Origin of the sequence: Vibrio sp. bablab_jr001, assembly GCF_016464285.1 — a bacterium.
GTDB classification, from domain to species: domain Bacteria; phylum Pseudomonadota; class Gammaproteobacteria; order Enterobacterales; family Vibrionaceae; genus Vibrio; species Vibrio fluvialis.
Genome location: NZ_JACDWZ010000039.1, coordinates 516715 through 632057 on the forward strand (window position 1 = coordinate 516715; position 115343 = coordinate 632057).

Here is a 115343-nt window from a genome sequence, read left to right on the forward strand (position 1 = left end):
CTCGACCCGCAACTGAAAGCGGTAATCGACAAAAACTCCGGCATGTCCTGGTCACTGAAATCCGGCGAATCATTTGATGCACTGGACAGCAAGGGGATGGCGGAAGCGAAGAAGATGGGTGACAACATTTACACCGTGAGCGACAGCGACATGCAGAGCGAATGGAAACCGGTACTCGATTCCGTGACTCAGGATTACCTCGACGCTCTGGAAGCCAAAGGTCTGCCAGCGAAAGCGGTCTACAAACGTGCGATGGAACTGTCTTCGGGCAGTTGTGCGAATCCGGCCTGATGGCCGGACTCCGGGAGTTATCTCATGACTGTACTCAAGAATTTTATTAACCGGGTGTCCCAAGTGATGCATGTGTTCAGCGGTGTGTTCCTGATCGGAATGATGCTGGTAACGCTGCTCGATGTGGTGACACGCACGCTTTACGGTTTGAGTGATGGCGGTATCGAGTTGACCTTCGTCGGTGGTGTGGAACTGATTAAATACGGCTTGCTGTTTACCGTGCTGTTTACGCTGCCACAGTCGGTGGGTGACTCTCAGGTGGTAGTCGACCTGTTTACTGAGCAGATGTCTGACCGCAGCAAAACGTATCTGGAATCTTTCTATCTGCTTGGTTTTGCCCTGTTGGGGGCTGGTATGACCTACCGCTTCTATTTAGCAATTGAAGGCGCGGTGATGAGCGGCGAAACCACTCAGGATCTGATGATTCCGATGCCGTGGATCTACCGCATCGTGGTGTTCGCAACGACTGTGCTGACCCTGCGCTGCCTGATCCTGACCTGGGACATGATTCGTCATCATCAGCCTAAACAGACCAGCGGAGAGCCGCAGTCGTCTTCGGCTTCACACTCCAATCATCAGCATAAAGAGGTGTTGTAATGGATGCGTCAATGATAGGTTTTATCTGCATCGCAATCATGCTGATTATGATCGCTTTTCGTGCCCCCATCGCGCTGTCGATGGCGGTGACCGGCTTCGTCGGCTTCGCGTCCATCGTCGCGTTTCAGCCAGCGGTGGCGATACTCGACAGCGCGCCGTTTGATGCGCTCTCGAACTACAGCTTCAGCCCGATTCCGATGTTCATTCTGATGGGGGTCTTTGCCTCTAAAGCCCGCATGTCGCAAGAGCTGTTCAATGGCGCAAAAACGCTGTTCGGTTCGTGGCGCGGCGGTATGGCACTGGCGGCCGTCACGTCGTGCGGTATCTTCTCGGCAATTTCCGGGTCTTCGCTCGCCACCGCGGCCAGTATGTCGCGCGTCGCACTGCCGGAAATGAAACGCAACGGCTACTCAGTCTCACTGGCGACGGGCACACTGGCCGCCGGCGGCACACTGGGCATCATGATCCCACCGTCGATCGCGCTGCTGCTGTACGCGCTGATCACCGAACAATCGGTCGGTGACATGTTCATCGCAGGCGTGATTCCAGGTCTGCTGGGTTTGGCGCTCTATTACCTGGCCGTTGCTGTCACGGTGTGGATTTTCCCGAACCTGGCGACGCCGGGCGAGAAAACCACATTGATGCAGAAGATCATCGGTCTGAAAGGTCTGCTGCCATTTACCGCCATCTTTGCGTTTATCATTGCTGGTATCTACGCAGGTTTCTTTACGCCGACCGAAGCGGCGGCCATTGGTGCTGCGCTGACACTGGTCATCGCGTTGATTCGCGGCATGACCTGGGCGATGTTCCTCGAAGCAGTGAATGAAACGCTGTCTATTTCGGCGATGATTTTCTTCATGATCATCGGCGCAGAAATCTTCGGTTTCTTCCTGTCGGTGTCACGTATCTCCTACTCACTGGTCGACTATGTACAGAGCCTCAATCTGTCACCTTACATGGTGCTGTTTGCCGTGCTGATGCTGTTCATTCTGCTGGGTTGTGTGATGGACAGTATTGCAATGCTGCTGCTTACCGTGCCGGTCGTTTTTCCGCTGATTCAAGCGGCAGGTTTTGACCCTATCTGGTTCGGTATCGTCGCAGTCATTACGGTGGAGGTAGGCCTTATCACTCCCCCGGTCGGCATGAACGTGTTTGTCATCAAATCGCTCGATAAAGACCTCAACATCACTGACATCTTTAAAGGCGTGATTCCGTTTGTCCTCTCCGACGTGGTTCGTCTCGGATTACTGATCGTGTTTCCATCACTGGCACTGGCGCTGTTACCTCATTAAAGGAGCTGAAAATGAAAACCTTAAAGACTCAAGTTGCCATTATCGGCTCCGGACCATCGGGGTTGCTGCTTGGCCAGTTGCTCAATAAACAAGGCATTGACAATGTCATCGTTGAACGCAGCTCTGCGCCGCATGTGCTGGGTCGTATTCGCGCCGGCATTCTCGAACAGGGCTTTGTCGACCTGTTGCGTGAAGCGGACTGTCACCAGCGATTGGATGAAGAGGGCCTCGTTCATCATGGTTTCTTCATCAGTGTGGAAGGCAGAAAGCAGCACGTTGATCTCACTCGCCTGACGCAAGGCAAAGTGGTGACCTGTTACGGCCAGACCGAAGTCACCCGCGATCTGATGCAGGCGCGCGAGCAATCCGGCCAACGCAGTTTTTATTCCTCGCCGGTGACCAAGCTGCACAACCCGGAACACGGCCTCGCCAGCGTCGAGTTTGAAGCGGACGGCGAAACCTATCAGATCGAATGTGATTTTATTGCGGGCTGTGACGGCTACCACGGCATCTCCCGCCCGAGCATCCCCGATGAAATTCGTACTGAGTACGAGCGCATCTATCCGTTCGGCTGGCTTGGCCTGCTGACTGATACACCGCCGGTGTGCGACGAGCTGATTTACTGCAAACATTCTCGCGGCTTTGCGCTGGCGAGTCAGCGTTCTGAAACCCGCTCACGCTACTACCTGCAGGTGCCCAACAGCGAGAAAGTGGAAGACTGGAGCGATGAGCGTTTCTGGGAAGAGCTGAAACGCCGCCTACCCGCCGCAGAAGTAGAGAAACTTCAGACCGGGCCGAGCATTGAAAAAAGCATCGCGCCGCTGCGCTCATTTGTGTGTGAACCGATGCAGCACCGTAATCTGTTTCTGGTCGGCGATGCTGCGCATATCGTGCCGCCAACGGGCGCGAAAGGCCTGAACCTTGCCGCTTCCGATGTCGCTGCGCTTTATCAGGTGCTGAGCGCTTACTACGCCGGTGAACCGCGCAAGGTCGTCGAGCAATATTCGGATGTGTGCCTGCGCCGCGTGTGGAACGCCGAACGCTTCTCCTGGTGGATGACCAGCATGTTGCATCATTTTGACAGTGAGTTGCAGGACCAACGCTCATTCGTCGAGAAGATGGCTGATTGTGAACTGGAATTTTACTTACACAGCGAAGCTGGCATGAAGCTCATCGCTGAACAGTACGTCGGTTTACCGTATGAACAGATTCAGCACTGCGACACAAAAAAGCCTCAGGCTGAGGCAGTCTGCAACTCTCGCTAACACTGATTACAAGGAAAAGACAACATGGCCAGAATTATTGGCGGTATTGGCGCCTCTCATTCACCGACCATTGGTTATGCAAAAGACACCAACAAGGACAACGATCCGGGTTGGAAGCCCATTTTCACTGGCTTCAAAGTGGTGCAGGAATGGGTAGAGCAACAGCAAATCGATGTGCTGTTCATGATTTTCAATGACCACATTACGTCGTTCTTTTTCGACCATTACTCCCCGTTTGCACTGGGAGTCGACGATGAGTACCGCACTGCGGACGAGGGCGGCGGCGCACGCCAGTACCCGGCCGTCAAAGGCCATCTGGAACTGTCGCGTCACATCGCCAACTCACTGGTCGCAGATGAGTTCGATCTGTCTGTGTTTCAGAAAAAGCCGCTCGACCATGGCTGCTTTTCACCGCTGTCGATGATTTCGCCGCAGGCCAGTGGTTGGTCAGGCACCATCGTGCCGCTTCAGGTGGGCGTTTTGCAGTTCCCCATTCCAAACGCCAAACGCTGTTATAAGCTGGGTAAGAGCCTGCGCAAAGCGATTGATAGTTTTCCGGATCCCGATCTGCGCGTAGCCATCGTTGCGACAGGCGGCCTGTCGCATCAGGTGCATGGCGAGCGCTGCGGATTCAACAACACCGATTGGGATCAGCGTTTTCTGGATATGCTGGAAGAGACGCCAGAAGCATTAGCCGACATGCGCCTGGCGGAATACGCCGAACTGGGTGGTATGGAAGGTGCAGAAGTCATCATGTGGCTCATCATGCGTGGCGCATTGTCCGACAAGGTAAAGAAGGTGCACAGCGCTACCTATCTGCCTTCGATGACCAACATCGCCACGGTGATCTTTGAAGATCTCGGCAACAGTTTTGACGACGCGCAGGCCGAGCAATACCGTCAGTACATTCAACATGAAATTGCGGGGGTAGAAAAACTGCCCGGCACCTACCCGTTTGGGCTGGAGAGTGCACATCGCGCCTATCGTCTGAATGACTTTCTGCATCGCCTGATTGAGCCTGCGCACCGCGAGCGCTTTAAACAAGAACCCAAAGCTCTGTTTACAGAATTCGGTTTAACCGAACAGGAACAGACCATGGTGGCGGAAAAACAGTGGATTGACATGATTCGCTACGGCGTGAGTTTCTTCCTGCTGGAGAAACTGGGCGCAGTGGTGGGCGTGCCGAATCCGCATATCTACGCGTCTATGCGCGGCGAGGACATCGACACATTCCAGAAATCGCGTAACGTGTCGATGAACTACTCCGTCTCGGGCGGCAAATAATTTGCTCAAGGCTCACTCGACTCTCCCCTGAGTGGGCCTTTCTTCATCTCTTATCGTCACGCTAGGTGCGACTTTGTCCTTTCGGCTGACTTCGGTTGCTGCTGGGACGGCGTTTACGCTTAAACGCAGGACGTTCTACTTTCGGCAGTGAACGCAGTGATTCCGGTACTGGCCCTGTTTTGACCTGCGCCATCAGTTGATCAATACGTTGTTGTAGCGCCTGCATAAACGGCTGATAGGCCTGACCACGTTCGGCCATGGCTTGCAACTGATGCTCCCAGTGCGCCGTCATATCCGGATAGGTCGCATCCGATGGTAGCGCATGAATCAGGCCACGTCCGGCCGCCGAGCTTTTAATCAGCTTACCTTCGCGTATGAGTAGCTGACGCTTGAACAGCGTATCGAGAATGCCCGCGCGGGTTGCTTCCGTCCCCAAACCATCGGTTTCACGCAGAATTTTTTTCAGCTCTTTGTCTGCAACAAAACGGGCAATGCCCGTCATCGCCTGAAGTAACGTTGCCTCAGTAAAATGACGCGGCGGCTCGGTTTTGCGATCTTTGATTTCACCTTCACGGCACGTCAGCACCGTTCCTACCGGTAGCGGCGGTACGGTATCCACACCCTCTTCCTGCTCTTCTTTCTGACCCGTCAGGGTTTTCCAGCCAGCCGACAGCAGTTGGCGCCCTTTAGCGACAAACGTGCCGCCAGCGATGTCAAACACCAACTTGGCTTCGGCATACACCGCTGGCGGATAAAACTGCATCAGATACTGACGAGCAATCAGCTGATACACCTTCATTTCATAGCTGGAAAGCGTATTGACCGAGGCCTGCTTGGGCGTGGGAATAATGGCATGGTGCGCGTCGACTTTGGCATCGTTCCACGCTTTGGATTTACGCAACAAATCGGCGTTAGCCACTGCGCTTGCCAGTTCGTTGGCATTATTGGCGATGGCCGCCGTCACGGAAGGCGCCTGCGCGAAATGTTCTTTGGGCAGGTAACGACAATCGGAACGCGGATAGGTAATCAGTTTGTGTTTTTCATACAGCGACTGACAGGTATCGAGCACCTGTTGCGCACTCATGTTAAAACGCTTCGCCGCATCAATCTGCAACGCCGACAATGAATAGGGCAGCGGCGCAGACTGCTTGGTCTGGTTCTGCTCCGATTCCACCACTTTGGCGGGTTGTCCGGCGATGCGACTGGCCACGTTCTCCACCAGTTTTCGGTTGAACACGCGGCCTTCTTCATCCTGCCAGGGCTTGCAGGCGTCACTGGGCTTCCAGCGCGCGCGAATATCAAATGCGCCATTGGCATCCTGATAAGGGATCAGCGCATCCAGCGTGAAGTAATCGCGTGGCACGAAGTTTTCGATCTCTTCATCACGGCGCACCACCAACCCCAGCACCGGTGTCTGCACACGCCCGACCGAGAGCACACCCTGATAACCCGCTTTCTGGCCGAGCAACGTGTAAGCACGCGACATGTTCATGCCATACAACCAATCGGCCCGTGAGCGTGCCAGCGCAGATACTGAGAGCGGAATAAAATCGCGGTTGCTGCGCATCGAGGTTAATGCACGCTTCACCGCTGGCAGGTTCAAGTCACTGATCAGCAGCCGCTCCATCGACTCTTTTTTGCTTTTGGCCACTTTGCAGTAGTCAATCACTTCATCCACCAGCAGTTGCCCTTCACGATCCGGGTCTCCGGCATGAACGATGTGATTGGCTTCTTTCAGCAGTTTGCGCACCACGCTGAGCTGCTTACTGGCCGATTTACGCGCACGCAGTTGCCACTGCTCAGGCACAATAGGTAGGTCTGACAGATTCCACTTTTTGTAACGCTCGTCGTAAGCATCCGGTTCCACCTGCTCAAGCAGATGGCCGATGCACCACGTCACCACGTCACCATTGGCGCAGCGGATAAATCCTTGATCTTTCTTGTGCGGTTTTGGTAACGCATCGGCAATCGCGCGGCCAAGGCTGGGTTTTTCTGCAATGAAGAGACGAGTCATAGCGTTCAGTGTCTGACGACCAAAAAATTAAGGCCACATTATCGAATGTGGCCTTAATAAATCAAGTAAAACTGTGATTTTATACAGTATTTTTACTGTTCAGAATCACTCTTCGCTGCTTGCTGCGCGAGCGGCGGCTTCTTTGATCAGTGTCTGAAGTTCGCCTTTTTGGAACATCTCGATGATGATGTCACAACCGCCAATCAGTTCACCTTCAACCCAAAGTTGTGGGAACGTTGGCCATTGAGCGTACACTGGCAGTTCAGCACGGATATCCGGGTTTTGCAGGATATCAACGTAAGCAAATTTTTCACCACAAGCCATCAGTGCTTGTGAAGCTTGAGAAGAGAAACCACAGCTAGGCAGTTTTGGTGAGCCTTTCATGTACAGAAGGATCGCGTTCTCTTCAATTTGCTGTTTGATTTTGTCGATGGTTTCCATTGCTTCCTCTTAATGGATTTCAAGTTTCATGGCGCCCATTCTAAATCATTAGTAGAGAATAAAAAGCACATTATCATTATGGTTATAGCATCCGTTTCGCGGAATCGGCAAATTTACACAGTGCGCCTTGCCTTTCGCGTCTCATCGGCCTAATTTGCCTAGAGTCGCTTTCACTATCTTCGGATGGATAAACGATTTTTCTCAAGATTGGGGTTTTAATAAAGTAAAAACTTGCTAAAATAGATCACAAGTCAGTCGTATCGACGAATATAAAATAACACTGGAAGCAATCGAAAGAGGTAACTCTTTCATCTATATGGAGAATCGAGCAATGGCATTTGAATTACCAGCTCTTCCTTACGCTAAAGACGCACTGGAACCACACATCTCTGCAGAGACTCTTGATTACCACCACGGTAAGCACCACAACACTTACGTTGTTAAGCTGAACGGTCTGATCCCTGGTACTGAGTTTGAAGGTAAAACTCTGGAAGAGATCATCAAGACTTCAACTGGCGGTGTATTCAACAACGCAGCGCAAATCTGGAACCACACGTTCTACTGGCACTGTCTGTCTCCAAACGGCGGCGGCGAACCAACTGGCGCAGTAGCGGATGCAATCAACGCAGCATTCGGTTCTTTCGAAGAGTTCAAAGCAAAATTCACTGACTCAGCAATCAACAACTTCGGTTCATCTTGGACTTGGCTTGTGAAGAAAGCGGATGGCTCTCTGGCTATCACTAACACTTCTAACGCAGGTACTCCACTGACTGAAGAAGGCGTCACTCCACTGCTGACTGTTGACCTGTGGGAACACGCGTACTACATCGATTACCGTAACGTACGTCCAGATTACATGAACGGTTTCTGGGCTCTGGTTAACTGGGAATTCGTTGCAGCTAACCTGGCTAAATAATCCTGTATAGGATAAAAAAGCAATCGATACTAAGCCTGCAATTTTGCAGGCTTTTTTTATTACTTTTCTCCGTCAACGCCCTAAAGCTTTCGCCACTTTGGCCGTTAAAGGGACATCAAACGGAGAACACCATGCAAGTACACACTTTAGATAAAGCTGGCCTGATTAACGAACTGCAGATCGGCACTGGCATCAGCCAGGCTGTTTTGCATGGGCGTCGTGCCGACTTTTCTTTATTGCTGGCTCTGTTCTCTAACGACGTACGTGATACCACTCCGGTTGAACACATCGAGCAAGTCGACACTACGGATTCACTGCTGCGCCAGCGTTTTGAACTGCAAGAGCCGCAGGCATTGCGTAATGACCAAAGTTCCTACCAGATTTCAGCTCGTCAGGCTGACTTGTTTCATCAGGGTGGATTGGCGAGCGCCAAACTGTCTCACTACCTCAAACCTGAAGCTCTGACCTATCTCCCTGAAGATACTCAAGATTTTCCAGAAGAGATCTATCTCAATCTGTCAGGTCATGATCGCCGTCATCTGGCACAGAAAACACCGAAAACCCTGTTGCCATCAGACTTATACCCGCAACTGAACATGGCTTGGCGTCACGATCAACTGCGCGCGCAAGTCTAGTCACTCATCTTTGCAATTGTTTTCTCTGACTTTGCGTCAGAGTGTGAATGAGTGCAAAAAATCGTCACCCTTCTGCCAGTCAGACCAAGTTATTTGAAGTTATTCACATCGTACTCACAGCTATTCAACCATCCTATCCGGACCTGTTTCATAACGAAACAAGAGAGAAACATGGAAAAGGTGGGCACAAAATGAATATAGAAAGTGCACTGGTTCTGATTACTTCAGCAAGCTCATTGCTTGGTAGTACGCTGGCCATCCATTTTGCGCGACTGGGTGCAAGAGTCATATTGTGTGACACCAACCAGCAAGGATTGCTCGAGACCTTTAAACGTTGTCGGGATATCTCCCATGAGGTCGAGCAGTACCATTTAGCCGATTACTCATTACACAGCATTCACAATATGCTCGATCACATTGAGCATACCTACCAGAGCGTGCCCGACGTACTGATCAATAACTGGCCCAATGCCCCGTTACCATCCGTGGTGGATGAACATCCGGCTGAGCTGTTTATTCAGAAGTTGGCGTTGATGGCCTCATCGCTGTTTACCTTTGGTCAGGCCTGCTCAGAACGTATGCGTCATCGCTCCGCTAAAGGTGTGATTGTCAATGTACTGTCTTACAACTCACCGCAGGATATGCCGGGCATTGAAAATGCGACATCCATGGTTTCCGGCTTTACCCAAAGCTGGGCCAAAGAGTTGACGCCATTCAACATTCGAGTCGGTGGTGTGGTGCCGATGATTTCCGCTAATGACGAGAGCGTGCACTGGGCAGCGGTGAATGATGAGTTGATTCGCAACACAGAATACATTGTTGCCAATGAATACTTCAGTGGACGGGTGATGTCGGCTTAACCGCTATGGGTTAAGCCGACTATCCGTTAGAAGTTTTCTTCCATGTAGTTGTCGAGGTAGTCTTCCTCGGCATCGTTGTAATCGTTTTTCTCTATCTCAGCGGTAAAATCACGGTGCTGCAGATAGACTTCACGTGTCAATGCATAAGGGTCTGGCGAATTGTCGAGCATCGCCTCTTGCGACACTAACGACGCACGGGTTTCCATGCCTTCCAATGCCCACTTACCGATGCTAGCCCAGATGTTGAGATACGACAGTGGTACATACAAACCATCAACGACATCGGTAGTTTCACGCACGGTAAACGGCCCGTAACCCGGCACCATCACGTATGGCCCGTTGCCGACCCCATAATGCCCTGCAGCATCACTGAACGCTTTTTCATCGTGTTTGGTAATGCCCGCTTCCGATGCAATATCAATAAGACCCAAGAGACCAAAAGTGCTGTTAATCCAGAAACGGTTGAAGTGGTCGAGAGCTTTAGTGCCATTGCCCATCAGCAAGTTGTTCACCATGCTGGAAGGTTCGTCCAGGTTGGCCAGGAAGTTGGCGATGCCATGACGTATCGGTTGCGGTACGTAGTCGACGTAAGCCAGTGAGACAGGACGCACCAGATACGGGTCGAGATAATCATAGTTAACGGTCCACATGGCACGGTTAAAACCTTCCAGTGGATCGTTCGAAGTAGTATCACTCGATGTGGTATTGGGTGTTGAGCTACAACCGACTAATACCAACATCAATATTGGGGATAGAATCCGTGCTAAGCGGCTAATCATTATTATTATCCATACGTAAAGGCCGATGCATTCATCGGCCTTTATTTTAATTTAAAACAAACAGCTAGCGCTAATTAATACTGTTTATTAATCACAACTTCAACCGGTTCGCCCAAATTCACTGGCTGACTTTCACCAAACCAGTCGCCGTCTTTAGTCGACACGTTGCCATCAGTATCAATACGAACGCGTACCATGAGTGTAGACAGATCTGACAGTTTACGCCCTTGCATCATGCTGTTGTTATCGTCCAATACCACCGTACGCGGGAAACTGCTCAACGGATAACGGGCAGCCGCAATCGGCATTGGCGCGCCATCGGCACTGTGTACCGAGACGATAAGTACCGCGTTTTGTGGCAGGACAACATTGTCAGCCAGAGAAATGGTCACTGAGACCGATTTACCCTCGACAACGCCTTCACCCATTTTACGTTTGGCACTGTCAATACTGCGCGTCAGCATTTCGTAGCGACTGTCATTCGGGCCAATCATTTTTTGCATCAGGTCCCAGTATTGAATGGCTGACGGGTAATCGGCACGTTCGAACGCATCAAAGGCAAGCAGTGAGTAGACACGCAGGTCGACGTAATCGCGTTTAGCGAGACGTTGTAGAATCGAGCGAGCCTGAGTCTGGTCCATCTCATCATCTGACAACATCAGCGCCTGAGCGTACCCCAACTGAATGTCACCATCCTGAGGCTCCAGCGCATAGGCGTGTTTCATTGCACCAATTGCGGTCTGCATGTCACGGTTTGCCATCGCAATACGCCCTAGCAGCAGCCAGCCAGTCGAGTCTTCCGGTTGGTAATACAAGCGCGTGCGCAGAGAGAGCGTCAAGTCTTCCATTTCCTGATCCGTTAGCTCAACACCCTGACCTTGCGGCGCCATCAGCTTACGAGTCAACTGCGGTAAGTCGGCACTCACTTGTTGCCAGTGCTCCACTTTATCGTAGTTACCAAATTTGGCGTACATACCGTAGCTGAGCAGCACGACGAGCAAGACTGACGGTACCAGTACTGCTAACGTCGAGACCTGGCTCTGCTGCGTCGCCTGCTTGTCGGCCGGAATATCGTCCAGCAGAGATTGTTTCAGGTCGGCAATCAGGTCCTGCTGGTTGTCCACCAGGCCCTCTGCCGTCTCTTCCTGCAGCTCATTTAAGCGGTCTTTATAGAAAGCTTTGTTGAGCTCATCGCGCAGTACGGTGTCGTTGTTGGCCTTTTTCTGAATCAGCGGAATGGCAATGAAGACGCAGGCAATAGCCACCAGGATAAGCGTCGAAATCCAAAATAACGTCATTATTGCTTATCTCCGTCTTTATCTTCTTCCAGCAGCGCCTTCAGACGCGCTTCTTTGTCCCTATCCCATTGAGCGTTATTGTTTGTTGCAGCCGTTTTGCTGCGGCGGCTGCGAATGACAATCACGCCAAAACCGATCAACAGCACGGATACCGGGCCGAGCCACAAAATCGCCGTACTGAGCGTAAACGGCGGGTTGTACGTGACGAAGTTACCGTAGCGGGCAATCATGTAATCGACGATTTCGTCTTTGGATTTGCCCTCTTTTGTCATTTCATACACTTTATGACGCAGGTCTTTCGCGAGTTCAGCGTTGGAATCCGCGATTGAATTGTTCTGACATTTCGGACAGCGCAGCGTATTGCTCAGCTCCTGAAACTGAGTTTCCTGCTCCGGCGTGTCGAAATCGTACACATCAATCGCGGCCAGAGCAGTTAAGGAAACCATTAGTGCTGCCGCAGCAGCCAGTATCCAACGTTTCATCATTTGGCCTCCTGCAACAGCTGGTTGTACATCGGTTCCAGCGTCTCTTTCCAGTTGCGAGGATTCACATCCCCCACATGGCGATAGCGGATGACGCCATTGGCATCAATCAGGAAGGTCTCCGGCGCACCATAAACGCCTAAATCAAGCCCCAGCATACCATTACCGTCAAACAAACTAATCAGATAAGGATTGCCTAGATCGTTCAGCCATTTCACGGCTTTATCGCGCTGATCTTTGTAGTTCATACCGATAATTTTTACGCCTTTACCTGCCAACTGGTTGAGGTATTGGTGTTCGGCATAACAGGTGGGACACCATGTGGCCCACACGTTGAGCAGTAACGGCTCGCCTTTGAAAATCGATTGGTCATAAAGTTTGCCGGGTTCGACTAAATCTTCCAGACGAAACTGCGGCACAGCCTGCCCCACCAGCACTGATTCCAGTTTGGTTGGGTCATCACCTTCGGAGTTTTTGACCAGTTGGGTAGCGAACACTGCAACTAACGCCAGAAATGCTGCCAGCGGAATAAACAAAATCTTCTTATTCATCAATCAAGCCTCCTGCTGAGCGTTTTTTCTGAAACGGTAGCGTTTGTCACTGATGGCCAACGCACCACCCAGCGCCATCAGCAAAGCACCAGCCCAAATCCAGCGAACAAATGGTTTGTAGTAAATTCGTACTGCCCATGCGTTGTTGTCATCCAGACGCTCGCCCATTGCGATATAGAGATCGCGGGTCAGACCGCGGTCAATGGCCGCCTCTGTCATCATCGAACGCGCAGTGCGGTAGAAACGTTTCTCAGCATGCAATGTATTGAGGTATTTACCATTTTGAGTGATTTCAAAATCGGCAATGTAACCGTCGTAGTTCGGACCATCTTTATCGCGCAGGCCTTTGAAGAAGAACTCATACTCTTGCAGTTTGAAATGCTCGCCAGGTGCCAGACGGACATCACGTTCGATACTGTAGTTCTGGACCATCGCGATACCGATGATGGTCACAGCAAGACCGAGGTGACCCAACATCATCGACCAGTGACTGCGTTGCAATTTACCGATACCCGCCAAGAAGGTGTGACGATGCGTCGCACGCTCATACAGTTCTACTGCGTGCAGGCACACAATCCACAGCGCCATCACCCACCCCATGAATGCCATTGAGCTGAAGTGTTCTGTCGTCAGTTGCACGATCAACGCACCGAACAGCAGCGCAATGACGCCGGAAATCAGCATCGGTTTAATCAGTTTCGACAGGTTGTCACGCTTCCAGCGAATGAGAGGGCCGATGCCCAACAGGAAGGCAAACGGCACCATCAGCCAGGCGAACAAGGTGTTGAAGAACGGTGCACCAATCGATACCGAGCCTAAACCCAACTGTTTATGCACCAGCGGCAACAACGTACCAATCAGCACGACAACCAGAGCAGCGATCAACAGCACGTTGTTAGCCAACAGAGCGTTTTCACGCGACACAAGTTCGAAATTACCACGCACACGTACCGATGAGCCTTTCAGCGCGAACAACAGCAGTGAACCGCCGATGACGAACACCAGGAAGCCAAGAATGAACATGCCGCGCGCCGGATCGGACGCAAACGCGTGTACCGAAACCAGAATACCGGAGCGCACCAGGAAGGTACCCAAAAGGCTGAGCGAGAACGCGGAGATAGCCAACAGCACAGTCCATGCTTTAAAGGTGCCACGTTTTTCAGTAACCGCCAGCGAATGCATCAGCGCGGTACCAGCCAACCAAGGCATGAATGACGCGTTCTCTACCGGATCCCAGAACCACCAGCCACCCCAGCCAAGTTCGTAGTATGCCCACCAGGAACCCAGCGCAATACCTACGGTCAGAAACAGCCACGCAGCGGTTGTCCACGGACGTGACCAACGAGCCCAAGCGGTATCTAAGCGGCCGGTCATCAAAGACGCAATCGCAAATGAGAACGCAACCGAGAATCCCACATAACCCATGTAGAGCATTGGCGGGTGAATGATCAGACCAGGGTCCTGCAACAGCGGGTTGAGGTCGCGGCCGTCAATCGGAAAATGCGGTAAGGTGCGGGTGAACGGGTTCGATGTCACGATGATAAACAGCAGGAAACCGACACTGATTAAGCCCATCACGGCCAATACCCTCGCCACCGACTCCTGAGGCATACCTCGGCTCAACGTCGCCACCGCAAGTGTCCAGCCGGCCTGAATCAGCACCCACAGCAACAGTGAACCTTCATGCGCGCCCCACACCGCCGTCAGACGGTAATACCACGGCAATTGGCTGTTGGAGTTGCTGGCCACGTACTGCAACGTGAAATCGTTGGTGTAAAACGCCCACAGCAGAATACCGAACGACAACGCCAGCATCATAAACATGCCAATCGACAGCGGTCGCGCCGCATTCATCAGCACATGGTTGTTTTTGGACGCTCCGACCAGAGGAAGTACGCTGAGCAGCACGGCTAGCGCCAGCGCCAGAATCAGCGCAAAGTGACCGATTTCCGCAATCATTTGGTACTTCCTTGCATTTGATCTTGTGAGTAGCTCATGGGTGAATGGTTTTTCTGCATCGCTTCAGCAATTTCAGGTGGTATGTACTCTTCGTCGTGCTTAGCCAGCACTTCAAATGCTTCTACGGTCGTTGCGTCTTTCAGCACGCCCTGAGCCACAATGCCCTGACCTTCACGGAACAGGTCCGGCAGGATACCTTCGTAGATCACCGTCACTGAAGGACCTTTGTCATGCAGTAAAAAGCTCACTTTAAGCGAGCTAGGATCGCGTTTAACAGACCCGACTTCGACCATTCCACCGATGCGCAGGCGCTGGCCCACTTCCGGCTTTTTGCCATCTTTACCGTTCACCAGTTCACTAGGGGTGTAAAACAGGTCCATATTTTGATTCAGTGCGTACAGAACGAGACCGATGGTGGCACCTAGGCCGATGAAAATCGCCAGCACAATACCGAGGCGCTTTTTGCGTCTTGGATTCATAGTGTGTTCTCCATATTTTTCGCTGCATCGATTCGTGCCTGACGCGCTACTTTAGCCTGGACTTCATTCAGTAGCGTTTGACCGCGGCGAACACTCGCCACCCACAAAATCAACATTGATAAGAAAGTAATACCAAAGGAACTCCACACGTAAGCCGCGTAGCCTCCCATTGCCCAGAAATCGCTCATAGATTCAAAGTGCATCTTATTTCCCTCTCTGTGACTGCGTTGCGGCCAGTTGAATCACCCACGGGCGGTGACTCTCTTTGCTGATGATTTCATTGCGCAGGCGAATCATGGTCAACGCGCCAAAGAAGAACGCGAAGCCGAATATGTTCAGCAGCAGCGGCCACAGCATATCGCTCGAAATCGAAGGTTTATCGAATTTGGTGATGGTGGCGCCCTGATGCAGGGTATTCCACCACTCCACGGAATAGTGAATGATTGGCAGGTTGATCACACCGACAATCGCCAGAATACCCGCCGCTTTGGCTGCGGTTTTCTGATCATCAAACGCGTGATAAAGCGCAATCACACCGAGATAGAGAAACAGAAGAATAAGTTCTGAGGTCAGACGCGCGTCCCACACCCACCAGGTACCCCACATCGGCTTACCCCACACAGCGCCCGTAATCAGTGCGATGAAGGTGTAGACTGCGCCGATGGGTGCCATCGCGGATGCAGCCATGTCCGACAGTTTTACCTGCCACACAATGCCGACAAAGGCAGCAATCGCCATCGACATGTAAACGCCCATCGACCAGATAGCAGCAGGCACGTGGATATAAATGATACGAAAACTGTCTCCCTGCTGATAATCAGAAGGCGCGTAGGCCAGTCCCCAGACTGTACCTGCGGATAAACACAACAGAGCTAAAATCGCAAACCAAGGCAGAAACTTACCGCACAGGCGATAGGCCGACTCTGGTTTGGCGTAGGGATGTAGCCATTTCCACATTGTTTACTCTCACTTTTACTTCAAGTACCGAATCTGAATTGTTCGGTTTGCAATTTATCTAACGGGAATTTTTCGTGCTTGATCGAGAACAACTAATTGACACTTACTCGCAACGCAGCACTGATCGCAAACGGTGTCAGGGTCAATGCGCCCATAAACATCGCCGCCAGAATCGCCAATTGTCCGTTGTACGCCATTCCCAATGACGCCGCATCTATGGCTGATGTGGCGAAGATCAAAATTGGGATGTAGAGCGGTAAAACCAGCAAACTGAGCAGCACGCCGCCTTTTTGCAGCCCGACCGTCAAAGCCACACCGATTGCACCAATAAAACTGAGGGTTGGCGTTCCGAGCAGTAACGTCAGCACCACTGAAATCCAAGTATTCATATCCAATGACAACAGAATGGCCAGCAGCGGACTGATTAAAATCAACGGCACCCCCGTCAGCAGCCAATGTGCCAATACTTTTGAAATCACCACCACAGGTAATGGGACTGGCATCAGCATCATTTGTTCCAGTGAGCCGTCCTGATAATCATCGCGAAACAGGCGCTCAAGCGAAAGCAATGCCGACAGCAATGCGGCAACCCAAACGATGCCAGGCGCAATACGGGACAATAAACTTGGATCAGGGCCGATGCTAAGAGGGAACAGCGTAATCACGATGATGAAAAACCACAGCGGGTTGAAAATGTCAGCCTGACGGCGAAACGCGATCAGCAGTTCACGACGAATGATGGTGGTCATGGTCGATAGCATCAGGCGTCTCCTAACTTAATTTTGCGCAGTTTCGGATTGTCAGCGAACATATCCTGGTGAGTGGTCAGCACCACGATCCCACCTTGTTCGGCATGCTGCAAAAAGAGGGCTTCCAATACTTTCACCCCTTGTTTATCAATCGCCGTCAGAGGTTCATCAAGGATCCACAACTTCTGGCGGCTGAGCCACAAGCGAGCCAACGCCACGCGGCGCTGCTGCCCGGCAGACAGCTGTGCCACCGGCACGTCTTCACGCCCGGCAAGCCCAACCTGAGTCAGCGCCTGGTACAAATCCTCTTCCTGCGTGCCAACAGCGTGTACCGCTTGATAAAAACGCAGGTTTTCTAATGCGGTCAGCTCTCGTTTTACACCCGTTTGATGGCCAAGAAACAGCAGTTCCTGATGGTAGCTGTCTCGATCCGCTTCGATGTTGACGTTATTCCAATGGATCTCGCCATCATCGCGGTCACCCAAGCCGGTCACAATGCGTAGCAACGTGGTTTTGCCAGTGCCATTACGGCCTTCAATTTGGACCAGTTCGCCAGATTGAATGGTGAAAGACAAGCCTTCAAACAGCACTCTTTCATCACGAATCGCAGTGAGATTTTTTACTTCCAGCATGGGCTTCTGAATCAATAAATTGGGGCGCCCATATTACCACACCACGGAAGAGACTAAATAGAGTAAGGGTATTACGAGTCACGAAACTAAGTAAGAAACTGTTAATTTTTAATTATTTTCTGAAGCAATTAACCCTTTTTGGTTACATGCTTTCATAAATCCCAGCCAACAAAAAAGGAAGTCTCACGACTTCCTTTTTATCTGTTCACATCAGGCTAACGAGAAGGTTTGCGTACCGGTCTTTTGTCTCCCGGCGCAGCCATCTTTCTTTCCGGATGACTGCTCAGCGGCGGAATCGCCTCTTTACCGGAGAGTTTCTTCTGTAACGAGAGCATCAGCTCCGCTTCGGCTTTTGGCAGTTCGCACTCTTCGATCAGCTCATTGATATCAGCACCCAGCTTGACCATCTTCGATGCGCGGCTGTACAAACGGCCATCCGTGTCGGCGTTTTCCAGCTCTTTGAGGCGTTCATTGAGGTGCAAGATAATGTCCTGCTGTTCTGAGACTTTCTGCCCCAGCCCGACCATCACTGAGCGCACTTCCAGAACCTGCTTATTGGATTTCTGAAGCTCTTTATCCAGATGGCGTAGCTGTTGGCGGAAATAGTCCGCCTGTTTTGACGAACTGCGGCGCAGGCGAAGCAGTGCCAAGAGCAGCAGCAAAACAATCAGTACACTGCCTCCTGCAATAACAGGAGGCGTTAACCAAGCCAGATCAGCCATTACAGATGAGCCATTTCATCCCATTCTTCATCGGTAAGCAGCTTGTTCAGGTCTACCAGAATCAGTAGTTTACCGTCACGGTTGCTTACACCCTGAATAAACTTCGAGCTTTCATCGGTGCCAACGCTTGGTGTGGTGTCAATTTCAGAAGAACGTAGGTAAACCACTTCGGCCACGCTGTCGACCAGAATACCAATCACTTGGCGCTCAGATTCGATGACGATGATACGGGTGTTATCGGTGATCTCACCTTGCATCAAACCAAAACGAGAACGAGTGTCGATAACGGTTACCACGTTACCACGCAAGTTAATGATACCCAGCACGTAATCTGGTGCACCTGGTACTGGCGCGATTTCGGTATAACGCAGCACTTCACGTACTTGCATTACATTGATGCCGTACGTTTCTTCTTCTAGCTGGAACGTCACCCACTGCAGCACTTCGTCGTTAGAGTGTTCTTTTCTCACTTCAACTTCGTTAGTTTGAGACATACCTTTTCCTCTCTAAGTCGTTTCCGACAAAAATGTATTATTTATCGAGTGCTTTTACATCAAGTCCTGCATTAAGCATAGCGATCAATGCTTCAACATGAACCAGAGCACACATTTTTTCTTTAACCATTCCAGCAAGCCAAGGGCGCTTACCCACTTGTTCCCGCCAGCGAACTTTTTCACTATTCAGCAGCTCGGTGCCTAATAGTTTAGTGCATGCCAACCCCCACATACTTTCGCCGAGCATGACGATGTACTGGTAGTCTGCTTTATAACTGTCATCGCGTAGCTTTTCCGCCATCACCCACTTCGCCGTATCCACCACATCCAGCTGTGCATCACGGTTAGTTTGGAGGCCAAGATACCAGCCAGGACGACCAATCAGGTGATTGAGAGAGCCTTTACGGTGAATACCTCCCAGCTCATCCAGCGGTACAGCAAAAGTCACCCCGTTGACGTCGAAGTAGAGTACTTGAAAGTTGTCGGCACGTACGGCGTTATCCCAACGACTGAGATCAAAACGGCCTGCCTGAGTTTGTGGTGTTTCATCAACCTCAATCTCCGCAGTCAGCTCTTGTTCTAAGCTGGTGCCGTTCAGTGCTTCGACTTCTTCCAACGTTTCGACGTCAGATTCGGCCACCAACGCTTGAGGTTCAACAACGACCTCGGGTTCGATGCTCCATTCCTGAATCTCTTCCACCGCAGCAGGCGCTTCAGCCTGAGCGATCTGAATGGTGTTCTGCTCCATCACCTCTTCAAGATCCAGCTCAGCAACCGGGTTGCTGTTTTCTAACTGGCTCAGCAGACGCTGGACATCATCCAAGTTGGGTAAATCAATTTCTTCGAGCTCTTCTTCGAAGTAACTCTTTTCCGCCACCGATTGCATCATCGGCTCCAGTGCGGGTTCTGGCTCAGGCTGACTCTGCGGCGCAAGATCCTGTTCACCCAGCTCTTCATCTAGCAGAGCAGTGAAGTAATCATCCAGCGCTTGTTCACTCGACAGCAACGGGCTACTCATTGATAGACAGCCTCTCTAAAAACAGAAGTAATTGCTTGTACGCAAAAACACCCCGGCTACCTTCAGCAAAATGGGATGCCGGTAAACGTTTCAGGCTGGCATCGCGGAACTTGGTGTCAATAGGCACCGCCGACGTCCATACCTGATCCGGGTAATCTTTCTTGAGCTGGTTCAGTGTCTGCAATGAGGCGCGCGTACGTTTGTCGTACATGGTTGGTACGATGGTGACCTTAAATTCACGATTGCGCGACTTTTGCATAATTGCCAACGTACGCACCATGCGCTCCAAGCCTTTCATCGCCAGAAACTCTGTCTGTACCGGGATCAAAATACGATCGCTGGCCGCCAGTGCGTTAACCATCATCACGCCAAGAATGGGCGGACAGTCGATCAACACATAGTCATAACGTTGACGCAGCGCCAGCAAGGCACGTTTGAGAATCAATCCCATACCGCTGCGGTTTCCCATCACCCGATCCAGTGTCGCCAGCGACATGTGTGCAGGGATCAGGTCTATTCCTTCCACATCGGTACGCAGAATCAGAGGCTCAACCGTATGCTCGGTGTACTCGCGCAGCTGAAACAGGTCAAACAGGCTGGCCGGAACACCATCAGAGTCATAACCCAGATAAGTCGTCAGTGAAGCGTGCGGGTCCGTATCAACCAGCAAAACACGCTTACCTTGTTTGCTCAGCAAGCCAGCAAGCGTGATGGTTGTGGTCGTTTTACCGACGCCGCCTTTTTGGTTTGCAACACTCCAAACAATCATTGCGCTTCCTTAGGCCAAACCGACTTCGACCAGCATGCGCTCTGCAATGCGATCCAGAGGTAAATCTTCACTCGAAATACCGGCTTTCGCGACGGCTTGCGGCATGCCATACACCACACAACTGTCTTCATCCTGTGCCCAGATGGTCGCGCCTGCATTCTTGAGCATACGCGCACCTTCGCGGCCATCAGCGCCCATTCCGGTCAGCACCATCGACAAGACTTTGTCGCCGTAGACTTTGGACGCGGAGCCAAAGGTGACATCCACACACGGCTTATAATTCATGCGCTCACCGCCATCTATAATGCGCAGCTTAGCCGCGCCTGGACGACCTTCCAGCATCATTTGTTTACCGCCCGGCGCCAGATAAGCGACACCAGGACGCAGCACATCACCATCTTCAGCTTCTTTCACTTCAATCTTGCATAGTGAGTTCAGACGGCTGGCAAATGCGGCGGTAAAGGTCGCAGGCATGTGCTGAATCAGCACAATCGGATGCGGATAATTTGCGGGTAGCTTGGTGAGAATTTTTTGCAATGCGACCGGGCCACCGGTCGAAGTACCGATAGCCGTAAGCTGATATTTCTTACCGGAGGCTTTGAAACGCGTTGCCGCCGCAACGGGTCTGCTTGAACTCAATGACGGTGTCGTCGGCTGAGTGCGGTTAAGCAAACTTGAGCCAGAAGTTGGCGCAGGTGATGACACAGCCGGACGAGATACGACCGGTCGGCGCATAAACGCTTTCTTAGCGGCAATTTGCAACACGCGTTGTTGCAGCAACGCAACCGCTTCGTCACGGTTACGCGCGATATCTTCAAATTTCTTCGGTAAGAAATCCAGCGCACCGGCATCCAGCGCATCCAGTGTCGCTTTCGCGCCATCGTGCGTCAGCGATGAAAACATCAGAATTGGCGTCGGATTGGATGCCATGATCTCACGGACGGCAGTGATACCGTCCATGACTGGCATTTCAATATCCATCGTAATGACATCGGGTTTAAGACGCTGTGCTTTGTCCACCGCCTCTCTGCCGTTAGTCGCGACATCAATCACTTCTAAGCGCGATTCGGAGTTGATGATTTCACTCACACGACGTCGGAAGAAGCTTGAATCATCAACAACTAATACTCTAATCGCCATAGTTATCCTTATCTTAGGTGGTCAACTAGATTCGAGAAGCAGCAGCGTACTGTTTCAGCAAATCCGGCACATCAAGAATCAGTGCGATATGACCATCACTGGTGATGGTTGCGCCCGCCATACCCGGCGTACCTTGCAGCAGTTTGTCCAGTGGCTTAATCACCACCTCTTCCTGCCCAATCAGAGCGTCAACCACGAAACCAACGCGTTGGCTGCCAATCTGGACGATCACCACATGGCCATGCCCTTTACGAGCTTGCACTTTACCTGCTTTTGGCGCTAGCCAGTTTTGCAGATAGAACAGTGGAATCGATTTATCACGAACGATGATGGTTAGCTGACCATCAACCACGTTGGTTCGGCTCAAATCCAGATGGAAAATTTCATTGACGCTCGCCAATGGCAGCGCGAATGGGTGACCAGCGACACCAACCATCAGCGTTGGAAGAATCGCCAGAGTCAGTGGCACTTTAATCGTGATCTTGGTGCCTTTGCCCATCTCAGAATCGATATCAATCGAACCGTTCAGTGTGTTGATGGCGGTTTTCACCACATCCATTCCTACACCACGACCCGAGATATCCGAAATTTGCTCTTTACTTGAGAAGCCCGGCATAAAGATCAGGTTGAAACACTCTTTGTCGGACAGACGCGAAGCCGCATCTTCGTCCATCATGCCGCGCTTCACGGCGATACTGCGCAGTTTATTCGGATCCATACCGCCGCCGTCGTCGACGATCGCCAGCTCAATATGGTCCCCTTCCTGCGACGCAGAAAGAATCACTTTACCAGTACGTGGTTTACCCGCTTTAACACGAGCGTCCGGCATTTCGATACCGTGGTCAACCGAGTTGCGCACCAAGTGAATCAATGGATCCGCCAGGGCTTCAACCAGGTTTTTATCCAGATCGGTCTCTTCACCGCGCATTTCCAGCACGATGTCTTTATTCAGGTTACGCGCCAAATCACGCACAACGCGAGGGAAGCGGCCAAAGACTTTCTTGATTGGCTGCATGCGGGTTTTCATCACCGCGCCTTGCAAGTCAGCAGTCACCACATCTAGGTTTGCGACCGCTTTCGACATCTCTTCGTCGTTGCTGTTGAGGCCCAGGCTCAGCAGACGGTTGCGAACCAGTACCAGTTCACCAACCATGTTCATGATGGTATCCAGCGTTGACGTATCCACACGCACCGTGGCTTCTGCCTGAGCTTTCTTCGCGCCACCCGCAGCGACTTCGCGTTTCTCGCTTGAATCATCAATCACTTTTGGCGCAGGTGCCGCTTTGGCCGCAGCCACTTTTGGTGTTGTCTGAGCAGCCGGTGCTGGTTTCGCAGCTGGAGCTTTAGGCGCTGGCGCAGGAGCTGGCTTTGGATTCTCGCTTACCGGGCGAGTCGCCATTTCCAGCTCTTCGATAGATGGGCCTTTACCCACACCGTGCAACTCATCCAGCAGCTTTTCAAACTCTTCGTCTGTCATCAAGTCGCTGTCTGAAGACGACTTAGGCGTTGACGCTTTGGTCGTTGGCGCAGGTGCTTTTGGCTTTTCAGGTTCTGCCGGAGTATTGACAGACGGGCCTTTACCTTTGCCGTGCAGTTCATCCAGAAGACGTTCGAACTCGTCATCGGTGATATCGCCACCAGCATCGCTACTGGCAGGCGTCGGAGCGGGTGTTTGGGGTGCCTGAGCGGCAGGTTCCACTTGTTGAGTGTCAGCACCTGGCGCACGGCCTTTGCCATGCAACTCGTCCAACAATTTCTCAAATTCGTCTTCTGTGATGTCGTCGATAGACTCAGCCGCGACGGCGCTCACCGGAGCACTGGCAACAATTTCAGGTTCAACAATCTCTTCGACCACATCTTCGATTACAGGCTCTTCAACCTCTGCATGAGCTTCATCTTCAGACTCAGGACGGCACAAGTGGTGCAGCTCGTCGAGCAGTTGCGGATCGGCAGGTTCAAGAGGTTCATGATCTTGCACAGCACGGAACTGTTCGTTGACGGTGTCCAGCGCGCGCAACATGGTATCCATCAGGCTCGGTGACACACTGCGCTGACCGTTTCGAAGAATATCGAACACGTTTTCAGCACCGTGACACGTTTCAACCAGTTCGGTCAGGGATAAGAAACCCGCACCACCTTTAACGGTATGAAAGCCGCGGAAAATAGCGTTTAAAAGATCTCGGTCTTCCGGATTGTTCTCTAGCTCAACCAGCTGTTCTGAGAGCAATTCGAGAATCTCACCCGCTTCAACCAAAAAGTCCTGAAGAATATCTTCGTCTAAATCGTAGCTCATACGTTACCCCTAAAATCCAAGACTCGATAGCAAGTCATCTACTTCGTCTTGAGATGAAACCGCGTCACTGCGTTCGTGAGGGTTGAGAATTGGTCCCTCAGGCTCAGTTGATGCTTTCTTGGCTTTATCTTGTTGTTCTATTTGATTGGTACCAAAGACTGTCAAAATATCGACCAGACGTTTTTCAACTTCATTCACCAGCGTGATCACGCGACGAATGATTTGTCCGGTTAGGTCCTGGAAGTCTTGAGCCATCAGAATTTCGGTCAATTGCCCGCGCAATTCACTGCTGTCACCTTCTATTTGAGAAAGAATATTGTCGATTCGGTGACACAATGCTTTGAACTCACTCAGTTCAATTTTTCCATGCATAAGTTCGTTCCATTGAGGACGAACCAACAGTAGGCTTTCGTGCAAACTGTCTGCAATCGGCATACAACGATCCACGGCATCCATGGTTTTGTTCGCTGCGACTTCGGTTTTTTCAATGACGTAATGCAATCTGTCTCGGGCATCAGGAATTTCGTCATTGGCTATCTGACTCATTCGCTCATCGATATGGAATTGATTCAGGGAATCGTGCAGATCGCGTGTCAAGGCACCGATCTCTTGCAACATTGGGTTGCGTTCCGATTCATACAGCTGCTTAACCAGAAGGTTCGCGCTGTCCTGCTGTCCATTCTCAAGCAATTGAACGAGTTCTTTGGCTTGTTCTAATGAAATCATCCTGTAATTAGCCTTTCACGCGTTTGAATAGAGCAAACTTTTGTCTAAACGAAAGTTTTAGAGACGCTCGAAGATTTTTTCTAGTTTTTCTTTCAGAGTCGCCGCTGTGAATGGCTTAACGATGTAACCGTTAACGCCCGCTTGAGCTGCTTCGATGATCTGCTCACGTTTCGCTTCAGCTGTGATCATCAGGACAGGAAGATGTTTCAACTCTTCATCCGCACGAATGTTTCTCAGAAGATCAATGCCTTGCATACCAGGCATATTCCAATCTGTCACCACGAAATCAAATTCACCCTTTTTAAGCATAGGCAAAGCCGTCAAGCCGTCGTCCGCTTCCTGAGTGTTGTTGAAACCCAGGTCACGAAGAAGGTTTTTTACAATACGGCGCATTGTTGAAAAATCGTCAACAATAAGGATTTTCATGTTTTTATTCAAAATTGCCTCCACTGAGTTCGAAATCAGTGATATTTAGTCGTTTTGTGTCCAGGAACTCAACTTGGTTCGCAGACGTTGCATTGCTTGGCTCAGTATTTGGCTCACGCGGGACTCACTCACGCCAAGTACTTCCCCAATTTCTTTCAAGTTTAGTTCTTCATCATAATAGAGCGAAAGTACTAAGGCTTCACGCTCAGGAAGCGATTTTATTGACTCAACCAATGCTTTACGGAACGATTCGTCGGCAACCCCTTTGAAAGGAGAGTTGTCTTCATCATCGTCCACAGGCGAAATGGCGTCATCCGTCACTCCCAGATCTTCAATTCCGACAATTCGTGAACAGTTTATGTCGGTTAACACGCTATGGTATTGATCTAACGACATACCTAGGTGTTTTGCGACTTCTGTATCGGACGGGTCACGATTTAGGATCCCTTCCAGTTCTGCAATTGCCTGACTGATTTCCCGGTTGTGTTTATGTACCGAGCGTGGCACCCAGTCACCTCGCCGAATATCGTCGAGCATCGCGCCTCGAATACGAATACCGGCATAGGTTTCAAAACTCGCACCTTTACTTCCGTCGTAGTTCTTTTGCGCTTCAAGTAAGCCGACCATGCCGGCTTGTATTAAATCTTCAATGAGTACACTAGGAGGTAAACGCCCGATTAAGTGATGAGCTATACGCTTAACCAATACGGAATATTTTTCCAGAAACAATTTCTGGCTATTGATATTGCCGTATTGATCATAAGTAAGCGCTTTATTCACCGAATGGTTCCCCTACTATTTCTGACCGGTTAAGCAGCCTTTCGACGAAAAATTCCAGATGCCCACTCGGGGTTCTCGGGATCGGCCAGGTTAAGGCCTTGTTCGCCAAAGAGCTGATCGCCAGCGATGCGGGTGAACGCGGGAAGGCATCCACCACGATTTTCTGTCTTTTTACTGCCTGACGCACGTTGTCGTCCAGAGGAATACAGGCGACCAGTTCAAGGCTTACATTCAAGAAGCGCTCGGTGACCAGTGTCAGTTTCGCGAACAACTCTCGTCCTTCACGATAGCTTCTGACCATGTTGGCAACAATCTTAAATCGCTGAACCTGATGTTCTCTGCTCAAAAGTTTGATCAGTGCATATGCATCTGTGATAGAAGTGGGTTCATCGCACACCACCAGCACAACATCTTGCGCAGCACGCGAGAAGCTGACCACCATGTCAGAGATACCTGCTGCAGTATCCACCAGCAGAATGTCCATCTCATCTTCCAACGAACCGAAGGCACGAATCAACCCCACGTGCTGAGCGTGTGACAGCTCAGTCATGGATTGCGTACCAGAAGTCGCCGGGATGATTTTAATCCCATGTGGTCCTTCTACGATAGCATCTTTCAGCTCACATTCACCGGCCAACACATGGCCTAAGTTGCGCTTAGGACGAATGCCGAGCATCACGTCCACGTTCGCTAATCCCAGGTCGGCATCCAGCACCATGACTTTTTTGCCCTGGCGTGCCATGCAAATGGCCATACCCAGAGTCACATTTGATTTGCCCACACCGCCTTTACCACCAGTCACCGCGATGACTTTGGTTACAGAGGGTTGGGTTAAACGACGTAAGCCGCTTGCTTGGTCATATATCATTTTGTTTGTCATATCTGTCCGCCGCCTAGAATCTTTCTGAATCACTGTTCCAGTAGTGAGGTTCATTCTCTGTCGACTTCTCTAGCAACTCGTTTGCTTTCGCAACCATATATTTGGGCTGAGCAATCACTATATCTTCGGGTACACGCTGACCATTGGCGATGTACGCCACAGGCAACGAATTTTGAACTACAACACTAACAAATTCACCTAAGCTCAGACATTCGTCGAGCTTGGTCATAATGCACCCTGAAAGAGGAATTCTTCTAAAGTGCTCAATGGTTTCCTGCAACACTTTGCGTTGCGCCGTGGCAGGTAACACCAGATAGCTGTGGATGACTTCTCCACTCTCTTGCATGAGGGTATCGAGTTGCTCAGACAGGCGCACATCGCGCTGTCCCATGCCAGCTGTATCCACCAAAATCAGGCGACGATTACGTAGCTGATATATTACATCGGCTAACTCTTTGGAATCTTTAGCTACTCTTACAGGACAACCCATAATTCTTCCATAAATGGATAATTGCTCATGGGCGCCGATACGGTAAGTGTCGGTTGTCACTAGGGCAACGTTGTCCGAACCGTATTCCATCGCCGCGCGTGCCGCCAGCTTCGCCACCGTGGTCGTTTTACCAACACCGGTAGGTCCAAGCAGCGCCACCACGCCGCCACGTTTGAGAATATCTTGCTTCACCACTGGAATTTGGTCTGAAACCAGACCCAGCAGTGCTTTCCACGCTTTTTGCGGTTGTGTATCTTCCGGAATGTAGCAGGCCAGCTGGTCGGCCAGGTCCAGAGAAACACCCATACGTTCCAGACGTTTAATCAACATGGCACGCAGCGGTTCGCGACGTTCCACTTCCTGCCACATCAACCCCGAAACCTGATGTTCCAACAGGCGGCGAATAGAGGTCATCTCTTCACGCATATTTTCCAGCTCGTTGGCTGCCATTGGCGTTTCTTCTTCGCGCTGACGTTCGTAGCGCGACGGATCCAAACGCGGACGAGCCCGAGCCTCGGAACGTTCTTCAGCAATCAGTTTCGCCAGCGGAGAATCGTTGTTGAGCTGGCGGGCCAGCGAAGAGCGGCTCTCTGTCGTGCGAGTGTCGGTCTGACGCTTAAGTAACGCCGACAGCGAGTCTTCATTTTCGGCGCGATACTGCGACTCTTCCTCATGCGCGCCATTACTGTACTGCTTGAGCATGTTGGCAAAACGCTGAGTCATTGATGTACCGTTGCTTGAACCATTGTTCAGGCTTACCCGATCATCTTGCAGTTCGCGTCGGGAAGGCGTGCTTTGGAGCTTCGGTGACGCCTGAGTGCCGATGTGTCTTGGTTGTGAACCGTACTGTTTCGTCACCGCCGGAGCAACGGAGGTTGTTTCTCCATCCACCGCCGCCACGATTTCGACGCCACCCGCGACTTTTTTGTTTGACATGATCACCGCCTCCGCGCCCAGTTCTTCTTTAACCTGAAGCAGCGCTGTTCTCATGTCTTTGGCAAAAAATCGTTTAATTTTCAAAGCAGCTATCCATTATTTATGTGAGAAGGTCAGTTACCAACCGCCTGCACAATGCGAATTTGTTTTTCGTCTGGTATCTCTTGATACGACAGCACTCTCAGGTTTGGAATGGTGTTCTTGACGAACTTGGCCAATGTCGAACGCAGCACACCGGAAGTCAGCAGTACCGCAGGTTCGCCTTTCAGCTCTTGCTCCTGCGTTGCCTGGCTCAATGCCATCTGCAGCCGCTCCGCCAATCCAGGTTCAATACCTGCCGATTCTCCCCCTGAAGCTTGCATGGTCTGATGCAAAATTTGTTCCAGCTCAGGAATCAGGGTAATCACCGGCAGCTCAGGCTCTATACCATTGATTTCTTGGACGATTAGACGTTTCAACGCAATCCTTACCGCGGCCGTCAGAATGTCGGGTTCTTGACTCTTACTGGAATACTCAGACAGGGTTTGCACAATGGTTCGAATATCGCGAATCGGAATGGCTTCGTGCAACAAGTTCTGCAGTACTTTAACGACTACACCCAACGCCAGTTGATCCGGAACAAAACCATCGACCAAGCGCGGCGCAGAACGGCTCAGCATTTCCAGCAGATTCTGCACTTCTTCATGACCAATCAGCTGGGCAGCATTGTTGGTCAGCAGTTGACTCAAATGAGTCGCCAGCACGGTTGACGAGTCAACTACGGTGTATCCGAGCGCTTGCGCATGCTCACGTTGCTCTTCACGAATCCACACTGCTTCCAACCCAAATGCCGGGTCATAGGTGTGTTCACCGTCAATCATGCCGTATACCTGGCCCGGGTTAATCGCCAGTTCTTGATCCGGGCGAATCTCCGCTTCCCCCACGGCAACCCCCATCAAGGTGATGCGGTAACTGTTCGGCGTGAGTTCTAGGTTGTCACGAATGTGAACCGGCGGAATGAGGAAACCAAAATCTTGTGACAACTTCTTGCGCACGCCTTTTACCCGTTCAAGCAGTTCCCCGCCCTGATCGCGATCCACCAGAGGAATCAAACGATAACCCACTTCCAGACCAATCACATCGACAGGCTGCACATCATCCCACGACAACTCGCGTGGTGTCGGCGCTTCACCTTCAATTTTCGCGGGCAGTTTGGCATCGCTTTCGGCTTGTTTCTGTTTGCGCTGAATCATGTAGGCACTGCCCCCTGCCAAAATAGCCAGGGTCAGAAACGAAAAATGCGGCATGCCAGGTACAATCCCCATCACGCCAAGAATGGCGGAGGTAATCATCAGTGCTTTCGGATTGTCGAACAGCTGGAAAATGACCTGCTGGCCCATGTCTTCATCGGTATTTTGACGCGTTACCATGATCGCGGCACCAATGGAGAGCAGCAGCGACGGGATCTGAGCAACCAGACCGTCACCGATGGTCAGCAAGGTATAGATTTGAATCGCTTCGCCAAAGCCAAGACCGTATTGAATCATCCCGATAGTAAGGCCACCGATAATGTTGATAAACAGGATCAGAATACCGGCAATCGCGTCCCCTTTGACGAACTTGGACGCACCATCCATCGAACCGTAAAAGTCCGCTTCTTTGGTGACTTCAAAACGGCGAGTACGCGCTTGCTCTTGATCAATCAGACCAGCGTTGAGATCCGCATCAATCGCCATCTGTTTACCCGGCAAGGCATCCAATGTAAAGCGAGCGCTTACCTCAGAAATCCGGCCCGCACCTTTGGTGACCACCATAAAGTTGATGATCATCAGGATTAAGAACACCACCAGACCAACAGCGTAGTTGCCGCCAATCACTACGTTACCAAACGCTTCAATCACGTTACCCGCCGCGCCGGGGCCTTCATGACCATAGAGCAACACCACCCGAGTTGAGGCGACGTTGAGCGCCAGACGTAACAAGGTCGCAATCAGCAGTACAGTCGGGAATGCAGCGAAATCCAGTGGTCTGCGTGTGTAAACCGTTACCAGCAGCACCACCATCGATAAGGCAATGTTGAAAGTAAAAAAGAGGTCAAGCAGAAATGCGGGCATCGGCAGCACCACCATCGCCAACGTCGCCAGTACCATAACTGGCGCACCGATGGCAGGCATGCTGCGTTGAGGAATGTTGGGCAATTTGTCCGCAAATGGCAGTGTAAACTTCATAGGCCTGCAAGCTATTAGTGGTTGAGAATTCAGCGACGCAACAAGGCGTTAGCGCGATGATGCAATTTTTAGTCCATGAGAAACTGTCAAAAACTTGGCTGAGGGATAAATCTAAGGCCAGCGACCAATAAAAAAGGCTGCCCGCAGACAACCTTTTCTTTTCGCACCGTGCAAATTACGGGTGCACGTTCCACGCGACTTTGCCCTGACGCGATTGAGGGTCAAACTCAATGCACATCAAGCCCGAGGTCGGGAACATCGGCGGCACCATATCTGCTACAAATTCAGACGCCAAATAACCCACCAGCGGCAAGTGCGATACCAGCAGCAGCGTGTCTAATGCTTCCAGTTCAACCAGTGCCGATACATAGTCAAACACCTCATCGGCCGAACCATACGGCGTGATGTCCTCGCATATCTGTACTTGTCTTGCCGCAAAATAGCGAGAGATTTCCTGCCAGGTTTGCTGAGCACGTAGATAAGGGCTGACCAGAACTTTATCGAAATGATGTAGGTCTTGCTGCTCAATACAGGCACGAGCAACCGCGACCGACTCATTCCGACCTCGCTCCGTTAAAGCTCGCTCTGCATCACTGGCTGCATAGTGATGAGCCTCACCGTGACGCATGATAAAAATTTTCATTATGTATACCTATTTGCTCTTATACACACAGGCAGTCTGAGGCTGCTTTGCCGCTGATTATAACAGCACCGTTCGTAAAGACTTAGACCGGGGTAACAGTCTATTAAAAAGTCATCTTTGGGACTAGAATGACATTCTGCTCAAAAAATCACAGACTTGAATTTGCGCCGTATCGTTTCAACGCCATACTTAAATCAAAGCCCTACCGGAGAACTTCTGTGCACATTAGCCCAAATGATTCAAATAGCTACCGACATCTGACTCTGTCCAATTCGTTGCGTGTGCTGTTGATCCACAATGAAAGTGCCCAGAAATCTGCAGCAGCCTTAGCGGTCAAAGTTGGCCATTTTGACGATCCGACGGACCGTGAAGGTTTGGCACATTACCTTGAACACATGCTGTTTTTAGGCACGCGAAAATACCCTAAAGTGGGCGAATTTCAAAGCGTAATTAATCAGCACGGTGGTACCAATAATGCGTGGACAGGGACAGAACATACGTGCTTCTTCTTTGATGTCTCGCCGAACGTGTTTGAAAAGGCACTCGACCGCTTCAGTCAGTTCTTTACCGCGCCGTTGTTTAATGCTGAAGCGCTGGACAAAGAGCGTCAGGCGGTCGACTCCGAATACAAACTGAAACTGAACGACGATTCTCGCCGCTTGTATCAGGTACAGAAAGCCACCATCAACCCGCAGCACCCGTTTGCGAAGTTTTCGGTCGGTAATTTGGAAACATTGGGCGATCGTGAAGGCAGCAACATTCGCGACGAAATCATCGCGTTCCATGAGCAACATTATTCGTCTGACCTGATGACGTTAGTGATAATGGGCCCGCAAAGCCTCGATGAATTGGCTCAATGGGCGAACGACAAGTTTGCCGCCATTCCCAATCGCCATCTGGCGAACAAGACCATTACCGAGCCGTTTGTGACTCCGGAACAAACCGGCGTGATGATTCATGTCGAACCACTCAAAGAGATTCGTAAGCTCATCCTGAGCTTTCCGATGCCCAGCACCGACGCGTATTACCAGCGTAAGCCACTCTCCTATTTTGCCCATCTGATCGGCTATGAAGGTGAAGGCAGCCTGCTGCTGGCCTTGAAAGACAAAGGCTGGATTACCTCGTTGTCTGCCGGCGGCGGCGCCAGCGGCAGCAACTACCGTGAGTTTTCCATCAGTTGTACGCTCACTCCCCTCGGTCTGGAACATGTTGATGACATCATTCAAGCCATGTTTGAAACCTTAACGCTGATTCGTGAAAACGGCTTAGACGAATGGCGCTACATGGAAAAACGTGCGGTGTTGGAATCGGCATTTCGGTTTCAGGAAACCTCGCGCCCACTCGACATTGTCAGTCATCTGGTGATCAATATGCAGCATTACGCCGCGGAAGACACCATTTATGGCGACTACATGATGCAAGCGTACGATGAAGCTTTACTCAACGAAATTCTGAGCTATCTGGTGCCAGAAAATCTGCGCGCGACCCTGATCACGCAAGGACAGGATTACGACAGCGAAGCCGACTGGTATTTCACCCCATACGCTTTGCGCCCATTCAGTCCGGAGCAGATGGCGAAATTTAATCAGCAGAGTGCATCTCTGCCGTTGCTATTGCCACCAGAAAACCCGTTCATCTGCGATCAGCTCGACCCTCGGCCGCTGGAAAACGAACAAGAAACGCTACCGCAAATATTACAGGATCTGCCAGGTTTCCGTTTGTGGCACCTGCAAGATACCGAGTTTCGCGTCCCTAAGGGCGTGATTTATATTGCCATTGATAGCCCACATTCCGTCGCCAGCACTCGCAACATCGTCATCACTCGTTTGTGTGTCGAAATGTTCCTCGACACGCTGGCCAAAGAAACTTATCAGGCTGAAATTGCGGGTATGGGCTACAACATGTATGCCCATCAAGGCGGTGTCACGCTGACTATCTCGGGCTTCAGTCAGAAGCAGCCTCAGCTGATGAAGATGATTCTCGACAAATTTGCCCGTCGCGAGTTCAGCGAGAAGCGCTTCGAAACCATCAAGCAACAACTGTTGCGTAACTGGCGCAACGCTGCCCACGACCGGCCGATTTCACAGCTTTTCAATGCCATGACTGGCCTGCTGCAGCCCAATAACCCGCCATACGACCAGTTGCTGGACGCGTTGGAAACGATTGAAGTCAGTGAACTGGCCGAGTTCGTTGAGAAGATCATCGCTCAATTGCACATCGAGATGTTTGTTTACGGTGACTGGCAGAAGCAGGACGCTCATGCCATGGCCGAAGTACTGAAAGACGCGCTGCGCGTCAAGAATCAAACCTATGAAGAGTCACTACGTCCGCTGGTGATGCTGGGCCACAATGGTACCTTTCAGCGCGAAGTCAGTTGCGATCAGGACGACTCGGCGATTGTGGTGTATTACCAGTCCAAAGACACCGAGCCGCGCAGTATTGCGCTCTACTCACTGGCGAATCACCTGATGTCGGCCACCTTCTTCCACGAAATCCGCACTAAGCAGCAACTGGGTTACATGGTTGGCACTGGCAATATGCCGCTCAACCGTCATCCGGGTATGGTGCTGTATGTGCAGTCGCCGAATGCTGCCCCCGCCGATCTGATTCGCTCCATCGACGAATTCCTCAATGCTTTTTACATGGTGTTGCTGGAGCTTAACGAATATCAATGGCACAGCAGTAAACGCGGTTTGTGGAATCAGATAGCGACACCGGACCCGACGCTGCGCACACGGGCTCAACGTCTGTGGGTTGCCATCGGCAATAAAGACTGGACGTTTGATCAACGGGAAGTGGTATTAGAAGAGCTGAAGCAGCTCAGCCGCTCCGACATGATTCGCTTTGTGGTTAACGAGCTTAAACCGCGGACCGCCAACCGTCTGATTATGCATACTCAGGGCAATGCTCACGAAGAGGCAGAGCCGCTGAGTCTGGGACAGGAAATCGGGTCGATTGAAGAGTTTCAGTTGCGCCCGAAAGCCTACGATCTCGGTTAACGTTCTGATTCAACAATGGCTTTGAGGGTGTGGGGGTGCAGTTTGATACACACACCCTGCCATTTGAACGCCACCGTTGGGTTGTTCAAGCGTTCACCCTCACCTTTCGGGCTCGAAAGCTTGGTTTTCACACCAAGTTCAGCCAACTGTGACCACTGCTGCGCCAGAGCGGGATACTGCTGGTGCAGGTCAGCCAGAAAGTCATCAGCGGTCTGCGCTTCAGACGGCACCACAAACTCCACATGTTCCCAGCTCTGATCCGGATAAGTTTTCCCCGGTGCCGGATAAGGCAGTTCCAGGCATTCAATCGTCCATTGCGCCGCAGCCAATGGCTGGTCAAACGCAATGACAATAATTGGACGGCCGTTAATCTGCGCGCAGGAGATTTCCTCGCCCTCTTTTAGCCATTCCAGATGCGCCGCTTTGGCAAGATGCATTTCGTTGATTCTGAGTGCAATGTGGTCCAGCGTGTGGTTTGACAAATCGATATGCAAAAGCTCGGATAATTGCTGAATTTTATGCATGAATTCAGCGAGTTTGTCTTTCATTTGAACAGGATGAAGGCCTGATTCCATCAGCGACTGAAGCATTTTAACTACCCAAAATAATGATTTGTCGTCGATGTTACCAAGATTCAATCGAAAAGTAGAAAATTTCGTAATTTTGTCCCTATAAGCCCAGTAATAAAATTGCTATCATGTGCGCCAATTTATGAACAAAATCGAGATATGCATTCACTACTGCCCAGTGAATAAAATGCATACCCAACCAATTCCCAGAATTGAAGGACACGCGTGTGAATATCCAAGCACTGATTAATGACAAAGTATCTCAGGCTCTTGAAGCCGCTGGCGCACCTGCAGGCAGCCCTGCAGCTGTTCGCCAATCCGCAAAACCACAGTTTGGTGATTATCAGGCCAACGGCGTAATGGGCGTTGCAAAACAGTTAGGTACTAATCCGCGAGAATTCGCGCAAAAAGTCATCGACGTGCTTGATTTAGACGGTATCGCGAGCAAAACCGAAATCGCGGGCCCAGGTTTCATCAACATTTTCCTGAGTGAAGAGTTCCTGGCTAAACAAGCCGATGCGGCCCTTGCTGATGAGCGTCTGGGTGTAGCGCAAGAAGCACAACAAACTATCGTGGCTGACTACTCAGCGCCGAACGTAGCCAAAGAAATGCACGTAGGTCACCTGCGTTCAACCATCATCGGTGACGCGGTGGTTCGTACCCTGGAATTCCTGGGCCACAAAGTCATTCGCGCCAACCACATCGGCGACTGGGGTACTCAGTTCGGGATGCTGATCGCAAACCTTGAGCGTGTGCAGCAAGAGTCTGGCGAAGTGTCGATGGAACTGTCTGACCTGGAAGCCTTCTACCGTGAATCGAAAAAGCTGTACGACGAAGATGCAGAGTTTGCGGAAAGAGCACGTAACTACGTAGTGAAACTGCAAGGCGGTGACGCATTCTGTCTCGACATGTGGAAGAAACTGGTCGACGTGACCATGATTCAAAACCAACGCAACTACGATCGTCTGAACGTATCATTGACTCGTGATGACGTCATGGGCGAAAGCATGTACAACGACATGCTTCCAGGCATCGTAGCTGACCTCAAACAAAAAGGTCTGGCCCAAGAAGATGACGGCGCGCAAGTGGTCTTCCTCGAAGAGTTCAAAAACAAAGACGGCGAGCCTATGGGTGTGATCATCCAGAAGCGCGATGGCGGCTTCCTTTACACCACAACAGACATCGCATGTGCGAAATACCGTTACGAAACGCTGGGCGCGGATCGTGTGCTGTACTTCATCGACTCTCGTCAGCACCAGCACCTGATGCAAGCGTGGACTATTGTGCGTAAAGCCGGTTACGTGCCTGAAGCCGTGACTCTGGAACACCACGCATTCGGTATGATGCTGGGCAAAGATGGGCGTCCATTCAAGACACGTGCAGGCGGCACGGTACGTCTGGCAGATCTGCTGGATGAAGCCGAAGAACGTGCAAAAGCGCTGATCGAATCGAAAAACCCGGATTTAGACGCAGACGAGAAAGCAGAGATCGCCACCACGGTCGCGATGGCTGCGGTGAAATACGCAGACCTGTCTAAACACCGTACCACTGACTACGTGTTTGACTGGGACAACATGCTGGCGTTTGAAGGTAACACCGCACCATACATGCAGTACGCGTACACACGTGTTGCGTCTATCTTCGCAAAAGCAGGCGTTTCACCAGACAACCTGACGGGCGAAATCAAGATCACTGAAGAGAAAGAGAAAGCACTGATCGCCAAACTGCTGCAATTTGAAGAAGCGGTGCAATCTGTATCTCGTGAAGGTCAGCCGCACATTCTGTGTAGCTACCTGTTCGAATTGGCGGGCCAATTCTCTAGCTTCTACGAAGCTTGCCCGATCCTGATTGCCGAAGATGAGAGCGTGAAACAGAGCCGCCTGAAACTGGCTGCGCTGACCGCGAAGACCATCAAGCAAGGCCTGTCTCTACTGGGGATCAACACCCTAGAACGCATGTAATTGCAAAATTGAGAATATTCAAAGGCTGGCACATAGTGTCAGCCTTTTTTATTAGCGTATAATGGCCACTTCTGTCGCACTCCGACGGCATCAACCATTAACGGATCATCACCATGAGTTTCGAACTTCATCCTCAGTTAGCAAAAGATACCGATGTCATTGGCCATTTCCCTTTGTGTGTCGCTCTGCTGCATAAAGACGCAGCGGTGCCTTGGGTCATTCTGGTTCCGAAAAAGGCGAATCTGAAAGAGCTGCATCACCTACCGATGCATGAACAGCAGCAATTCCTGTTAGAGTCGCAAGCGGTGAACCAAGCGCTCGAAGCGCTATTTCAGCCGGACAAACTCAATCTGGGTGCGCTGGGTAACATGGTTCCACAACTGCATATCCACCACATCGCGCGCTTCCAGGATGACATTGCCTGGCCGGGCCCAGTGTGGGGCAACACCAAAGGTGAACGTCGCAGTGAAGCAGAGCAAGACGTGATGCTGACTAAACTGCGTAACGTGCTCTCGTTGAGCTCACTGTTCGTCAACGTTTAATCGCCATAAAAAAAGCCGCGCAAAGCGGCTTTTTTATTATCAACTACATGGTCACAGTCACGGATAACCCCTGGGCCTGATTGAGCGAATATCGAATCCGGGTAACCTGCTGCGCGGCATTGGTGTCAATAAAACGAGAAATGACACCTTTTTTGATCCACACTGCGAGCATCGCGTCCACACCGTCTTCACTGAGCGCAAAACGTTTCGCGAGCTCTTTGCGCGAAATACCGCTCTGCGCCTCAATCGCTTGTTTTAGCTCAGTCAAAATCATGCCATCTGTACCTCAAGACGTTGCTGTTTACGTCCAGCCCGTTTAAGCAGGCTGTAAACCAGTGCACACACCAGTAAAATACCGCCAATCCAGCTGGCACTGCTGACTGGCGATTCACTAAAGTGAGCAGCCTGGTTAAACAGCGCTGCGGATGCGTAAGCCAGCCCCATCGTCCACACCGCAATAAAGCGCGCATATCGCGTACCAAACTCACGCACATAAGCCCCCATCGCCGCCACACAAGGCGTGTAAAGCAGAATAAAGATCAGGTACGAGAACGCTGCATAGCCAGTGACAAAATGGTTGTTCAAGTTACCGAAGATGGAAGCATCCACTTGCTGATCTTGAGCCACCGATGCGCTGTCTGATAAATCACCGACTTCAATGCCTAATGGATCAGAGAAGTTCAGACCCATCAAGTTTTCAGGAATCGACATCACCGCATCTTTCAGGCTGCCCATCAGATCGTACTCGGCATCATCGCCTTGCGCTGAGGTGTAAAGGTTGTTCAGCGTCCCCACCACCGCTTCTTTGGCAAAAATGCCAGTAATGATACCCACAGTTGCCTGCCAGTTATCATGATTGATGCCAATCGGCTCGAACACTGGCGTCACAACTTGCGCCGCTTTAGAAAGCACAGAGTTGTCACTGTCTTCGTTGCCAAATGAGCCGTCGGTACCTACCGAGTTCAAAAAACTCAGAATCGCCACCACAATCACGATGGTTTTACCTGCGCCAAGAACAAAACGTTTCAGTTTCTGCCAGGTTTTGATCAGCACGTTTTGCAGCGTAGGCACTTCGTAATCCGGCATCTCCATCACCAAATTGTCACTCGAACCCGGGAACAACGTTTTCTTCAGTACCCAACCAGTAAAGACTGCCGCAACAATACCCAGCAAGTACAAGGCAAACACGACATTCTGGCCGCTTTCCGGGAAGAACGCTGCGGCAAAGAGTGCGTATACCGGCAGACGCGCACCACACGACATAAACGGAGCCATGGATGCGGCTAACTTGCGTTCACGCTCTTGATCAAGCGTTCGCGTTGCCATGATCGCAGGCACGTTACAGCCAAAGCCGAGAACCAGCGGGACAAATGCTTTGCCCGGCAGGCCGATTTTCTGCATCACTTTATCCAGCACAAACGCCGCGCGCGACATGTAACCTGAACTTTCTAACACCGCCAGGAACAGATACAAACAGGCGATCACCGGAATAAAGGTTGCCACGGTTTGAATACCACCGCCGATACCATCAGCCAGAATGGTGACCAGCCAGACCGGAAGATGCCCATCCAACAGATAGTGACCACCATCCACCAGCAGCGCACCAACCCCGATATCGAAGAAGTCGATAAAAGCACTGCCTATATTGATGGAGAACATAAACATCAGGTACATAACCACGAAGAAGAATGGCACACCAATCCACTTATTGAGGACAAAGCGATCCGCTTTTGCCGTAAAGCTGTGGCTCAATTTACCTTCGCTGCGACGCACTTTCTGGCAGAGTTGATGTAGATAGGTGTATTTACAATCGGCGACATGAAGGTCGATATCCATCGCACAAAGGCGTTGTTCGTTAGCGATCTGCTCGCGGTAAGTTTGCTCGAGGCTGTTGATCACCAACAGATCGTTTTCCAGTGAGCGAATCGCCAGAGCGCGAGCAGAAACTTCCTGATCCGAAAACAGCGGAGCGAGGCGAGCGATTGACGCTTCAAAGTCATCACCGTAATTCAAATCCAGTTGTTCAAGGGCAATGCCCTGCACCACAACTTTGTGAAGTTTCTCTTTAAATTGACGAACCTGACCTTTGTTATTGGCAGATAGTGTGAACACCGGACAACCAATCGCTTTCTCGAGCTTTTTCACATCAATGGTCTGACGCTCACGCTTGAGCGCATCCATTTTATTCAGTACCACCACCATCGGGCGGCCAAGCTCACGCAGTTGTAATGTCATATAAAGACTGCGTTCCAGACAAGTCACATCAACCACGTTGATAATCAGGTCGGCTGGATGGGTGAGCACCGCGCGTGACGCAATGGACTCATCAATACTGTTGCTGTCATTGCCACTGTCGAGTGCATAAATGCCCGGAAGATCGGTGAGCCGGAACTCATCACCAGAATGCTGGTAACGACCCGTCTTTTTTTCCACCGTCACACCAGCCCAGTTTCCGACTTGCTGCTTAGCACCAGTCAGGCCATTAAACAGGGTGGTTTTGCCACTGTTCGGGTTACCAACGGTTAAAACGTTATACTGCATCACGCTTTCTCCACATCAATCGCTGCGGCAATACTTTCACGTACCGCAATGGACACACCGCGCACTTCAACCTGTAATGGGTCACCCATCGGTGCACGGCGAATCAGTGTCACCTGAGTGTTTGGCAACAATCCCATCACCATGAGTTTTTTTCGTACATCGGTAGAAAGCCCATTGAGCGCCAGAATAAGGCCGGACTCTCCCGCATTTAAATCAGACAATTTCATCGTAGCCACACGCAATCGTATTGTTAATGAGAAATATTTTTATTAATGATGCGAATCATACGCCGCGAACTTACGTCTGTAATTGTGTGAAATCAAAGATTGCACGGATTGAACCGTTATTTTTGTTAATTACCTCCTCGTCAAAAACGTCAATCTTGTCTTCTACATTGACTCAGTCTCGTCTTGATGTGATCACCATCAAATCACACCGAAAAAATTATCCATAAAAATCAATAATTTAAATATAAAACAGAAATTGGCGGTTTTCTCCGGTCACGCTGGCGTTAATTTTATAAGTAAAAAAAGTCCAGGTGGTTATAGTGACTCTCGTCGACAGGGAATTGTCCCTGAGATAGAAATTCCAGAGGTGATATGGCTTAGACCATATCACTCCGGCAGCAAGCGAAGGTGTCGTTGACACCCGTGGTATAGTCCCCCCGGCTATACCACGACATTTTTTTCTTATCTTTTCACCCTGTCAGTTCAACACTTTCTCACTCCCGCAATACCCAATGTGCAACACCTGGATACCCTGAACCTTCGTACACAAAATGTCTCTGTTCACGTCTGCTTGAGCGTAACTAATAATCGTCGTTGAAGGAAATGCGGTTAGGAACAGCTTGAGCTACCCGTTTACCGCTCCAGTAACGGATAGCCTTTATCAGGAAGGTGAGTAGAAGCTAGTCTCAAACCAGCTCTTTATCCTCAATAAACTGCGTCGGCGATAAACCAAAATGATGCTTAAAACGCTGGCTGAAATAGGAAGGGTCATTGAATCCACAGTCAAAAGCCACTTGCGATATTTTCGCGCCCTCCAGCAGAAACTGGCAGGCTCTCTCCAAGCGATATTCTGTCAGGTATTCCTTAAAAGTTTTGTCTGTCACGGTTTTAAAGCGGCGCTGTAAGCTGCGTTCTGAGACAAACAACTGCTTGGCGGCTTCGGAGGTACTAAATTCGGCATCGGAATAATGCTTCGCGATCAACATGTCGACTTTAGCCAGCCACTGTTTGTCTTCCGAGTCTGAATTTGCCACAGTACCAAGCGCACTCTGCTCGGTTTGTTCTTCATCACAAGCCTGAGGCCAGGACAATTCCACCAGATTGCGTTCAGAAGAAGAAAAGACCACCAATTCTCCTCCGGAGACTGCTACCAACTGATTCAGAGAGGCCGTCTGGTTGTCGCCAGATGCCACCATGAGAGATGACAAATCAGCGCCAGCGTCACCGCAATCAATCAAAGCGATAACGATACGTTGTTCTCTGACCCGGCATTGAATTGTCAGAGTCTGATTACGATACAAGCGCTTAATGGCATGAGCAAAAAGCGTGTTGAATATAATATCCACGCCCCAATGTTTGAGCGCGGCAGCGGGAAGAGCTTCTGTGCAGTGGCGTTCAACTTTAATACCCGCCGCGGCAAACTCAGCCACCCATCCGGCCAACACCGTGTCAATCACATCCAGCATGTCGTGTTGCGCCAATTGAGGATGGTCATCTTTACCCAGCACATGCAGCTGCTCAAAATCAGCCAGCAACGTCTCTGCAGTCTGCTTAAGTTCCTGCGCCTGACCAGATTGCGCCTGACGAATCAATGCCATTAACGAAGGCTTCATGCCACGCAGCAATTTCTCCAGCCATAAATGGCGAACTTGGATCTGCTTGCGCAGCTGCTGATTGTTGCTTAATACCGCTTTGCTTTGGTGACGCATTTGGTTGGTTTTCAGCACCACCTGCTCTTTTAGCTCCCGGTTCATGGACGAAATGATACGTGAACGCCACCAACTGAACAGAATCACGATCGCAATAAAGCCCACTGCATAAATGGTAATAGCAAGATTCGACAGGTACCAAGGTTTAAGTACTGTGAACGAAAGGCTGTCGCTCTGAGGCGGCATAAGATAGGCGTTTGCACTGCGTATAGATAACAGGTACTCACCAGGCATCAGTTGATCGAGTGCCAACTGTGTACCTTCTAAAGGCTGCCACTGCTCATTGTTCAGGCGAAACTCCAGCATTTGACTGCGCGCCTCAGGCAAAGCACCAAACTGAAAACTGACCGGACTGCCATAAGTCAACGCGATTTGCTCGGCGTTGCGGCTTCCCACCCGCAATGGACGATAGTCGACACTGATCTGACTGAAAATGAGCGGCGATGATGGCAGCGTCGACTCGGCTAGCTCTTTGGCAGAGGCCTTGACTAAACCAAGCGTCGATGAAAACAGTAACGTTTCACTGACTGATGAACGGCCGGAAGTGCACACCCCGGTACGCAGCTCATTGCTCACCAACCCATAAGGTGTCCCGAAATGTTTTTTGATCGCCCCATTTGGATCGTAAAGCGTAATCCCCTTGGACGAGCCTAACCACATACCTTCACTGGTTTTAAGAATACATTTCAGACGGATGTTGTCATCAATCAGCGGCAGCGGTTCAATACCAGTCTCCGGATGAAGGAAATGACGTCGAAACGCGCCGTACGTGCTGATAAACCACACCTCCCCACTCGCGCTCTCTTCGATGTCGATATTGGCGCCGTAAGCCGCACTCGCTTTGTCATAGCTGATTTGCTGGTTTGCCAGCGTATAAATGCCGTGATCCGTGCCGATGAGTAAGCCTGAGCTTTTCGTCGCCTTTAACGCGGTTACCTTGGACGTTTTGGCTGCTGCGGACATCCAGTCTGAGCCATAATCGGTCACTTCTCCACTCTTCAAATTCAACGACCACAGCGAGTTGTCGCTGCTTCCCCAAAGGATACTGTTGCTATCGAGTTCCAGATGCTGGATAGGTTTACGCAACAAGTCATTTGAATTAACGGCAACCGCCCCTTCCAGCCGATTGAGGATGTATGAGTAAAGCCCTTGATTGGTCGCCAACCACAATTGTTCCGCCGTTTGGACCAAGTCATTGACACTATCCGGGTATATTCGCTGCTTGCGAAACCCTTTGAGGAAGTGAATCAGATACAGGCCATCTGAACGACTCATCAAAAACTGCCGCCCCTGATTGATCGAAAACAGATGCTTTATCTCTGTTTCCAAACTCGGCGCATCAATATCACGATTCAAAACACGGGTAAATTTCTGACTAAAACGAGAGAAATAGCGGATACCTTTATCCGTCGCAATCCAGATCCCCCCTTGCTTGTCGTTGACTAACGAGTAAATTCGCCCGCTCGATAAGCCGTAGTCGTCTGCATTGTTGCCTTCCAATTTAACTGTGTTGCCCGTTTCAACGGAGTGGACCAAGAGACCGTTGTCGGTGCCTATCCAATATTCATTCTCAGTTTCAACGATAGAAAATACCGGAGCATTCCCGACTTTTTGCGGCTCTTGTTCCGGATGATTAATATCGATTATCAATGCGCCATCGTCGGTTCCGACAACAAGCTGATCACGCCGGCGAGACATAAACATAGTCTCAACATAATCTTTTCCCGAACGTTGAACATGGGAAAAACTTTGCCCATTGGAAAGATAAACCCCGGCATTGGTCGCCAGTACCCATTTGGTGTAAATCATTTGTGCATCATTCACGACCACTTTACTGGCCTGATTGAGCTGAAAAAGCGTCATCAGAGAATAGGTTTGAAATTCCCCGGTTGTGATGTGGTAAGTGTAGAAATGGGTTTCGTCCGTGAGCCAGATGTAGCCTGCCGATGCCCCAATCTTTTCGATTGTTATCCCCGGTGTGAGGCTGAATACCAGTTCGGGTTCATCAGGAGGGACGGTGCGATAGAGTTCATTATCCATGAACGTCCAAAATGCATTCTGCGCATAGGCGAGTTGTTGTGGATTACCGGCAAGCAGAGAGCCTCGACGTGGCAGTACATTTTGGCCGTCATAGAAGACAACCCGGCCGTGCACGTCGTGAATCCAGATTCCACCCTCATCACCCAGGAACAGATCCTGAGCAATAAACACCTTGCCTTGCGACAACGTCGGCAACGGATAAAAGATAGATGGGCTTTTATCCTGCGCATTGATAGCGAATGTGAAGAGCGCTGACAGCAGGCTCAGGAGGAGCAATAATCGGGACAAAGCGGTTCCTTCAGCAACAAAAAGAAATGCCTGACGCCTTATTATTGAATAGTTAATTTGCGGCGCTAATTATAGCGTATTCTAGCCTTTCAGCGCCGCATGTGTACTTTCGTATTCATTAAATCTTGGTTTTTCTAGCTTGGATCACAGGAACAGATCAAAAAAAACCTTTCTTATATCCTCTACTGTGACAAGCATTGAGCGTAACTGTCACTCAGTTGGTGCAGGAACGCAAAATAGCTTCCGGCTTTCACCGGAACTTGAGTGCCGAGCGGATCCAGCACACCGATGTGCGCGTGACTGCCTCGCACAACCGTTTCAATCACAGCAGGTTGAAACTGAGGTTCAGAGAAGACACATTTTGCCTGATTCTCAGCCAGAGATTTACGGATCGCTATCAGTGTTTTAGCACCCGGTTTGCGATCCGGGCTAACGGTAAAGTGGCCCAAATTATTCAGGCCATAACGTTGCTCGAAATAGTCATACGCATCGTGAAATACGTAGTACGGCACCGACTTAACGTCAGCAAGTTGAGTACGTATCGCGCTGTCGGTTTCATCTGCTTGCTGAAGAAAGCGCTCTAAGTTGCTCGCATATTGCTTGGCATGTTCTGGATCCGTTTCACTCAGACGCTGCGCGATCGCGGCCGCCACCTGTTTGGCTTGTTCAATCCCCAGCCAGAAGTGCGGATCATGTGTGCCATGATGATGGTGGCCATCATCGTGCCCATGTTCGAGTTCTTCTGCACTGTAGGCGCGCAGATTGAGATCCGGAATACTGCTTAAGGTCAGCACGTTTGGATGACTACTCAACACTTTTTCCAGAAAAGGCTCTAAGTCCGGGCCAAACCAGATAACCAGCGAAGCCTGATGAATACGCTTTACATCTGATGGGCGAAGCGCATAATCATGCGGCGAAGCATTCGCAGACAACAACACATCAGGCTCAGACACTTCTGCCGTTAACTCATGGGTAATCATCTGAATTGGTTTTATGCTCGTGAGAATATCACTTGCCCAGGCCGAGCATGACGCGGTGACAAGTGCAGTTAGTAAAGCAAATCTGGTTAGCATGATGGAGTTTTCTCAAGCTGTAGCGTTCATCGTTCCGAAATGTTACATTATAACATTACTAAAATGCAAATGAGTTCCTTTCATGTCACCGCTTATTGAATTGCAAGATATCTGTGTTGAGTTTGATCAACGCAGAGTTCTGGATAATGTCAGCTTGTCGATTGCTCGAGGCAAGATAACAACGCTGATTGGCCCCAATGGAGCGGGTAAGTCTACGCTGGTTCGTGTATTACTGGGTCTGCATAGTCAGGATTCCGGCACGATTACCCGTGCGAAAAATCTCAAAATTGGTTACGTGCCGCAGAAGCTCAAGCTTAACGATACTTTACCGCTGACGGTAAAACGTTTTTTGCAGCTTGCTGGCAAATACAGCAAGCAGGAACTTAACGATGCCCTGCGTCTGGTTGGTGCTGAACATCTGCTCAACTTCGACATGCACAAGTTATCGGGTGGTGAAAACCAACGCATTCTGATTGCACGCGCACTGTTACAACGCCCTGATCTGCTGGTGCTCGACGAACCCGCGCAAGGCGTGGATGTGCAGGGTCAAATCGACCTGTACGATTTAATCAACACCATTCGTCTGCGTTTTGGTTGCGCGGTCTTCATGGTGTCGCACGATTTGCACCTGGTGATGGCAAAAACAGACGATGTTATCTGTCTGCATCACCATATTTGCTGTTCAGGCGCGCCCGCCGATATTACGCAGCACCCAAGTTACATCGCCCTGTTTGGTCATCGTAGTCGAGAGACACTGGCGTTTTATCATCATCATCACGATCACCATCATCATGATCTTGCGGGCCAGCCAGTAAAAGGCGACGCGCAACAATGTTCCCATCATTCACATGGTCACCATCAACATGATTGAGTTTTTGCTTCCTTCGGTGCTGGCTGGCATCGGTATTGCCTTAATTGCCGGGCCACTGGGTTCGTTTGTCGTCTGGCGCCGTATGGCCTATTTTGGCGACACGCTAGCTCACGCTTCTCTTTTAGGGTTGGCATTGGGTTTTCTGCTCGACATTAACCTTTATCTGGCACTGCTGGTCTGCTGTTTGGGCTTGGCTGTCATTCTGGTCACAATGCAGCGCCAACAACTGGTGGCAACCGACACTCTGCTGGGTATTCTGGCCCACAGTTCGTTATCTCTCGGCCTGATTGCGGTGAGTTTTCTCGACAATGTCCGTATCGACCTGATGAGCTACTTGTTTGGTGACTTACTGGCGGTGAGCCCTAGCGATCTAATCTTTATCTGGAGTGGGGTTATCGCTGTCGGTATCGCCGTCTATGTTTTTTGGCGCCCTTTGCTTTCGACCAGTGTTAACGAAGAGTTGGCACAAGTGGAAGGCATCAATACGGATTTAATGCGTCTGATTTTGATGCTGCTGATCGGTTTGGTGATTGCCGTAGGCATGAAGTTTGTCGGAGCACTGATCATGACTTCGCTGATGATTATCCCGGCTGCAACCGCTCGCCGTTTAGCCAGGACGCCAGAACAAATGGCGCTGTTTGCTTCCAGCATCGGTATTTTCTGTGTGCTGTCAGGCCTGACGCTGTCTTGGCAATTCGACACTCCGGCCGGGCCTTCGGTTGTCGTCAGCGCTACAGCGATGTTTATGCTCAGTCACTTCTTTAAACGCGCTTAACCGTCATCTCTGTTGATTCGCAGACAATAAAAAACCCGGGTTAAGCCCGGGTTTTTCTATCAAGCAGTCTTACTTACCAGCCAGTCACTTCACGCAGTGCTTTGCCGATGTCTGCCAGACTTTTTACAGTTTTCACGCCAGCTGATTCCAGCGCAGCAAATTTCTCATCTGCTGTACCTTTACCGCCAGAAATGATTGCGCCAGCGTGGCCCATGCGTTTACCTGGAGGAGCAGTTACACCTGCGATGTAAGAAACCACTGGTTTAGTTACGTTCGCTTTGATGAATGCCGCCGCTTCTTCTTCCGCAGTACCACCGATTTCGCCAATCATAACGATTGCTTCAGTTTCTGGGTCTTCCTGGAACAGTTTCAGGATATCGATGAAGTTTGAACCTGGGATTGGGTCGCCACCGATACCAACACATGTTGACTGGCCAAAGCCTTCGTCAGTGGTCTGTTTCACCGCTTCGTACGTCAGAGTACCAGAGCGAGAAACGATACCTACTTTACCTTTCTTGTGAATGTGACCAGGCATGATACCGATCTTACATTCATCAGGCGTAATCACACCCGGACAGTTAGGACCGATCATGCGAACGCCAGTTTCTTCCAGCTTCACTTTCACATCGATCATATCAGTCGTAGGAATACCTTCAGTGATTGTGACGATCAGTTGAATACCTGCATCGATCGCTTCCAGAATCGCATCTTTACAGAATGGTGCCGGAACGTAGATTACCGTTGCTGTCGCGCCAGTCGCTTCTACCGCTTCTCGTACGGTATTGAATACTGGTAGGCCCAAGTGAGTTTGACCACCTTTACCAGGAGAAACGCCACCAACCATTTGCGTGCCGTAAGCGATCGCTTGCTCAGAGTGGAATGTGCCTTGACCACCGGTGAAACCTTGACAGATTACTTTGGTGTCTTTGTTAATTAGTACAGACATTATTTGCCCTCCGCAGCAGCAACAACTTTCTGAGCTGCGTCAGTTAGCGACTCAGCTGCAATGATATCCAGACCTGACTTAGCCAGTACATCGCGACCCAAGTCAGCGTTAGTACCTTCAAGACGAACAACAACGGGTACAGTTACACCGACTTCTTTTACTGCGCCGATGATACCTTCTGCGATCATGTCACAACGTACAATACCGCCGAAGATGTTAACCAATACCGCTTTCACGTTGTCATCAGACAGGATGATCTTGAATGCTTCTGCAACGCGCTCTTTCGTTGCGCCGCCGCCTACATCCAGGAAGTTTGCAGGTTTGCCGCCGTGCAGGTTAACAATGTCCATGGTACCCATTGCCAGACCAGCACCGTTGACCATACAACCAACGTTGCCATCGAGTGCTACGTAGTTCAGTTCCCACTGAGCCGCGTGCGCTTCACGAGCATCTTCTTGTGAAGGATCGTGCATTTCACGCAGTTTTGGCTGACGGTACATCGCGTTTGAGTCGATGTTAATCTTACCATCCAGACACAGTAGGTTGCCTTCTGCGGTGATCACCAGTGGGTTGATTTCCAACAGTGCCAAGTCGTATTGAGCAAACATTTGGCCCAGACCCATGAAGATTTTCACGAACTGTTTGATCTGGTCGCCTTCAAGACCCAGTTTGAAAGCCAGTTCACGGCCTTGGTATGCCTGAGGGCCTACCAGTGGATCGATCGCCGCTTTGTGAATCAGTTCTGGCGTCTCTTCTGCCACTTTCTCGATTTCCACACCACCTTCAGTTGATGCCATGAAAACGATACGGCGAGTTGCACGGTCTACAACCGCACCTAGGTACAGTTCGTTCGCGATGTTTGATGCTTCTTCAACCAGAATTTTTGCTACAGGTTGACCGTTAGCATCTGTTTGGTATGTAACCAGGTTTTTACCCAGCCATTTTTGTGCAAACTCTTTAACACCTTCTTTGGTGTCGTGCAGTTCTACGCCGCCCGCTTTACCGCGGCCACCAGCGTGAACCTGACACTTTACAACTTTCTTAGCAGTGCTGATGCGGCCAGCAGCTTCGAAAGCTTCTTGTGGCGTATCACATGCGTAGCCTTCTGGTACAGGCAAACCGAATTCTGCAAACAGCTGTTTGGCTTGGTATTCATGCAAATTCATTGTTTTATTCCGTTTGTATATTTTTATTCCATAGAGCCCATTGAATGGCTGAGCTTTACGTATGTAGGGTTACTCTTGAGCGAGCAGCCAATTGGCCTAAACCGGGCCGGATGTTGAGCGAATCCGGCCCTTTAGCCTCAACGCTTAGTTCACTAAGCGCCTCAGCATTACACGTCTAACAGCAGACGTGTTGGATCTTCCAGCAGCTCTTTCACTGTGACCAGGAAGCCTACAGACTCACGGCCGTCAATCAGGCGGTGGTCGTAAGACAGTGCTAGGTACATCATCGGCAGAATTTCAATCTTGCCGTCAACAACCATCGCGCGATCCTGGATCTTGTGCATACCAAGAATAGCTGCTTGAGGTGGGTTGATGATTGGCGTTGACATCAGTGAGCCAAACACACCACCATTAGTGATAGTGAAGTTACCACCAGTCAGTTCTTCAACCGTCAGTTTACCGTCGCGACCTTTGATCGCCAGATCCTTGATACCTTTTTCAATCTGAGCCATACCCAGCGTATCGGAATCTTTCAGTACCGGCGTGACCAGACCACGTGGCGTTGATACCGCGATGCTGATATCAAAGAAGTTGTGGTAAACGATGTCGCTGCCGTCGATAGACGCGTTGACTTCAGGGTAACGTTTCAGCGCTTCGGTGACCGCTTTCACGTAGAAAGACATGAAACCAAGGCGGATACCGTGTTTTTTCTCAAACACATCCTGGTACTGCTTACGCAGATCCATGATTGGCTTCATGTTCACTTCGTTGAAGGTCGTCAGCATTGCCGTGCTGTTCTTCGCTTCCAACAGACGTTCAGCAACACGTTTACGCAGACGAGTCATCGGTACACGTTTTTCGCTGCGAGCAGCTACAGGAGCTTGCGCTGCAACTTCTTGTGCTGCCGCTGGCGCTGATTTACCAGCTGCCAGGTACGCTTCGATGTCTTCACGAGTAATGCGACCACCAACACCCGTGCCCTTCACTTGACCCGCTTCCAGATTGTGTTCAGCCAACAGACGGCGAACCGCTGGGCTTAGTGCATCGCTGGTTTCTTCAGTCAATGTCGCTTTGTGGCGTTTGTCTGGCGAAGATTCAGTTGCGCTTGTCGTGTCAGTCGTTGGTTCACCAGCTACCGCACCAGGTTTCAGGCGAGCCAGTAGCTGTTTAGACAGTACGGTTGCGCCTTCTTCTTCCAGAATCGCTTCCAGTACACCCGCTTCCGGTGCTGGAACTTCCAGAACTACTTTGTCGGTTTCGATTTCAACGATTACTTCGTCACGTGCAACAACGTCACCTGGTTGTTTATGCCATGTCGCTACGGTTGCGTCTGCTACTGATTCAGGTAAATCTGGAACCAGAATTTCAACTGTCATATCTGTGTCTTCCTTTTAGTTCTAGTTCTTAAGCTAGGGTCAGAGCGTCTTCAACCAACGCTTTCTGTTGTTTCAAGTGTACCGACATATAACCGACTGCTGGTGAAGCAGAAGCCGGGCGGCCCGCATATTTCAGTTCTGCACCCGCTGGGATAGCGGCACGGAAATTGTGTTGGCTACAGTACCAGGCGCCTTGGTTTTGAGGCTCTTCCTGACACCAAACGTAATCAACAGCATTCGTGTATTGTGCAATCGCAGCCTGTACTTCATCCATTGGGAATGGGTACAACTGTTCAACACGGACAATCGCGACATCGTCTTGCTCGTTGCTGCGGCGTTGTTCCAGCAGGTCGTAGTAAACCTTACCTGAACAGAATACAACACGTTTCACTTTCGCCGGGTCTAGGTTATCCACTTCTGGAATCGCTGGCAGGAAGGTACCTTCAGCCAGATCTTCAAGCGTTGAAACACACAGAGGATGACGAAGCAGTGATTTTGGCGACATCACGATCAGTGGGCGACGCATCTTACGCACAACCTGACGACGCAGCATGTGGTAAACCTGCGCTGGCGTCGATGGAACGATAACTTGCATGTTTTGCTCTGCGCAAAGTTGCAGGTAACGCTCAAGACGTGCCGATGAGTGCTCTGGACCTTGACCTTCGTAACCATGAGGTAACAGCATCGTCAGGCCACACAGACGTGCCCATTTTTGCTCACCAGAAGAGATGAACTGGTCAATAACAACCTGAGCGCCGTTGGCAAAATCGCCAAACTGAGCTTCCCAAATTGTCAGACCACCTGGCTCCGCAGTCGCGTAGCCGTATTCAAATGCCAGTACTGCTTCTTCAGACAGTACAGAGTCGATCACTTCAAATGGACCCTGATTGTCATGAATGTTGCTCAGAGGGACATAAGTGCTCGCATCACTCTGATTATGCAGTACTGAATGGCGGTGGAAGAACGTACCACGGCCAGAATCCTGACCTGAAATACGAATGCGCTTGCTGTCATCAACCAGCGTCGCATACGCCAACGTTTCCGCCATACCCCAGTCAAGGAGCTTCTCGCCAGATACCATCGCAACGCGATCGTTGTAGATTTTCTCTACGCGGCTTTGTAGCTTGTGACTTTCAGGGTACTGGCACAGACGTTGGCCCAATTCTTTCAGGCGCTCAATTGGGTATTGGCTCTGCCAGTCTTCATTCCAGTCATGGCCAAGGTAAGGTGACCAGTCAACAGAATGCATCGCCATAGGACGCCACTCTTTCACCACGACTTCGCCGCGATCCAGTGCGTCACGATATTCGTTCACCAACTGAGTGGCGGTTTCGATATCGCTTTCTTGACGATCAATCAGAACATCTGCATACAACTTACGAGGTGTCGGATGCTTTTTAATTTTCTGATACATCAGAGGCTGAGTTGCGTTTGGCTCATCCGCTTCGTTGTGACCATGACGGCGGTAACAAACCAGATCAATCACAACATCGCGTTTAAATTCGTTGCGGTAATCCAACGCCAGACGAGTAACGAAAGCCACGGCTTCCGGATCATCGGAATTAACGTGGAAAATCGGAGCCTGAACCATTTTCGCAATGTCAGTACAGTACATGGTTGAACGTGTATCGCGTGGGTTGGATGTCGTAAAGCCAACTTGGTTGTTGACTACGATACGCACTGTACCACCGACGCAGTAACCACGAGCCAGAGACATGTTGAATGTCTCAGCAACCACACCCTGACCTGCCACAGCCGAGTCACCGTGAATAGTGATAGGCAGTACTTTGCTGCCATCATCATCGCCCAAGCGATCCTGACGAGCACGTACCGAGCCCATAACTACCGGGTTAACGATTTCCAGGTGAGATGGGTTAAATGCCAGTGCTAAATGCACATCACCACCGGGAGTTGCGAAATCAGCTGAGAAGCCTTGGTGATATTTAACGTCACCCGTACCCCACGTTTCGTCGTGCTTGCCGGCAAATTCGTCAAACAGGTCTTGTGGCTTCTTACCGAGAACGTTAACCAACATGTTCAGACGACCGCGGTGAGCCATACCGATTACGACTTCACGCATGCCCGTTTTACCGGCATGGCGAATCAGTTCTTTGGTCATTGGAACCATAGCGTCACCGCCTTCCAGAGAGAAGCGTTTTGCGCCTGGGAATTTCGCGCCAAGGTAGCGCTCAAGACCTTCTGCAGCAGTCAGTTCTTCGAGGAAAGTGCGTTTTTCATCTAGGGTAAAGGATGGCTGGCCTACTACTGGCTCCAGACGTTGTTGAATCCAACGTTTTTGCTCAGTGTCAGTCATGTGCATGTACTCTGCACCGATCGATCCGCAATAGATTTTATTGAGGGATTGATAGATGTCTTTCAACTTCATGGTTTCTTTGCCAATCGCAAACGAACCTACGTTGAAAGTCTCTTCCATGTCATCTTCGGTGAGATTGTGGAATGAAGGGTCCAATTCCGCCACGGTCGGGCGTTTCCACAAACCTAGAGGGTCCAATTGGGCAGCTTCGTGACCGCGGAAGCGGTACGCGTTGATAAGCTGCAGTACTTTTACTTGTTTTGCATCGACTTCAGGATCACTAACTTGGACATTGTAATGCTTTGTCTCTTGAGCGAGTCGTCGGAAGTAGTCACGGACACGTGAGTGCGGTTGTTCAACCACATTGTCGGGTTGCGCAGGCAGCCCTTCAAAAACACGTTTCCACTCCTCACTTACCAGATCGGGATCACTTAGATACAGTTCGTAGAGATCTTCTACATAAGTTGCATTGGCGCCAGCCAAGTGTGAAGACTCGAGCCATGCCTTCATCACGCCGTTGTGCATTATTTTCCCTTAACCAGTAGTTTTCACGTTTGCTTCGGTCTACGCCGAGCTATTAAAGGCAGGCCCGAAGGCCTGCAATTTTTTATCTATTAAACCGAGCGATTAACCAGCATCGACTTGATGTGACCGATAGCTTTCGTAGGGTTTAATCCTTTAGGACAAACACTTACACAATTCATGATGCCATGGCAACGAAAAACGCTAAATGCGTCATCAAGATTTGATAAGCGCTCATCTGTTGCGGTATCGCGGCTATCAATTAGCCAACGGTAAGCCGCAAGCAGACCTGCAGGACCGATAAATTTGTCTGGGTTCCACCAGAACGATGGACAAGACGTTGTACAACATGCACACATGATACATTCGTACAAGCCATCCAGATGCGCTCGTTCTTCAGGAGACTGCAGATTCTCGCGTGATGGTGGCAATGCATCATCGGCGATCAGGAACGGTTTTACTTTGGCGTAGTTGTCGTAGAACTGAGTCATGTCGACGATCAGGTCACGAACTACAGGCAGACCAGGCAGAGGACGAATCACAATTTTGCCGCCTTTCAGAGCAGACAACGGAGTGATACACGCCAGGCCATTTTTACCGTTCATGTTCAAGCCATCCGAACCACACACACCTTCACGGCATGAGCGGCGGAACGCGATGGTAGGATCCTGCTCTTTCAGAAGAATCAGAGCGTCAAGGACCATCATATCTGAGCCTTCTTCCACTTCAAGCACATAGTCTTTCATGTAAGGCTTGTTATCTACATCCGGATTGTAGCGGTACAGAGAGAAATTCAATTTCATCGTTCAGTCCTCCCTTAGTACGTACGTACTTTTGGTGGGAATGCTTCGCGGTGAACCGGTGACATGTTAACGTCACGCTTGCTCATCTGCTCAGTTTCCGGGTTGTAGATTGAGTGGCACAGCCAGTTTGCATCGTCACGTTCAGGGAAGTCGAAACGAGCATGCGCGCCACGGCTTTCTGTACGGTAGTTCGCCGCCACAGCAGTAGAGAATGCAGTTTCCATCAGGTTGTCCAGTTCCAGACATTCCACACGTTGCGTGTTGAATTCCTGAGACTTGTCAGCCAGATGTGCATCTTTCAGACGCTCACGAATCACTCGCAGTTCTTCCAGACCAGTTGCCATTGCGTCACCTTCACGGAATACCGAGAAGCTGTTTTGCATACAGCGTTGTAGGTCTTTACGGATTTGAACCGGATCTTCGCCGCCTTTACTGTTTTCCCAGCGCATGGTACGAGCCAGAGACGCTTCGATGTCAGATGCCGTTGCAGGACGAGCCTCTGCTTGTGCAGCCAGAGTTTCACCCAGATGCAGACCTGTTGCACGACCAAATACCACCAAGTCTAGCAGCGAGTTACCGCCCAGACGGTTAGCACCGTGTACAGATACTGATGCAATTTCACCACAAGCGAACAGACCTTGAACGTCTGCTTCACTGCCGTCAGCCAGTTGCTTAATTGCCTGACCAGAAACCTGAGTCGGAACACCACCCATCATGTAGTGGCAGGTTGGAATTACAGGGATAGGTTCTTTCACTGGGTCAACGTGTGCAAACGTACGAGACAGTTCACAGATACCAGGCAGACGTGATTCAAGAACGTCTTTGCCCAGGTGATCCAGTTTCAGTTTGATGTGTGGACCCCATGGGCCATCACAGCCACGGCCTTCACGAATTTCAATCATCATTGAACGCGCAACTACGTCACGACCCGCCAGGTCTTTCGCGTTTGGCGCGTAACGTTCCATGAAACGCTCGCCGTCTTTATTTAGTAGGTAACCACCTTCGCCACGACAGCCTTCTGTTACCAGAACACCTGCACCTGCGATACCCGTTGGGTGGAACTGCCACATTTCCATATCTTGCATCGGAACGCCGGCACGCAGCGCCATACCGACACCGTCACCGGTGTTGATGTGCGCGTTAGTAGTTGAGGCATAGATACGGCCTGCACCGCCTGTTGCCAGTACGGTTGCTTTTGCTTTGAAGTAGCAGATTTCGCCAGTTTCCATGCAAAGCGCGGTACAACCCAGAATCGCGCCGTCTTGGTTTTTCACCAAATCCAGTGCGTACCATTCAGAGAAGATCGTGGTTTTGTGTTTTACGTTCTGTTGGTAAAGCGTATGCAGCAGAGCGTGACCGGTACGGTCAGCGGCTGCCGCAGTACGTGCAGCCTGCTCACCACCAAACTCTTTAGACTGACCACCAAATGGGCGTTGGTAAATAGTACCGTTATCGAAGCGAGAGAATGGCAGACCCATTTTCTCCAGTTCGATAACAGACTCAGGGCCATTCTTACACATGTACTCAATCGCGTTTTGGTCACCGATGTAGTCTGAACCTTTTACGGTATCGTACATGTGCCATTGCCAGTCATCTTTATGAGAGTTACCCAGAGCAACGGTGATGCCGCCCTGCGCTGACACGGTGTGCGAACGAGTAGGAAAAACTTTAGAAAGCAGAGCACAAGACAGGCCTTGCTCAGAGATTTGCAGTGCAGCACGCATGCCTGCACCACCAGCACCGATTACTACGGCGTCAAATTCACGAACTGGAATAGTCACTTACGCACCCCACAATACAAATAGGCCAGAGAAGAAGTATCCGAACAGCACTGCAACCACGACAAGCTGCAGCCCGCCACGCAGTTTTGAACACTTAACGTAGTCAGTCAGTACTTGCCACAGGCCGATCCAGCCGTGGATCAGTACGCACACTAACGCCAGCATTGTGAAGACTTTGGTAAACGTGCCACCAAAGAATTGAGTCCATGAAACGTAAGAGATATCAGTGAATGCACAGAAACTTACAATATAGATGGTGTAAAGAGTCATGATGATCGCACTGGCGCGAATTAATAGGAAATCATGAACCCCATTACGACCAAATGAGGAAACGTTCTTTACCATACCAAAACCCCCGCCAATAGAGATAGAACCGCTGTTGCACCGAAAGCAACTTTTGCACTCATTGCACCCGTGTCCAGCTCCTCAAAGTGGCCAAGGTCCATAAGTAAATGACGAATACCACCAGCAATGTGGTATGACAGCGCGGTCAGAATGCCCCACAGGATAAATTTCACGAAGAAGCCATTGACGATGTCACTCGCTTCCATGAAACCTACTGGAGAGGATAATGAGATGGATAGTAACCAAAGCAAAATACCGACCGCCACAAACGTAATAACCCCCGCCACGCGGTGAAGGATAGAAGCGATTGCTGTGATCGGAAAGCTAATGGTCTGCAGATCTAAATTAACAGGTCTTGACTTTCTTTCTTTCACGGGCTTGCTCACTCAGCTCCATTGAGCATTTATAGTTATGGATGAAATTTGGCCGCAAACCTACAAAAGTTAACATTTATTCAACAAAATCCCTGCGATTACTGGAACAAAATTGTAAAATAATTGTTAACAACAAGAATGGAAACATCACCTCACTTTTATTTCCAGCCTTGAATTTATAAGGTTTTCACCAAAATTTGCTACGCCAATATACGGCTGGCAACATTCTACAACAATTGATGTAACAATTTTTGCTACACAGAACAGATTTTTAACTTTATATGTATAAAAAATCAAAGTAAGTGCACACATCAGATGAGAAAAATTGACTTTGATTAAGATCGGACGTACAAGAATGGCACACAAACATCCTGGACGGATTAAATAATAAACAAAGGAGATTGTTATGGCAGATAAGAAAGCGACCCTTCATATCGAAGGCAAAGCGCCAATCGAACTGCCGATTATGGACGGGACTATTGGTCCTCAAGTAATCGACGTTCGTAAATTAGGCTCAAACGGATACTTTACTTTTGACCCTGGTTTTCTTGCCACTGCATCTTGTGAATCTCAAATCACTTACATCGACGGCGCCAAAGGTGTTCTGCTACACCGTGGTTTCCCAATCGATCAGTTAGCCAATAACGCCGATTACTTGGAAGTGTGTTACATCCTACTTTACGGTGAAGCCCCTAATCGCAAACAGTATGAAGAGTTTAAAAAGACTGTAACTCGTCACACTATGGTTCATGAGCAAATCGCGAGCTTCTTCCACGGTTTCCGTCGTGATGCTCACCCAATGGCTGTAATGTGTGGTGTAGTAGGTGCTCTTGCGGCCTTCTACCACGATTCACTCGACATTAATAACGACACTCACCGCGAAATCGCGGCGTATCGTCTGCTATCAAAAATGCCAACACTGGCAGCAATGTGTTACAAATACTCGGTTGGTCAACCGTTTATTTACCCTCGCAACGATCTGAGCTACGCAGAAAACTTCCTGCACATGATGTTTGCAACACCATGTGAAGAATACGAAGTAAACCCTGTGGTTGCTCGTGCGATGGATAAGATTTTCACTCTGCACGCAGACCACGAACAGAATGCGTCAACGTCAACAGTACGTCTGGCAGGTTCGTCTGGTGCTAACCCGTTCGCATGTATCGCTGCTGGTATCGCTTCTCTATGGGGCCCGGCGCACGGTGGTGCAAACGAAGCATGTCTACGCATGCTGGAAGAAATCGGCAGTGTCGATAAGATTCCAGAGTTCGTTGAGCGTGCTAAAGATAAAGATGATCCATTCCGCCTTATGGGCTTTGGTCACCGCGTTTACAAAAACTACGACCCACGTGCAACCGTGATGCGTGAAGCGTGTCATGAAGTATTGAAAGAACTGAGCATTCAGGATCCACTGCTGGACGTTGCAATGGAACTGGAACGCATCGCTCTGTCTGACGACTACTTCATCGAGAAGAAACTGTACCCGAACGTAGACTTCTACTCAGGCATCATCCTGAAAGCGATCGGTATTCCGGTCTCTATGTTCACCGTTATCTTCGCGATGTCTCGTACTATCGGTTGGATTGCTCACTGGAATGAAATGCACAGTGATCCAAGCAACCGTATCGGTCGTCCTCGTCAGCTTTACACTGGTGAGAAGATGCGTGATTTCGTGCCACTTTACGAGCGCGAATAACAGCCTAGATGTTTTGTGTATAACGAAAAAGAGCGAGGGAAAACCTCGCTCTTTTTTTATTCTGTTTTTATCTGGATTACACCGGGTTATCGATATCGATAAACTCGACGTCAAACCCGTGCTCTGTGGCCAACCACTCCCCCAGCGCTTTCACACCATAACGTTCTGTCGCATGGTGACCTGCAGAGAAGTAATGAATGTTCAGCTCTCGGGCAGAATACGTCGTACGTTCCGAAATTTCACCCGAGATAAAGGCATCCATCCCCTGCGCAGCAGCAAGTTCAATGTAATCCTGACCACCACCTGTACACCAGCCAACTTTCTTAATCAGCTTGTCCTTCAGTTCAGGCGCGATATGCAAAGGTTGACGCTGCAGAGTATTTGCGATTCGCTGTGCTAAGGCTTCGCCTGTGATGGCTTGTTCAAAACAACCAAACATCGCAACCGATTGAGGATGCCCCTCTAAGCCACCTTCTACCTGAATACCCAGCAATTTAGCCAGTTGAGCGTTGTTTCCTAGTTCAGGATGAATATCGAGCGGAAGATGGTAGGCCAGCAAATTGATGTCATGTTTAATCAACTGGCGAATGCGGTCGCCTTTCATTCCACGAATGGCTTCATGTTCACCTTTCCAGAAGTAACCGTGATGGACTAACAATGCGTCAGCCTTGAGTTCGATTGCTTTGTCAATCAGTGCTTTAGAAGCCGTCACACCCGTGACAATTTTTTTAATCTCTCGTCGGCCTTCCACCTGAAGGCCATTCGGACAGTAGTCTTTAATCTGTTGCGGAGACAATGTTTCATTGAGCAATGCTTCAAGCTGCAAATTATTCATCTTCTGTTCCATTGCATAATAGTAATGGCGAGGTTATAACAATTTCAGACTAAAATGTCGAAAACGATGCAGGCGGAATGATAAAAATATGGACTTAAAACAGCTGACGGAATGGGTTGCCACGACACCACCACTTTTCGAACCGTCTCCTCCCATTGTTGGGAAAACACCCTTTATTCGAAATCTCCACGCTGAATGGCCCGCTTATCAGGGTAATCAACGTCTCGGCTTCCTCTACCAGTATTTGTGTCAACAACTGTTTACTGCTACTCCACGCTACAATGCCGTATCGGAAGAGATTCAGCTCAACGATGAAGGACGAACTCTGGGGTCGATTGATTTTATTGTCAAAAATCGCAAGACCGAGCAGTACGAACACTGGGAAGTCGCCGTTAAGTTCTATCTACTCCATCAGGGATTGTGGTATGGGCCCAACGCGCAAGACCGTTTAGATCTGAAACTGGCGCACATGCTTGAGCACCAACTGCCTCTTTCTGCCAGTGACGCCTTTATTGATGCCTACCCTTTGTGGGCGCATGCCGAACAAAACCTGCTCATGCAGGGACGTCTCTACATCAACCCCTTTGAACCGGAAACGGTACCATCGGATTGCCTTGGATTTGCACTCAATTCTTCGCAAATCAACGGCTACTGGTGCTATCAGGATCAACAAGACCAGATTGACGAACCACTCTATGCACTCACTAAAGCGCAGTGGCTGACTGGCTGCAGCGATGATTCAGAGCCATACCTTGGTGGTGACGAAGGATTTGTGCACTGCCAAACGCCATCCGGACGTTTCTGGTTTATTGTGCCAAGAAGCTGGCCGCTTGCAGAGCATGAGTTGATAGAATCCGCGTAAAGAAAAAGGCGACCACAAGGTCGCCTTTGTTATTTGCATTAACAATACTTACAGTCCGGCGTCTTTAAACACCTGATTGACGATTTCCTGCGCTTCCGCTTCGATCTGTTTCAGATGTTGCTCGCCTTTGAAGCTTTCGCAGTAAATCTTGTAGATATCTTCAGTACCAGACGGACGAGCTGCAAACCAGCCGTAATCCGTGGTCACTTTCAGGCCACCGATTGCAGCGCCGTTACCCGGAGCATGCGTCAAACGCGCGGTAATCGGGTCACCAGCCAAAGTCTGAGCAGAAACCATCTCAGCTGAGAGCTTTTTCAGCACCTCTTTTTGCGGGCCATTCGCGACAGCCTGAATACGGTTGTACTGCGATTCGCCGTGCTTTGCGGCCAGTTCATCGTAGTATTGCTGTGGGTTCTTACCCGTCACAGCGGTGATTTCCGCCGCAAGCAGACACAAGATGATGCCGTCTTTGTCCGTTGACCAAGGCGTACCATCTTTGCGCAGGAACGATGCTCCGGCGCTCTCCTCACCACCAAAACCGAATTTGCCACTGTACAGGCCATCAACAAACCATTTAAATCCCACTGGCACTTCGCACAGTTCACGGCCAAGATCGGCCACCACTTTATCAATCATCGCGCTTGATACCAGCGTCTTACCAACCGCGACATCTTTACCCCATCCGTCACGGTGACGGTAGAGATAATCGATACACACCGACAGGAAGTGGTTTGGGTTCATCAGACCTTTTGGTGTCACGATGCCATGACGGTCATAGTCCGGGTCGTTACCAAATGCCAGATCGTATTCATCTTTCAGCGCCAGTAGGCCCGCCATCGCGTAAGGCGACGAGCAGTCCATACGCACCACGCCGTCTTTATCCAGTGACATAAACTGGAAGGTTGGGTCAATCGCTTCACTCACTAAAGTGAGATTCAGGTTGTACGCCTGACCGATTTGACGCCAGTAATCAATACCACTGCCGCCGAGCGGATCCACGCCCAGCTTCAGATTAGCTTTTTGAATCGTAGCCATATCAACCACGTTGACCAGATCGTCAATGTAAGGCTTCACCAAATCAACTTGTTTAAACAGCGGTGAGGCTTTAGCGTCGGTGACCGACACACGTTTTACGCCGCTCAAGCCTTCGGCAATCAGTTGGTTGGCGCGGTTTTCAATCGCCTGAGTCAGTTCACCTTCCGCCGGACCACCGTGCGTCGGGTTATATTTGATGCCACCGTCTTGCGGTGGGTTATGTGATGGCGTGATCACGATGCCGTCGGCTTTTTCAGCATGTTTCAGGTTGTGGGTCAGAATCGCATGTGAAATACCCGGCGTTGGCGTATAACCATTATCTTGCTGCACAATCACTTCGATGCCATTGGCGACCAACACTTCAATCACGCTGCTGAATGCCGGTTCAGACAGGGCATGAGTGTCTTTACCGACAAAGATTGGGCCGGCAGTACCTTGAGCGGCACGCACTTCAACCACCGCCTGCGCGATGGCCAGGATATGATTTTCGTTAAAGGTGGTTTTGTCTGCGCTGCCACGGTGGCCAGAAGTACCGAACTCTACTTTATGTTTCGGATTGCTTGGGTCTGGCTGAAGAAGGTAGTAGTTTGCAACAAGTGCAGGAATATTATGCAGGTCTTGCTGTTGGGCTTTTTGTCCTGCACGCGGGTGCATTGCCATAAAGACATCCTTTCAAAATATAACGACAAATAAAAAACCTCATAATACGCAGTTTGGTTTGCATATTATGAGGTTTCAATCAGACTTTTCGTGCTCGATTGGTACAAATCAAATCGATTGGGTCACTTTCTCAATAATGTCTGCCGGGAAGTTCATGCGAATCATGACTTGCTCAATCATCTGCTGTTTGCGGCTGGTGTTATTGTTGGTGATGACCCAAAACGGTGTGTTTGGAATCGCTTTAGGCTTAGTCGTTTGACCACTTGCCAGCAGGGTTTGCTCGTTATCAGCAAAGTAAACGCGCTTACGGCCTTTCACCAGCGTCGCTTCAGAAAAAGCAGCAGCATCGATGCGATGAAGAGTAGAAAGAACCAGCATAAAACGATCAACCGCTTTTTTCAGACCGGCAAATTCGTCTGAAATCAAAAGAGAGCGCATTTCTTTTACGCCATCCAGTTTCGTTTCCTGACCAGCATCTTTACTCACCACTATACCTTTAGGCACCGCTGATGCCTTAGGAGCAACAGATGCGCTTTGGCCATCCACGTTCAACAGGCGGCGCAGAATATCCGATGCGCTCTCACCAATGTGAAGGGTTTGACCTGCAATGTAACGGTATAGATCCTCATCAACCTCAATTGTTTTCATTCGCTTTTCACAATCTCAATGTTTAAACTCTGGGGGATTATAGCGAGATCTTTGCCGAGACTCTACGTTAAACCCATTACTAATAAGATAAAATGTCAGCACTTCTGAATTACAAACTTGAAGGTGAGGGTCACACCGTTGTTTTGATCCACGGTCTGTTTGGCAGTCTGGACAACCTCGGGCTACTGGCTCGCGACCTGAAAAACGATCACCAGGTCCTGAGTATCGACCTGCGTAATCACGGTCAGTCATTTCATTCGGATGAACATAATTACGCACTGATGGCCGCCGACGTGGATCAATTGTTGACCGATCTGAACGTTCAACAAGCGACCATCATCGGCCATTCCATGGGTGGCAAAGTCGCAATGAAACTGGCTGACATCGCCGACGACAAAGTCGCCCAATTAGTCATTCTGGATATGGCGCCAGTCGCCTACACCGAACGACGCCACGAAAATGTGATTGCCGGGCTCGAAGCCGTGTTGGAACAAAAGCCGTCATCACGCAGCGAAGCCATGGCGATTTTAGCCAAACATGTTGAAATCGATGGTGTGCGCCAGTTTTTGGGTAAATCGATGATGAATCAGGACAGTGTGATGGTGTGGCGTTTTAACGTCGCCGCGCTTAAAGCCAATTACGCCTATATTATGGGCTGGGAGCCTATCGCACGCTGTGACATCCCAACCTTATTTATTAAAGGCGGCGACTCCAACTATCTGACCGCCGAACATCAGCCACAAGTGCAGGCACAGTTCAGCCAAGCCAAAGCGCATGTCATTGCCAATACGGGTCACTGGTTACATGCTGAAAAGCCGACTGAAGTGCTGCGCGCGATTCGCAAATTTATCCTGTGAGGCAGCCCGCCTCACAGAGCAACCAGAGCGATTTTCTCTTCAAACAAGTGTGAAATCGGTTCTCATCCGCGCATTAACTTTGCCGTTTAACAATGGTATAGTGCGCGCAAGCAAATTGGCATAAAGGATAACCATGCTGTACGACTACATGAACATGCTCGAGTCCATCGGACTTGATCTGCTTTTTGCGTCTATTTTCTTCCTTATCGGGATGGCAATTAAAGACGTGTTAAAACAAGGTAATGTTCCGGCATTTGGCCGTCGTATTGTATGGCTTGTTCTGTTTTTAGGTTGTGCTGGCTTTATTGCCAAAGGCATTATCCAACTTAGTTGGGAAGGGACTGGCTTGGGCTGATGCCTGAGCGTTCAACCACCCGCCAACCCATTACAATTTAAAGGTAAAGACTCTATGGCAAGTGTAGGTATCTTTTTTGGTAGCGATACAGGTAACACCGAAGCTATTGCAAAGATGATTCAAAAACAACTCGGTAAAAAACTTGTTCACGTTCAAGATATCGCAAAAAGCAGCAAAGAAGACATCGACAACTTCGATCTGCTGCTGCTTGGTATCCCGACTTGGTATTACGGTGAAGCGCAATGTGACTGGGATGACTTTTTCCCAGAACTAGAAGCGATTGACTTCTCAACCAAGCTGGTTGCTATCTTTGGTTGTGGTGACCAAGAAGATTATGCAGAGTACTTCTGTGACGCGATGGGCACGGTACGTGACATCGTAGAAGCGAAAGGCGCAACGGTGGTTGGTCACTGGCCAACAGAAGGCTACGAGTTTGAAGCATCAAAAGCGCTGGTTGATGAGAACCACTTCGTGGGTCTGTGTATCGATGAAGACCGCCAGCCAGAACTGACTGAAGAGCGCGTAACCAAATGGGTTAAACAAGTTTACGAAGAGATGTGTCTGGCTGAACTTGACGACTGATTAACGAAAAACCCCCGGCTATGGCTGGGGGTTTTGCTTTCTGGACTACCAGAGAATCCAGCCAATCAGTGGCGCAATCAGTACGGTCACCATACCGGCAATCATCATCACCACACTCGATACCACCCCTTCCGAATTACCAATCTGATACGCTTTGGCGGTTCCCGCTCCGTGAGCAGAAGCCCCCAAACTGGCGCCTTTGCCAAGGCGGGAGCGAATCGACAGCACGGTGAGAACGACTTCGCCCACCACCATACCAATCACCCCAGTCAACACCACAAACAGCGCCGTCAGATCGCTCTGACCACCAATCGATTTGGTCGCTTCAACGGCAAAAGGCGTGGTAATCGAACGCATGGCCAAGCTGCGCTGCAACAATTCCGGCAACTCCAGCCAACGAGCGAGTAATACGGTAGAGCCGACCGCCACGACCACCGAAACCATCACCCCAACAGAAAGTGACAACCAGTGGCGTTGAATCAAATGGCGGTTGTCGTACACCGGAATTGCAAACGCCACCGTTGCCGGGCCAAGCATCCACAACAGCCAATGAGATTCCGCCATATAATCCTGATACGGAATGTGAAATCCCATCACCACCACCACCAGCAGCAACGGCGCCAGCAGCAACGGCATCAGAAAAATCGTGCGTTTGCGGCGATAGAGCAACTTGCTGCCATAATAGAACAGTAATGTCAGCAGCAGACACAGCACACTTAACAGCGAGGAATTCATACTCATCAACTACATACTCCGCAAATGGTTGCTTTTACGACGCGCCATTTTCAGCTCGAAGCGATAGAGTTTATCGACCACCCAGGCCGTTGAACCAATCACCGCGATCGTGCTTAAAATCAGCACCACCATGATTCTCAACCCTTCTTGCTTCATCAGATCCTGATAGTTCACCACAGCGACCACCGCTGGCACGAAAAACAACAGCATCTCAGCCAGCAACCAGGTTGCTCCTTTACGTAACCAATCCACATTCACGACGTGGGTGAATACTAACGCCAGCAGCAACAACATCCCCGTCAGATTGGCCGGGATCGGCAAATGAAACTCTTTAACCAGCAAATCTGCGATAAACCAAATCAACGCCAGCACCGCAATCTGGCTCAGCGTCATCAAGCTGTTTCCTACCCGTTTCATTTTTGCTCTTCGCTTGTTTTGTGAAATTAGTCACAGTATAAGCAAGCTTAAAACCGTCATAAAATGAATTTTTATTATCAAATTCATGCCAAAATGGAATGAAATTACTTACCGGATATCGACGATGGACATCAAAGCACTGCGTTATTTTGTGGAACTGGTCAATGAACAAAGCTTTACTCGCGCATCAGAAAAGCTGTTTGTCACTCAACCGACCATCAGCAAGATGATTCGCAGCCTGGAACAGGAAGTAGACCAACCGCTGCTGCACCGTGAAGGTCGCCGCTTCTGGCTGACCGATGCCGGAGACATCGTCTTTCAACGTGCGCAAGAAATTCTGGCACATATGTCGCAGCTCGAAGCGGAGCTGGTTGATCTGAATGAATTGCAGCGCGGACATCTACGCCTCGGGATCCCGCCCATGGTGGGACATTTGTATGCAGGACTGATCCGTCAGTACCGTCAGACCTATCCAGATGTCGAAATGACGATCGTCGAATATGGTGGACGCAAAATAGAACAAGCTGTTTCAGAGGGTGACCTCGATGTGGCCGTGACTATGTTGTCTCTCAATGCAGCGCAAAACCTCAACACATTGGAGCTCGACAGCTACCCAATTTGCGCCGTACTTCCCGACTCAGCACCTTGGCGGGATATCGAAACCGTACATTGGCAGGATCTGAAAGAAGAACCGTTTTACATCTATACCCATGAATTTACTCTGAGCGAATACATCGACAAGTTATGTCAGGAGCAAGGATTCGTTCCACAGGTGGCGGCGCGTAGCAGTCAGTGGGATTTTCTGGTTGCGTTGGTGAAGAGTGGCGTCGGCGTCGCGTTTCTTCCCGAGCCTCTGTGTCATCGGATTCAGGGGGAAGGTGTGGTTGTCAAAAGAATGACGCCTTCCATTGACTGGCAACTTGGCGTCATCTGGCACTCTGATCGTTACGTATCGCGTACCGCCGATGCCTGGATCAGCTTGTGCCGCGGCTATCGCGATCGCAAATCACCAACGGCATAACTTCCAGCGATTCAGGACATTGACTGAGAGTCAACCAGTTCCCTGCCCTCTGCGCTGTCGTCAGCTTCACGAAACTTCGGTTTCTTACGCACATACAGCTTGCGATGTACTTCAGACACCACTTCACCGTGGGCATTTTTCACATGGATGATGAACTCAGGGAAACATTTATCCCCGCAGGCGGTAGCGCTCAGAATCGCGTCCAACTGCTGCTGAGGAATCAGAAACTCAGCATATAAATCGGTGTGGCCGGGTTTGATAAAGTTAATGCTGGCCTCTTTGTCCCACACATAGTATTGCTCGCCTAAAATGCCCATGAGCATCAACGAGTAAACGGGGTCAGTCAGAGAGAAAATACTGCCGCCATATTGCGAGCGGTTCGCGTTTTTATTCCACCAACGCAGCTTGAGGCGCATACGCACTTCTCGAAAATCTTCACTGATGGATTCAATCTTAATCCCCGCCCCCCAGAACGGCGGCCAGCTATTCAGCGCCCACTTCACAATATTTGGTTTATATAGCTTTGCCAGAGTTTTATTCATGCTTTCCGTGCCTTAGACTCTATCTCATTACGCTACGCCTCGACTCAAATGGATTGGGTCAATCAGCAAGGACGTAGACTTAACATCCGGTTAATGTTAAACAATTGTAACTGGTCAGAGCTCGTATCGCAGTGATATCGCGCGGCTTTACGAAAAATAATAGTAACCCCTTGAACTTCGTGGTTTATTGTTCGCTGTGACTAACCTATAATGTTGGACAACATTGACTTCTGTTAACTACCGCAGATCATCAACGGGAAAGTATATGTCAGACAATAACCAAGCGCTAAAGGATGCTGGTCTTAAAGTTACCCTTCCACGGCTAAAGATTTTAGAAGTATTACAGCAGCCTGAGTGCCAACATATTAGTGCTGAAGAGCTGTACAAAAAGCTGATTGATCTCGGTGAAGAGATTGGCCTTGCGACAGTTTATCGAGTCCTAAACCAATTTGATGATGCCGGTATCGTGACACGCCATCACTTTGAAGGCGGCAAATCAGTATTCGAACTGTCGACTCAGCATCACCATGATCACCTGGTGTGCCTCGACTGTGGTGAAGTGATTGAATTCTCAGATGACCTGATCGAACAGCGTCAAAAAGAGATTGCTTCACAATACAACGTACAACTGACCAACCACAGTTTGTACCTGTACGGCAAATGCGCGGACGGCAGTTGTAAAGACAACCCAGACGCTCATAAGTCGAAGAAATAACTATAAAAAAACCACCGCTAGCGGTGGTTTTTTTCATTCTGGCTGAAGGCCATTAGAAGTAATCACGAATCAACACTTCGGCAATCTGCACCGCGTTAGTCGCAGCGCCTTTGCGAACGTTATCCGCCACAACCCACATGTTGATACCGCTATGGTGGCTGATGTCGTTACGGATACGGCCAACCATTACATGATCTTTACCACCAGCATCACGAACCTGAGTCGGGAAATCTTCACCTTGGAACACTTCTACACCTTCCGTTTGTGACAGCAGTTCAATCACCTGTTCGGCATCAATCGGAGAGCTGGTTTCTACATGCAGCGCCTCAGCATGACCAAAGAACACCGGCACACGCACACACGTTGGGTTGACCATAATTGAAGGATCGTTGAAGATTTTTTGAGTTTCCCAAACCATCTTCATCTCTTCTTTGGTGTAACCGTTATCCATAAACACATCGATTTGTGGAATACAGTTAAACGCAATTTGCTGACTGAAGGCTTTATTCTCTGCTGGAATACCGTTAAGTAGCTTCGCCGTCTGGCCAGCCAGCTCATCAATACCCGCTTTACCTGCCCCCGAGACAGACTGGTAAGTCGTCACGTTGATGCGCTCAATGCCTACCGCATCGTAAATCGGTTTCAATGCGACCAACATCTGAATGGTCGAACAATTCGGGTTAGCAATGATATTGCGGTTACGGAACTCAGCAATGGCTTCAGGGTTCACTTCAGGCACAACCAGAGGAATATCGTAGTCGTAACGGAAGTGCGACGTGTTGTCGATCACCACTACACCCGCATCAGCGGCGATTGGCGCCCACTGTGCAGACAAGTCACCACCAGCTGAAAACAGCGCGATGTGTACCTGTGACCAATCAAACTCTTCCACGTTTTGCACACGGACCGTTTTACCGTTGAAACGGTAAGTTTTACCTTCGCTGCGCTCACTCGCCAGCAGGTATAATTCACCGACAGGAAACTTACGCTCCTGCAGCACTTCCAACATCGTTTCACCGACGGCACCTGTTGCACCGAAGATTGCAACATTAAATACTTGGCTCATTCGTTACCTCAATTTTAAAACCTAATTTCGCCAGCGGCTCCAGATTACAGGTCGCATCGCCAACGAGTGTGATCGCGCTATACTCACGTCTGTCCCAATATTGTTTACGCATTTGGTCAAACGCGCCAGGTTTGTGTATTTCGCGACGGAACAGAGCGTCATCACGACGCACATCATAAATCAGTTGCGTTAAACTCAGCAGCGTTGCTTCATCCCAGGCTCTGTCCAGGGTCACTTCCGGCACAGGAGCCACCGGCAACAATGCTGACGGATTTGCCCACAGTGAATTTCCTAAGAATTCGCAATAGCTGTTAAAAATCATGGTGGTTCCGCGCGCTTTGCCTTCCAAGCCATAACCCGCAACATGCGGAGTGGCAAACGCCAACAGCGGCAGCAGTTCCATATCCACCTGCGGTTCAAACTCAAACACATCCAAAGCCGCAGTGAAGCCATCAGCTTTCTGCAGACGGGCTTTCAGCGCATCGTTGTCGACAATCGGACCACGAGCGGCGTTGATCAGAATTTGGTCGCTACGCAAATTGTTCAGCACAGTACTGTCAATCAGATGATGAGTTGGCCACTCACCTTCGCGAGTGATTGGCGTGTGCAGCGTGATCACATCGGACTCACTCAACAGGACATCCAACGGCGTAAATTCACGGCTGTCGCCTTGCGCTTGCTTCGGTGGATCGTTGAGCAACACATTGATGCCCATCCCGGTCAGGCACTCTGACAAGTAAGTCCCCACCTGCCCGGCGCCAATGATACCAACGGTTTTATCAAATACCGAGAAGCCCTGTTGCTGAGAAAGCACCATCAGCACGCTGAACACGTACTCCGCCACGCCGACTTTGTTGCAGCCCGGAGCAGCAGTAAAGAAAATACCACGCTCTTCCAGCAGCGCCTGGTCAACATGATCCATACCTGCAGTGGCAGTGCCGACGAATTTCAGTTTGTTGGCTTTACTAATCAGCGCCTCGTTCACTTTGGTTACAGAACGAATCATCAGCGCATCCACATCCACCAAGTCGTCTGCCGTTAAGGTTCGGCCCGGTTTCAGTACCACCTCACCCAGTTGGCTGAACAGCTCAACGGCATAAGGCATGTTTTCGTCGATCACAATTTTCATAACGGAGTTCACACTATTTGTATTGACAAGTTGTTGTGTTAGCGAGTTTGCAAGGCATTGTGCAGAAAAGCACTCCCGGTGTCGAGAGCTAAACGAGAGGAAATAAAAATGCCCGATGGCAATCTCGCCACCGGGCAATATCCAGAACAAAAGGATCCTATCCCGCTCTCCATGGGACAGAGTCTGCGTCTGTTCGACCAGCTAAGCTGATCAGTTCTGGAAACCTTTTACCTAAGGGTATGAGGTTATTAACCTTGGTACTTTTTGATCACTAGCGTTGCGTTAGTGCCACCAAAACCAAAGCTATTCGACATGACTGTCGTTAACTCTTGCTCACGCATTTCTGTCACGATATCCAGACCTTGCGCTGCGTCATCCAGGTTTTCAACGTTGATGCTTGGTGCAATAAAGCCGTGATGCAGCATCAGAGTTGAGTAAATGGCTTCGTGTACACCCGCCGCACCCAGAGCGTGACCTGTCATCGCCTTAGTTGCAGAGATTGCAGGGCTGTTGCCGCCGAATACTTGTTGAATCGCGCCAAGCTCTTTCACGTCACCTACTGGAGTAGAAGTACCGTGCGTATTCACGTAATCCACACCGTCAACGTGTTGCATTGCCATCTGCATACAACGCACTGCACCTTCACCAGAAGGAGCAACCATGTCGTAGCCGTCAGATGTCGCGCCGTAACCTACGATTTCACCGTAGATTTTCGCACCACGAGCCAGAGCGTGTTCCAGTTCCTCAACCACGACCATACCGCCGCCGCCAGAGATAACGAAACCATCGCGGTCTGCATCGTAAGTACGAGACGCTTTTTGTGGCATGTCGTTGTATTTCGTTGACAGAGCGCCCATCGCGTCGAACATCATGGTCAGTGACCAATCCAGCTCTTCACCGCCGCCTGCAAAAACGATGTCTTGTTTACCCAGTTGGATCAGCTCCATCGCGTTACCAATACAGTGCGCAGAAGTGGCACATGCAGAGCTGATTGAGTAGTTCACACCACGGATTTTAAATGGAGTCGCCAGACACGCTGAAACGGTCGAAGACATAGTACGAGGTACCATGTAAGGACCAACACGCTTCACGCCTTTCTCACGCAGAGTATCCACAGCGACCACTTGGTTCATAGAAGACGCACCGCCTGAGCCGGCGATGATACCAGTACGATCGTTTGATACTTGCTCTGGAGTCAGGCCCGCATCCGCGATAGCTTGTTCCATAGATAGGTATGCGTACGCCGCAGCATCACCCATAAAACGCATCTGTTTACGGTCAATGTGCTCAGCAGGATTGATCTTCAGGTCGCCCCACACTTGAGAACGTAGGCCTTGCTCTTTGAACTGCTCAGAAGCATTGATACCTGATTTACCCGCTTTTAGAGACGCTAAAACTTCTTCGACGTTGTTACCGATACTTGAAACAATACCCATACCGGTGATTACGACTCGTTTCATGTGACATTCCTATAATTCAAAATTTCGCTAAATGATAACGAAGAAGAACAACAAAAGTGGTCAGCTTTCCCATAAATCCGTACAATCTCGGCCCATATTTCCGCCAGATATCATGGAATTCATCGATTATGACATCCATTACACACGCGCAGCTCGGCTGGAACGAAGTCGGCACCCCGGTTTCAGACCAGTTTGACGATGTTTATTTCTCCAACGTCAATGGGTTGGAAGAGACCCGCTATGTGTTTCTGACTCAGAATCATCTCCCGCAAAGATGGCATGAATATGACCAACGCCGTTTTGTTGTCGCAGAGACAGGTTTTGGAACCGGCCTCAACTTCCTCGCCTTATGGCAATGGTTCGACAAGTTTAGACAGCAAAACCCGCAAGCGACACTGAAATCGTTACATTTCATCAGTTTTGAGAAATACCCGCTCAGCAAAAGCGATCTCATCAAAGCTCATGAGTCCTGGCCGGAACTGGCTGACTATGCCAAACAACTGCACGAGTACTACCCGATTGCCGTCCCTGAGTGTCACCGCATCGTGCTGGCAGACGGCGCTGTCACTCTCGATCTCTGGTTTGGTGATATCAAAGACTGCATGCCGAAAGTGCCAGTGCCTGATCACGGTATCGTTGATGCCTGGTTCCTGGATGGGTTTGCGCCGAGCAAAAACCCGGAAATGTGGAATCAGAACCTGTTCAACGGCATGGCTAAAATGGCCAAACAGGATTGTACCTGCGCCACCTTTACCTCGGCGGGTTTCGTCCGCCGCGGCTTAATCGAAGCTGGCTTTGCGATGAAAAAAGTCAAAGGTTTCGGCACCAAACGGGAAATGATTGCTGGCGCGCTGACCGAGAAACGGCCCGACAGTAACATTAAACCCTGGTACAAGCTCAATAGCTTAACTGACGTTAATGATGTCGCGATTATTGGTGGTGGCATTGCCAGTGCTGCGTTGGCCAAAGCACTCAGCGAACGCGGCATTCACGTCACCTTGTATTGCGAAGACAGTGAACCGGCGCAAGGCGCGTCAGGCAATCGTCAGGGCGCAGTGTACCCGCTCCTGAACGGAGAGCACCAAGGCGTCTCGCGCGTCTTCGCTCCAGCGTTTCTTTACTCCCGTCAATTCGCGGAGAAAGCGGCGCAGCACATTCAATTTGATCATGACTGGTGCGGCGTCACCCAATTGATGTGGGATGACAAATCAACCGTCAAACTCAACAAAATGCTCAACGGTGAATTTTCGGCAGAGTTAGTGACCAAACTCGACGCGAAGCAAACTTCAGCGATGATGGGGCTGCCTGTCTCGGTTGAGAGCGTTCATTATCCGTTAGGTGGCTGGTTGTGCCCAGCTCAGTTAACACAAGGTTTGTTAGCTAAGCTTAGCGAGGAAGGAAAATTAACCGCCCATTTCAATCACCGCGTGACTGCGCTGAATTGGGATGCGAAGCAACGCTTGTGGCAGTTACAATTTGCCGAACATCAGGTCGCGCATCAGTGTGTGATTTTGGCCAATGGCCATCAGTTTGATGGCTTTGCACAAACCCAATCCCTGCCGCTGGGTAAAGTCAAAGGTCAGGTCAGCCACATTCCGACCAACGATACGCTTAAGCAACTCAAAACCGTATTGTGCTACGACGGCTATATGACGCCGTACAACCCGGCTTCCGGGACACATTGCATCGGTGCCAGCTACGATCGTGATCACCTCGATTGCGAATTTGACGCCGCTGCGCAAATAGAAAATGGCGCACGTTTAAGCCACTGTGTCACCGACCAGGCTTGGCCGACGCGGGTCGACACATCAGGTAACGAATCCCGTCAGGGCATTCGTTGTGTCAGCCGCGATCATCTGCCATTTGTCGGCAGTATTGGTGATATGGAAGCGATCCTCAACCAGTATCAGGATCTGGTAAAACAAAGCGAACAGGATGCCGAACCGGTTGCGATCTATCCGCAACTGTACGGCTTGCTCGGATTAGGCTCTCGCGGCCTGAGCTCCGCACCGTTGCTGGCCGAAGTTCTGGCCTCAATCATTTGCGGTGACCCATTACCACTGCCTGTCGATGTGATGGAGACACTGCACCCAAGCCGCATGTGGGTACGACGTCTGCGCAAAGGCAAAGCCATCAGCGAAAAATAACCGCCGTCAGACAGCAAAAAGCCTCGCTACCGCGAGGCTTTTTCATATTCAATTCGAAGGGCTCACTTATGCCAGCTTCGCGACCGCTTGTTTCAGTTCGGCATTCACGGCTTCATCCGTTATTTTACCTGCTTCTAGATCAAAGACGTTATAGAAGTTGGGTACTGACACTGACGCTTTCACGTTGCCCGCAAAGAAAGGGGCTGAACCTACTGCTGCAGCCAAGACAGATTGCGCACCACCTGGGCCCGGTGACGTTGCCAGATAAACGGCAGGTTTGTTCTTGAACACTTCGCGATCGATACGGGTTGCCCAGTCAAACAGGTTTTTGTACGCCGCAGGGTAGTGGCCATTGTGCTCGGCGAAAGAAATCACAAACGCATCAGCCTGAGACAAATCGCGCAGGAAGCCCTGTGCGCCTTCAGCATGACCGATCTCTTTTTCCAGATCTTCACTGAACATCGGAACGTTGTAGTTGTTGATATCCAGAACCTGAACTTCAGCTCCGTCGATGAGATTGGCTGCATATGTTGCCAAAGCTTTGTTGATTGATGTTGAGCTAGTGCTAGCTCCAAATGCGATAACTTTCATGATGATAACCCTCAGTGCTCGTTTGATGTTGTTAGATTAAACATTCGCCACCAAGGTAACAATCGCAAAAATTATAAGGAGTCATTCAAATAAATTGAATGACTCCTTATAGGCAACCTTTAAGACTCGAATCAGGCCTGAGCGGCCAGTTCACGCCACAGATCAGAAACAATGACACGATCAGCCGGATTCAGTTCAGAGCGCGCCGCTTCCAGGCTCTGCTCAATGCGGTTTTTCAACTCTTCCACGTCCTGCACGCCGTCGTCTTCACACGCCGCTGCCGATAACGAGATATGACCACGCAGATAGCCACCAGCAAACAGTTCATCGTCTGATGCTGTTGCAATTCGGGTATCAATCAGCTCAAGGAGTTTTTCTTCAAATTCAATAATCATGCTTATCTCGTTACTTCACAATAAATTGGTCTGGAGCCAGTGGGGCAATGTGGTAGAAAGCACGCAGTGCGTTCGACAGCATGCTCACCCGCTGTGGTAGTCCTGCGTCTAAAATACTCAGTACTTCTTGATGTACCTTGCGCATAAACGCCAGTCGGTCAGGCTCAAAATCGCCGTTAAGGTTGTCACAACTGACCGTAAAAGGAAAGCCTGCACTCAGCGACAAAATCCACTCATACGCCTGCGGGCGAACTTCCACTTTCTCAAACTGCGCCTGAACCGCTTCGGTGCGGCCATCCAGCTCATACCAGTAGCCAAAATCTTCCAGCAGGCGCCGCTGTGGTCCGGCGACACACCAGTGAGCAATCTCATGCAACGCCGAAGCGTAAAACCCGCGTGCGAAAACGATACGGTGATGCGGCACTGTCTCATCGGCAGGCAGATAAATAGGCTCATCGCCCCCCAGTTCTAACTTAGTGTTGAACGGGGCAAAGAAAGTATCGTTAAAAATGGTGATTAAATCTGTGTAGTGGTGAGTCATAACATTACAGCTAAAGGTCGTCGACGCGGTGCATTCTCGCGATTTTTTCGTCCCGGGTAAAGGATTGCAACTAGGTTCATTAGTTTTAGTAATCCAGCAAACGGTTTCTTTGCACAAAATCTCATTCGTCAATCGCCCCCTTTCCCTCTACACTTGCGCCTTTTGCGGCGCACACGATTCATAGGGTCTTTTTCGATGCTTTTGAGTGTTTTATATATTATCGGGATTACCGCGGAAGCCATGACAGGCGCATTAAGCGCAGGCCGACGCAAAATGGATTGGTTTGGAGTCATGCTGGTTGCCAGCGCTACCGCGATTGGCGGTGGCACCGTTAGGGATATTTTGCTGGGTCACTATCCGCTCGGTTGGGTTAAGAATCCGGAGTTTCTGGCGATCACGTGTATCGCTGGTGTCCTGACCACCGGGATCTACAAATGGGTCATAAAACTCAAAGGATTGTTTATTCGTTTGGATGCGCTGGGGCTGATCGTGTTTAGTATCATCGGCACAAAAATCGCCATGGGGATGGGGCATCACGCGATGATCTGTATGGTTTCCGCGCTGGTGACGGGTGTGTTTGGTGGCCTGCTGCGCGATTTAATCTGTCGTCAACAACCGCTGGTGCTGCACGATGAGTTGTACGCCTCGGTGACACTGGTTGCCTCTGGCCTGTATCTGGCGATGTTGGAACTGGGCGTCAATGATGTTACCAGCACCATCGTGACCTTGGTAGTCGGCTATACGCTGCGCATGGCTGCCGTGCGCTTCAAATGGCGTTTGCCATCGTTCCATCTGGAAACGGAAAACTCACTGCACTGAGCTTATGCTGAACGATAAAAACGCCCTCATTTGAGGGCGTTTTATTTACAGATTCATTCCAGCATCAATCAGCAGTTTAGCATGGCGCATACCCAGTGAACCATCACTGAGTAAAAAGCGAATCGACGGCACGATATCTTCCGGCATCAAGATACGCCCTAGCGGCGTCGATGCCATCCACTGATGCAATTCGGCAATTTGTGTATCGTCCATCCCCGATTTACCTTGAATTTCGGTGGCTGTCACTCCCGGTTGTACCGAGTTGATGCGAATCCCTCTGTCTGCCAGATCGAGGCTCATTCCGGCCATCAAGCCTTCGAGTGCCGATTTGCTGGCCATATAAAAACTGGAGTGCGCAAACGCTTTTTCCACCACCAGACTTGAGATCACCACCAGGCTCGCACCACGGTTTAATACAGGCAGCAGCGCCTGTATCGTAAAGAAAGTCCCTTTGACGTTGATATCAAAGGTGTGATCAAACGCTTCTTCGCTGGATTCGCCGATGATGTTGGGTTGATACACGCCAGCATTTAATACCGCGCCATCCAGTTGCCAGCTTTCTCGTTGCAACATGTCACCCAGAGCCTGAATATCAGACAGTTTACCGTTGTCTGCGACCACCCAGTGCAAATCTCCGGAGAGTGAATGGGCTACCTCAGCCAACTTTTCTGCGCTTCTTCCCGTGATAATGACGCGATCTCCCTGCTCCAGGAGCGCTCGGGTTGTCGCTAAGCCAATTCCGGCGCTACCACCGGTAACCAAATACGTTTTCTGTTTCATAAGCTCTCCTTAGTGGACAGCGACTAGAATATGCGCTTTTATACATTCCAATAAGGCACCAATAATTCAACTCAAAGTTTCCAAAAGAGAACTTATGAACATCAACCAACGTATTCTGAATCTGCTTCCTTTGCTACATCAGGTGATTGAGCAAGGCAGCTTTCAACGAGCGGCTCAGCAATTACGCCTTCCGCGTTCGTCAGTCAGCAAGAAAATCGTCCAACTCGAAGAGCTGTTAGGCCAACCGGTGCTGCATCGGACGACGCGGCAATTGCGTCTCACCGAACTCGGCCAAGAATTGCTGGCGATCAGCCATCGGTTACCCTCCTTGCTTGGAGACATTGACGCTCTGATTGACAGCGCCAGCTCTGCCCCATCGGGCACGGTAAAAATCAGTTGTGCGACCCTGTTTGGCCAGCAAGTGGTCATTCCTGAGATTCATGCGCTGCGCCAGTTGTATCCCAACATTACGCTTGAACTGAGTTTCGACGATAACTTTACCGATCTGATAGACCAACAAATCGATATCGCCATTCGCGTCGGACACCTGCCGGATTCACAGCAGGTCGCCAAGAAAATAGGACACAAGCGACGTTGTTTCGCCGCCAGCCCCGGCTATCTCAGCCGCTTTGGTGTACCTACTCATCCTGAACAACTGACGAAGCATCAATGTCTTGTTTTTAAACCACGTAGTGGTGCTCACGACCACTGGTCGTTTCAGGAAAAAGGCGAGGATACGGTGGTTTCTGTCGCCGTACCTGCAAGTCTGGCGACGGATGACGTACGAAGTTTGATCGATCTCGCCATGTTGGATAACGGGGTTATCTATGCCGATCTGACGTTGTTACAGCCGTGGCTGGCAAAGGGAGATTTGGTTGAAGTGCTTAAGGAGTTTGTGCCTGCGGAGCAAGAGCCGATTCAACTGCTCTGCATTGGGCGCTCCAGTCGCAGCCGGGCGGCAACGACAATCTGGGAGGAGCTGGCTAAGCGGCTACCTCCCAAATTAAACAGTAATGATTAAATCACTGGTGTTTCGGTGTGTACGCCGTGGTTCTGGCCACGGTGACGCAGCAGATGATCCAGCAGCACGATCGCCAGCATCGCTTCAGCGATGGGCACCGCACGAATACCCACACAAGGATCATGACGACCTTTGGTGATCAACTGAGTCGCTTCACCAGTGCGAGTAATCGTATCACCGGGAACCGTGATGCTTGATGTTGGTTTAAGGGCAATGTTTGCCACTACATCCTGCCCCGTTGAAATACCGCCAAGAATGCCGCCGGCATGATTGCTGGCAAAGCCTTCCGGGGTCAGAGGGTCACGATGCTGGCTACCTTTCTGATTCACCACATCAAAACCGTCACCGATTTCCACGCCTTTTACCGCGTTGATGCTCATCAGTGCGTGAGCGATATCGGCATCCAGGCGATCAAACACTGGCTCACCAAGACCCACAGGCACATTGGTTGCCACAACCTGAATCTTGGCACCAATCGAATCACCTTCTTTTTTCAGGTCACGAATCAGTTGGTCAAACGCGTCAACTTTATCTACATCCGGACAGAAGAACGCGTTGTTGTCGATTTCATTCCAGTCCACTTTGTCGATCGACACATCGCCCATCTGTGACAGATAAGCGCGAATCTCAACGCCGAACTCCTGCTTGAGGTATTTCTTGGCAATGCCGCCAGCCGCTACGCGCATCGCAGTTTCACGCGCCGACGAACGGCCGCCGCCACGGTAATCACGAATGCCGTATTTCTGATGGTAGGTATAGTCCGCATGACCCGGACGGAACTTGTCTTTAATGTCGGAATAATCTTTGGAGCGTTGATCGGTGTTTTCAATCAGCAGACCAATTGACGTGCCTGTGGTTTTGCCTTCAAACACACCCGATAGGATTTTCACTTCATCCGGCTCACGACGCTGTGTGGTATAGCGTGACGTGCCAGGACGGCGGCGATCTAAATCCACCTGCAAATCTGCTTCACTGATCTCTAAGCCCGGAGGGCAACCGTCAACGATACATCCCAGTGCGATACCGTGACTTTCTCCGAATGTCGTCACTCGGAAATGTTGTCCGATACTGTTTCCTGCCATTACTTCCTCAAATTAGGTTTCCGCAAGCCTGAACGTTTGGCTCACGGTACACATTACAATTCTTCGTGGATTCATAGTCGCTTTATTACGAAATGATGTAAAGCCCCAAAATCGAACAATTTCGCGAGGTACAAAAAAGCCGGCGCAGTGGCCGGCTTTACCGTCTGTTTGCTTAGTCGCGGTAGAGCGAGAAATCGCTCGCACACTCAACCAGCTGTTCGCGGGTCAGCAGGAACACGCCGTGACCGCCGTTCTCGAACTCCAGCCAGGTAAATGGAATATGCGGGTATTGATCCATCAGGTGAATCATTGAGTTACCCACTTCACACACCAGAATACCTTTTTCAGTCAGATAGTGTGGCGCGTTCGCCAGAATGCGTCGCACCAGTTTCAGGCCGTCAGTACCCGCAGCCAGACCCAGTTCAGGCTCATGCTTGAACTCATCCGGCAGGCTGTTCATGTCTTCCTGATCCACATACGGCGGGTTCGTCACGATGATGTCGTACTGCTCTTTAGGCAGATCACGGAACAGATCCGAACGAATCGGAAAGACTTGCTGCTCCAGACCATGGTCCTGAATGTTCTGCTCTGCGACCTGCAGCGCATCGGCGGAAATATCAATCGCGTCGACTTCCGCATCCGGGAAAGCGTGCGCACACGCAATCGCGATACAGCCACTTCCGGTACACAGGTCCATGATGCGGCTAGGTTCATTCACCAGCCAAGGTTCAAACTGAGCTTGAATCAGTTCGCCAATCGGTGAACGCGGCACCAGCACACGCTCATCAACGAAGAATTCCAGGCCACAGAACCAAGCTTTGTTCGTCAGGTAAGCCACTGGCGTGCGGTCTTTGATTCGCTTAATGACACGTTCAACCACGCGCAAGCGTTCGCTGCTGGTCAAACGAGAGTTCAACACATGAGGAGGCACGTCAATCGGCAAATACAGAGTTGGCAGGATCAGTTGAACCGCTTCATCCCATGCGTTATCGGTGCCGTGACCGTAAAATAAATTCGCAGCATTAAAGCGGCTAACCGTCCAACGAATCATATCTTGAAGCGTATGCAGCTCAGAAACCGCTTCATCTACAAAAATCTTATCCAAAATTGCCTCCGAAAAGCGCTACAATACTGCCAATTCCGATTAACAACAGAATATCTATTCCCTAATGAGCAAAAAAGACACCGATTTCAACGACGATCATGAATTCGATGCTGATGACGATTTCGCTTTATTTCAGGATGCAGTAAAGGGCGTTAAAAAGTTTTCGCAGGATACCATAATCCAGCAGCCAAACAGAAACCCCAAACAAAAAGAAATCCGCCGTAGCGCACGTGAAGCGAGCGACAACGACTTCTATTTTTCAGATGAGTTTGTTCCGGTATTGAGCGATGAAGGGCCGACACGCTATGCGCGCGGAGATGTATCGAAATATGAAGTAAAAAGATTACGTCGTGGCGTGTACGTGCCGGACGTATTCCTTGATATGCACGGCATGACGCAACAGGAAGCCAAACGTGAACTGGGCGCGATGATCGCCTACTGCATTAAAGAAGGCGTGCACTGTGCCTGCGTGCAGCACGGCATCGGCAAGCACATTCTTAAACAGAAAGTACCGCTTTGGCTGGCGCAGCATCCGGATGTGCTGGCATTCCACCAGGCTCCACTCGAGTTTGGCGGTGATGGTGCCCTGCTGGTGCTGCTGTCGATCCCGGAGAAATAACACAACGCCCCAAGTTTGGGGCGTTGTCGTTGATGGCGTTAGTAGCGCATATCCGGCGGAATCGGCATATTCTCTTCTTTGAGATGCGGACGCTGACCACCTTTACGGCGGTATTGTTTCAACTGGAACACGTACGCCAGCACCTGAGCCACCGCGACAAACAATCCGTCCGGAATTTCCTGCTCCAGTTCGGTGGTGTGATACAGCGCGCGAGCGAGCGGCGGTGCGGGGACAATCATGATTTCGTGCTCGCGGGCCACTTCGCGAATCTTCAGTGCCAGATGGTCGATACCTTTGGCCACCACGACCGGCGCTCTGTCGCTATTTTGTTTGTACCGCAAGGCGACCGAGAAATGATCCGGGTTGGTAATGATGACATCGGCCTGCGGCACATCCGCCATCATACGACGCTGCGCCGCTTCTCGTTGCAGCATACGAATCCGGCCTTTGACTTCCGGCTTACCTTCGGTGTCTTTGTATTCGTCTTTCACTTCCTGTTTGGTCATTTTCAGTTGGTTGGCGTGTTGCCAGATCTGAAACGGCACGTCGATCGCCACCACCACCAACAGTGAGCAGCTAATCAGCAAGACGAAGTTAAGCAGGATATCCAGCGCGTGAAAGATGTTTTGCGGGAAGATATCCAGACTGAGCTGAAACAGATCTTCCTTTGACGCTTCAATCAGATAAAACGCCACGCCCGCCACCAGCAGTACTTTGAGAATGGATTTCAGCAGTTCCACCCAGCTTTGTAAGCCGAACATTCGCTTAAGGCCGCTGAGCGGGTTCATTTTCGACAGCTTGGGCATCGCCGCTTCCGCAGAGAAACTGACGCCGCCCACCCCTGCCGCACCAATCAGCGCCGCAATAAACAGGGTAATCAGAATCAGCAGCAGCGGCAGCAGTATATTCACCATCGCACCGGAGACGATATCGAACAGCTTGTTGACGTCAAAAATCTCTTCGCGACTCAGGTTGAACAGGCGGCCCATGGCCGAATACAGCCCGCGCGCCAGTGCGTCACCAAACCACATCAGTGACAATGCGCCCACCACTAATACTGAGACCGACGCCAACTCCTTCGAACGCGCAACCTGACCCTTTTCCCGAGCCTGTTGCAACCTTCGGGGCGTGGCCTCTTCGGTCCTTTCTTGTCCGTCTGATTCTGCCAATTCAGCCTCCTAAACGCGTCAACAATCGAGACGTATCAGGCGGCACACTTGCTGCTCGCCCTCTGTCCAGAATAGCTCATAGTGCGTATAGAGTCCGCTGATGATGTACCAACACAGCAGCAGGCCAACCAGCAGCGCAAACGCAAAACCCAGTGAGAAGATGTTCAATTGCGGCGCAGCACGCGTCATCACACCAAACGACAAGTTCACGGTGAGCAGCGCGACAATGCCCGACAGCGACATACTCAGCGCGACCTTAAACATGATACCGAGCCACAGTGAGAGCTCACGAAAATCGACTGCCGTCAGCGTTCCGGTACCAATCGGCAAGCTCTTGAAGCTCAGCACCAGCAGATGAATCATCTTAAGGTGACCATCACTGGCAAGGAAAAACAGCGTGGCCAGAAACATAAACAACTGACCCAGCAGCGGCGTATTTTGTCCGTTGGCCGGGTCAACCATGGACGCAAAACCCAGGCTCGACTGCATACCCAGAATCTGACCAAGCATAACGAAGGTTTGAATCATAAACTGCGTCACCATCCCCATCGCTACTCCGATGATGAGCTGATTGAGCGTGGTCAGGAAACCGTTAAACGACAGCAGTTCAAGATCTTCAGGCACTTGCGGAATCGCAGGCATCACAGCCAGCGTGATCGCCAACCCCAGATAGAGGCGGATGCGGGTAGAAACAAAGCGTGCACCGGTGACCGACATCACCATCAACATGGCGGAGATGCGGGCATAAGGCCAGAAGTAGTTGGCGATGAAGTCGAGGACGACGCTGGTTGGGTACTCCATAAGCCGCCCTAATACAGCACCTGAGGTATGCGCTCGACCATGGAGAAGAAGAATTCCATCATCATCTGCGTCATCCAGTGGGCAAACAGCATGAGCGCCAACAGTGTGACAATCAGACGTGGCAGAAAGCTCAGCGTCTGTTCGTTGATTGAAGTTGCCGCCTGAAACACCGCCACCACCAAACCAATCAACAAGCTTGGAACGATAATGGCACACACCATGATCAGCACCATCCACAGTGCATTACGGAACAGTTCAACAAAGACTTCAGGGGTCATGTGCTTCTCCCGCTACATGGCAAAACTGCCGGCCAGGGTCGAAAGGATGAGGTTCCATCCATCCACCAGCACAAACAGCATCAGCTTAAATGGCAATGAGACAATCATCGGCGAGAGCATCATCATACCCATCGCCATCAACACCGAGGCAACCACCAGGTCGATAATCAAAAACGGCAGGAACAACATAAAACCAATCTGGAACGCCGTTTTCAGCTCCGACGTAATGAAGGCCGGAATCAGGACCGCCATCGAAACATCTTCCGGGTTCTTCACATCAGAACCGGAAATGTTAACGAACGTCTCGAGATCTTTCACTCGCGTCTGCTTAAGCATGAACGCTTTCATTGGTTCCTGAGCAAGGTCAAAGGCCTGACGAGCAGAGATCTGCTCATTGAGATACGGCTGAATCGCCTGATCATTAATCTTATTCAGCACTGGCGACATAATGAAAAAGGTCAGGAATATCGCTATACCGATAATGACCTGGTTGGATGGCGTCTGCTGCAAACCCATCGCCTGACGCAGAATCGACATCACCACCACAATGCGGGTAAACGACGTCATCAGAATGACCATGGCAGGTAGGAAGCCCAGCATGGTCATCAACGCGAGAATTTGCAGGTTTACCGAATAGTCTTGGCCGCCATTTGGGTTGGTGGTCATGGTAAAGGCCGGAATACCGCCTCCGCCACTGCTGCTCCCCAATGCCATGGTGCGTGAATTACCCTGCTCTTTTTCCATCGCAGAGACCGTCATGTTTTCTGCACTGGCGGCGGTAGCCGGGATCGGCGTTTCCAGTTCCTGCTGCGCACTGGCCAGCGGCGCAAACAGCAGCGCGCTCAACCACATCACTATCGCCAAGCGGTGCGTCAACACCGACAGCGCATTACTCAGACGTTTTTTTATCATGCTTTTTCAGTAGCTGAGCCAATTGATTTGAGAAAGGCGTTGACTCCAGCTCCTCCTGCTTGAGTGGCGTTTCCAGTTTTGAGATCAGTTGAATGGACTGCGAGGTCACACCAATCAGAAATTGTTCTTCTCCGGCCTGAACGATCATAACGCGTTCTTTGGTGCCGACTGGTAACTGACGAACCACGTTCAATCCCTTTTGATGACCAAAGGCCGGAACTCGCATCCGCTTGAGTAACCAGGCCATGAAAAGGATGAGCGCAATAACGAACAAAAGCGACCCGAATGTGGTCGCTAAGTCCAACTGTGAATTTTCCACCGCCAACGCTGGCGTGGAAACCAGAGCTAAGCCTATGAACTTGTTCATAAGCTATCTCAGTTTCTTAATGCGTTCAGTCTGGCTGATAACGTCAGTGAGACGAATACCAAATTTATCGTTGACCACCACCACTTCGCCGTGAGCAATCAAGGTACCGTTAACCATCACGTCCAGCGATTCGCCCGCAATGCGATCCAACTCCACCACCGAACCTTGGTTCAATTGCAGCAGGTTACGGATACTGATTTTCGAGCGACCCACTTCCATGGAAATGGTAACCGGAATATCCATAATGGTATCGAGTTTACGGCGCTCATCATCTGAGATGGGTTTCGTGGTGTCTTTCAGTTCATCCAGTGGTGCGGCCAGAACTTCATCGACATCGATGTCCGGTGCATTGGGGTCTTCACCCAGCGCCGCTGCCCACTCGTCTGCAAGCCTTTGATCATCTGATTTTGACATCTTTGCTACCTATAGTTTTTTATTCTACCGTTTCTTCGTCTTCATCCTCGTCGTTGTCCAGTTCGGCAATTATGTCTTTGCCAAGGAACGCGAGGTCGGTTTTCACCACATCAGGGCGTCTGATTTTTTCGGAGACCTGAACCGCCAGTTTTTCTCCGGAACGTCCCATTTTTACGCGGAACGTCGGTAATTCTTCAACGAACATGGTGGCATGTTCGGGCATTTTAATTGGAATGATGTCGCCGACTTGCAGCTCCATCAGGTCACGCAACGCGAGGTCCTGTTCCAACAGGTTAACGCGGAAGTTGACCGGCACATCCATGATCTCTTCACGCAGCGCCGAGCTCCAGCGCACGTCGGTTTCCATCTTGTCCGACTGAACCCCCGCATCGAGCAGTTCACGGATCGGTTCAACCATGGAATACGGCATGACGATGTGGAAATCACCACCGCCACCGTCCACTTCAATGTGGAACGAACTGACCACGATCACTTCAGTCGGACTGACGATGTTCGCCATGCTCGGGTTCACTTCCGAATCGAGGTACTCAAATTCGACCCCCATCACCGGCGCCCAAGCGTCTTTGTAGTCGCCAAACACAATCTTCAGCAGCAACTGAATCACGCGGCGTTCGGTTGGCGTGAATTCGCGCCCTTCAATCCGAGCGTGGTAGCGACCATCGCCACCAAAAAAGTTTTCCACCAAAATGAACACCAGACGTGCTTCCATCGTCACCAGCGCGGTGCCTTTCAGCGGACGGAAACGCACCATGTTCAAGCTGGTTGGGACGTACAGCGTGTTCTGATATTCACCGAACTTCATCATCTGTACGCCGTTGATCGACACTTCAGCGGTTTTGCGCAGCATGTTGAACAGGCTGATACGCATGTGCCGGGCAAAACGTTCGTTGATCAGCTCCAGGGTCGGCATTCGACCACGGACGATCCGATCCTGCGACGAGAAGTCAAACGAGACGGCACTGGTGTCTGAAGTATCTAACTCTTCTTCGGCTTCATCGACGCTGTCTACTCCGTGGAGCAGCGCGTCGATTTCGTCTTGGCTTAATAAATCAGTCACGTTTCACCTATTGCATTACAAAATCGGTAAACAACACCCGTTCAATCACAGGCTGCCCCACGACTTTGGTCATCGCCGCCTTAATGTCGTCAGTGGCTTTATCGCGCAGTTCAATACGGCCTGTGGTGCTGCGCAGTTGCTCGACCGTTGCTGAAGCAAACGTCCCCAACAAAGTACTTTCAACCAATGGCGAATGGTAACGAGCTAAATCTTCATTTTTGCTGCCACGTACCATGAGTTGCACTTTAATCTGCACCATCCGATCGCGAGTATCACCACTGACATTAAAGACAAACGGCTGAGCAATGTTGACGTAAGACACCGGATCAACCGGCACTGCCGCTTCCTGAGCCGCTTCCGCCGGAGCATTTTCACTGCTGTCTGAGCCCATCAGAAAGAATGCAGCACCGCCTCCGCCAAGCAATAACACTACGGCTGCGATGATAATAACCAACAGCTTCTTTTTGCTCTTCGGGGCTTCTTGTGGGAGTTCTTCAACAGCCATAACTTACTCTATGTCGTTATTTTCTATTTAGTTTAAGCGTAATAACTGATTCCATCACGCTTTGATGCCACATTCAAATCAAGTTTGACGTCTGTATCAAGATTTTCTTCACCGCCAAAGTGTTCATTGCCTGCGGTTTGACCACTCTGACCTCCGCCACCTGCGGCGTAGCGCTGTTGTTGTCCCGAGTTCTGTTGTTGAACAGAGGTATCCGCCAGCTGTACGCCTTGTTGGGCGAGCATCTCTCTCAGCCTTGGCATCGAGTGTTCCAGCGCATCACGCGCCTGCTGGTTGGATACGGTAAACTGCACGCTGGCACCATCACCATGCATGTTCATGCGAATGTGTAAACGACCGAGTTCAGGCGGATCCAAGCGAATATCCACATGCTTAAGGTTTTTCGACATCATGACCTGAACGCGCTCTGCCATATCATCGGCGCTCATCTCCTTGCTGAGATGCAAAGGAGCCGATTGCTGAGGTTGCATCTGGTCGGCACGCAAGGTTTGAGTCGCGCTCAAGCCTTGCTGACCTGCAGCCGCCGCCACCTGATGCGCCAATTGGCCATCACTGCCGTGTGCTCCACGCAGCTCTTCGATGCCACCCAAACCTTTGGCACCTAACGCGGCTTTCAATGCTGCCGGGTTGAAGGCTTCGGTTTTGGCCATCATCTCCGGCGTCAACATCGGGTTAAATTGTGCCGCCGCCGGATTAAGCGGGGAAGCATTCTGCGCCGGATTTAAAGGTTGTCCCGCAACATCGGCGCTGACTGCTGATTGCGCTTGAGTGACCGCTTGTTGAGCTGGCTGCAATTGATGCAGAGGCTGCTGCGCAGTCGCCCCATGTTGAGCGGCCATGGCGATCTGCGCCTGTAATGCCGGTTTTGCTTTGGCGGCGAGATCGGTATCAGTGAAATCGGCCGACAGCGGTCCACCCGGCATGCTTGCCTGAGCTTGATCTACGTTGGCTTTGGCCCATGGCACCGCTGCCGCTTCCATCGGTGATAATGGCGTCGCATCAGTATCCGTCAAGGGTGCGGTTTGCGAAGCTGGCGTGCTGGCAGGCTGCGCAGCCATCATTGCAGCAAGTTCGCTGTCACTGATGGCGTGCACGTTTTTATCGGCTTTCGCCTGTTGATCCACAAAAGGAGCCAAGGTGTCATCATCTAGGGCAGTACCAGAGGCTACCATGGTGCCAGACAAAGGTTTCGCAGCCGGAGACAATTGTGCCTCCTTGGCAACGTCCATATCTTTGGCGACGTCTGCCTCTTGAGCAGATTTTGCTGCCACAAACTGAGGGTTGGATAACTGAGCAGAGACAGGCAGATCCGAGGTCTCGCTTGAATCGACAGGCGCCGCTTTAGCTGCAGCAGAGTGCTTTGTTTGCGTCGTCAACTCAACACTTTGCTCCTCAGCAGCCGTCGCCTCATGAGGCAAAGTCTTGCCGTTATGTTTGGCCAGTGCCTGATTCGCTTTCTGCAAGCGTCCGAGCAGTTCATCACCATCGCTCATCGCCTGAGCCGCTTTTGTCTGAACATCCTGCTCAACGGCGTTAGCATCTTTGGCAATAAAAGGTTTTAAATTCTCTGGGATTTCAGCAACTTCGGCCGTCGATTGTTCACCATCAGCGGTGGCAGAGCTTGCTTTGGTGTCGGATTCGCTGTTGCCTTGTTGCAGGACGGCATCGGCGCTTTTAGCTGCATTTTCGGCCTCAACCGCCTTACCAGCTAGGTCTGATTTGCTGTTCGCTGCCACAGATTCGCTGTCACTCCCCTCTGCACTCGATTTCGAGCCGAACAGTAAAGCAGACAGTTTACTCAGGAACCCGCTGTTATCTCCGGCTTCGCCCTCTGTAACACTTTGTCCTGCGGCACCTTTAGCCACACTGGTGACTTTGGTGTTATCGACTGAAGAGGTTGAATTGACATTCATATTCACTAGCTCGCATTTCGTACTGCACAGAACGCTACCGCAACACAGACTGCCAGTAGCACAGAGTTTTCAAACTTACTGCTTGTACTTTTGCAAAAAGCACGCCAATACAAATTAATCCCAACGGGAATCAACGAAAGTTGGAACCAGTGCGACGTCGGTTGAAGCTGAGCGTCGAAAATTCATCCATCAGTTTCTGCTCACGTTTTTCCTGCAGGCGGGCTTTCTCTGTCTGCTTTTTCTCGATGAGCCACTCGTAGGAGCGGCGCTGCTTACGTACGGCCATCCAGTGCTGCTCACAATTCTCAACCTGAGTCTTGAAGTGCTGCTCCGCATTGCGCTGCTTCGCCAGTGTTTCATCGAGCTGAGTCAGAAATCGGTTGAGGTGACCGTACTGGCTGGCCGTGAGCCCCGCCTGACCACGTTCAACAAGTTGCTGGCAGTACTCAAGGCGATACTGCTCAATCTGTTTAAGCTGGTGATAGTAGCCGTCGAGCTCGCTGCGCGCTTTGCTCAGAGCCATCACCGCTTTATCTTCATTATCCCGAGCCTGGTCGAGCAGGAATTCCAACGCGTTGTCCATTCAGTTACCCCACACTGAGCACATTTTTAAGCATACTGATGCACATCTCGTACGGCACCGAATCTTTCATGCCTTGCTGCAGATAGTTATCCAGTTTAGGTTTGAGAGTAAACGCGCTGTCAATCGCCTTATCAGTGCCTGGTTTATAAGCACCGATCGAGACCAAATCCTGATTTTTACGGCAGATAGACAGAATTTGTCGTACCGCCTTTGACATCAGAACGTGTTCATCGGTGGTGATTTGCGGCATCACCCGGCTGACGGATTTCTCCACGTCAATGGCTGGATAGTGGCCGGCATCGGCCATTTCACGCGACAACACGATGTGACCATCGAGGATCGCCCGCGAGGCATCGGCAATCGGATCCTGCAAATCATCGCCTTCGGTCAGTACGGTAAAGAAGGCCGTAATCGAGCCTTGATGTGGACCGCCGTTACCAGCTCGCTCCACCAGCGCTGGCAGTTTCGCAAACACCGATGGCGGGTAACCTTTGGTCGCTGGTGGCTCCCCCACCGAGAGCGCGATTTCACGCTGTGCCTGAGCAAAACGAGTCAGCGAGTCCATCAGCAACAGCACATCCAAGCCCTGGTCACGGAAATACTCGGCAATCGTCAGTGCCGTTTGACACCCTTTCAGGCGCATCAGCGGCGAGGCATCAGCAGGTGCTGCAACCACAACGGAGCGTTGGCGGCCATCGACACCCAAAATTTCTTCAATAAATTCTTTAACTTCTCGGCCCCGTTCGCCAATCAGCCCGACCACCACCACCTGTGCGGTGGTGCCGCGGGTCATCATGCCGAGCGTGACCGATTTACCCACACCAGAGCCAGCAAACAAGCCGATACGCTGACCTTTGCCCACCGTGAGCAAACCGTTAATGGCTTTAATCCCTACATCGAGCGGTTCACTGATCGGCTTACGTGCCAGCGGGTTAATCGGTTGAGCATTGAACGATGCGCGTTGGTCGGTATAAATCGGCCCCAATCCATCGAGGGGGTTGCCCACCCCGTCAATCACGCGGCCAAGCAGTTCCATCCCTACGGGCAGTCCCGCCTCTTCCGTCAACGGCGTGACTTTGGCCCCCGGCAGCACACCTGTGATTTGCTCGCTCGGCATCAGAAACAGGCTGTCTCCGGAGAACCCCACCACTTCGGCTTCCATTTCACCGGACATAGTCTGCACCCGACACAACGAGCCAATTGGCGCGCGGCAGCCAGTCGCTTCCAGTGTCAAGCCGACGACGCGAATCAGTTTGCCCGAGGCAATCGGACGGCTGGTCAGCCCTTCGGTTTTGTACTGTGCTAAACGGTCAGCCAATGACAGCATTATTCGTTACCCTGCTGATGACGATTGGTGCCACAGAAACTGTGCAGAACATTGCGAATACGATCTTCCATTCGGTAATTAACACTCGACTCACCCGCTTCAATCTGAACATCACCACGATTGAGCGCTGGCTCACTGACCAACGTCCAGTTGCGCAGATCGAGTTCCTGTTCACCGTAAGCCTGTCGAATGATGGCGCAATCTTCCGGATTGAGTTTGAGCGTAATGGCGTGGCCGGAAATAGGCAGCGCCTCGACCGATGCTTTGACCGTATCGAGGATCACCTGAGGATTAGTTTGCACCTCGACATGCACCACTTCTTTCACCAGCGTCAGCACCATGTCGACCAACTGCTTTTCAACCTGAGCATTCATCAGCTCCAGTGGCTGGGCAAACTGATTCGCCAGGCCGATAAAGGTTTGCACGTGCTCTTCAATCACTGACTGACCCGCTTGCAGACCTTCTTCTTTGCCCGCCGCCAAGCCTTCTTCGTGCCCCGCCTGAAAACCGGCGTCTTTGCCTTGCTCAAAACCTTGTTGATAACCTTCAGCCTGACCTTGTTCGATACCTTCCTGATAAGCAACCTGCTTGATCAGTTCGATGTCTTGTTCTGTTAGCTGAACTGGCTCTTCGTTTTCCGGTTCATCGAAACTCGGCATCCAGCTCGGGTCGTAGTTCATTGCCGTTTCACGAGCTTGCTTGTGCGTTTCCGCGCCATAGTCCGGCAAGCCCCACTTTTTCGGAGGCTCCACTGTGTTATCCGAACCGAGACGAATAAAACCGCGTTTTCTTTCACCTGACATGGTACATCCTACCCAAAGATAAAAAGGGCCTGCTGATTAAGCGGGCCCTTGGCATTACAAGAATTCGTCTGCCCCGCCAGACAACATGATTTCTCCGTTGTCGGCCATACGGCGGGCAATCGCCAAAATTTCTTTCTGTGCGGCTTCCACATCCGAGACCTTGATTGGCGGCATCGCCTCCAGGTCGTCTTTCATCAGTTCAGCAGCACGTTTCGACATGTTCTTAAAGATCTTGTCACGCAGCGCATCGTCGGCACCTTTGAGTGCTTTTTGCAGCACATCTTGCGGAACGTCGCGCAGCAGTTTCTGAATACCCTGATCGTCGACTTCGACCAGGTTTTCGAACACAAACATCAGATCCTGAATCTGCGTTGCCAGGTCTTCGTCCTGATCGCGCATCTGGTCCATCAACACGCCTTCGATATTGTTGTCCAGATAGTTCATGATGTCGGCTGCCGCTTTCAGACCACCAATCTTCGCCGCTTGCGCGCCCGCTTGACCGGCAAACTGCTTCTCCATGATTTCGTTCAACTCGGCCAGTGCCGATGGTTGAACTTCTTCCAGGTTAGCAATACGCATCATCAGATCGAGGCGGTCACGTTCGGAGAACTGCGCCAGAATTTCCGCAGACTGATCCGGGTCGAGATACGACAGAACGATGGTTTGAATTTGCGGGTGTTCGTTAACAATAATGCTGGCCACCTGACGTGGGTCCATCCATTTCAGTGAATCCAGACCTTTCGAGCCGGTACCCAACAGAATTTGATCCACCAGGTTGTTCGCTTTGTCTTCACCCAGAGCAGCAATCAGCGCGTTACGCATAAAGTCTTCGCTGCCCATACCAATATTGGTGTATTTCTGAATGTCTTCCAGGAAGGCACGGTGCACCGCACTCACTTTGTCCTGGCTCAGATCTTTCGCTCGCGCCATGGCACTACCCACGCGCTGAACCTGCTTCGGTTCTAAATGGCGAATAATCCCGGCGGCGTCTTCTTCATTGAGACTGAGCAGCAAAATCGCCGCTCGCTCTTCACCGGGAATACTCGAGATGTCTACAGATGATTCGACCACTTCTCCACCATCTTTCTTTACAATTTCGTTAGGCATTTTGCATCCAGTTCTTCACAACTTGAGCCGCAAGTTCAGGCTCGTTGGCCACCAGAGCACGTACTGCTTTGAGTACATCCTCGTCCTTGTGCAGATTTGGCAGGTCAATACCTGAACCAAACTCGAACAGTTCTCCACCTTCAATATCACTGCCGATTAAGCTGGTTTCACCACCCATCCCCATAGGCAAGCCATCCGGACCGTACAGCTGCTCGTCGTCTTCTGCTGCCGGGTTGAGCAATTTCTTCATCGCCGGGCGAACCAGTACCAGAACCACCACGATGATCACCAGTGCACTTGCCAGCCAACGAATCCAGTCGCTGAAGTTCGGGTTATCCCAAATCGGCACATCGGCCATTTGTTCAACTTCCGGCTCAGCAAACTGCATGCTCAATACGTTCAGCAAGTCACCACGGTTTTCGTTGTAACCCACGGTACCAATCAGTACCTGACGGATGGAACTGAGTTCGCTTTCGCTCAGCGGCGTATAGGTAATTTCACCCGTATCCGGATTCACGTTGGCGCGGTTTTTCACTGCAACCGCAACGGTTTGACGGTTGATCACGCCCGTTTGCTTACGCTCGTGGCTGATGGTGGTGTCGAGCTCAAAGTTGCGCGTCGCTTCTTTATGCACCGAGCCCTGGCCCATGACTGAACCGTCTTTCATCTGTGCCACGTCTTGTGGGATCGAGGCATCGGCTGGTGGCTGGTTGCTCAGTGCGCCTGGTATACCCGCCACCACGTTACCGTTGTTATAATCTTCCAGCGTGTATTCGCTGCGGGTCGATGGCGTGTTGGGGTCAAAACGTTTACGAGTCTGTTCGATGGCGCTGAAGTCGAGTTCAATATCAACCTGTGCGGTGTAGTTGCCAAGGCCCAGAATCGGAATCAACACGGAGTCGATTTTGTCACGCAGGTTTTGCTCCTGCTTGCGCTCCATCTCCTGCTCTTTACGACGTGCAGAAGAGACCGGATCCTGAGAACCCGAGCTGAGTAGTCGACCATGTTGATCGGTCACGGTCACGCGGGTCGGGGTCATGCCCGGAACCGCACTGGCGACCATATCGACAATTGAGTCCACTTCTTCTTGTTTGAGGTTGGTGCCTGTACGCAATGTCAGAAAGACCGATGCCGACGCTTCCTGATTGTGACGGACAAATACGCTTTGCTTTGGCAGCGCCAAAAGTACGCGAGCTTTGTTGACCTGACGCATCTCTTCAATGGCTTTACCGAGCTGACGTTCACGACTCAGCTTAAGGCGTTCCTGTTCAAGACGTTGAGAAACACCAAAGCCCATGTCTTGCAGCAGAATGTCATCACCGGCTTGGCGGGACTGATTGAGTCCGGCACGCACCATGTTCAGTTTGAGGCTGTTGTAGTCGCTGTTCGGCACCAGAATGGTGTTGCCATCCAGCTTGTATTCTTGTTTCTGCTGATCCAGATAATCCAGTACCGGAATCAGTTCTTCCGTCTCATAAGCACCGAGTGGACGCATTTCCGGCTCTTTGACCCAGAAAAACAGCATCACAATCAAAGCAACACAGATAGAGATCGACAGCACCAGCACTATCTGACGCAACAGATCGAGATCGCCCATTGCGAAATCAAGTTTGGAGGAGCTCTTTTCGTCCATATCCGGGTTTTGTACGCCGCCGTCCAGATCAGTGCTGGACAGCAGTGAATGGTCACCACCGTTGGACAATGCCAGATCCGTTGTTTGCTTATCTTCAGCCACAGTTCACACCCTACACTTACACTGGCATGTTCATCAGTTCTTTATACGCATCAACAAGTTTGTTGCGTACCTGAATCGTGGCTTCAAAGGCCACACTCGACTTATTACGCGCAATCATAACGTCCGACAGCGACACACCTTCGTCACCACGGTCAAATCGCATCTGTAAATCGCTGGAGGTTTTCTGCAATCCGTTCACATTATTGATGGCCTGAGTGAGCATATCGCCAAAGTCAGCGCCAACTTTTTGTCCTGTTGCTGCCGGACGGCTGTTGGCAGCTTCTACCATCATCGCCTGCATTTCGCTTTGTAAGCCGTCTAGTCTCATCATTACCTCTGATGCCAATTCTTTGACTCAAACCAATCTCTGGTTACTATTGCAGCAATTAATGTGCCACTCTCCGTACGGGACTCCGTTAACCGGGAATATCAATGCCTGCATCGCGCATTTTAGCCAGTTTATAGCGTAATGTGCGAGGACTAATCCCAAGCTTTTCAGCCATTTCTTTGCGCCGACCGTGACATTCCACCAGAGTTTCCATGATGATGGCGTATTCCTGATCGCGCAGCTCACCGCCCAGACCCGCGCCGCTGCTGATTGCTTTGGCAAAATCCACTTCAGCGACCGGTTTGATTTCCGGTGTGGCCACTTCTCCGCTCTCGACAACCTGTTGCAAGCTCGACGCATCCTGCCAATCAAGGCCCTCCAGCAGAATGTGATCCTGATCGATGTTGTCTTGCTCGCTCAAAATCAGCGCGCGCTGAATGACGTTGTCGAGTTCACGCACGTTACCCGGCCAGTTGTAGGCAAGCAGCTTACCAATCGCCGCGGACGAGACTTTCGGGACCGCCAGACCGAGCTTTTTACAATGTCGCTCAACCAGATGATTGGCCAGCGGCTCAATGTCACCTTTACGCTCACACAGCGCTGGCCAGGCGATTGGGAACACGTTCAGGCGGTAGTACAGGTCTTCACGGAATTTTTTCTCTTGAACATACGACTTAAGATCACGGTTACTGGTCGCCAGCACGCGCACATCAAGTTTGATGCTCTTGCGACTGCCAAGACGCTCCACCTCACGCTCTTGCAGCACACGCAGCAGTTTCGCTTGCAGGTTGAGATCCATTTCGCTGATTTCATCCAGCAGAATCGTTCCGCCCTGAGCCTGTTCAAACTTACCCGGACAGGCCTGAACTGCGCCAGTAAACGCACCTTTTTCATAGCCAAACAGGGTGGCTTCCAACATGTTGTCCGGAATCGCCGCACAGTTGATCGCGACAAACGGACCATCTTTGCGCGGCGAGGCGTTGTGAATGTAACGCGACATCACTTCTTTACCCGAACCACTCGGGCCCAGAACCATCACGTTGGCATCCGTTTTAGCCACTTTCTCTGCTAAGGCCAGTAGTTTCAGGCTCTTTTCATCCGCGACCACCGCATCACCGTTATCGTCAGATTTAACGGGTGCATATCGGCTCACCATGTTCAGCAGCACTTCCGGCGCAAAAGGTTTCGCCATGTAGTCAATCGCGCCTTCTTTCATCGCCGAGACCGCATCTTCGATGTTGGCGTATGCCGTCATCAGCAGCACAGGCAAGTTCGGCCAATGCTGTTTAATGTTACGCAGCAGCGCCAGACCACCCATACCTGCCATCTGCACATCAGACACCACGATATCCACCGGATAGGTTTTCAGTTTGACCAAAGCGTCCTCGGCGCAATCGGCCTCCAGCCATTCGTAGCCAGCCAGAGCCAGGGTATCTACTAGGGCTTCGCGTAGACCTTCGTCATCTTCAACGATTAAGACTTTGCTTTGAGCCATCATCATTCTCCAGTGTCTGATTGAGAAATTGGTGGTTGACGGTCCAGAGGCAGGCACATGGTAAAACACGCACCATCCCCCGGTTCAGAAATCAACTCGAGTCGGCCGTCGTGAGCACGACAGACCATTTGTACAACCGCAAGACCCAGGCCCGTGCCCTGAGAGCGGGTAGTAAAGAAAGGCTCCATGATTTTTTGCTGCAGCTCTTTCGCAACTCCCGGACCATTGTCCTGCACAGAAATTTTTAGCTCGCCGTTTACCGGACGGAAAAAGACATCGATTTGCGCGCCTTTGCCAACAATCTGAATCGCGTTCATGACCAGATTACTCAGCGCTGATGCAATCGCATTGACGTTGCCCAGCAAGATCGTCTCTTCCTGCTCGACTTCCTGACCGTAATCGATGCCATTATTTTTGATCGCCGTTTCGATCATCGGCATAAATTCGGTCACCAGTTCCGCCAGCGAGAACGGCTTAATCACTTTGTTGTCGCCACCTTTGGCGAACAGCAACATGTCGTTGACCTGCTTTTCCAGGTCGTGCAGACGATCGAGCAGTTTCGTCTGAAAACGCTCGCGGGTCGGCTGCGGTAAATTCGGTGCTGACAGATTGGCAGCATAAAGCATGGCACTCGACAAAGGCGTGCGAACCTGATGCGCCAGCGAGGCCACCATACGCCCGAGCGATGACAGACGCTGCAGATCACTGATACGCGACTGTAACAAGCGCGTCTCGGTCAGGTCGGTAATCAGGATCAACTGGCCCGTTGCCGATGCGGAAATCGCCAGACGTACTTTGCGTCCGTTCCGCAGTGAAATCTCATGGCCGTCATCTTCACGCGGCGCAAACGCAGTATGAATCACGGTATACCAGCGCTCGCCCACCAGCGGGACTTCTAACAAGCGGCGCGCTTCCGGATTGGCTTCACGAACAATACCCTGGGTATCAAGCAAAATAACGCCGGCTGGCATCACATCCAGCACCTGTTGGTAACGCTCGACCTGATGTTCCAGAGAGTCTAAATGTGAATGCTGTTCTTGCGCTGCGTCGTCCATCGTCGAAAATCTGCCTTTAAATACAACAATAGCCTGACACGCAAGATACATGCCAGGCTATTTACATTTATTTTCAATAACTTACTGCAATGACAATAAATTGACTCACCAATTATGAGGTTTAAGATCAACGTTGCATATTGTACTTGCGCATCTTTTCAACCAGTGTAGTACGACGCATACCCAGCATATCCGCGGCGCGAGCGACCACTCCACCCTGCGCTTCCAGCGCCTGGTTGATCAGGTTCACCTCAAGGTCGGCCAGTAACTCTTTAAGGTTGACCCCTTCCGGTGGCAACGATTGCGGCGCATCCATCCGGCCATTGAGTTCTTCTTCCGGCTCGAAACTGAAATCTTCTGAGAAAATCTCTGCCAGCACATCACGCTCCTGCTCTTCCACCGAGCTGAAACGGCTCGGCTCAGGCTGGAATTCGGGAATATCACTGTAGCGATACTTTGTCGGCAAATGGTTTACATCCACCAGACTATTCGGATAGAGGATAACCATTCGTTCCACGAGGTTAGCCAGCTCGCGCACATTGCCTGGCCAGTCGTGTTCCATCAATGAGTTGATTGAACGCGGCGTAAAGCAAATCGGCATGCCCCCTTCCGCTTCAAGACGAGTCATCAATTCCTGCAGTAAAAGCGGGATATCTTCTTTCCGCTCTTTTAATGCCGGCATCTCGATTGGGAACACATTGAGGCGATAGTAGAGATCTTCGCGGAAACGCTGGTCTTCAATCATCGATTCCAAGTCACGATGCGTCGCCGCAATCACACGAACATTGGCTTTAATCGTAGAGTTGCCTCCTACGCGCTCGAAACAGCGTTCCTGCAATACGCGCAGCAGTTTGACCTGCATGCTCATCGGCATGTCGCCAATTTCGTCCAGGAACAGCGTGCCACCTTCAGCCAGTTCAAAACGCCCTTTACGCGCGGTTATTGCTCCGGTAAACGCGCCTTTTTCGTGACCAAACAGTTCGCTTTCCAGCAATTCAGCGGGAATCGCGCCACAGTTGATTGGCACAAATGGACCACCGCGACGGGAAGAATGATAGTGAATATTGCGGGCAACCACTTCTTTACCCGTGCCCGATTCACCGAGGATAAGCACATTGGCTTCGGTACCGGACACCTGTTCAATCAGATGGCGCACTTCCTGAATGCCATGGCTCTGGCCAACCAAGCTGCGGAACAGGGTATTTTTACGCGCTGTCGCCAGCACCTGAATACCTTTGCGTCCAAGGAACTCTTTGCAGTGTCTGAGCGCTTCGCTCAACTGAGGATAATTTAACGGAAATTCTAGCTCACCCACGAATTGCGGGAACTCTTCCAGAGAGTATGGCTGCTTATTAGCTACCAATAGAGGGATATGATTGGCTTTTGAAAGCGTATCGGACAGAGACTCAGATAACGTTTGAGCACTGATCGAACCAAGAATGCAACCAGCCCAAACAGCTGACCAGTCGATCTGATCCAACTGTGAAGACTCAATCACCTCACATTGTTCCCCTACAAATTCTAATATGGTACTGAGACTCAGACGAATAGACGGATCGTCCTCGATCACAAGTAGTTTTGCTAAACCTTGCATAGGTGAGAATATTTGCCTTAATTCTGGGATGTTGTGGTTGTACCGTTGAAAATCATCGGCAGGCTTTTTAAATTTTAGTATTTGCCTGACTAAACGATAGACAATTTATGGAATTCAGCAACAAAAAAAAGCCACTTGGCTAGTTAGTGGCTTCTATTCTATTTAATTAAAAAAATAAGGCAACCAAGCAATTAGCTGGTGTGATGTCAGTTGAAAGTTTCAGAAATAACTCACAGTCCCACTTCTGAAGCAGTCAAATTGTGATATTCCGCAGGGATTTGGTCCCACGCTGACTTGATCTCACGAATAATGTCGATTACGTCATCCAGTGGCTGAGGATCGTTTTGATGGTTCGCCGCCGTGATTTGGGTGATCATGAACTCGTACAGCTGATCCAGATTCTGTGCGATATCGCCACCGTCATCCATTGAAAGACAGCTACGCAGGCTGATGATGATGTCTAACGCCTTACCAAGACGTTCGCCTTTCACCGGAATGTTGCCCTGAGCCATTGCTGCTTTGCCCTGAATCAGGCGTTCGATGGCACCGGCCATCAGCATTTGTACGATTTTATGCGGTGAGGCCGCACTTAGCTGGCTATCCACTGATACTTTTTTGTACGCCTGTAAAGAACCACGCATAGTCTTCCTCTTTATAAAAACTTTTTGTATTGCTGAACCGATTTATTGCCGTGGCGATATTTATGGAGCGTTTTGCCTATCGCGGCGGTTTTTGACTGCATCAATTCAACAAGGAGTTGTGTATCTCGTACGGCACTGCGCCATTCATCTGAACGAGCGAAGTCCGGGTTGTCTGACACGTAGGTCAGTAAGTCTTGCAATAACTGTTCTCTGTTATCGACCAGCGCTGTAATTTCTTCAGTATTAATGTCGTCGACTGCAAGCTTATCTTTTAATTGGTGATTTAAATCACACAACGCTTGAAGTGTACCTTTCATATTACTGTCCTAGCGCATTCATCATGCTGGCAAGCTGCGACTGCATTTTGCCGGTGGCATCCTGCATGGCCGAAAACTTAGAATGAGTCCGTTTCTCTAAACTGTCCATGCGGCGATCCAGTGCAGACTGATCGTCAGACAAACGACGCGTCTGCTCACCGAGGCTCTTCTCACGGGTACGAATTGACCCCGTCACACCGGTCATGCTTTGAATGGCATCTTCTACCCGTTTTGCAAAACCACGGTTGCCACCAAAGAAATCCCCCAGCTTAGTGAAATTGTTATTCAGCTGGCGGTTGAGCATATCATAGTTGATTTCCAGCGTCCCTTGACGCGTGGTGGTGATACCAAATTCCGTAAGGCTTTTGAGCTCGTCCGGTGCCTGGTCAATTGATGACGAGAACACCGACTTGAGACGTGAGTCCGCACTGCGCACAATACTGTCGCCCGCCAGCGGGCCGGCTTGTCCGGTGCGAGGGTCAACACTGCTCAGTTCCTTACTTACCTGAAAGAACTGGTTATAGGCCGCAACAAATTGTTCTATATCACCGCGCACACTGTCGCGGTCGTACTCAATGCCGATTTCCGCGGGCTGTTCAACGTTGTTGGTTTTGCCTTTTAGGGTCAGATCCACGCCGTCAATCGCATCTTCAATCACGTTGTTGTGGCTGGACAGCTTAGCCACACCATCCAGCAGCACCAGCGAATCCTGACCCGCTTGTACCTGACTCATCCCTTTGTAGGCATCGAATGCTTCTTGCGCCGCTTTAAGTTCAGACTGCACTTGCTCGGTTTTTTCGAGCGCTTCACGCTCTTCAGGTGCCATCTTCGCGCGCTCAGCCTGCTTAGCTTGCTCCGGCGTCATTTTGCCGCTTTTGACCGCTGCATCAATCGCCGCCTGCTCTTTAGCCAGTTTAGCATCCAGTCTTGCTTGCGCTTCTTTCGGAGTCACATAAGAGTCGGTCAGTGTCCCTGAAGCAGTGTTGCTCCACCCCGGCACATCCGGTGCTTTCTCTAGCGCTTTGTCATCAAGTTCTGGCTCCGGCTCAGAATAAGAGTCCAACAACGTCCCGGACGCCGTTTCTGTCCAGCCCGGAATGCGATCTTCTGGCTTGAGATATTTGTTAACTTGACTGCCTGCGGCCGCGGCCGCTTTTAACGCCGAGTCCGGCAACTCGCCCGGGCTGCCATCCGGTTTTGGCTGACCGTTAGCGGCGGTTTGCGCCACGTTATCGATCTGCTCGGCGACGGATTTATCCACTTCACGTGCGGCATCACCAATTTTTTCTGCCACTTTAGCGGCAATTTTTTGCTGCTCTGGTGTCAAAGGGGCAAGGAGTTGCTGCGCCTGAGCACGGGCTTTTTCCAGATCTTTGACCCGGTCTTCTAACGTTTTGTATTCGAGATGTTTGAGCGCATCGCCTGCTTGCGCGTCTGCGCGGATACTGATGCGATGATCTTTACCTGAGACATTGGAAGCCACGATCAGGCGAGGGCCGTCAACGTCATTGATGACGGAAGCACGAACACCTGGGTTGGCTTTTTCGCCGTTGATACCACGAACGATATCAATCAGCTTGGAATCGGAGCGTACATCGACGCTGAAAGATTTGTCGCCAAGCGAAATATGCAGCTTACCCGGGCCAAACTTTGCGTCTTCCGGTAATACGTCGGACGCCAGTTTATGGCTTTGAGCAAGCTGCAACACATCGACTGCGTATTTGCCTGCGATTGCATCTGTGGTTGCGGTCGCTGAGACGACCTTGTCGTCAGAAGTATCGACTTTGCGCACCGCGAAAGCCTTCTCCTGACGAAAGTTCGTCATTAGATTCTTCATCGTATCCAGCGACTCTCTGAGTCTGCCGTAGGCACTGATGCTCGAGTCAATTTCGGTTCGCTTATTGTCAATGCTTTGCTGCTTAGGCACGCGCTCCGCATTCACAATTTTGCTGACCATTGAATTGATATCAAAGCCAGTGTTCATCCCCATTGGGCCTAAACTCATCCAATCACCTCAAAAAATACGATTACGCCTTCACCACTAACAGGCCCGATTTATGGTTCTGTTCCTTGGCTAGACGCCGCAATACTTCAAGCATTTCCTCTTCTGGGATTTGACGAATAATGTCGCCGGTTTTAGCTTCATAAATCGTCACCACTTCCCGTCCGGATTCTTCATCCACTCTGAACGCCAGTCCCTTGTTGATTGAAGTCACGAAGTCATTCATTCGTTCAACCATTTTTGCCCGTTGCTCTTCGTTAAGACGTTCCCGTTCCCGGGATTGTTCAACGGCGGCTTCCAGCGTCTGGTCCTGGCTGCGTTTCAGCTGTTCAGTTATGTGTTCCGAGACTTTTTCAGTCCGTCGCACTGAACGGTAGTCTTCCTTCGAATCGGAAGCGCTTTTCACGCTCTCATTTTCTGAAGCAAGTTTAATGCCACTTTGCGAGCCGTAAGGCTGGATGTTCGACGTGTATGATGATACTTCCATAACAATCTCCCCTCCACCTTATAGGTAGCACTAATACCACTACCCATTAAGCTCTTTTAACCGTATGGAATTAACCTAACAGGCTAAGAGCTGCAGATGGTGACTGCTTCGCTTGTGCCAGTACAGAAGTACTCGCTTGTTGCAGAATCTGCGACTTAGTCATCGCTGTGGTTTCACGTGCGTAGTCGGTATCTTTGATACGGCTGCGAGACGCGTTCACGTTTTCGTTGATGTTATCTAAGTTGCTGATTGCGTGGCCAAAACGGTTCTGGAACGCCCCCAGAGACGCACGCTGGCTGTCCACAGACTTCAGAGCGCCATCCAATACGGCTACTGCTTCCTGAGAACCGGCAACGCTGGTCACGTCGATATCTTTAACGGTCACGTCCTGCGCAGCACCAAAGCCGATTTCAGAACCCAGATCGCCGCCAATAGTCACATCACCAGCCACTTTTTGTGAAGATGCGAACAGTTGCAGTTTGCCGTCTTCACCGACCGATGCTTTTACGTCATCGCTCTGACCGTTGATGTAAGTTGCCACTTCTTCCAGATCATCACCTTTTTTCGCGGTGATGGTCAGTTCGCGGGCTTCGCCTTGTTTGTCAGTATAATTCAGAGTCAGGTCTTTCGCGTCGCCGACTGTCCAGTCTGCCGCTTTGCCTTCCTGTGCACGGTAAGATTTACCGCCCATCGCCGCGTTGTCTGAACGCAGGTTACCCATAGTCAGGTTCACTGCTTCGCCAGAGTCTGCGCCGATTTGGAATGATTTGCTGCCGAATGTGCCGTTCAGCAGTTTGTTACCACCGAAAGAGGTTGTTTCTGCAATACGGTTCAGCTCATCGTTCAGGGCTGAAACTTCTTCCTGAATCGCTTTACGTTCAGAACTTGAGTTCGAGCCGTTAGACGATTGCAGCGCCAGGTCACGCATACGTTGCAGAATGTTGGTGCTCTCATTCATTGCACCCTCAGCGGTTTGTGCAATAGAGATACCATCATTGGCGTTACGTACAGCCATGTCCAAACCACGACTTTGAGAAGATAAGCGGTTTGAAATCTGTAAGCCTGCAGCGTCGTCTTTCGCGCTGTTAATGCGGTAGCCCGAAGACAGACGTTCCATAGACTTCTGTACGCCGTCAGCTGCACCGTTTAGGTAACGCTGGGCGGTCATCGCCGAAACGTTAGTATTTACGTTGATTGCCATATTGTTGATCTCCTTAGGCGGATAGTTAGCGTGCCTTCGAGTCTCTCACCTCTCGTCGGCACACCTCATTTCTCTCGTATCCTTTAACGGCGAGAGATTCATATCCTTTAGGAAAAAAATTGGCTTTTTTTTAATTAATTTCGATTTGAACGAAAAACGTGATGGCAAACACAATATTTCAGGCATAAAAAAATCCAGCCGAAGCTGGATTTTTCTGTTCAGTATGGGGGATTAACCCAGCAGGCTCAGTGCTGCTTGTGGCGCTTGTTTTGCTTGAGCAAGAACAGAGCTTGATGCCTGAGAAAGAATCTGAGACTTGGTCAGTGCCGTTGTTTCTTTCGCGAAATCAGTATCTTTGATACGGCTCTTAGACGCATTCACGTTTTCGTTAATGTTGTCCAAGTTGCTGATCGCGTGGTTGAAACGGTTCTGGAACGCACCCAGTTCTGCACGGTGGCTGTCTACATATTTCAGCGCGGCATCCACAATCGCAACTGACTCTTGAGCACCACCAACGCTGGTCACGTCAATGTTGTCGACTGTCACTTGCTTGCCTTCTTTCATGCCCAGCTCACCAGCCAGACCGCCGCTGAAAGATACGTCGCCAGAAACTTTGTTGTTACCTGCGAAGACTTGTAGTTGGCCTTTTTCGTTCACAGACGCTTTTACCATGTCTGTCTGACCGTTGATGTAAGTCGCCAGCTCTTCGATGTCATCGCCCGCTTTCGCGCTGATGTTGATCGACTGCTCGTTACCTTTGTCATCGTTCAGAGTGATGGTCAGGTCGTTTTTACCTTGCTCAACGCTCCAGTTTTTGTCTTTCGCGTTTTCAGCCTGGTAGCTTGTACCACCCATCATACGGTTGTCGCTGCGCATGTCTTTCAGAGACAGCATCACGGCTTCACCGTTGTCCGCACCAATCTGGAAAGATTTGGTTTGGAATGTGCCGTTCAGCAGCTTGTTACCACCGAATGAAGTGGTTTCTGCGATACGGTTCAGTTCGTCGTTCAGTGCAGTCACTTCTTCCTGAATCGCTACGCGCTCTGATTTAGAGTTTGAGCCGTTAGATGATTGCAGAGACAGGTCACGCATACGTTGCAGGATGTTGGTGGTTTCGTTCATCGCACCTTCTGCAGTTTGCGCAATTGAAATACCGTCATTCGCGTTACGTACTGCTACATCCAGACCGCGGCTTTGTACGTTCAAGCGGTTAGAAATTTGCAGACCTGCAGCGTCATCTTTTGCGCTGTTGATTTTAAAGCCAGAAGACAGACGTTCCATTGACGTTTGCTGAGCGCTGCTTGCGCTGTTCAGGTAACGTTGTGCTGTCATTGCTGATACGTTGGTATTTACATTCACTGCCATGGTGATTTCTCCAATTGATTTTCCGATGTTTCCGGTTTCCGACGTCTCGGAAAACCAAGTAGTTCTCTCAAAGTTACTTTCTTTAACGGCTCGGCCTGAAAAACCTTTAGGAAATTTTTAAGATTTTTTTGAAAAAACTTCCGTTGGCAGAGCAAACGTGATGAAAGAAAGAAAATAGGTAAAAAAGTCATTTTTATTGCTAAAGCTTTTACAAAGCGCGTCGATACAACTCAGTTTCACTTAGCCGCTAAGCAGCGTCAGCGCTACGTTTGGTTGATTTTTCGCCTGCGCCAATATTGATGTCCCCACTTGTTGCAGAATCTGTTGCTTGATCATTTGCGTGGTTTCTTTGGCGTAATCGGCATCTTTGATTCGGCTGTTCGATGCAGCGAGGTTTTCATGCACGTTGTCCAGGTTGCTGACCGCATGTCCAAAGCGGTTTTGCAGCGCTCCCAGCTCCGCACGATGGCTGTCGACATACTTCATTGCCGTATCCAGCACTGAGACTGCGCGCTGGGCACCGCCAACAGAGGTAATGTCGAGGTTATCGACGGCTTCATAGCCTTTAAGGTTCATCTGCAATTCGTCCGCTAGACTGCCGCTGAAAGACAAGGTGCCTGCGGTTTCTTTGCCTGCCATATAGATTTGCAGCTGGCCTTTCTCATTAACCGATGCAGACACTTTATCCGTCTGCCCGTTGATGTAAGTGGCTAACTGTTCAATATCGTCTCCCTGCTTGGCGTGAATGTGAATTTGCTCATCCTCACCCTGCGCATTGACATACGATATCGTTAATTGGTTACGCCCTTGCCCCACCTGCCATTGACTGTCGGCCTTGCCGGCAGCCACATAACTGAATCCACCCATATTGAGGTCATCAGAGCGCATGTTCTTGAGCGACACCTGCACCGCTTCTCCGGATGATGCGCCAATTTGGAATGAGGTTTGACCAAACGAACCGTTGAGCAATTTTCGACCACCAAAAGAGGTTGTTTCGGCGATTCGGTTCATTTCATCGTTCAAAGCCCCCATTTCTTCCTGTAATGCTACGCGCTCCGCTTTACTGTTCGAGCCATTGGCCGACTGTAATGAGAGATCTCGCATGCGTTGCAGTAAGTTGGTGGTTTCTTGCATCGCGCCTTCAGCGGTTTGCATGATGGAAATGCCATCGTTGGCATTGCGTACAGCCACATCAAGGCCGCGCATCTGGGATTCAAGGCGATTGGAAATTTGCAGCCCTGCCGCATCGTCTTTGGCGCTGTTGATCCGTTTACCGGAAGACAACCGCTCCAACGACTGATTGAGCAAATCGGTCGCGGTGTTTAAATGCCGCTGCGCGACCAGCGCTGAGACATTAGTGTTTACCGTGATAGCCATGTGCGTGACAGAGTCCTTGGGGTTATTTCTCTTCTAGCAGGACTATCGGCCGGGAATGGGGAATCTTTAGAACAAAAAAGCCAGGCTGTGAGCCTGGCTTTGGGAGTCTGAACGCCAACTACGCTTTGAGGCTGAGTGCTTGCAGCATCTCTTGTGATGGCGCAAAGAAGTAGGCCCCCGTCACCGCCTGCGTAAAACGCAGCAGTTGGTCAGTTTTACCATCGGTCACGCCGTACATACTTTCCATCATGGTTTTGATGTTGTGCAGTGTGTGGCAGTAGGCAATAAACAGCAGGCCATGGTCGCCACTGGCACTACCATACGGCAGGCTGTGGCGCAGAATTTTCAGCCCTTTACCTTCTTCTTTAATATCGACGCGGCCAACGTGTGACGCAGCAGGAACATTGTCCAGTTCCACCGAATCCGGTTTAGTACGGCCAATCACTTTTTCCTGCGCAGAGACGTTGAGGCGGTTCCACGCTGGCAGATTGTGCACAAAGCGCTGCACCATAACATAGCTGCCGCCAGCGAACTCACCGTCCGCCACAATCGCGACTTCACGACGTTTTTCCTCTTTCGGGTTTTCAGTGCCATCGATAAAGCCCGTCATGTCGCGGGCGTCCAGATAGCGGAAACCGTAGGTTTCATCAACGACATCAACATCTTCTGCGATTTCGGTCAGGCATTTACGCATGACATAAAACAACAGGTCGTGGCGCTTTGAGTGGCAATGGATCAGTACGTCGACATCGGTACTCGGTGCCATAGCGCTGCCTTCGCCCAACACCGGGAAATCGATCAGCTCTTCTGGCATCGGCGCTTCAAAGCGTTGCCAGAAAGCTTTGGTGAAGGCGACAGAGAGCGTCAGTTCTGCGCCCGGTTGATTGGCATTCACTTCATCCACCAGAGCAGGCAGTACTTGCAACTGAGCAAGAACCTGTGCGTGGTTGCGTTTAATTTTTAATATGCTGTACAGAGCAAATGGCTCCGCTTCTGGCAAAATAGCCGACTGTGGCGTTGACATGTTAAGTCCTCACTTTTTCTTTTTTGCTCAGTGTGTACCCAATACGACAAAGGGTATGCTTCAAATTCATTCTACGTCTTGATACCGATCATGGCTTAGCCATCAGCGGCGACAAAAAACAGTCACGCACACTGCGGCTGCGATAAACGTATAAAATTAACCATAATAAAATCAACAAGGTAAGCGCATTCGCCCAATGAAAAGCTCCGTGTTGCAGGTAGACATGGTAGCCCGTCTGAATAAACTGCACGCTCGCTGTCAGCAGCGTCAGCCAGCGCCCGGTTCGAAACAACGCATTAATCCAACGCCGCTCCGGATGACGCAGACTGATCAGCCACATCAATGAGATCCCCGGCACGCCCGCCACCAGCCCGATGTAAAGCGCCGTATTGCCGGGATAAACGAAACTCAGAATCTGCGAGCCACTGTCGCGGCTCACGCCTGCAACCACGAACACAATCCAGGCTCGCGCCAGAAACAGCCATCCCAGCCACAACCAGTTTGGAGCCTTGAGATATCCGTGGGTATCATATTGTTCGATGGCGTAACGCACGTTGTTCTTTCGCTGTTGGTTATTGCCTTCCACTTTAGCGCAATGATTTCAAATAGCTATACGTGAGTATGAGATTTTGGTGACAAACTGCGACCGTGATACTCTAGGCAAAACTTAAGGGACACCAAGCATGACCAATAAAATTGTTCCATCGCCACAAACCCAACAAGAAGCGATGAAAGTGGCCAAGGCGACTCAAAAGCCGGGCCAGACCAAAGAGCAGACCAAGCTGATTGCACAAGGCATTGAAAAAGGCATTGCGCTGTATAAAAAACAGCAAAAAGAAAAACATCGCCAGGCCGATCGCGCTCGTAAAAAAGCACTGAGAACCAAACAACCTGCCATACACGAAGACATTGATTCCGAGATTGGTTACGAAGACGAAGTAACGCCCTCCAAAACCCTGCAATGGCTGCCGTGGGGGCTGCTTATCGCCAGTTGGATCGGTTTCATTCTGTTCTGGATGCAAAACAGCGCGCAATAGTGCTCCGGCAAAGCAAGCACACTCTCCCTCCGTTTCCAGAGTTGTTACCTGACGCACGTGACACGTCACTGGAAACGATTACAATAAGACCAACTCTAGCGATAACGTGCTTTGCATGAAGGCGTTCTGCGTTGAAAACTCGCAGTGAATCTCATTTATCGCCCAGAAACCATTCATTGTTTGCGGTCCGCCAGAAGAACAGTGTTTAATTTACCTAATGCATTGATAAAGGTTGAATTTCCATGGCTACCATTAAGGATGTCGCGAAAGCGGCTGGTGTATCCGTTGCTACCGTTTCCCGTGTCATCAATAAATCGCCGAAAGCCAGTCAGGCGTCAATTGATTCCGTGACCAAGGCGATGCAAGAACTGGGTTATCGCCCCAATGCTGCTGCGCGAGCACTGGTTAGCCAAAGCACCAATACGATGGGCGTGCTGGTTTCTGATGTGTCAGACCCATTTTTCGGCACCTTAGTCAAAGCCGTCGATACTGTCGCTCGTCAGAATGGTAAACATCTGTTGGTGGGTAACGGTTATCACAAGGAAGAGGATGAACGCCGCTCGATTGAGCTGCTGATCAATAACCGTTGTGATGCACTGGTGATTCATTCCAAAGCCTTGTCGGATGAAGAGCTGATTGCGTTCGCCAAAGAGGCGAAAGGGATGGTAGTGATCAACCGTCACATTCCTGGCATGGAAGATCGCTGTATTTCCCTCGACAACCATAAAGGGGCGTTTCTCGCGACCGAGTTTCTGATTCGTCAGGGCCATAAGAAAATTGCCTGCATCGCGTCCAGTCACTCGATTGCCGATGCCAATGAACGGGTTACTGGTTATCTGGATGCGCTCAAAGCCAATCATCTCGATTTACCTGAGACCTACATCGAGTACGGTGAACCGAGCAGTGAAGGCGGAGAACAAGCCATGCTGTACCTGTTGACCAAAGGTATCGATATCACAGCGATCGTCGCTTACAACGACAACATGGCCGCTGGCGCCCTATCGGTCATGGAAGAAAACGGCATCGAATCACCAGGGCAGATTTCGATTGTCGGTTTCGATGACGGCTTGATTGCCCGCTACGTAAAACCGCGCCTGACCACCGTGCGTTACCCGATTCAGATGATGGCGGAAAATGCCGCTCAATTAGCGCTGCAACTGGCCAAAGATGAAAGCCTGGTCGATGACAGTCCGAAACGCTATTCGCCAACCATGGTAAAACGCGACTCGGTTAAATCACTCAACGACTAAGCGGAAATCGAAGAAAAACAAAAGGCTTACCCAAAAGGTAAGCCTTTTTCTCTCCCATCGCATTATCCCTGAATTGCAGGGAAAAGATCCCCATAGGCAAAACGTAAGCTGTGCCGATTTACCACTCCCCCAAGCGTAAATCCGCCTGAGCACGCTGATGGAGTCCTGACCAGCGGCTCACCTCTGAAGCTCCCGTTTGCCATGGGAAAATGACTTCGTGAACACAGGCATCAACCGACACCCGCTCGAACGCCACGATAGCCATTCAAGTGACGATCACTCGAATTCTTTTACCAGGCCAGCACCTTCTTTGGCCTGACACACATAAATGGTTTCTTTCAAGCCAGTTGCGGCCTGATATTGCTGCTCGATAGCGACTTTGACATCGTTGACCAACGCAGGTGGCACCAGCGCTACCACGCACCCACCGAAGCCGCCTCCAGTCATACGTACGCCGCCTTGCTCACCGATCACGGCTTTGGCAATCTCAACCAGGGTATCGACCTCTTTGACGGTAATTTCAAAATCATCACGCATGGACGCATGTGATGCAGCCATCAGTTGGCCCATGGTTGCCATGTCGTTGGCACGCAGTGCATCCGCCGCGGCTAACGTGCGATCATTTTCCGTAATGATGTGACGCGCGCGCTTAGCCACCACTTCGCTCAACTCACCCTGACGACGCGTAAACTCTTCAATCGTTACGTCACGCAATGCTTTCACGCCAAAAATACGCGCCGCTTCTTCGCACTGCTGGCGACGGGTGTTGTATTCACTGTCGACCAGGCCACGCTGCTTATTGGAGTTGATAATCACAATCGCCATATCTTCCGGCATCGATACCGCTTGCGTCTCCAAACTGCGGCAGTCGATCAGCAGCGCATGATTCTCCCGCCCTTCGGCAGAAATCAGCTGATCCATGATGCCGCAATTGCAGCCGACGAACTGGTTCTCGGCCTGCTGGCCATTGAGTGCCACCTCGGCTTGCGAGATATCCAGCGCAAACAGCTCTTTAAACGTCTGACCGATGACCACTTCCAGCGCCGCCGAGGAGCTCAACCCCGCGCCTTGCGGCACGTTACCGCTCACTGCGATGTCCGCGCCTCCGAGGGCATAACCACGTTCAAGCAGAAATTTCACCACGCCGCGAATGTAGTTGGCCCACATTTTATCCGCTTGAAATTCAATTGGCGCGTCGAGCGCAAACTCATCCTGCGCATTGGCATAATCGACCGCAATGATGCGTACGCGGTTATCATCACGCTTGGATGCCGCCACCACGGTTTGGTAGTTAATCGCACATGGCAACACAAAACCGTCGTTGTAATCGGTGTGCTCACCAATCAGGTTAACCCGGCCCGGCGCCTGAATAACATGGCTCGGCGCAAAACCCAGGACGTGTTCGAAGGAGCGAATCACGTTTTGAATCAATTCAGACATAGGACTTTCCACAATTCTCTTCACGAGTACCACCACAGGGTACTCTGGTGTTTATTCGTTATTAAGGCTGTTCTTTGTAGTGAACATCGCTCAGTTCACGCAGGCGCTGCGCGGCCTGTTCCGGAGTTAAATCTCGCTGAGTTTCTGCTAGCATTTCATAGCCCACCATAAACTTACGCACGCTCGCGCTGCGCAGCAGCGGTGGATAGAACAGTGCGTGTAACTGCCAGTGTTCAATATCACTGCCGTCGTCAAAAAACGGCGCATAATGCCAGCCCATTGAGTACGGGAATGAGCACTGGAACAGGTTGTCATAGCGACTGGTCAGTTTTTTTATCGCCAGGGCTAAATCGTCGCGCTGATCATCGCTCAGTTCACTCATGCGGCGAACGTGGGTTTTCGGCAGCAGCATGGTTTCAAATGGCCACGCAGCCCAATATGGGACCACTGCCAGCCAGTGCTCGGTTTCCACCACAGTACGTGAACCATCGGCCAATTCCGCTTGCACATAATCCACCAGCAGATTGCTGCCCTGCTGATCGAAGTAGGCTTTCAGGTGTTGGTTTTTACGCTCAATTTCATTGGGCAGAAAGCTGTTGGCCCAGATCTGGCCATGCGGGTGCGGCTGAGAACATCCCATCGTCTCGCCTTTGTTTTCGAATGCTTGTACCCAGACATACTCTTTTCCGAGCGCTTCAATCTGCTCGTTCCAGGTATCAATCACGCCGCGAATCTGCGCCAGTGGCAGCTCAGGTAGCGTTTTGCTGTGATCCGGTGAAAAACAGATCACGCGGCTCAGCCCACGCACCCCTTGAATTTTAAACAACGGACTGCGGGATAGCGGTGCGTCCGGCGAATCCGTCATCAGCGCGGCAAAATCATTGTTGAAGACGTACGTACCGGTGTAAGCCGGGTTCACGTCGCCCGACACACGCGTATTTCCCGGGCACAAGAAACAGTGATGATCGTAGCTTGGAAGCTCTGCAGTTGACGGTTTTTCATCCTGACCGCTCCAAGGGCGTTTCGCGCGATGCGGAGAAACCAACACCCATTGCCCGCTCAACGGGTTATAACGGCGGTGTGGGTGATCCACCGGATTGAATTCTATCGTCGACATTTGTGTCATGACCTCTGTTTAAACGTCGTATCCCTGAGGATTATTTGATTGCCAGCGCCAGGTATCCGCCGTCATGTCTGCCAAGCTCAGTTTCGCCTGCCAGCCCAGTTCACGCTTCGCCTTTTCAGTACTGGCCCAACACTCGGCAATATCGCCCGGACGACGCGGACAAATTTCATAAGGCACCGCCTTGCCACACGCCTGGCTGAAGGCATTGACCATATCCAGTACGCTGGAGCCTTTACCCGTACCCAGGTTATAAATATGCAGACCGGCTTGTGTGCCGACCGCCTGCAACGCGGCGATGTGACCATCGGCCAGATCCATCACATGAATATAGTCGCGAATGCCAGTGCCATCCGGTGTCGCGTAATCATTGCCAAACACCGCCAGTTTTTCACGACGCCCCACGGCAACCTGAGCAATAAACGGCATCAGGTTATTCGGAATGCCTTGGGGGTCTTCCCCCATGGTGCCTGACGGATGCGCGCCAACCGGATTAAAGTAACGCAGCAGAGTGATGCGCCATTCGGGTTCAGCAATCACTAAATCTGACAAGCATTGCTCCACCATGTACTTGCTGCGACCATACGGGTTGGTGGTCGCGCCAGTTGGAGAAGTTTCGGTGATCGGTACAGTTTGTGGGTCGCCATAAACGGTCGCCGACGAGCTGAACACCAGACTTTTCACGCCCGCTTTGCGCATGCTGCGCACCAGCACTAACGTGCCGTTGACGTTGTTGTCGTAGTACTCAATCGGCTTGCTGACTGACTCCCCCACCGCTTTGAGGCCGGCAAAGTGAATCACGGCTTGTACGTCGTGCTTGGCAAAGACGGAATCCAAGAACGCTTCATCACGAATATCACCCTGATAAAATGCCGGGCGCACACCCGTTAAGGCTTCAATTCGATTCAATACTTCTGCTTTTGCATTGCACAAGTTATCGACCATGATTGGGGTCATCCCCGCCGCAATCATCTGCACACATGTGTGGCTGCCGATGTAGCCCATTCCGCCAGTGATTAGAACGTCCACCTGTCACCTCTCCGCTGATTTGAATTGCATTGAGTCTATCAGCAGCCCAGCGCCGACTTCTGTGATTACACTCTCAAAGTGAAAACGTTTCCACAAACATTCACACAGAGGTAACTCTGCTATTATTGGAATTAGATACTACTGAAAAATAAGAGGAAGGCCATTAGGGCAAACGTTTCCAGAAAACAACATGCCTGCATTGAGCGGTAACCAAACCACACAATACAGACTGAACACGGTGAATGAACGACTTTACGGAAGGGAAGAAAGAAGAAAGCCAGCACAGGCTGGCTTGTTATGCACTAAATCCTAAACTCGCGGCGATATCATATCTGCGATCCAGAACCCATTGACTGTCAAAGGGCCCCCAATCTGATAACTGATAATAGCCGTCATTGTGGCGCCGACCGTCCTGAACGAACATCAGTTCAATGCCGATCCCCGGCAGGGCTTTAAGTACGTCCTGAATAGTACGACGAGGCCACCCCGTTTTCTCGATTAACTTCGGAACATTAGGCCGTTCCAGACTTTCAACAAGCAAGGCTAAATAAAGGCGCCTTGCAAAAACAGGACTCAATTCCATTGATTACCTCCTAATCTGTGCAAGGCACATTATTTCTGTTTTGCCAGTAAGTTTGTTGAGTTCGATCAATAACTCTCCAATCCTAGTCAATAGCCGTGGATTTTTTTTATTCAGTAAAATATCTGCATCACACTTTTGTCAGATGACAGGCTTCCTGTTAGGATTTGGCAAACACCAAAATAAGCAGCATTCAAAGGATTTTTATGACCATCACGATGTACGGTATCCCCAACTGCGACACGATAAAAAAAGCGCGCAAATGGCTGGAAGCACAAGGCGTTAATTACCAGTTTCACGACTACCGCAAAGACGGTATCGATGCAGCGCTGGTGAGTGAGTTTTGTCAGGCTCTGGGCTGGGAAAATGTGCTCAACAAACGCGGCACCACTTTTCGCCAACTGAGCCAAGAGCAGAAAGACACCCTCAACGCTGACACCGCCATCGCCCTGCTGGTTGAACAACCTGCGATGATCAAACGCCCGCTGCTGCGCGTTGATGGTGATCTTCATCTAGGCTTCAAAGCCGAGCAATACGCTTCTCTTTTCTCTTAATACAAGGATTTCAAGGATGACAGACAGCCCTGTACTGGCTCTCGCAAAAGATTTAATCAGCCGCCAATCAGTGACGCCGGTCGACGCCGGTTGCCAGGACTTGATGATTGAGCGTCTTAAAGCACTCGGATTTGAAATCGAAATGATGGTGTTTGAAGACACCACCAACTTCTGGGCCCGCCGTGGCACGCAAGCACCGCTGTTTGCGTTTGCTGGTCACACAGACGTGGTTCCGGCTGGCCCTCTGGCTCAGTGGCACACTCCACCGTTTGAGCCAACCGTGATTGATGGTCATCTGCATGGCCGCGGCGCTGCGGACATGAAAGGCTCACTGGCATGCATGGTGGTGGCCGTGGAACGTTTTATCGCTGAGCATCCGGATCATACTGGCTCGATTGCGTTTCTGATTACCTCGGATGAAGAAGGCCCGTTCATCAACGGTACCACGCGTGTGGTGGATACCCTGATGGCCCGCAATGAGAAAATCGATATGTGTGTGGTGGGGGAACCTTCAAGCACACATGCCGTTGGCGATGTGGTCAAGAACGGCCGCCGTGGCTCCATCACGGGCGATCTGACCGTAAAAGGCGTGCAAGGTCACGTGGCTTACCCGCATCTGGCCAACAACCCGGTTCATCAAGCACTACCTGCATTGGCAGAGCTGGCCGCAACCACCTGGGATGAAGGCAACGAATACTTCCCGCCAACCAGTTTCCAGATCCCGAATCTGCAGGCCGGCACTGGCGCGTCAAACGTGATTCCGGGCGAGTTTCATGTGCAGTTTAACTTCCGTTTCAGTACCGAGCTGACCGATGACGAAATCAAACGTCGCGTACACTCAACGCTGGATGCGCACGGCCTGGAATACGACCTCAAATGGACGCTGAGCGGTCACCCGTTCCTGACCGACACTGGCGCGCTGCTCGATGCGGTGGTAAAAGCGGTGGGTGAAGTGAATCATCAGGAACCACAACTGCTAACGACAGGCGGAACGTCTGACGGCCGCTTTATCGCGCAAATGGGAGCGCAGGTGGTTGAACTGGGTCCGGTAAACGCCACCATTCACAAAGTGAACGAGTGCGTCAACATTGCCGATCTGGAGAAACTGACCGACATGTATCAAAAAACTCTGGAGAATCTACTCGCCAAATGATGACGCCCGAGCAGCTGACCGGACAAACCGCGTCGCACCTTGTTGAAGTGATGGTGGGCCAGAAGGCATTTCTGGTTCATCCGCAAGTCAGCGCGGATCTGCTGTCTCTGAAACAGGCGGCGGATGAGGCGGGTTTTGTGTTCAACATTGCCAGTGGTTTTCGTCCGTTTGAACGCCAACTGGCGATTTGGAACCGAAAAATGTCGGGGGATACCGCCATTTTGGACGTCAACAGTCAGCCGCTCGACACTAGCCACTGGTCTGAAGCCGACAAAGTGCACGCCATTTTGCGCTGGTCTGCCCTGCCCGGCGGCAGCCGTCATCATTGGGGGACTGATTTTGATGTGTTCGATCGCAGTGCTCTGCCCCCGGGCGAAACATTGCAGCTCAAACCCTGGGAATATCTCGAGGCGCATCAGCGTCCGTTTTATCAATGGTTGAAGACTAACCTCGCCCGCTTCGGCTTCTTCTTTCCGTATCGGGAGAAAGGCTCAGGGGTGGCATTTGAACCATGGCACATCAGTCATCGCATCGTCAGTGAACAGTGTCTCCAAGCGCTGACACTGCCGGTGTTGGCACAGCAATTGGCGTCAGCCCCCATTTTAGGCAAGCAGTGCGTGCAGCAAGACCTTGGTCAGATCTACACTCAGTACATCACTCAGATCAGCCGAGGTGAAAGTGTATGATGGATTTTCTGTTTAATCCGTGGGTGATCACCATCGTTATCGTGTGTGTGTTTGTCGGCAATATTGCTGCACTTAAGTACACCGCGACGATGAAACTGGGTCAGATGGGTAAGAAGAGCGATCTCGACAAACTCAATGAGCTCGACAAGCAAAATCAGTCATCCGCTTCCGATAAAGAAACAAAAAAGGGACGCTAGCGTCCCTTTTCTATTTGGCTTTCCTGCCCGCTTACTGCTGAGCTGTTTTTTTCTCATCAACGATGGCGGCCAACACTGGCACCATTTCTTTCAGCAATTCTTCCTCAACCGGTTTACCCGCTGAGTTGGTCACGTTGATGGAAGTACGGTTACCCAAATCACCAAACAGGAAGGTGTAAGTGCCTGACCCTAGGTTCATTGGTTTCACGCCGATATCATTCCAGAATTCGTCATCTGGCGACGCGTATTTTGCTTTCATCGTACCTTGAGACTGGTTACGTTCCTCAATCTTGAAGCCCATCTTAGGCAGCAGATCAGGCAGACGTTGCCACAGCACATCATAAGGAGTACGGGCGATGATCACCGGGAAGCCACTGCGGTCTGAACCCATGGTAACCGGAATCTGTTTCACCAGCTCTTGCGCTTTACGCGCCGCTTCAGCTCGCACATCCTGAT

General features: G+C 50.7%; 116 protein-coding genes (2 of these 116 only partly in view). 30 read left to right on the top strand and 86 right to left on the bottom strand.

Translation table 11 applies throughout. The features are described 5' to 3' along the window. The 5 genes in view from JIG40_RS05220 to JIG40_RS05240 are tightly spaced (at most 24 nt apart) and all read left to right on the top strand, a layout consistent with a single transcriptional unit that may run on beyond the window. On the top strand, positions 1 to 291 hold the final stretch of the coding sequence (locus JIG40_RS05220; RefSeq protein ID WP_199464913.1) for a TRAP transporter substrate-binding protein. It extends 744 nt beyond the left edge of the window; the window shows 291 of its 1035 coding nt (coding positions 745-1035); its start codon lies beyond the left edge, outside the window; its stop codon occupies positions 289 to 291. A 24-nt stretch (positions 292 to 315) separates the two neighbouring features. After that, positions 316 to 888, top strand: a complete 573-nt coding sequence (locus JIG40_RS05225; RefSeq protein WP_038128948.1) for a TRAP transporter small permease — start codon at positions 316 to 318, stop codon at positions 886 to 888. Positions 889 to 899: 11 nt separating this feature from the next. Continuing rightward, complete coding sequence (locus JIG40_RS05230) at positions 900 to 2180, top strand: TRAP transporter large permease (RefSeq protein WP_244662636.1); 1281 nt, start codon at positions 900 to 902, stop codon at positions 2178 to 2180. Between the two features lie 11 nt (positions 2181 to 2191). Continuing rightward, complete coding sequence (gene pobA, locus JIG40_RS05235; protein ID WP_199464915.1) at positions 2192 to 3445, top strand: 4-hydroxybenzoate 3-monooxygenase; 1254 nt, start codon at positions 2192 to 2194, stop codon at positions 3443 to 3445. A 24-nt stretch (positions 3446 to 3469) separates the two neighbouring features. Next, positions 3470 to 4729 carry a gallate dioxygenase gene (locus JIG40_RS05240; RefSeq protein WP_199464916.1) on the top strand — a complete coding sequence of 420 codons (1260 nt, stop codon included), beginning with the start codon at positions 3470 to 3472 and terminating at the stop codon, positions 4727 to 4729. A gap of 61 nt (positions 4730 to 4790) precedes the next feature. Here the strand turns inward: JIG40_RS05240 and JIG40_RS05245 are convergent, their stop codons facing one another. After that, on the bottom strand, positions 4791 to 6743 hold the full coding sequence (locus JIG40_RS05245) for a DNA topoisomerase III (RefSeq protein ID WP_199464917.1): 1953 nt from the start codon (positions 6741 to 6743) through the stop codon (positions 4791 to 4793). Between the two features lie 105 nt (positions 6744 to 6848). After that, positions 6849 to 7184 carry a Grx4 family monothiol glutaredoxin gene (locus tag JIG40_RS05250; protein ID WP_020331262.1) on the bottom strand — a complete coding sequence of 112 codons (336 nt, stop codon included), beginning with the start codon at positions 7182 to 7184 and terminating at the stop codon, positions 6849 to 6851. 331 nt (positions 7185 to 7515) lie between these two features. Here JIG40_RS05250 and sodB point away from each other — a divergent pair, with 331 nt between their 5' ends. From sodB to JIG40_RS05265, 3 genes are all read left to right on the top strand, one after another. After that, the gene (gene sodB, locus JIG40_RS05255; protein WP_020432486.1) at positions 7516 to 8100 is read left to right on the top strand and encodes a superoxide dismutase [Fe]; all 585 of its coding nucleotides are present in this window, start codon (positions 7516 to 7518) and stop codon (positions 8098 to 8100) included. 131 nt (positions 8101 to 8231) lie between these two features. After that, complete coding sequence (locus tag JIG40_RS05260) at positions 8232 to 8735, top strand: VC2046/SO_2500 family protein (protein ID WP_075988312.1); 504 nt, start codon at positions 8232 to 8234, stop codon at positions 8733 to 8735. Between the two features lie 191 nt (positions 8736 to 8926). Beyond that, complete coding sequence (locus JIG40_RS05265; protein ID WP_020331259.1) at positions 8927 to 9595, top strand: SDR family oxidoreductase; 669 nt, start codon at positions 8927 to 8929, stop codon at positions 9593 to 9595. 26 nt (positions 9596 to 9621) lie between these two features. Here JIG40_RS05265 and JIG40_RS05270 read toward each other — a convergent pair whose 3' ends face one another. The 23 genes from JIG40_RS05270 to sixA form a co-directional block, all read right to left on the bottom strand. Then, entirely contained in the window at positions 9622 to 10374 is a 753-nt protein-coding gene (locus tag JIG40_RS05270; RefSeq protein ID WP_032080985.1) for a VacJ family lipoprotein, read from the bottom strand. A gap of 74 nt (positions 10375 to 10448) precedes the next feature. Further along, positions 10449 to 11672: a c-type cytochrome biogenesis protein CcmI gene (gene ccmI / locus JIG40_RS05275; protein ID WP_199464918.1), complete on the bottom strand. Its 1224-nt coding sequence runs from the start codon at positions 11670 to 11672 to the stop codon at positions 10449 to 10451. Next, on the bottom strand, positions 11672 to 12154 hold the full coding sequence (locus JIG40_RS05280; protein ID WP_199464919.1) for a cytochrome c-type biogenesis protein: 483 nt from the start codon (positions 12152 to 12154) through the stop codon (positions 11672 to 11674). Before JIG40_RS05280 ends, ccmI begins: the two co-directional genes overlap by 1 nt. Beyond that, positions 12154 to 12705, bottom strand: a complete 552-nt coding sequence (locus JIG40_RS05285; RefSeq protein ID WP_020331252.1) for a DsbE family thiol:disulfide interchange protein — start codon at positions 12703 to 12705, stop codon at positions 12154 to 12156. Before JIG40_RS05285 ends, JIG40_RS05280 begins: the two co-directional genes overlap by 1 nt. 3 nt (positions 12706 to 12708) lie before the next feature. Beyond that, a complete protein-coding gene (locus tag JIG40_RS05290; protein ID WP_020331251.1) occupies positions 12709 to 14664 on the bottom strand; it encodes a heme lyase CcmF/NrfE family subunit in 1956 nt (651 codons plus the stop codon). Then, positions 14661 to 15143: a cytochrome c maturation protein CcmE gene (gene ccmE, locus JIG40_RS05295; protein ID WP_199464920.1), complete on the bottom strand. Its 483-nt coding sequence runs from the start codon at positions 15141 to 15143 to the stop codon at positions 14661 to 14663. Before ccmE ends, JIG40_RS05290 begins: the two co-directional genes overlap by 4 nt. Continuing rightward, on the bottom strand, positions 15140 to 15346 hold the full coding sequence (ccmD, locus tag JIG40_RS05300; protein WP_020331249.1) for a heme exporter protein CcmD: 207 nt from the start codon (positions 15344 to 15346) through the stop codon (positions 15140 to 15142). Before ccmD ends, ccmE begins: the two co-directional genes overlap by 4 nt. A gap of 1 nt (position 15347) precedes the next feature. Further along, positions 15348 to 16100 carry a heme ABC transporter permease gene (locus JIG40_RS05305; RefSeq protein ID WP_199464921.1) on the bottom strand — a complete coding sequence of 251 codons (753 nt, stop codon included), beginning with the start codon at positions 16098 to 16100 and terminating at the stop codon, positions 15348 to 15350. A gap of 92 nt (positions 16101 to 16192) precedes the next feature. Next, on the bottom strand, positions 16193 to 16861 hold the full coding sequence (ccmB, locus tag JIG40_RS05310) for a heme exporter protein CcmB (protein ID WP_020331247.1): 669 nt from the start codon (positions 16859 to 16861) through the stop codon (positions 16193 to 16195). After that, on the bottom strand, positions 16861 to 17481 hold the full coding sequence (gene ccmA, locus JIG40_RS05315; protein ID WP_032080981.1) for a cytochrome c biogenesis heme-transporting ATPase CcmA: 621 nt from the start codon (positions 17479 to 17481) through the stop codon (positions 16861 to 16863). Before ccmA ends, ccmB begins: the two co-directional genes overlap by 1 nt. Positions 17482 to 17696: 215 nt before the next feature. Continuing rightward, positions 17697 to 18203: a DUF2802 domain-containing protein gene (locus tag JIG40_RS05320; RefSeq protein WP_199464922.1), complete on the bottom strand. Its 507-nt coding sequence runs from the start codon at positions 18201 to 18203 to the stop codon at positions 17697 to 17699. Further along, positions 18203 to 18697: a chemotaxis protein CheW gene (locus JIG40_RS05325; RefSeq protein WP_020331244.1), complete on the bottom strand. Its 495-nt coding sequence runs from the start codon at positions 18695 to 18697 to the stop codon at positions 18203 to 18205. Before JIG40_RS05325 ends, JIG40_RS05320 begins: the two co-directional genes overlap by 1 nt. Positions 18698 to 18734: 37 nt before the next feature. Continuing rightward, complete coding sequence (locus JIG40_RS05330; protein WP_172559575.1) at positions 18735 to 19715, bottom strand: chemotaxis protein CheW; 981 nt, start codon at positions 19713 to 19715, stop codon at positions 18735 to 18737. Then, complete coding sequence (locus JIG40_RS05335) at positions 19708 to 20484, bottom strand: ParA family protein (RefSeq protein ID WP_032080978.1); 777 nt, start codon at positions 20482 to 20484, stop codon at positions 19708 to 19710. Before JIG40_RS05335 ends, JIG40_RS05330 begins: the two co-directional genes overlap by 8 nt. A gap of 9 nt (positions 20485 to 20493) precedes the next feature. Further along, entirely contained in the window at positions 20494 to 21624 is a 1131-nt protein-coding gene (locus tag JIG40_RS05340; protein ID WP_199464923.1) for a chemotaxis response regulator protein-glutamate methylesterase, read from the bottom strand. Positions 21625 to 21649: 25 nt separating this feature from the next. Continuing rightward, positions 21650 to 23917, bottom strand: coding sequence for a chemotaxis protein CheA (locus JIG40_RS05345; RefSeq protein ID WP_199464924.1), 2268 nt, complete (start codon positions 23915 to 23917; stop codon positions 21650 to 21652). A gap of 9 nt (positions 23918 to 23926) precedes the next feature. Further along, the gene (locus tag JIG40_RS05350; RefSeq protein ID WP_020331236.1) at positions 23927 to 24643 is read right to left on the bottom strand and encodes a protein phosphatase CheZ; all 717 of its coding nucleotides are present in this window, start codon (positions 24641 to 24643) and stop codon (positions 23927 to 23929) included. 57 nt (positions 24644 to 24700) lie between these two features. Further along, the gene (gene cheY / locus JIG40_RS05355) at positions 24701 to 25069 is read right to left on the bottom strand and encodes a chemotaxis response regulator CheY (RefSeq protein ID WP_032080975.1); all 369 of its coding nucleotides are present in this window, start codon (positions 25067 to 25069) and stop codon (positions 24701 to 24703) included. A 45-nt stretch (positions 25070 to 25114) separates the two neighbouring features. Then, a complete protein-coding gene (locus JIG40_RS05360) occupies positions 25115 to 25849 on the bottom strand; it encodes an RNA polymerase sigma factor FliA (RefSeq protein ID WP_020331234.1) in 735 nt (244 codons plus the stop codon). Continuing rightward, positions 25842 to 26729 carry a MinD/ParA family protein gene (locus tag JIG40_RS05365; protein WP_032080974.1) on the bottom strand — a complete coding sequence of 296 codons (888 nt, stop codon included), beginning with the start codon at positions 26727 to 26729 and terminating at the stop codon, positions 25842 to 25844. The genes JIG40_RS05360 and JIG40_RS05365 overlap by 8 nt, the downstream gene beginning before the upstream one ends. 13 nt (positions 26730 to 26742) lie before the next feature. Further along, on the bottom strand, positions 26743 to 28239 hold the full coding sequence (gene flhF / locus JIG40_RS05370) for a flagellar biosynthesis protein FlhF (RefSeq protein ID WP_199464925.1): 1497 nt from the start codon (positions 28237 to 28239) through the stop codon (positions 26743 to 26745). Between the two features lie 29 nt (positions 28240 to 28268). Beyond that, positions 28269 to 30362 (bottom strand): flagellar biosynthesis protein FlhA, encoded by a 2094-nt coding sequence (gene flhA / locus JIG40_RS05375; RefSeq protein WP_024374691.1) that lies wholly within the window; start codon positions 30360 to 30362, stop codon positions 28269 to 28271. A 175-nt stretch (positions 30363 to 30537) separates the two neighbouring features. Next, entirely contained in the window at positions 30538 to 31005 is a 468-nt protein-coding gene (sixA, locus tag JIG40_RS05380) for a phosphohistidine phosphatase SixA (RefSeq protein WP_020331230.1), read from the bottom strand. Positions 31006 to 31223: 218 nt separating this feature from the next. Between sixA and JIG40_RS05385 the strand changes: the two genes are divergently transcribed. Next, complete coding sequence (locus JIG40_RS05385) at positions 31224 to 34004, top strand: insulinase family protein (RefSeq protein WP_158151820.1); 2781 nt, start codon at positions 31224 to 31226, stop codon at positions 34002 to 34004. Here JIG40_RS05385 and JIG40_RS05390 read toward each other — a convergent pair. Further along, positions 34001 to 34594: a VOC family protein gene (locus tag JIG40_RS05390; RefSeq protein WP_199464926.1), complete on the bottom strand. Its 594-nt coding sequence runs from the start codon at positions 34592 to 34594 to the stop codon at positions 34001 to 34003. The genes JIG40_RS05385 and JIG40_RS05390 overlap by 4 nt on opposite strands. A 206-nt stretch (positions 34595 to 34800) precedes the next feature. Here JIG40_RS05390 and argS point away from each other — a divergent pair, with 206 nt between their 5' ends. Together argS and JIG40_RS05400 are read left to right on the top strand one after the other, a co-directional pair. Further along, the gene (gene argS / locus JIG40_RS05395; protein ID WP_158151819.1) at positions 34801 to 36534 is read left to right on the top strand and encodes an arginine--tRNA ligase; all 1734 of its coding nucleotides are present in this window, start codon (positions 34801 to 34803) and stop codon (positions 36532 to 36534) included. Positions 36535 to 36647: 113 nt separating this feature from the next. Then, positions 36648 to 37076 carry an HIT domain-containing protein gene (locus tag JIG40_RS05400; RefSeq protein ID WP_020331226.1) on the top strand — a complete coding sequence of 143 codons (429 nt, stop codon included), beginning with the start codon at positions 36648 to 36650 and terminating at the stop codon, positions 37074 to 37076. A gap of 43 nt (positions 37077 to 37119) precedes the next feature. Here JIG40_RS05400 and JIG40_RS05405 read toward each other — a convergent pair whose 3' ends face one another. The 5 genes from JIG40_RS05405 to znuA all read right to left on the bottom strand — a co-directional run bounded on the left by JIG40_RS05405 (position 37120) and on the right by znuA (position 44954). Further along, positions 37120 to 37350, bottom strand: a complete 231-nt coding sequence (locus tag JIG40_RS05405) for a FeoC-like transcriptional regulator (RefSeq protein ID WP_100267525.1) — start codon at positions 37348 to 37350, stop codon at positions 37120 to 37122. Next, positions 37347 to 39617, bottom strand: coding sequence for a Fe(2+) transporter permease subunit FeoB (gene feoB / locus JIG40_RS05410; protein ID WP_158151818.1), 2271 nt, complete (start codon positions 39615 to 39617; stop codon positions 37347 to 37349). The genes JIG40_RS05405 and feoB overlap by 4 nt, the downstream gene beginning before the upstream one ends. Next, positions 39617 to 39844 (bottom strand): FeoA family protein, encoded by a 228-nt coding sequence (locus tag JIG40_RS05415; protein WP_020331223.1) that lies wholly within the window; start codon positions 39842 to 39844, stop codon positions 39617 to 39619. The genes feoB and JIG40_RS05415 overlap by 1 nt, the downstream gene beginning before the upstream one ends. 686 nt (positions 39845 to 40530) lie before the next feature. Then, a complete protein-coding gene (locus JIG40_RS05420) occupies positions 40531 to 43881 on the bottom strand; it encodes an AraC family transcriptional regulator (protein WP_199464927.1) in 3351 nt (1116 codons plus the stop codon). 182 nt (positions 43882 to 44063) lie between these two features. Continuing rightward, positions 44064 to 44954 (bottom strand): zinc ABC transporter substrate-binding protein ZnuA, encoded by an 891-nt coding sequence (gene znuA, locus JIG40_RS05425; protein WP_024373824.1) that lies wholly within the window; start codon positions 44952 to 44954, stop codon positions 44064 to 44066. Positions 44955 to 45036: 82 nt separating this feature from the next. Here znuA and znuC point away from each other — a divergent pair, with 82 nt between their 5' ends. After that, positions 45037 to 45825, top strand: coding sequence for a zinc ABC transporter ATP-binding protein ZnuC (gene znuC, locus JIG40_RS05430; protein ID WP_020331220.1), 789 nt, complete (start codon positions 45037 to 45039; stop codon positions 45823 to 45825). Continuing rightward, the gene (gene znuB, locus JIG40_RS05435) at positions 45818 to 46600 is read left to right on the top strand and encodes a zinc ABC transporter permease subunit ZnuB (RefSeq protein WP_158151816.1); all 783 of its coding nucleotides are present in this window, start codon (positions 45818 to 45820) and stop codon (positions 46598 to 46600) included. Before znuC ends, znuB begins: the two co-directional genes overlap by 8 nt. A 73-nt stretch (positions 46601 to 46673) precedes the next feature. On the opposite strand, the gene sucD is transcribed toward znuB, so the two are convergent. The 8 genes from sucD to sdhC all read right to left on the bottom strand — a co-directional run bounded on the left by sucD (position 46674) and on the right by sdhC (position 56239). Next, the gene (gene sucD / locus JIG40_RS05440) at positions 46674 to 47546 is read right to left on the bottom strand and encodes a succinate--CoA ligase subunit alpha (RefSeq protein WP_020331217.1); all 873 of its coding nucleotides are present in this window, start codon (positions 47544 to 47546) and stop codon (positions 46674 to 46676) included. Continuing rightward, positions 47546 to 48712: an ADP-forming succinate--CoA ligase subunit beta gene (gene sucC / locus JIG40_RS05445; protein WP_020331216.1), complete on the bottom strand. Its 1167-nt coding sequence runs from the start codon at positions 48710 to 48712 to the stop codon at positions 47546 to 47548. The genes sucD and sucC overlap by 1 nt, the downstream gene beginning before the upstream one ends. A 167-nt stretch (positions 48713 to 48879) precedes the next feature. Further along, the gene (gene odhB / locus JIG40_RS05450; protein WP_020331215.1) at positions 48880 to 50088 is read right to left on the bottom strand and encodes a 2-oxoglutarate dehydrogenase complex dihydrolipoyllysine-residue succinyltransferase; all 1209 of its coding nucleotides are present in this window, start codon (positions 50086 to 50088) and stop codon (positions 48880 to 48882) included. A gap of 28 nt (positions 50089 to 50116) precedes the next feature. Continuing rightward, the gene (sucA, locus tag JIG40_RS05455; protein WP_020331214.1) at positions 50117 to 52927 is read right to left on the bottom strand and encodes a 2-oxoglutarate dehydrogenase E1 component; all 2811 of its coding nucleotides are present in this window, start codon (positions 52925 to 52927) and stop codon (positions 50117 to 50119) included. Positions 52928 to 53016: 89 nt separating this feature from the next. Next, a complete protein-coding gene (locus JIG40_RS05460) occupies positions 53017 to 53727 on the bottom strand; it encodes a succinate dehydrogenase iron-sulfur subunit (RefSeq protein ID WP_199464928.1) in 711 nt (236 codons plus the stop codon). A 14-nt stretch (positions 53728 to 53741) separates the two neighbouring features. After that, complete coding sequence (gene sdhA / locus JIG40_RS05465) at positions 53742 to 55508, bottom strand: succinate dehydrogenase flavoprotein subunit (protein WP_020331212.1); 1767 nt, start codon at positions 55506 to 55508, stop codon at positions 53742 to 53744. Beyond that, positions 55509 to 55853 carry a succinate dehydrogenase, hydrophobic membrane anchor protein gene (gene sdhD, locus JIG40_RS05470; protein WP_020331211.1) on the bottom strand — a complete coding sequence of 115 codons (345 nt, stop codon included), beginning with the start codon at positions 55851 to 55853 and terminating at the stop codon, positions 55509 to 55511. Continuing rightward, positions 55847 to 56239 carry a succinate dehydrogenase cytochrome b556 subunit gene (gene sdhC, locus JIG40_RS05475; protein ID WP_024373827.1) on the bottom strand — a complete coding sequence of 131 codons (393 nt, stop codon included), beginning with the start codon at positions 56237 to 56239 and terminating at the stop codon, positions 55847 to 55849. The genes sdhD and sdhC overlap by 7 nt, the downstream gene beginning before the upstream one ends. 394 nt (positions 56240 to 56633) lie before the next feature. Here sdhC and JIG40_RS05480 point away from each other — a divergent pair, with 394 nt between their 5' ends. Then, positions 56634 to 57923: a citrate synthase gene (locus JIG40_RS05480; protein WP_020331209.1), complete on the top strand. Its 1290-nt coding sequence runs from the start codon at positions 56634 to 56636 to the stop codon at positions 57921 to 57923. A gap of 76 nt (positions 57924 to 57999) precedes the next feature. Here JIG40_RS05480 and JIG40_RS05485 read toward each other — a convergent pair whose 3' ends face one another. Further along, positions 58000 to 58758, bottom strand: coding sequence for a Nif3-like dinuclear metal center hexameric protein (locus JIG40_RS05485; protein WP_020331208.1), 759 nt, complete (start codon positions 58756 to 58758; stop codon positions 58000 to 58002). 88 nt (positions 58759 to 58846) lie between these two features. Between JIG40_RS05485 and JIG40_RS05490 the strand changes: the two genes are divergently transcribed. After that, positions 58847 to 59620: a DUF1853 family protein gene (locus JIG40_RS05490; RefSeq protein WP_020331207.1), complete on the top strand. Its 774-nt coding sequence runs from the start codon at positions 58847 to 58849 to the stop codon at positions 59618 to 59620. A 48-nt stretch (positions 59621 to 59668) separates the two neighbouring features. Here JIG40_RS05490 and pgm read toward each other — a convergent pair whose 3' ends face one another. Then, the gene (gene pgm / locus JIG40_RS05495) at positions 59669 to 61315 is read right to left on the bottom strand and encodes a phosphoglucomutase (alpha-D-glucose-1,6-bisphosphate-dependent) (RefSeq protein WP_199464929.1); all 1647 of its coding nucleotides are present in this window, start codon (positions 61313 to 61315) and stop codon (positions 59669 to 59671) included. A gap of 108 nt (positions 61316 to 61423) precedes the next feature. Then, positions 61424 to 61963, bottom strand: coding sequence for a replication initiation negative regulator SeqA (gene seqA, locus JIG40_RS05500; protein ID WP_020331205.1), 540 nt, complete (start codon positions 61961 to 61963; stop codon positions 61424 to 61426). Between the two features lie 92 nt (positions 61964 to 62055). Here seqA and JIG40_RS05505 point away from each other — a divergent pair, with 92 nt between their 5' ends. From JIG40_RS05505 to fldA, 3 genes are all read left to right on the top strand, one after another. Continuing rightward, positions 62056 to 62820: an alpha/beta fold hydrolase gene (locus JIG40_RS05505; protein ID WP_158130083.1), complete on the top strand. Its 765-nt coding sequence runs from the start codon at positions 62056 to 62058 to the stop codon at positions 62818 to 62820. Between the two features lie 133 nt (positions 62821 to 62953). Continuing rightward, entirely contained in the window at positions 62954 to 63175 is a 222-nt protein-coding gene (locus tag JIG40_RS05510) for a DUF2788 domain-containing protein (RefSeq protein ID WP_020331202.1), read from the top strand. Between the two features lie 54 nt (positions 63176 to 63229). Next, entirely contained in the window at positions 63230 to 63757 is a 528-nt protein-coding gene (gene fldA, locus JIG40_RS05515; protein WP_199464930.1) for a flavodoxin FldA, read from the top strand. A gap of 45 nt (positions 63758 to 63802) precedes the next feature. Here the strand turns inward: fldA and JIG40_RS05520 are convergent, their stop codons facing one another. Both JIG40_RS05520 and JIG40_RS05525 read right to left on the bottom strand, forming a co-directional pair. Continuing rightward, positions 63803 to 64492 (bottom strand): LrgB family protein, encoded by a 690-nt coding sequence (locus JIG40_RS05520; RefSeq protein ID WP_199464966.1) that lies wholly within the window; start codon positions 64490 to 64492, stop codon positions 63803 to 63805. Positions 64493 to 64501: 9 nt separating this feature from the next. Next, entirely contained in the window at positions 64502 to 64909 is a 408-nt protein-coding gene (locus JIG40_RS05525; protein WP_172567220.1) for a CidA/LrgA family protein, read from the bottom strand. Between the two features lie 124 nt (positions 64910 to 65033). Here JIG40_RS05525 and JIG40_RS05530 point away from each other — a divergent pair, with 124 nt between their 5' ends. Further along, positions 65034 to 65930 (top strand): LysR family transcriptional regulator, encoded by an 897-nt coding sequence (locus JIG40_RS05530; RefSeq protein WP_158147218.1) that lies wholly within the window; start codon positions 65034 to 65036, stop codon positions 65928 to 65930. Between the two features lie 11 nt (positions 65931 to 65941). On the opposite strand, the gene JIG40_RS05535 is transcribed toward JIG40_RS05530, so the two are convergent. Beyond that, positions 65942 to 66472, bottom strand: a complete 531-nt coding sequence (locus JIG40_RS05535) for a DUF4442 domain-containing protein (RefSeq protein ID WP_199464931.1) — start codon at positions 66470 to 66472, stop codon at positions 65942 to 65944. 265 nt (positions 66473 to 66737) lie between these two features. Here JIG40_RS05535 and fcrX point away from each other — a divergent pair, with 265 nt between their 5' ends. Continuing rightward, complete coding sequence (gene fcrX / locus JIG40_RS05540; protein ID WP_020331196.1) at positions 66738 to 67187, top strand: ferric iron uptake transcriptional regulator FcrX; 450 nt, start codon at positions 66738 to 66740, stop codon at positions 67185 to 67187. Positions 67188 to 67239: 52 nt separating this feature from the next. Here fcrX and JIG40_RS05545 read toward each other — a convergent pair whose 3' ends face one another. The 3 genes from JIG40_RS05545 to fabB all read right to left on the bottom strand — a co-directional run bounded on the left by JIG40_RS05545 (position 67240) and on the right by fabB (position 70842). Then, positions 67240 to 68253 carry an aspartate-semialdehyde dehydrogenase gene (locus tag JIG40_RS05545; protein WP_047458517.1) on the bottom strand — a complete coding sequence of 338 codons (1014 nt, stop codon included), beginning with the start codon at positions 68251 to 68253 and terminating at the stop codon, positions 67240 to 67242. Continuing rightward, positions 68237 to 69382, bottom strand: a complete 1146-nt coding sequence (locus tag JIG40_RS05550) for a 4-phosphoerythronate dehydrogenase (RefSeq protein WP_020331194.1) — start codon at positions 69380 to 69382, stop codon at positions 68237 to 68239. Before JIG40_RS05550 ends, JIG40_RS05545 begins: the two co-directional genes overlap by 17 nt. 248 nt (positions 69383 to 69630) lie before the next feature. Continuing rightward, on the bottom strand, positions 69631 to 70842 hold the full coding sequence (gene fabB, locus JIG40_RS05555; protein WP_024373835.1) for a beta-ketoacyl-ACP synthase I: 1212 nt from the start codon (positions 70840 to 70842) through the stop codon (positions 69631 to 69633). A 128-nt stretch (positions 70843 to 70970) separates the two neighbouring features. On the opposite strand from fabB, the gene mnmC reads away from it, so the two are divergent. Beyond that, on the top strand, positions 70971 to 72989 hold the full coding sequence (gene mnmC, locus JIG40_RS05560) for a bifunctional tRNA (5-methylaminomethyl-2-thiouridine)(34)-methyltransferase MnmD/FAD-dependent 5-carboxymethylaminomethyl-2-thiouridine(34) oxidoreductase MnmC (RefSeq protein ID WP_206769329.1): 2019 nt from the start codon (positions 70971 to 70973) through the stop codon (positions 72987 to 72989). A gap of 66 nt (positions 72990 to 73055) precedes the next feature. Here the strand turns inward: mnmC and JIG40_RS05565 are convergent, their stop codons facing one another. From JIG40_RS05565 to JIG40_RS05575, 3 genes are all read right to left on the bottom strand, one after another. Beyond that, a complete protein-coding gene (locus JIG40_RS05565; RefSeq protein ID WP_020430705.1) occupies positions 73056 to 73580 on the bottom strand; it encodes an NADPH-dependent FMN reductase in 525 nt (174 codons plus the stop codon). Between the two features lie 131 nt (positions 73581 to 73711). Then, positions 73712 to 73975, bottom strand: a complete 264-nt coding sequence (locus tag JIG40_RS05570; protein ID WP_020331191.1) for a YfcL family protein — start codon at positions 73973 to 73975, stop codon at positions 73712 to 73714. Between the two features lie 10 nt (positions 73976 to 73985). Continuing rightward, a complete protein-coding gene (locus JIG40_RS05575; protein WP_199464933.1) occupies positions 73986 to 74516 on the bottom strand; it encodes an elongation factor P hydroxylase in 531 nt (176 codons plus the stop codon). A gap of 195 nt (positions 74517 to 74711) precedes the next feature. On the opposite strand from JIG40_RS05575, the gene JIG40_RS05580 reads away from it, so the two are divergent. After that, positions 74712 to 75335, top strand: coding sequence for a trimeric intracellular cation channel family protein (locus JIG40_RS05580; RefSeq protein ID WP_020331189.1), 624 nt, complete (start codon positions 74712 to 74714; stop codon positions 75333 to 75335). A 45-nt stretch (positions 75336 to 75380) separates the two neighbouring features. Here the strand turns inward: JIG40_RS05580 and JIG40_RS05585 are convergent, their stop codons facing one another. Next, positions 75381 to 76115 carry an SDR family oxidoreductase gene (locus tag JIG40_RS05585; RefSeq protein WP_100267536.1) on the bottom strand — a complete coding sequence of 245 codons (735 nt, stop codon included), beginning with the start codon at positions 76113 to 76115 and terminating at the stop codon, positions 75381 to 75383. 94 nt (positions 76116 to 76209) lie between these two features. Here JIG40_RS05585 and JIG40_RS05590 point away from each other — a divergent pair, with 94 nt between their 5' ends. Beyond that, the gene (locus JIG40_RS05590; protein ID WP_158151809.1) at positions 76210 to 77136 is read left to right on the top strand and encodes a LysR family transcriptional regulator; all 927 of its coding nucleotides are present in this window, start codon (positions 76210 to 76212) and stop codon (positions 77134 to 77136) included. Here JIG40_RS05590 and aroC read toward each other — a convergent pair. Both aroC and prmB read right to left on the bottom strand, forming a co-directional pair. Beyond that, complete coding sequence (gene aroC / locus JIG40_RS05595; RefSeq protein ID WP_020430698.1) at positions 77133 to 78218, bottom strand: chorismate synthase; 1086 nt, start codon at positions 78216 to 78218, stop codon at positions 77133 to 77135. The genes JIG40_RS05590 and aroC overlap by 4 nt on opposite strands. 172 nt (positions 78219 to 78390) lie before the next feature. Then, the gene (prmB, locus tag JIG40_RS05600; RefSeq protein ID WP_020331185.1) at positions 78391 to 79323 is read right to left on the bottom strand and encodes a 50S ribosomal protein L3 N(5)-glutamine methyltransferase; all 933 of its coding nucleotides are present in this window, start codon (positions 79321 to 79323) and stop codon (positions 78391 to 78393) included. A gap of 64 nt (positions 79324 to 79387) precedes the next feature. Between prmB and smrB the strand changes: the two genes are divergently transcribed. Further along, entirely contained in the window at positions 79388 to 79942 is a 555-nt protein-coding gene (gene smrB, locus JIG40_RS05605; RefSeq protein WP_020331184.1) for an endonuclease SmrB, read from the top strand. A 38-nt stretch (positions 79943 to 79980) separates the two neighbouring features. Here the strand turns inward: smrB and flhB are convergent, their stop codons facing one another. The 27 genes from flhB to JIG40_RS05740 all read right to left on the bottom strand — a co-directional run bounded on the left by flhB (position 79981) and on the right by JIG40_RS05740 (position 106391). Next, positions 79981 to 81111, bottom strand: a complete 1131-nt coding sequence (gene flhB / locus JIG40_RS05610; RefSeq protein WP_199464934.1) for a flagellar biosynthesis protein FlhB — start codon at positions 81109 to 81111, stop codon at positions 79981 to 79983. A gap of 18 nt (positions 81112 to 81129) precedes the next feature. Continuing rightward, the gene (gene fliR, locus JIG40_RS05615) at positions 81130 to 81912 is read right to left on the bottom strand and encodes a flagellar biosynthetic protein FliR (protein ID WP_020331181.1); all 783 of its coding nucleotides are present in this window, start codon (positions 81910 to 81912) and stop codon (positions 81130 to 81132) included. Positions 81913 to 81920: 8 nt separating this feature from the next. After that, positions 81921 to 82190: a flagellar biosynthesis protein FliQ gene (fliQ, locus tag JIG40_RS05620; RefSeq protein ID WP_020331180.1), complete on the bottom strand. Its 270-nt coding sequence runs from the start codon at positions 82188 to 82190 to the stop codon at positions 81921 to 81923. 12 nt (positions 82191 to 82202) lie between these two features. Continuing rightward, entirely contained in the window at positions 82203 to 83042 is an 840-nt protein-coding gene (gene fliP, locus JIG40_RS05625; RefSeq protein WP_161624203.1) for a flagellar type III secretion system pore protein FliP, read from the bottom strand. Positions 83043 to 83079: 37 nt separating this feature from the next. Then, on the bottom strand, positions 83080 to 83469 hold the full coding sequence (gene fliO, locus JIG40_RS05630) for a flagellar biosynthetic protein FliO (protein WP_020430693.1): 390 nt from the start codon (positions 83467 to 83469) through the stop codon (positions 83080 to 83082). Between the two features lie 3 nt (positions 83470 to 83472). Continuing rightward, on the bottom strand, positions 83473 to 83883 hold the full coding sequence (fliN, locus tag JIG40_RS05635; RefSeq protein WP_020331177.1) for a flagellar motor switch protein FliN: 411 nt from the start codon (positions 83881 to 83883) through the stop codon (positions 83473 to 83475). 19 nt (positions 83884 to 83902) lie between these two features. Beyond that, positions 83903 to 84961, bottom strand: a complete 1059-nt coding sequence (fliM, locus tag JIG40_RS05640; protein ID WP_020331176.1) for a flagellar motor switch protein FliM — start codon at positions 84959 to 84961, stop codon at positions 83903 to 83905. Positions 84962 to 84968: 7 nt separating this feature from the next. After that, positions 84969 to 85466 (bottom strand): flagellar basal body-associated protein FliL, encoded by a 498-nt coding sequence (fliL, locus tag JIG40_RS05645; protein WP_020331175.1) that lies wholly within the window; start codon positions 85464 to 85466, stop codon positions 84969 to 84971. 32 nt (positions 85467 to 85498) lie between these two features. Beyond that, on the bottom strand, positions 85499 to 87397 hold the full coding sequence (locus JIG40_RS05650; protein WP_199464935.1) for a flagellar hook-length control protein FliK: 1899 nt from the start codon (positions 87395 to 87397) through the stop codon (positions 85499 to 85501). Between the two features lie 130 nt (positions 87398 to 87527). Next, complete coding sequence (gene fliJ, locus JIG40_RS05655; protein WP_020331173.1) at positions 87528 to 87980, bottom strand: flagellar export protein FliJ; 453 nt, start codon at positions 87978 to 87980, stop codon at positions 87528 to 87530. A gap of 4 nt (positions 87981 to 87984) precedes the next feature. Beyond that, positions 87985 to 89307 (bottom strand): flagellar protein export ATPase FliI, encoded by a 1323-nt coding sequence (gene fliI, locus JIG40_RS05660; RefSeq protein WP_020331172.1) that lies wholly within the window; start codon positions 89305 to 89307, stop codon positions 87985 to 87987. Then, the gene (fliH, locus tag JIG40_RS05665) at positions 89307 to 90110 is read right to left on the bottom strand and encodes a flagellar assembly protein FliH (protein WP_020331171.1); all 804 of its coding nucleotides are present in this window, start codon (positions 90108 to 90110) and stop codon (positions 89307 to 89309) included. The genes fliI and fliH overlap by 1 nt, the downstream gene beginning before the upstream one ends. Positions 90111 to 90164: 54 nt before the next feature. Beyond that, on the bottom strand, positions 90165 to 91217 hold the full coding sequence (fliG, locus tag JIG40_RS05670) for a flagellar motor switch protein FliG (RefSeq protein WP_020331170.1): 1053 nt from the start codon (positions 91215 to 91217) through the stop codon (positions 90165 to 90167). Next, complete coding sequence (fliF, locus tag JIG40_RS05675; protein ID WP_199464936.1) at positions 91210 to 92952, bottom strand: flagellar basal-body MS-ring/collar protein FliF; 1743 nt, start codon at positions 92950 to 92952, stop codon at positions 91210 to 91212. Before fliF ends, fliG begins: the two co-directional genes overlap by 8 nt. A 16-nt stretch (positions 92953 to 92968) precedes the next feature. Further along, complete coding sequence (fliE, locus tag JIG40_RS05680; protein ID WP_020331168.1) at positions 92969 to 93280, bottom strand: flagellar hook-basal body complex protein FliE; 312 nt, start codon at positions 93278 to 93280, stop codon at positions 92969 to 92971. 88 nt (positions 93281 to 93368) lie between these two features. Then, positions 93369 to 94775, bottom strand: a complete 1407-nt coding sequence (locus tag JIG40_RS05685; protein ID WP_158147857.1) for a sigma-54 dependent transcriptional regulator — start codon at positions 94773 to 94775, stop codon at positions 93369 to 93371. A gap of 2 nt (positions 94776 to 94777) precedes the next feature. Continuing rightward, complete coding sequence (locus JIG40_RS05690) at positions 94778 to 95830, bottom strand: ATP-binding protein (RefSeq protein ID WP_158147858.1); 1053 nt, start codon at positions 95828 to 95830, stop codon at positions 94778 to 94780. Between the two features lie 127 nt (positions 95831 to 95957). Next, on the bottom strand, positions 95958 to 97424 hold the full coding sequence (locus tag JIG40_RS05695; RefSeq protein ID WP_199464937.1) for a sigma-54 dependent transcriptional regulator: 1467 nt from the start codon (positions 97422 to 97424) through the stop codon (positions 95958 to 95960). Positions 97425 to 97654: 230 nt separating this feature from the next. After that, entirely contained in the window at positions 97655 to 98065 is a 411-nt protein-coding gene (gene fliS / locus JIG40_RS05700; RefSeq protein WP_020331164.1) for a flagellar export chaperone FliS, read from the bottom strand. Positions 98066 to 98076: 11 nt separating this feature from the next. Beyond that, positions 98077 to 98382, bottom strand: coding sequence for a flagellar protein FliT (locus JIG40_RS05705; protein ID WP_199464938.1), 306 nt, complete (start codon positions 98380 to 98382; stop codon positions 98077 to 98079). 1 nt (position 98383) lies between these two features. Beyond that, a complete protein-coding gene (gene fliD / locus JIG40_RS05710; RefSeq protein ID WP_199464939.1) occupies positions 98384 to 100387 on the bottom strand; it encodes a flagellar filament capping protein FliD in 2004 nt (667 codons plus the stop codon). Between the two features lie 22 nt (positions 100388 to 100409). Then, a complete protein-coding gene (gene flaG, locus JIG40_RS05715) occupies positions 100410 to 100871 on the bottom strand; it encodes a flagellar protein FlaG (RefSeq protein WP_020331161.1) in 462 nt (153 codons plus the stop codon). A gap of 70 nt (positions 100872 to 100941) precedes the next feature. After that, positions 100942 to 102072 (bottom strand): flagellin, encoded by a 1131-nt coding sequence (locus JIG40_RS05720; protein WP_199464940.1) that lies wholly within the window; start codon positions 102070 to 102072, stop codon positions 100942 to 100944. 231 nt (positions 102073 to 102303) lie between these two features. After that, complete coding sequence (locus tag JIG40_RS05725; protein ID WP_199464941.1) at positions 102304 to 103437, bottom strand: flagellin; 1134 nt, start codon at positions 103435 to 103437, stop codon at positions 102304 to 102306. A 240-nt stretch (positions 103438 to 103677) separates the two neighbouring features. Continuing rightward, positions 103678 to 104814 carry a flagellin gene (locus tag JIG40_RS05730; RefSeq protein WP_020331157.1) on the bottom strand — a complete coding sequence of 379 codons (1137 nt, stop codon included), beginning with the start codon at positions 104812 to 104814 and terminating at the stop codon, positions 103678 to 103680. A gap of 118 nt (positions 104815 to 104932) precedes the next feature. Then, complete coding sequence (locus tag JIG40_RS05735; RefSeq protein ID WP_199464942.1) at positions 104933 to 105838, bottom strand: Dyp-type peroxidase; 906 nt, start codon at positions 105836 to 105838, stop codon at positions 104933 to 104935. An 88-nt stretch (positions 105839 to 105926) separates the two neighbouring features. Then, on the bottom strand, positions 105927 to 106391 hold the full coding sequence (locus JIG40_RS05740) for a DUF2919 domain-containing protein (RefSeq protein WP_199464943.1): 465 nt from the start codon (positions 106389 to 106391) through the stop codon (positions 105927 to 105929). 130 nt (positions 106392 to 106521) lie between these two features. Between JIG40_RS05740 and JIG40_RS05745 the strand changes: the two genes are divergently transcribed. Beyond that, complete coding sequence (locus JIG40_RS05745; RefSeq protein ID WP_158151803.1) at positions 106522 to 106875, top strand: DUF2956 domain-containing protein; 354 nt, start codon at positions 106522 to 106524, stop codon at positions 106873 to 106875. A gap of 242 nt (positions 106876 to 107117) precedes the next feature. Then, positions 107118 to 108125 carry a substrate-binding domain-containing protein gene (locus JIG40_RS05750; protein ID WP_020331152.1) on the top strand — a complete coding sequence of 336 codons (1008 nt, stop codon included), beginning with the start codon at positions 107118 to 107120 and terminating at the stop codon, positions 108123 to 108125. A 276-nt stretch (positions 108126 to 108401) separates the two neighbouring features. On the opposite strand, the gene galK is transcribed toward JIG40_RS05750, so the two are convergent. From galK to JIG40_RS05770, 4 genes are all read right to left on the bottom strand, one after another. Continuing rightward, positions 108402 to 109565, bottom strand: coding sequence for a galactokinase (galK, locus tag JIG40_RS05755; RefSeq protein WP_199464944.1), 1164 nt, complete (start codon positions 109563 to 109565; stop codon positions 108402 to 108404). Between the two features lie 61 nt (positions 109566 to 109626). Further along, a complete protein-coding gene (locus JIG40_RS05760) occupies positions 109627 to 110682 on the bottom strand; it encodes a UDP-glucose--hexose-1-phosphate uridylyltransferase (RefSeq protein ID WP_199464945.1) in 1056 nt (351 codons plus the stop codon). 18 nt (positions 110683 to 110700) lie between these two features. Further along, positions 110701 to 111717 carry a UDP-glucose 4-epimerase GalE gene (gene galE, locus JIG40_RS05765; RefSeq protein ID WP_199464946.1) on the bottom strand — a complete coding sequence of 339 codons (1017 nt, stop codon included), beginning with the start codon at positions 111715 to 111717 and terminating at the stop codon, positions 110701 to 110703. A 295-nt stretch (positions 111718 to 112012) separates the two neighbouring features. Continuing rightward, a complete protein-coding gene (locus JIG40_RS05770; RefSeq protein ID WP_199464947.1) occupies positions 112013 to 112300 on the bottom strand; it encodes a helix-turn-helix domain-containing protein in 288 nt (95 codons plus the stop codon). A gap of 203 nt (positions 112301 to 112503) precedes the next feature. Here JIG40_RS05770 and JIG40_RS05775 point away from each other — a divergent pair, with 203 nt between their 5' ends. From JIG40_RS05775 to JIG40_RS05790, 4 genes are read left to right on the top strand one after another with little or no spacing between them, the layout of a single operon-like run. Then, a complete protein-coding gene (locus tag JIG40_RS05775; protein WP_020430665.1) occupies positions 112504 to 112851 on the top strand; it encodes an ArsC family reductase in 348 nt (115 codons plus the stop codon). Between the two features lie 16 nt (positions 112852 to 112867). Beyond that, complete coding sequence (gene dapE / locus JIG40_RS05780; RefSeq protein ID WP_199464948.1) at positions 112868 to 114004, top strand: succinyl-diaminopimelate desuccinylase; 1137 nt, start codon at positions 112868 to 112870, stop codon at positions 114002 to 114004. Beyond that, positions 114004 to 114690, top strand: a complete 687-nt coding sequence (locus JIG40_RS05785) for a M15 family metallopeptidase (RefSeq protein ID WP_199464967.1) — start codon at positions 114004 to 114006, stop codon at positions 114688 to 114690. Before dapE ends, JIG40_RS05785 begins: the two co-directional genes overlap by 1 nt. Next, positions 114690 to 114887, top strand: a complete 198-nt coding sequence (locus tag JIG40_RS05790; protein WP_024373511.1) for a DUF2897 family protein — start codon at positions 114690 to 114692, stop codon at positions 114885 to 114887. Before JIG40_RS05785 ends, JIG40_RS05790 begins: the two co-directional genes overlap by 1 nt. Before the next feature lie 31 nt (positions 114888 to 114918). On the opposite strand, the gene bamC is transcribed toward JIG40_RS05790, so the two are convergent. Then, positions 114919 to 115343 carry the 3' portion of an outer membrane protein assembly factor BamC gene (gene bamC / locus JIG40_RS05795; protein ID WP_020331141.1) on the bottom strand. The gene runs 610 nt beyond the window's last position, so 425 of the gene's 1035 nt are visible here — the last part of the coding sequence; the start codon falls outside the window, past its right edge; it ends in the stop codon at positions 114919 to 114921.

Excerpts from the sequence above, each read along its gene's own strand:
- JIG40_RS05225 (WP_038128948.1), top strand. The coding sequence starts at position 316 with ATGACTGTACTCAAGAATTTTATTAACCGGGTGTCCCAAGTGATGCAT.
- JIG40_RS05230 (WP_244662636.1), top strand. The coding sequence starts at position 900 with ATGATAGGTTTTATCTGCATCGCAATCATGCTGATTATGATCGCTTTT.
- pobA (WP_199464915.1), top strand. The coding sequence starts at position 2,192 with ATGAAAACCTTAAAGACTCAAGTTGCCATTATCGGCTCCGGACCATCG.
- JIG40_RS05240 (WP_199464916.1), top strand. The coding sequence starts at position 3,470 with ATGGCCAGAATTATTGGCGGTATTGGCGCCTCTCATTCACCGACCATT.
- JIG40_RS05245 (WP_199464917.1), bottom strand. The coding sequence starts at position 6,743 with ATGACTCGTCTCTTCATTGCAGAAAAACCCAGCCTTGGCCGCGCGATT.
- JIG40_RS05250 (WP_020331262.1), bottom strand. The coding sequence starts at position 7,184 with ATGGAAACCATCGACAAAATCAAACAGCAAATTGAAGAGAACGCGATC.
- sodB (WP_020432486.1), top strand. The coding sequence starts at position 7,516 with ATGGCATTTGAATTACCAGCTCTTCCTTACGCTAAAGACGCACTGGAA.
- JIG40_RS05260 (WP_075988312.1), top strand. The coding sequence starts at position 8,232 with ATGCAAGTACACACTTTAGATAAAGCTGGCCTGATTAACGAACTGCAG.
- JIG40_RS05265 (WP_020331259.1), top strand. The coding sequence starts at position 8,927 with ATGAATATAGAAAGTGCACTGGTTCTGATTACTTCAGCAAGCTCATTG.
- JIG40_RS05270 (WP_032080985.1), bottom strand. The coding sequence starts at position 10,374 with ATGATTAGCCGCTTAGCACGGATTCTATCCCCAATATTGATGTTGGTA.
- ccmI (WP_199464918.1), bottom strand. The coding sequence starts at position 11,672 with ATGACGTTATTTTGGATTTCGACGCTTATCCTGGTGGCTATTGCCTGC.
- JIG40_RS05280 (WP_199464919.1), bottom strand. The coding sequence starts at position 12,154 with ATGAAACGTTGGATACTGGCTGCTGCGGCAGCACTAATGGTTTCCTTA.
- JIG40_RS05285 (WP_020331252.1), bottom strand. The coding sequence starts at position 12,705 with ATGAATAAGAAGATTTTGTTTATTCCGCTGGCAGCATTTCTGGCGTTA.
- JIG40_RS05290 (WP_020331251.1), bottom strand. The coding sequence starts at position 14,664 with ATGATTGCGGAAATCGGTCACTTTGCGCTGATTCTGGCGCTGGCGCTA.
- ccmE (WP_199464920.1), bottom strand. The coding sequence starts at position 15,143 with ATGAATCCAAGACGCAAAAAGCGCCTCGGTATTGTGCTGGCGATTTTC.
- ccmD (WP_020331249.1), bottom strand. The coding sequence starts at position 15,346 with ATGCACTTTGAATCTATGAGCGATTTCTGGGCAATGGGAGGCTACGCG.
- JIG40_RS05305 (WP_199464921.1), bottom strand. The coding sequence starts at position 16,100 with ATGTGGAAATGGCTACATCCCTACGCCAAACCAGAGTCGGCCTATCGC.
- ccmB (WP_020331247.1), bottom strand. The coding sequence starts at position 16,861 with ATGCTATCGACCATGACCACCATCATTCGTCGTGAACTGCTGATCGCG.
- ccmA (WP_032080981.1), bottom strand. The coding sequence starts at position 17,481 with ATGCTGGAAGTAAAAAATCTCACTGCGATTCGTGATGAAAGAGTGCTG.
- JIG40_RS05320 (WP_199464922.1), bottom strand. The coding sequence starts at position 18,203 with ATGGCTGATCTGGCTTGGTTAACGCCTCCTGTTATTGCAGGAGGCAGT.
- JIG40_RS05325 (WP_020331244.1), bottom strand. The coding sequence starts at position 18,697 with ATGTCTCAAACTAACGAAGTTGAAGTGAGAAAAGAACACTCTAACGAC.
- JIG40_RS05330 (WP_172559575.1), bottom strand. The coding sequence starts at position 19,715 with ATGAGTAGCCCGTTGCTGTCGAGTGAACAAGCGCTGGATGATTACTTC.
- JIG40_RS05335 (WP_032080978.1), bottom strand. The coding sequence starts at position 20,484 with ATGATTGTTTGGAGTGTTGCAAACCAAAAAGGCGGCGTCGGTAAAACG.
- JIG40_RS05340 (WP_199464923.1), bottom strand. The coding sequence starts at position 21,624 with ATGGCGATTAGAGTATTAGTTGTTGATGATTCAAGCTTCTTCCGACGT.
- JIG40_RS05345 (WP_199464924.1), bottom strand. The coding sequence starts at position 23,917 with ATGAGCTACGATTTAGACGAAGATATTCTTCAGGACTTTTTGGTTGAA.
- JIG40_RS05350 (WP_020331236.1), bottom strand. The coding sequence starts at position 24,643 with ATGATTTCATTAGAACAAGCCAAAGAACTCGTTCAATTGCTTGAGAAT.
- cheY (WP_032080975.1), bottom strand. The coding sequence starts at position 25,069 with ATGAAAATCCTTATTGTTGACGATTTTTCAACAATGCGCCGTATTGTA.
- JIG40_RS05365 (WP_032080974.1), bottom strand. The coding sequence starts at position 26,729 with ATGACAAACAAAATGATATATGACCAAGCAAGCGGCTTACGTCGTTTA.
- flhA (WP_024374691.1), bottom strand. The coding sequence starts at position 30,362 with ATGAAGTTTACACTGCCATTTGCGGACAAATTGCCCAACATTCCTCAA.
- sixA (WP_020331230.1), bottom strand. The coding sequence starts at position 31,005 with ATGAAAATTTTTATCATGCGTCACGGTGAGGCTCATCACTATGCAGCC.
- JIG40_RS05390 (WP_199464926.1), bottom strand. The coding sequence starts at position 34,594 with ATGCTTCAGTCGCTGATGGAATCAGGCCTTCATCCTGTTCAAATGAAA.
- JIG40_RS05400 (WP_020331226.1), top strand. The coding sequence starts at position 36,648 with ATGAGTTTCGAACTTCATCCTCAGTTAGCAAAAGATACCGATGTCATT.
- JIG40_RS05405 (WP_100267525.1), bottom strand. The coding sequence starts at position 37,350 with ATGATTTTGACTGAGCTAAAACAAGCGATTGAGGCGCAGAGCGGTATT.
- feoB (WP_158151818.1), bottom strand. The coding sequence starts at position 39,617 with ATGCAGTATAACGTTTTAACCGTTGGTAACCCGAACAGTGGCAAAACC.
- JIG40_RS05415 (WP_020331223.1), bottom strand. The coding sequence starts at position 39,844 with ATGAAATTGTCTGATTTAAATGCGGGAGAGTCCGGCCTTATTCTGGCG.
- znuA (WP_024373824.1), bottom strand. The coding sequence starts at position 44,954 with ATGCTAACCAGATTTGCTTTACTAACTGCACTTGTCACCGCGTCATGC.
- znuC (WP_020331220.1), top strand. The coding sequence starts at position 45,037 with ATGTCACCGCTTATTGAATTGCAAGATATCTGTGTTGAGTTTGATCAA.
- znuB (WP_158151816.1), top strand. The coding sequence starts at position 45,818 with ATGATTGAGTTTTTGCTTCCTTCGGTGCTGGCTGGCATCGGTATTGCC.
- sucD (WP_020331217.1), bottom strand. The coding sequence starts at position 47,546 with ATGTCTGTACTAATTAACAAAGACACCAAAGTAATCTGTCAAGGTTTC.
- sucC (WP_020331216.1), bottom strand. The coding sequence starts at position 48,712 with ATGAATTTGCATGAATACCAAGCCAAACAGCTGTTTGCAGAATTCGGT.
- odhB (WP_020331215.1), bottom strand. The coding sequence starts at position 50,088 with ATGACAGTTGAAATTCTGGTTCCAGATTTACCTGAATCAGTAGCAGAC.
- sucA (WP_020331214.1), bottom strand. The coding sequence starts at position 52,927 with ATGCACAACGGCGTGATGAAGGCATGGCTCGAGTCTTCACACTTGGCT.
- JIG40_RS05460 (WP_199464928.1), bottom strand. The coding sequence starts at position 53,727 with ATGAAATTGAATTTCTCTCTGTACCGCTACAATCCGGATGTAGATAAC.
- sdhD (WP_020331211.1), bottom strand. The coding sequence starts at position 55,853 with ATGGTAAAGAACGTTTCCTCATTTGGTCGTAATGGGGTTCATGATTTC.
- JIG40_RS05480 (WP_020331209.1), top strand. The coding sequence starts at position 56,634 with ATGGCAGATAAGAAAGCGACCCTTCATATCGAAGGCAAAGCGCCAATC.
- JIG40_RS05485 (WP_020331208.1), bottom strand. The coding sequence starts at position 58,758 with ATGAATAATTTGCAGCTTGAAGCATTGCTCAATGAAACATTGTCTCCG.
- JIG40_RS05490 (WP_020331207.1), top strand. The coding sequence starts at position 58,847 with ATGGACTTAAAACAGCTGACGGAATGGGTTGCCACGACACCACCACTT.
- pgm (WP_199464929.1), bottom strand. The coding sequence starts at position 61,315 with ATGGCAATGCACCCGCGTGCAGGACAAAAAGCCCAACAGCAAGACCTG.
- seqA (WP_020331205.1), bottom strand. The coding sequence starts at position 61,963 with ATGAAAACAATTGAGGTTGATGAGGATCTATACCGTTACATTGCAGGT.
- JIG40_RS05505 (WP_158130083.1), top strand. The coding sequence starts at position 62,056 with ATGTCAGCACTTCTGAATTACAAACTTGAAGGTGAGGGTCACACCGTT.
- JIG40_RS05510 (WP_020331202.1), top strand. The coding sequence starts at position 62,954 with ATGCTGTACGACTACATGAACATGCTCGAGTCCATCGGACTTGATCTG.
- fldA (WP_199464930.1), top strand. The coding sequence starts at position 63,230 with ATGGCAAGTGTAGGTATCTTTTTTGGTAGCGATACAGGTAACACCGAA.
- JIG40_RS05520 (WP_199464966.1), bottom strand. The coding sequence starts at position 64,492 with ATGAATTCCTCGCTGTTAAGTGTGCTGTGTCTGCTGCTGACATTACTG.
- JIG40_RS05525 (WP_172567220.1), bottom strand. The coding sequence starts at position 64,909 with ATGAAACGGGTAGGAAACAGCTTGATGACGCTGAGCCAGATTGCGGTG.
- JIG40_RS05530 (WP_158147218.1), top strand. The coding sequence starts at position 65,034 with ATGGACATCAAAGCACTGCGTTATTTTGTGGAACTGGTCAATGAACAA.
- JIG40_RS05535 (WP_199464931.1), bottom strand. The coding sequence starts at position 66,472 with ATGAATAAAACTCTGGCAAAGCTATATAAACCAAATATTGTGAAGTGG.
- fcrX (WP_020331196.1), top strand. The coding sequence starts at position 66,738 with ATGTCAGACAATAACCAAGCGCTAAAGGATGCTGGTCTTAAAGTTACC.
- JIG40_RS05545 (WP_047458517.1), bottom strand. The coding sequence starts at position 68,253 with ATGAGCCAAGTATTTAATGTTGCAATCTTCGGTGCAACAGGTGCCGTC.
- JIG40_RS05550 (WP_020331194.1), bottom strand. The coding sequence starts at position 69,382 with ATGAAAATTGTGATCGACGAAAACATGCCTTATGCCGTTGAGCTGTTC.
- fabB (WP_024373835.1), bottom strand. The coding sequence starts at position 70,842 with ATGAAACGAGTCGTAATCACCGGTATGGGTATTGTTTCAAGTATCGGT.
- mnmC (WP_206769329.1), top strand. The coding sequence starts at position 70,971 with ATGACATCCATTACACACGCGCAGCTCGGCTGGAACGAAGTCGGCACC.
- JIG40_RS05565 (WP_020430705.1), bottom strand. The coding sequence starts at position 73,580 with ATGAAAGTTATCGCATTTGGAGCTAGCACTAGCTCAACATCAATCAAC.
- JIG40_RS05570 (WP_020331191.1), bottom strand. The coding sequence starts at position 73,975 with ATGATTATTGAATTTGAAGAAAAACTCCTTGAGCTGATTGATACCCGA.
- JIG40_RS05575 (WP_199464933.1), bottom strand. The coding sequence starts at position 74,516 with ATGACTCACCACTACACAGATTTAATCACCATTTTTAACGATACTTTC.
- JIG40_RS05580 (WP_020331189.1), top strand. The coding sequence starts at position 74,712 with ATGCTTTTGAGTGTTTTATATATTATCGGGATTACCGCGGAAGCCATG.
- JIG40_RS05585 (WP_100267536.1), bottom strand. The coding sequence starts at position 76,115 with ATGAAACAGAAAACGTATTTGGTTACCGGTGGTAGCGCCGGAATTGGC.
- JIG40_RS05590 (WP_158151809.1), top strand. The coding sequence starts at position 76,210 with ATGAACATCAACCAACGTATTCTGAATCTGCTTCCTTTGCTACATCAG.
- aroC (WP_020430698.1), bottom strand. The coding sequence starts at position 78,218 with ATGGCAGGAAACAGTATCGGACAACATTTCCGAGTGACGACATTCGGA.
- smrB (WP_020331184.1), top strand. The coding sequence starts at position 79,388 with ATGAGCAAAAAAGACACCGATTTCAACGACGATCATGAATTCGATGCT.
- fliR (WP_020331181.1), bottom strand. The coding sequence starts at position 81,912 with ATGGAGTACCCAACCAGCGTCGTCCTCGACTTCATCGCCAACTACTTC.
- fliQ (WP_020331180.1), bottom strand. The coding sequence starts at position 82,190 with ATGACCCCTGAAGTCTTTGTTGAACTGTTCCGTAATGCACTGTGGATG.
- fliP (WP_161624203.1), bottom strand. The coding sequence starts at position 83,042 with ATGTGGTTGAGCGCGCTGCTGTTTGCGCCGCTGGCCAGTGCGCAGCAG.
- fliO (WP_020430693.1), bottom strand. The coding sequence starts at position 83,469 with ATGAACAAGTTCATAGGCTTAGCTCTGGTTTCCACGCCAGCGTTGGCG.
- fliN (WP_020331177.1), bottom strand. The coding sequence starts at position 83,883 with ATGTCAAAATCAGATGATCAAAGGCTTGCAGACGAGTGGGCAGCGGCG.
- fliL (WP_020331175.1), bottom strand. The coding sequence starts at position 85,466 with ATGGCTGTTGAAGAACTCCCACAAGAAGCCCCGAAGAGCAAAAAGAAG.
- JIG40_RS05650 (WP_199464935.1), bottom strand. The coding sequence starts at position 87,397 with ATGAATGTCAATTCAACCTCTTCAGTCGATAACACCAAAGTCACCAGT.
- fliJ (WP_020331173.1), bottom strand. The coding sequence starts at position 87,980 with ATGGACAACGCGTTGGAATTCCTGCTCGACCAGGCTCGGGATAATGAA.
- fliI (WP_020331172.1), bottom strand. The coding sequence starts at position 89,307 with ATGCTGTCATTGGCTGACCGTTTAGCACAGTACAAAACCGAAGGGCTG.
- fliH (WP_020331171.1), bottom strand. The coding sequence starts at position 90,110 with ATGTCAGGTGAAAGAAAACGCGGTTTTATTCGTCTCGGTTCGGATAAC.
- fliG (WP_020331170.1), bottom strand. The coding sequence starts at position 91,217 with ATGCCTAACGAAATTGTAAAGAAAGATGGTGGAGAAGTGGTCGAATCA.
- fliE (WP_020331168.1), bottom strand. The coding sequence starts at position 93,280 with ATGAGACTAGACGGCTTACAAAGCGAAATGCAGGCGATGATGGTAGAA.
- JIG40_RS05685 (WP_158147857.1), bottom strand. The coding sequence starts at position 94,775 with ATGGCTCAAAGCAAAGTCTTAATCGTTGAAGATGACGAAGGTCTACGC.
- JIG40_RS05690 (WP_158147858.1), bottom strand. The coding sequence starts at position 95,830 with ATGGACGACGCAGCGCAAGAACAGCATTCACATTTAGACTCTCTGGAA.
- JIG40_RS05695 (WP_199464937.1), bottom strand. The coding sequence starts at position 97,424 with ATGCAAGGTTTAGCAAAACTACTTGTGATCGAGGACGATCCGTCTATT.
- fliS (WP_020331164.1), bottom strand. The coding sequence starts at position 98,065 with ATGCGTGGTTCTTTACAGGCGTACAAAAAAGTATCAGTGGATAGCCAG.
- JIG40_RS05705 (WP_199464938.1), bottom strand. The coding sequence starts at position 98,382 with ATGAAAGGTACACTTCAAGCGTTGTGTGATTTAAATCACCAATTAAAA.
- fliD (WP_199464939.1), bottom strand. The coding sequence starts at position 100,387 with ATGAGTTTAGGCCCAATGGGGATGAACACTGGCTTTGATATCAATTCA.
- flaG (WP_020331161.1), bottom strand. The coding sequence starts at position 100,871 with ATGGAAGTATCATCATACACGTCGAACATCCAGCCTTACGGCTCGCAA.
- JIG40_RS05720 (WP_199464940.1), bottom strand. The coding sequence starts at position 102,072 with ATGGCAATCAACGTAAATACTAACGTTTCGGCGATGACCGCCCAGCGT.
- JIG40_RS05725 (WP_199464941.1), bottom strand. The coding sequence starts at position 103,437 with ATGGCAGTGAATGTAAATACCAACGTATCAGCAATGACAGCACAACGT.
- JIG40_RS05730 (WP_020331157.1), bottom strand. The coding sequence starts at position 104,814 with ATGGCTATCACGGTAAACACTAATGTCTCAGCGCTGGTCGCGCAGCGG.
- JIG40_RS05735 (WP_199464942.1), bottom strand. The coding sequence starts at position 105,838 with ATGTCAACGCCACAGTCGGCTATTTTGCCAGAAGCGGAGCCATTTGCT.
- JIG40_RS05745 (WP_158151803.1), top strand. The coding sequence starts at position 106,522 with ATGACCAATAAAATTGTTCCATCGCCACAAACCCAACAAGAAGCGATG.
- JIG40_RS05750 (WP_020331152.1), top strand. The coding sequence starts at position 107,118 with ATGGCTACCATTAAGGATGTCGCGAAAGCGGCTGGTGTATCCGTTGCT.
- galK (WP_199464944.1), bottom strand. The coding sequence starts at position 109,565 with ATGTCTGAATTGATTCAAAACGTGATTCGCTCCTTCGAACACGTCCTG.
- JIG40_RS05760 (WP_199464945.1), bottom strand. The coding sequence starts at position 110,682 with ATGTCGACGATAGAATTCAATCCGGTGGATCACCCACACCGCCGTTAT.
- JIG40_RS05770 (WP_199464947.1), bottom strand. The coding sequence starts at position 112,300 with ATGGAATTGAGTCCTGTTTTTGCAAGGCGCCTTTATTTAGCCTTGCTT.
- JIG40_RS05775 (WP_020430665.1), top strand. The coding sequence starts at position 112,504 with ATGACCATCACGATGTACGGTATCCCCAACTGCGACACGATAAAAAAA.
- dapE (WP_199464948.1), top strand. The coding sequence starts at position 112,868 with ATGACAGACAGCCCTGTACTGGCTCTCGCAAAAGATTTAATCAGCCGC.
- JIG40_RS05785 (WP_199464967.1), top strand. The coding sequence starts at position 114,004 with ATGACGCCCGAGCAGCTGACCGGACAAACCGCGTCGCACCTTGTTGAA.
- JIG40_RS05790 (WP_024373511.1), top strand. The coding sequence starts at position 114,690 with ATGGATTTTCTGTTTAATCCGTGGGTGATCACCATCGTTATCGTGTGT.